Source organism: Achromobacter insuavis, assembly GCF_902859645.1.
Classification (GTDB): Bacteria; Pseudomonadota; Gammaproteobacteria; order Burkholderiales; family Burkholderiaceae_B; genus Achromobacter; species Achromobacter insuavis.
Genome location: NZ_CADIJR010000012.1, coordinates 1 through 112,634 on the forward strand (window position 1 = coordinate 1; position 112,634 = coordinate 112,634).

At 65.6% G+C, this 112,634-nt stretch carries 111 protein-coding genes, 1 pseudogene and 1 riboswitch; of the genes and pseudogenes, 44 read left to right on the top strand and 68 right to left on the bottom strand.

What is annotated here, in order from left to right:
- Both H0523_RS09020 and H0523_RS09025 read right to left on the bottom strand, forming a co-directional pair.
- Positions 1-216 (bottom strand): annotated as a pseudogene (locus tag H0523_RS09020) (lytic transglycosylase domain-containing protein); the annotation flags it as partial.
- Entirely contained in the window at positions 213-374 is a 162-nt protein-coding gene (locus H0523_RS09025) for a hypothetical protein (protein ID WP_156333354.1), read from the bottom strand. The gene H0523_RS09025 and the pseudogene H0523_RS09020, both read right to left, overlap by 4 nt.
- 25 nt (positions 375-399) lie before the next feature.
- Here H0523_RS09025 and H0523_RS09030 point away from each other — a divergent pair, with 25 nt between their 5' ends.
- From H0523_RS09030 to H0523_RS09055, 6 genes are all read left to right on the top strand, one after another.
- Positions 400-1,074: a 5-formyltetrahydrofolate cyclo-ligase gene (locus H0523_RS09030; protein ID WP_054430745.1), complete on the top strand. Its 675-nt coding sequence runs from the start codon at positions 400-402 to the stop codon at positions 1,072-1,074.
- Between the two features lie 416 nt (positions 1,075-1,490).
- On the top strand, positions 1,491-2,921 hold the full coding sequence (locus tag H0523_RS09035; RefSeq protein ID WP_054430746.1) for a circularly permuted type 2 ATP-grasp protein: 1,431 nt from the start codon (positions 1,491-1,493) through the stop codon (positions 2,919-2,921).
- A gap of 2 nt (positions 2,922-2,923) precedes the next feature.
- The gene (locus H0523_RS09040; RefSeq protein ID WP_054430747.1) at positions 2,924-3,910 is read left to right on the top strand and encodes an alpha-E domain-containing protein; all 987 of its coding nucleotides are present in this window, start codon (positions 2,924-2,926) and stop codon (positions 3,908-3,910) included.
- Positions 3,911-3,924: 14 nt separating this feature from the next.
- Positions 3,925-4,728, top strand: coding sequence for a transglutaminase family protein (locus H0523_RS09045; RefSeq protein WP_054430748.1), 804 nt, complete (start codon positions 3,925-3,927; stop codon positions 4,726-4,728).
- Between the two features lie 58 nt (positions 4,729-4,786).
- A complete protein-coding gene (locus H0523_RS09050) occupies positions 4,787-5,650 on the top strand; it encodes a proteasome-type protease (protein ID WP_054430749.1) in 864 nt (287 codons plus the stop codon).
- Positions 5,651-5,815: 165 nt separating this feature from the next.
- Positions 5,816-6,814, top strand: coding sequence for a tripartite tricarboxylate transporter substrate-binding protein (locus H0523_RS09055; RefSeq protein WP_054430750.1), 999 nt, complete (start codon positions 5,816-5,818; stop codon positions 6,812-6,814).
- A 167-nt stretch (positions 6,815-6,981) separates the two neighbouring features.
- Here the strand turns inward: H0523_RS09055 and metF are convergent, their stop codons facing one another.
- The 9 genes from metF to H0523_RS09100 form a co-directional block, all read right to left on the bottom strand.
- Positions 6,982-7,824 (bottom strand): methylenetetrahydrofolate reductase [NAD(P)H], encoded by an 843-nt coding sequence (gene metF, locus H0523_RS09060; RefSeq protein WP_054430751.1) that lies wholly within the window; start codon positions 7,822-7,824, stop codon positions 6,982-6,984.
- Positions 7,825-7,961: 137 nt separating this feature from the next.
- A complete protein-coding gene (locus tag H0523_RS09065) occupies positions 7,962-8,297 on the bottom strand; it encodes a phage holin family protein (RefSeq protein WP_006391891.1) in 336 nt (111 codons plus the stop codon).
- Between the two features lie 119 nt (positions 8,298-8,416).
- The gene (gene ahcY, locus H0523_RS09070) at positions 8,417-9,835 is read right to left on the bottom strand and encodes an adenosylhomocysteinase (RefSeq protein ID WP_054430752.1); all 1,419 of its coding nucleotides are present in this window, start codon (positions 9,833-9,835) and stop codon (positions 8,417-8,419) included.
- Between the two features lie 101 nt (positions 9,836-9,936).
- A riboswitch (S-adenosyl-L-homocysteine riboswitch) is annotated at positions 9,937-10,084 on the bottom strand.
- A gap of 85 nt (positions 10,085-10,169) precedes the next feature.
- The gene (locus H0523_RS09075; protein WP_054431096.1) at positions 10,170-11,210 is read right to left on the bottom strand and encodes a glycosyltransferase family 4 protein; all 1,041 of its coding nucleotides are present in this window, start codon (positions 11,208-11,210) and stop codon (positions 10,170-10,172) included.
- Positions 11,211-11,297: 87 nt separating this feature from the next.
- Positions 11,298-11,534 carry a DUF1289 domain-containing protein gene (locus H0523_RS09080; protein ID WP_006391895.1) on the bottom strand — a complete coding sequence of 79 codons (237 nt, stop codon included), beginning with the start codon at positions 11,532-11,534 and terminating at the stop codon, positions 11,298-11,300.
- Between the two features lie 75 nt (positions 11,535-11,609).
- A complete protein-coding gene (locus H0523_RS09085; RefSeq protein ID WP_054430753.1) occupies positions 11,610-12,503 on the bottom strand; it encodes an alpha/beta fold hydrolase in 894 nt (297 codons plus the stop codon).
- A 29-nt stretch (positions 12,504-12,532) separates the two neighbouring features.
- Entirely contained in the window at positions 12,533-13,171 is a 639-nt protein-coding gene (gene leuD / locus H0523_RS09090; protein WP_054430754.1) for a 3-isopropylmalate dehydratase small subunit, read from the bottom strand.
- On the bottom strand, positions 13,168-14,589 hold the full coding sequence (gene leuC / locus H0523_RS09095) for a 3-isopropylmalate dehydratase large subunit (RefSeq protein ID WP_054430755.1): 1,422 nt from the start codon (positions 14,587-14,589) through the stop codon (positions 13,168-13,170). Before leuC ends, leuD begins: the two co-directional genes overlap by 4 nt.
- Before the next feature lie 62 nt (positions 14,590-14,651).
- Complete coding sequence (locus H0523_RS09100; RefSeq protein ID WP_054430756.1) at positions 14,652-15,632, bottom strand: tripartite tricarboxylate transporter substrate binding protein; 981 nt, start codon at positions 15,630-15,632, stop codon at positions 14,652-14,654.
- A 131-nt stretch (positions 15,633-15,763) separates the two neighbouring features.
- On the opposite strand from H0523_RS09100, the gene H0523_RS09105 reads away from it, so the two are divergent.
- Complete coding sequence (locus H0523_RS09105) at positions 15,764-16,687, top strand: LysR family transcriptional regulator (protein WP_054430757.1); 924 nt, start codon at positions 15,764-15,766, stop codon at positions 16,685-16,687.
- A gap of 18 nt (positions 16,688-16,705) precedes the next feature.
- On the opposite strand, the gene H0523_RS09110 is transcribed toward H0523_RS09105, so the two are convergent.
- Genes H0523_RS09110 through H0523_RS09120 form a run of 3 tightly spaced genes read right to left on the bottom strand, consistent with a single transcriptional unit; the run spans position 16,706 to position 19,089 of the window.
- The gene (locus tag H0523_RS09110) at positions 16,706-17,329 is read right to left on the bottom strand and encodes a flavin reductase family protein (RefSeq protein WP_054430758.1); all 624 of its coding nucleotides are present in this window, start codon (positions 17,327-17,329) and stop codon (positions 16,706-16,708) included.
- A gap of 1 nt (position 17,330) precedes the next feature.
- On the bottom strand, positions 17,331-18,095 hold the full coding sequence (locus H0523_RS09115; protein ID WP_054430759.1) for a GntR family transcriptional regulator: 765 nt from the start codon (positions 18,093-18,095) through the stop codon (positions 17,331-17,333).
- A gap of 34 nt (positions 18,096-18,129) precedes the next feature.
- Positions 18,130-19,089 carry a polysaccharide deacetylase family protein gene (locus H0523_RS09120; protein WP_054430760.1) on the bottom strand — a complete coding sequence of 320 codons (960 nt, stop codon included), beginning with the start codon at positions 19,087-19,089 and terminating at the stop codon, positions 18,130-18,132.
- Positions 19,090-19,285: 196 nt separating this feature from the next.
- Here H0523_RS09120 and H0523_RS09125 point away from each other — a divergent pair, with 196 nt between their 5' ends.
- Genes H0523_RS09125 through H0523_RS09135 form a run of 3 tightly spaced genes read left to right on the top strand, consistent with a single transcriptional unit; the run spans position 19,286 to position 23,861 of the window.
- Positions 19,286-20,476 carry an ABC transporter substrate-binding protein gene (locus H0523_RS09125; RefSeq protein WP_054430761.1) on the top strand — a complete coding sequence of 397 codons (1,191 nt, stop codon included), beginning with the start codon at positions 19,286-19,288 and terminating at the stop codon, positions 20,474-20,476.
- A 17-nt stretch (positions 20,477-20,493) separates the two neighbouring features.
- Positions 20,494-21,372: a branched-chain amino acid ABC transporter permease gene (locus H0523_RS09130; RefSeq protein ID WP_054430762.1), complete on the top strand. Its 879-nt coding sequence runs from the start codon at positions 20,494-20,496 to the stop codon at positions 21,370-21,372.
- Positions 21,372-23,861, top strand: coding sequence for a branched-chain amino acid ABC transporter ATP-binding protein/permease (locus tag H0523_RS09135; RefSeq protein ID WP_054430763.1), 2,490 nt, complete (start codon positions 21,372-21,374; stop codon positions 23,859-23,861). The genes H0523_RS09130 and H0523_RS09135 overlap by 1 nt, the downstream gene beginning before the upstream one ends.
- A 51-nt stretch (positions 23,862-23,912) precedes the next feature.
- Here H0523_RS09135 and H0523_RS09140 read toward each other — a convergent pair whose 3' ends face one another.
- A complete protein-coding gene (locus H0523_RS09140; RefSeq protein ID WP_231689881.1) occupies positions 23,913-24,884 on the bottom strand; it encodes an Lrp/AsnC family transcriptional regulator in 972 nt (323 codons plus the stop codon).
- Between the two features lie 111 nt (positions 24,885-24,995).
- Here H0523_RS09140 and H0523_RS09145 point away from each other — a divergent pair, with 111 nt between their 5' ends.
- Entirely contained in the window at positions 24,996-26,300 is a 1,305-nt protein-coding gene (locus H0523_RS09145) for an MFS transporter (protein WP_054430765.1), read from the top strand.
- 81 nt (positions 26,301-26,381) lie between these two features.
- On the top strand, positions 26,382-27,809 hold the full coding sequence (locus tag H0523_RS09150) for an amidase (RefSeq protein WP_054430766.1): 1,428 nt from the start codon (positions 26,382-26,384) through the stop codon (positions 27,807-27,809).
- Between the two features lie 66 nt (positions 27,810-27,875).
- Here the strand turns inward: H0523_RS09150 and metK are convergent, their stop codons facing one another.
- Complete coding sequence (metK, locus tag H0523_RS09155; RefSeq protein ID WP_006391903.1) at positions 27,876-29,039, bottom strand: methionine adenosyltransferase; 1,164 nt, start codon at positions 29,037-29,039, stop codon at positions 27,876-27,878.
- Positions 29,040-29,315: 276 nt separating this feature from the next.
- Here metK and H0523_RS09160 point away from each other — a divergent pair, with 276 nt between their 5' ends.
- From H0523_RS09160 to xerC, 5 genes are read left to right on the top strand one after another with little or no spacing between them, the layout of a single operon-like run.
- Positions 29,316-30,182 (top strand): lysophospholipid acyltransferase family protein, encoded by an 867-nt coding sequence (locus tag H0523_RS09160; protein ID WP_054430767.1) that lies wholly within the window; start codon positions 29,316-29,318, stop codon positions 30,180-30,182.
- A gap of 49 nt (positions 30,183-30,231) precedes the next feature.
- On the top strand, positions 30,232-31,122 hold the full coding sequence (locus tag H0523_RS09165; protein WP_054430768.1) for a lysophospholipid acyltransferase family protein: 891 nt from the start codon (positions 30,232-30,234) through the stop codon (positions 31,120-31,122).
- 35 nt (positions 31,123-31,157) lie between these two features.
- Positions 31,158-32,069: a diaminopimelate epimerase gene (gene dapF, locus H0523_RS09170; RefSeq protein ID WP_054430769.1), complete on the top strand. Its 912-nt coding sequence runs from the start codon at positions 31,158-31,160 to the stop codon at positions 32,067-32,069.
- Positions 32,070-32,073: 4 nt separating this feature from the next.
- On the top strand, positions 32,074-32,751 hold the full coding sequence (locus H0523_RS09175) for a DUF484 family protein (RefSeq protein ID WP_054430770.1): 678 nt from the start codon (positions 32,074-32,076) through the stop codon (positions 32,749-32,751).
- A 34-nt stretch (positions 32,752-32,785) separates the two neighbouring features.
- The gene (xerC, locus tag H0523_RS09180; protein WP_054430771.1) at positions 32,786-33,760 is read left to right on the top strand and encodes a tyrosine recombinase XerC; all 975 of its coding nucleotides are present in this window, start codon (positions 32,786-32,788) and stop codon (positions 33,758-33,760) included.
- A gap of 13 nt (positions 33,761-33,773) precedes the next feature.
- Here the strand turns inward: xerC and H0523_RS09185 are convergent, their stop codons facing one another.
- Genes H0523_RS09185 through H0523_RS09205 form a run of 5 tightly spaced genes read right to left on the bottom strand, consistent with a single transcriptional unit; the run spans position 33,774 to position 38,124 of the window.
- Positions 33,774-34,889, bottom strand: coding sequence for a nickel/cobalt transporter (locus H0523_RS09185; protein WP_054430772.1), 1,116 nt, complete (start codon positions 34,887-34,889; stop codon positions 33,774-33,776).
- On the bottom strand, positions 34,880-35,563 hold the full coding sequence (locus H0523_RS09190) for a DUF1007 family protein (protein ID WP_054430773.1): 684 nt from the start codon (positions 35,561-35,563) through the stop codon (positions 34,880-34,882). Before H0523_RS09190 ends, H0523_RS09185 begins: the two co-directional genes overlap by 10 nt.
- Positions 35,524-36,510: a metal ABC transporter solute-binding protein, Zn/Mn family gene (locus tag H0523_RS09195; protein ID WP_054430774.1), complete on the bottom strand. Its 987-nt coding sequence runs from the start codon at positions 36,508-36,510 to the stop codon at positions 35,524-35,526. The genes H0523_RS09190 and H0523_RS09195 overlap by 40 nt, the downstream gene beginning before the upstream one ends.
- Positions 36,511-36,529: 19 nt before the next feature.
- Positions 36,530-37,396 (bottom strand): metal ABC transporter permease, encoded by an 867-nt coding sequence (locus tag H0523_RS09200; protein WP_054430775.1) that lies wholly within the window; start codon positions 37,394-37,396, stop codon positions 36,530-36,532.
- Positions 37,393-38,124 (bottom strand): metal ABC transporter ATP-binding protein, encoded by a 732-nt coding sequence (locus tag H0523_RS09205; protein ID WP_369817058.1) that lies wholly within the window; start codon positions 38,122-38,124, stop codon positions 37,393-37,395. Before H0523_RS09205 ends, H0523_RS09200 begins: the two co-directional genes overlap by 4 nt.
- Positions 38,125-38,430: 306 nt before the next feature.
- Here H0523_RS09205 and H0523_RS09210 point away from each other — a divergent pair, with 306 nt between their 5' ends.
- The 6 genes from H0523_RS09210 (at position 38,431) to H0523_RS09235 (ending at position 43,973) form a co-directional block, all read left to right on the top strand.
- The gene (locus H0523_RS09210) at positions 38,431-38,934 is read left to right on the top strand and encodes a Fur family transcriptional regulator (protein WP_054431098.1); all 504 of its coding nucleotides are present in this window, start codon (positions 38,431-38,433) and stop codon (positions 38,932-38,934) included.
- A gap of 352 nt (positions 38,935-39,286) precedes the next feature.
- The gene (locus tag H0523_RS09215; RefSeq protein WP_054430776.1) at positions 39,287-40,417 is read left to right on the top strand and encodes a CobW family GTP-binding protein; all 1,131 of its coding nucleotides are present in this window, start codon (positions 39,287-39,289) and stop codon (positions 40,415-40,417) included.
- Between the two features lie 127 nt (positions 40,418-40,544).
- Positions 40,545-41,009, top strand: coding sequence for an RNA polymerase-binding protein DksA (gene dksA / locus H0523_RS09220; protein ID WP_006389752.1), 465 nt, complete (start codon positions 40,545-40,547; stop codon positions 41,007-41,009).
- 189 nt (positions 41,010-41,198) lie between these two features.
- Positions 41,199-41,738 (top strand): ATP-dependent protease subunit HslV, encoded by a 540-nt coding sequence (gene hslV / locus H0523_RS09225; RefSeq protein ID WP_054430777.1) that lies wholly within the window; start codon positions 41,199-41,201, stop codon positions 41,736-41,738.
- A gap of 73 nt (positions 41,739-41,811) precedes the next feature.
- Positions 41,812-43,146, top strand: coding sequence for an ATP-dependent protease ATPase subunit HslU (hslU, locus tag H0523_RS09230; protein WP_054430778.1), 1,335 nt, complete (start codon positions 41,812-41,814; stop codon positions 43,144-43,146).
- Between the two features lie 158 nt (positions 43,147-43,304).
- Entirely contained in the window at positions 43,305-43,973 is a 669-nt protein-coding gene (locus tag H0523_RS09235; protein WP_156333391.1) for a class I SAM-dependent methyltransferase, read from the top strand.
- A gap of 50 nt (positions 43,974-44,023) precedes the next feature.
- On the opposite strand, the gene H0523_RS09240 is transcribed toward H0523_RS09235, so the two are convergent.
- Complete coding sequence (locus H0523_RS09240; RefSeq protein WP_054430780.1) at positions 44,024-44,323, bottom strand: copper-binding protein; 300 nt, start codon at positions 44,321-44,323, stop codon at positions 44,024-44,026.
- Between the two features lie 98 nt (positions 44,324-44,421).
- Between H0523_RS09240 and H0523_RS09245 the strand changes: the two genes are divergently transcribed.
- From H0523_RS09245 to rfbC, 3 genes are all read left to right on the top strand, one after another.
- A complete protein-coding gene (locus tag H0523_RS09245) occupies positions 44,422-44,979 on the top strand; it encodes a cob(I)yrinic acid a,c-diamide adenosyltransferase (RefSeq protein ID WP_054430781.1) in 558 nt (185 codons plus the stop codon).
- A gap of 64 nt (positions 44,980-45,043) precedes the next feature.
- Positions 45,044-46,123 (top strand): dTDP-glucose 4,6-dehydratase, encoded by a 1,080-nt coding sequence (gene rfbB, locus H0523_RS09250; protein WP_082404480.1) that lies wholly within the window; start codon positions 45,044-45,046, stop codon positions 46,121-46,123.
- Positions 46,124-46,128: 5 nt separating this feature from the next.
- Entirely contained in the window at positions 46,129-46,674 is a 546-nt protein-coding gene (gene rfbC / locus H0523_RS09255) for a dTDP-4-dehydrorhamnose 3,5-epimerase (protein ID WP_054430782.1), read from the top strand.
- 15 nt (positions 46,675-46,689) lie between these two features.
- Here the strand turns inward: rfbC and lipA are convergent, their stop codons facing one another.
- Positions 46,690-47,694, bottom strand: a complete 1,005-nt coding sequence (gene lipA / locus H0523_RS09260) for a lipoyl synthase (RefSeq protein ID WP_054430783.1) — start codon at positions 47,692-47,694, stop codon at positions 46,690-46,692.
- Between the two features lie 124 nt (positions 47,695-47,818).
- Here lipA and H0523_RS09265 point away from each other — a divergent pair, with 124 nt between their 5' ends.
- Both H0523_RS09265 and rfbA read left to right on the top strand, forming a co-directional pair.
- A complete protein-coding gene (locus H0523_RS09265; protein WP_082404482.1) occupies positions 47,819-48,670 on the top strand; it encodes a substrate-binding domain-containing protein in 852 nt (283 codons plus the stop codon).
- A 16-nt stretch (positions 48,671-48,686) separates the two neighbouring features.
- Entirely contained in the window at positions 48,687-49,568 is an 882-nt protein-coding gene (gene rfbA, locus H0523_RS09270) for a glucose-1-phosphate thymidylyltransferase RfbA (protein ID WP_054430785.1), read from the top strand.
- 23 nt (positions 49,569-49,591) lie between these two features.
- Here the strand turns inward: rfbA and H0523_RS09275 are convergent, their stop codons facing one another.
- From H0523_RS09275 to H0523_RS09320, 10 genes are all read right to left on the bottom strand, one after another.
- Complete coding sequence (locus H0523_RS09275; RefSeq protein WP_054430786.1) at positions 49,592-50,350, bottom strand: tetratricopeptide repeat protein; 759 nt, start codon at positions 50,348-50,350, stop codon at positions 49,592-49,594.
- Positions 50,347-50,985, bottom strand: a complete 639-nt coding sequence (gene lipB / locus H0523_RS09280) for a lipoyl(octanoyl) transferase LipB (protein ID WP_054430787.1) — start codon at positions 50,983-50,985, stop codon at positions 50,347-50,349. The genes H0523_RS09275 and lipB overlap by 4 nt, the downstream gene beginning before the upstream one ends.
- A 12-nt stretch (positions 50,986-50,997) precedes the next feature.
- On the bottom strand, positions 50,998-51,270 hold the full coding sequence (locus tag H0523_RS09285) for a YbeD family protein (protein ID WP_054430788.1): 273 nt from the start codon (positions 51,268-51,270) through the stop codon (positions 50,998-51,000).
- A 105-nt stretch (positions 51,271-51,375) separates the two neighbouring features.
- Positions 51,376-52,242: a D-amino acid aminotransferase gene (locus H0523_RS09290; protein ID WP_054430789.1), complete on the bottom strand. Its 867-nt coding sequence runs from the start codon at positions 52,240-52,242 to the stop codon at positions 51,376-51,378.
- A 97-nt stretch (positions 52,243-52,339) separates the two neighbouring features.
- Positions 52,340-53,602 carry a D-alanyl-D-alanine carboxypeptidase family protein gene (locus H0523_RS09295; protein ID WP_156333390.1) on the bottom strand — a complete coding sequence of 421 codons (1,263 nt, stop codon included), beginning with the start codon at positions 53,600-53,602 and terminating at the stop codon, positions 52,340-52,342.
- A gap of 153 nt (positions 53,603-53,755) precedes the next feature.
- A complete protein-coding gene (locus H0523_RS09300; RefSeq protein WP_054430790.1) occupies positions 53,756-54,409 on the bottom strand; it encodes an alpha/beta hydrolase in 654 nt (217 codons plus the stop codon).
- Positions 54,410-54,442: 33 nt separating this feature from the next.
- On the bottom strand, positions 54,443-55,048 hold the full coding sequence (locus H0523_RS09305; protein WP_054430791.1) for an ABC-type transport auxiliary lipoprotein family protein: 606 nt from the start codon (positions 55,046-55,048) through the stop codon (positions 54,443-54,445).
- Complete coding sequence (locus H0523_RS09310; RefSeq protein ID WP_054430792.1) at positions 55,045-56,001, bottom strand: MlaD family protein; 957 nt, start codon at positions 55,999-56,001, stop codon at positions 55,045-55,047. Before H0523_RS09310 ends, H0523_RS09305 begins: the two co-directional genes overlap by 4 nt.
- On the bottom strand, positions 55,988-56,827 hold the full coding sequence (locus tag H0523_RS09315) for an ABC transporter ATP-binding protein (protein ID WP_054430793.1): 840 nt from the start codon (positions 56,825-56,827) through the stop codon (positions 55,988-55,990). Before H0523_RS09315 ends, H0523_RS09310 begins: the two co-directional genes overlap by 14 nt.
- Positions 56,827-57,960, bottom strand: a complete 1,134-nt coding sequence (locus H0523_RS09320) for an MlaE family ABC transporter permease (protein WP_054430794.1) — start codon at positions 57,958-57,960, stop codon at positions 56,827-56,829. The genes H0523_RS09315 and H0523_RS09320 overlap by 1 nt, the downstream gene beginning before the upstream one ends.
- A gap of 95 nt (positions 57,961-58,055) precedes the next feature.
- On the opposite strand from H0523_RS09320, the gene H0523_RS09325 reads away from it, so the two are divergent.
- Genes H0523_RS09325 through H0523_RS09335 form a run of 3 tightly spaced genes read left to right on the top strand, consistent with a single transcriptional unit; the run spans position 58,056 to position 59,890 of the window.
- Positions 58,056-58,910, top strand: a complete 855-nt coding sequence (locus H0523_RS09325) for a biotin--[acetyl-CoA-carboxylase] ligase (protein ID WP_054430795.1) — start codon at positions 58,056-58,058, stop codon at positions 58,908-58,910.
- Positions 58,907-59,713: a type III pantothenate kinase gene (locus H0523_RS09330; protein WP_054430796.1), complete on the top strand. Its 807-nt coding sequence runs from the start codon at positions 58,907-58,909 to the stop codon at positions 59,711-59,713. The genes H0523_RS09325 and H0523_RS09330 overlap by 4 nt, the downstream gene beginning before the upstream one ends.
- Before the next feature lie 12 nt (positions 59,714-59,725).
- Positions 59,726-59,890, top strand: coding sequence for a hypothetical protein (locus tag H0523_RS09335; protein WP_006391936.1), 165 nt, complete (start codon positions 59,726-59,728; stop codon positions 59,888-59,890).
- Positions 59,891-59,911: 21 nt separating this feature from the next.
- Here the strand turns inward: H0523_RS09335 and H0523_RS09340 are convergent, their stop codons facing one another.
- From H0523_RS09340 to H0523_RS09425, 18 genes are all read right to left on the bottom strand, one after another.
- Complete coding sequence (locus H0523_RS09340; protein ID WP_054430797.1) at positions 59,912-61,240, bottom strand: 3-deoxy-D-manno-octulosonic acid transferase; 1,329 nt, start codon at positions 61,238-61,240, stop codon at positions 59,912-59,914.
- 1 nt (position 61,241) lies between these two features.
- Positions 61,242-62,279, bottom strand: coding sequence for a lipopolysaccharide heptosyltransferase I (gene waaC, locus H0523_RS09345; protein ID WP_054430798.1), 1,038 nt, complete (start codon positions 62,277-62,279; stop codon positions 61,242-61,244).
- Between the two features lie 164 nt (positions 62,280-62,443).
- A complete protein-coding gene (locus H0523_RS09350) occupies positions 62,444-64,384 on the bottom strand; it encodes a polysaccharide biosynthesis protein (protein WP_054430799.1) in 1,941 nt (646 codons plus the stop codon).
- A gap of 18 nt (positions 64,385-64,402) precedes the next feature.
- Complete coding sequence (locus H0523_RS09355; RefSeq protein ID WP_054430800.1) at positions 64,403-64,963, bottom strand: sugar transferase; 561 nt, start codon at positions 64,961-64,963, stop codon at positions 64,403-64,405.
- 18 nt (positions 64,964-64,981) lie between these two features.
- Positions 64,982-65,920 (bottom strand): NAD-dependent epimerase/dehydratase family protein, encoded by a 939-nt coding sequence (locus H0523_RS09360; protein WP_082380326.1) that lies wholly within the window; start codon positions 65,918-65,920, stop codon positions 64,982-64,984.
- Between the two features lie 6 nt (positions 65,921-65,926).
- Positions 65,927-66,691 (bottom strand): glycosyltransferase family 2 protein, encoded by a 765-nt coding sequence (locus H0523_RS09365; RefSeq protein ID WP_054430801.1) that lies wholly within the window; start codon positions 66,689-66,691, stop codon positions 65,927-65,929.
- Between the two features lie 4 nt (positions 66,692-66,695).
- Positions 66,696-67,652, bottom strand: coding sequence for a UDP-glucuronic acid decarboxylase family protein (locus tag H0523_RS09370; protein WP_054430802.1), 957 nt, complete (start codon positions 67,650-67,652; stop codon positions 66,696-66,698).
- 15 nt (positions 67,653-67,667) lie between these two features.
- Complete coding sequence (locus H0523_RS09375) at positions 67,668-68,894, bottom strand: hypothetical protein (RefSeq protein ID WP_054430803.1); 1,227 nt, start codon at positions 68,892-68,894, stop codon at positions 67,668-67,670.
- A 49-nt stretch (positions 68,895-68,943) separates the two neighbouring features.
- Complete coding sequence (locus tag H0523_RS09380; RefSeq protein ID WP_054430804.1) at positions 68,944-70,191, bottom strand: lipopolysaccharide biosynthesis protein; 1,248 nt, start codon at positions 70,189-70,191, stop codon at positions 68,944-68,946.
- On the bottom strand, positions 70,188-71,495 hold the full coding sequence (locus tag H0523_RS09385) for a hypothetical protein (RefSeq protein ID WP_156333389.1): 1,308 nt from the start codon (positions 71,493-71,495) through the stop codon (positions 70,188-70,190). Before H0523_RS09385 ends, H0523_RS09380 begins: the two co-directional genes overlap by 4 nt.
- A gap of 8 nt (positions 71,496-71,503) precedes the next feature.
- Positions 71,504-73,078, bottom strand: coding sequence for a hypothetical protein (locus tag H0523_RS09390; RefSeq protein WP_054430807.1), 1,575 nt, complete (start codon positions 73,076-73,078; stop codon positions 71,504-71,506).
- A gap of 15 nt (positions 73,079-73,093) precedes the next feature.
- The gene (gene pseI / locus H0523_RS09395) at positions 73,094-74,164 is read right to left on the bottom strand and encodes a pseudaminic acid synthase (protein WP_054430809.1); all 1,071 of its coding nucleotides are present in this window, start codon (positions 74,162-74,164) and stop codon (positions 73,094-73,096) included.
- A 93-nt stretch (positions 74,165-74,257) separates the two neighbouring features.
- Positions 74,258-76,285, bottom strand: coding sequence for an aminotransferase class III-fold pyridoxal phosphate-dependent enzyme (locus tag H0523_RS09400; protein ID WP_054430810.1), 2,028 nt, complete (start codon positions 76,283-76,285; stop codon positions 74,258-74,260).
- Complete coding sequence (locus H0523_RS09405; RefSeq protein ID WP_054430812.1) at positions 76,282-77,154, bottom strand: aldo/keto reductase; 873 nt, start codon at positions 77,152-77,154, stop codon at positions 76,282-76,284. The genes H0523_RS09400 and H0523_RS09405 overlap by 4 nt, the downstream gene beginning before the upstream one ends.
- A gap of 15 nt (positions 77,155-77,169) precedes the next feature.
- Positions 77,170-78,336 carry a UDP-4-amino-4,6-dideoxy-N-acetyl-beta-L-altrosamine transaminase gene (pseC, locus tag H0523_RS09410; protein ID WP_054430814.1) on the bottom strand — a complete coding sequence of 389 codons (1,167 nt, stop codon included), beginning with the start codon at positions 78,334-78,336 and terminating at the stop codon, positions 77,170-77,172.
- Complete coding sequence (pseB, locus tag H0523_RS09415) at positions 78,336-79,334, bottom strand: UDP-N-acetylglucosamine 4,6-dehydratase (inverting) (RefSeq protein ID WP_054430818.1); 999 nt, start codon at positions 79,332-79,334, stop codon at positions 78,336-78,338. The genes pseC and pseB overlap by 1 nt, the downstream gene beginning before the upstream one ends.
- A gap of 21 nt (positions 79,335-79,355) precedes the next feature.
- On the bottom strand, positions 79,356-80,522 hold the full coding sequence (locus H0523_RS09420) for a nucleotide sugar dehydrogenase (RefSeq protein WP_054430819.1): 1,167 nt from the start codon (positions 80,520-80,522) through the stop codon (positions 79,356-79,358).
- Entirely contained in the window at positions 80,519-80,875 is a 357-nt protein-coding gene (locus H0523_RS09425) for a MarR family EPS-associated transcriptional regulator (RefSeq protein ID WP_054430821.1), read from the bottom strand. Before H0523_RS09425 ends, H0523_RS09420 begins: the two co-directional genes overlap by 4 nt.
- Positions 80,876-81,352: 477 nt before the next feature.
- On the opposite strand from H0523_RS09425, the gene H0523_RS09430 reads away from it, so the two are divergent.
- Positions 81,353-82,168, top strand: coding sequence for a hypothetical protein (locus tag H0523_RS09430; protein WP_180180054.1), 816 nt, complete (start codon positions 81,353-81,355; stop codon positions 82,166-82,168).
- A gap of 105 nt (positions 82,169-82,273) precedes the next feature.
- Here H0523_RS09430 and pseG read toward each other — a convergent pair whose 3' ends face one another.
- Positions 82,274-83,365, bottom strand: a complete 1,092-nt coding sequence (gene pseG, locus H0523_RS09435; RefSeq protein ID WP_054430824.1) for a UDP-2,4-diacetamido-2,4,6-trideoxy-beta-L-altropyranose hydrolase — start codon at positions 83,363-83,365, stop codon at positions 82,274-82,276.
- A gap of 169 nt (positions 83,366-83,534) precedes the next feature.
- On the opposite strand from pseG, the gene H0523_RS09440 reads away from it, so the two are divergent.
- The 4 genes from H0523_RS09440 to H0523_RS09455 all read left to right on the top strand — a co-directional run bounded on the left by H0523_RS09440 (position 83,535) and on the right by H0523_RS09455 (position 87,539).
- Complete coding sequence (locus tag H0523_RS09440) at positions 83,535-84,539, top strand: acyltransferase family protein (RefSeq protein WP_054430826.1); 1,005 nt, start codon at positions 83,535-83,537, stop codon at positions 84,537-84,539.
- A 90-nt stretch (positions 84,540-84,629) separates the two neighbouring features.
- Positions 84,630-85,199, top strand: a complete 570-nt coding sequence (locus tag H0523_RS09445) for an SRPBCC family protein (RefSeq protein WP_054430828.1) — start codon at positions 84,630-84,632, stop codon at positions 85,197-85,199.
- Between the two features lie 96 nt (positions 85,200-85,295).
- Positions 85,296-86,654 (top strand): MFS transporter, encoded by a 1,359-nt coding sequence (locus tag H0523_RS09450; RefSeq protein WP_054430830.1) that lies wholly within the window; start codon positions 85,296-85,298, stop codon positions 86,652-86,654.
- 15 nt (positions 86,655-86,669) lie between these two features.
- Positions 86,670-87,539 (top strand): DMT family transporter, encoded by an 870-nt coding sequence (locus H0523_RS09455; RefSeq protein WP_054430831.1) that lies wholly within the window; start codon positions 86,670-86,672, stop codon positions 87,537-87,539.
- Between the two features lie 11 nt (positions 87,540-87,550).
- Here the strand turns inward: H0523_RS09455 and clsB are convergent, their stop codons facing one another.
- From clsB to msrC, 12 genes are all read right to left on the bottom strand, one after another.
- A complete protein-coding gene (gene clsB / locus H0523_RS09460; protein WP_054430833.1) occupies positions 87,551-88,762 on the bottom strand; it encodes a cardiolipin synthase ClsB in 1,212 nt (403 codons plus the stop codon).
- Entirely contained in the window at positions 88,759-89,625 is an 867-nt protein-coding gene (locus tag H0523_RS09465) for an endonuclease/exonuclease/phosphatase family protein (RefSeq protein ID WP_006391985.1), read from the bottom strand. Before H0523_RS09465 ends, clsB begins: the two co-directional genes overlap by 4 nt.
- Before the next feature lie 291 nt (positions 89,626-89,916).
- Positions 89,917-91,704, bottom strand: a complete 1,788-nt coding sequence (aspS, locus tag H0523_RS09470) for an aspartate--tRNA ligase (RefSeq protein ID WP_054430835.1) — start codon at positions 91,702-91,704, stop codon at positions 89,917-89,919.
- 40 nt (positions 91,705-91,744) lie between these two features.
- Positions 91,745-92,407 carry a DUF502 domain-containing protein gene (locus H0523_RS09475; protein ID WP_006391987.1) on the bottom strand — a complete coding sequence of 221 codons (663 nt, stop codon included), beginning with the start codon at positions 92,405-92,407 and terminating at the stop codon, positions 91,745-91,747.
- Between the two features lie 17 nt (positions 92,408-92,424).
- Complete coding sequence (locus H0523_RS09480) at positions 92,425-92,739, bottom strand: FmdB family zinc ribbon protein (RefSeq protein WP_054430837.1); 315 nt, start codon at positions 92,737-92,739, stop codon at positions 92,425-92,427.
- Positions 92,740-92,984: 245 nt separating this feature from the next.
- Positions 92,985-94,268 carry a putative Na+/H+ antiporter gene (locus H0523_RS09485; protein WP_054430839.1) on the bottom strand — a complete coding sequence of 428 codons (1,284 nt, stop codon included), beginning with the start codon at positions 94,266-94,268 and terminating at the stop codon, positions 92,985-92,987.
- Between the two features lie 127 nt (positions 94,269-94,395).
- The gene (locus tag H0523_RS09490) at positions 94,396-95,292 is read right to left on the bottom strand and encodes a DUF6999 family protein (protein WP_054430841.1); all 897 of its coding nucleotides are present in this window, start codon (positions 95,290-95,292) and stop codon (positions 94,396-94,398) included.
- Entirely contained in the window at positions 95,289-97,220 is a 1,932-nt protein-coding gene (locus H0523_RS09495) for a StlD/DarB family beta-ketosynthase (protein ID WP_054430842.1), read from the bottom strand. The genes H0523_RS09490 and H0523_RS09495 overlap by 4 nt, the downstream gene beginning before the upstream one ends.
- Before the next feature lie 35 nt (positions 97,221-97,255).
- Positions 97,256-98,164 (bottom strand): fatty acid desaturase, encoded by a 909-nt coding sequence (locus H0523_RS09500; protein ID WP_054430844.1) that lies wholly within the window; start codon positions 98,162-98,164, stop codon positions 97,256-97,258.
- A complete protein-coding gene (locus H0523_RS09505; RefSeq protein ID WP_054430847.1) occupies positions 98,148-98,924 on the bottom strand; it encodes a sterol desaturase family protein in 777 nt (258 codons plus the stop codon). The genes H0523_RS09500 and H0523_RS09505 overlap by 17 nt, the downstream gene beginning before the upstream one ends.
- Positions 98,925-99,048: 124 nt before the next feature.
- Entirely contained in the window at positions 99,049-99,942 is an 894-nt protein-coding gene (gene dapA, locus H0523_RS09510) for a 4-hydroxy-tetrahydrodipicolinate synthase (protein ID WP_054430849.1), read from the bottom strand.
- 308 nt (positions 99,943-100,250) lie between these two features.
- Positions 100,251-100,736, bottom strand: coding sequence for a free L-methionine (R)-S-oxide reductase MsrC (gene msrC, locus H0523_RS09515; protein WP_054430850.1), 486 nt, complete (start codon positions 100,734-100,736; stop codon positions 100,251-100,253).
- Positions 100,737-100,903: 167 nt separating this feature from the next.
- Between msrC and H0523_RS09520 the strand changes: the two genes are divergently transcribed.
- From H0523_RS09520 to H0523_RS09540, 5 genes are all read left to right on the top strand, one after another.
- Positions 100,904-102,106 (top strand): aminotransferase-like domain-containing protein, encoded by a 1,203-nt coding sequence (locus H0523_RS09520; protein WP_049077171.1) that lies wholly within the window; start codon positions 100,904-100,906, stop codon positions 102,104-102,106.
- Positions 102,107-102,206: 100 nt separating this feature from the next.
- Complete coding sequence (gene ubiA, locus H0523_RS09525) at positions 102,207-103,133, top strand: 4-hydroxybenzoate octaprenyltransferase (protein ID WP_054430852.1); 927 nt, start codon at positions 102,207-102,209, stop codon at positions 103,131-103,133.
- 70 nt (positions 103,134-103,203) lie between these two features.
- Positions 103,204-103,614, top strand: coding sequence for a DUF1090 domain-containing protein (locus H0523_RS09530; protein WP_054430855.1), 411 nt, complete (start codon positions 103,204-103,206; stop codon positions 103,612-103,614).
- Positions 103,615-104,031: 417 nt separating this feature from the next.
- Positions 104,032-104,427: a DUF4148 domain-containing protein gene (locus H0523_RS09535; RefSeq protein WP_082385634.1), complete on the top strand. Its 396-nt coding sequence runs from the start codon at positions 104,032-104,034 to the stop codon at positions 104,425-104,427.
- Between the two features lie 204 nt (positions 104,428-104,631).
- Positions 104,632-105,750 carry a saccharopine dehydrogenase family protein gene (locus tag H0523_RS09540; protein ID WP_054430859.1) on the top strand — a complete coding sequence of 373 codons (1,119 nt, stop codon included), beginning with the start codon at positions 104,632-104,634 and terminating at the stop codon, positions 105,748-105,750.
- Between the two features lie 78 nt (positions 105,751-105,828).
- On the opposite strand, the gene glcC is transcribed toward H0523_RS09540, so the two are convergent.
- Positions 105,829-106,587 carry a transcriptional regulator GlcC gene (gene glcC, locus H0523_RS09545; protein WP_054430861.1) on the bottom strand — a complete coding sequence of 253 codons (759 nt, stop codon included), beginning with the start codon at positions 106,585-106,587 and terminating at the stop codon, positions 105,829-105,831.
- Positions 106,588-106,824: 237 nt separating this feature from the next.
- On the opposite strand from glcC, the gene H0523_RS09550 reads away from it, so the two are divergent.
- The 3 genes from H0523_RS09550 to H0523_RS09560 all read left to right on the top strand — a co-directional run bounded on the left by H0523_RS09550 (position 106,825) and on the right by H0523_RS09560 (position 110,913).
- Positions 106,825-108,999: a malate synthase G gene (locus H0523_RS09550; protein ID WP_054430863.1), complete on the top strand. Its 2,175-nt coding sequence runs from the start codon at positions 106,825-106,827 to the stop codon at positions 108,997-108,999.
- A gap of 129 nt (positions 109,000-109,128) precedes the next feature.
- Complete coding sequence (locus tag H0523_RS09555) at positions 109,129-109,746, top strand: TetR/AcrR family transcriptional regulator (RefSeq protein WP_054430865.1); 618 nt, start codon at positions 109,129-109,131, stop codon at positions 109,744-109,746.
- Between the two features lie 312 nt (positions 109,747-110,058).
- The gene (locus H0523_RS09560; protein WP_054430867.1) at positions 110,059-110,913 is read left to right on the top strand and encodes a cysteine hydrolase family protein; all 855 of its coding nucleotides are present in this window, start codon (positions 110,059-110,061) and stop codon (positions 110,911-110,913) included.
- Between the two features lie 80 nt (positions 110,914-110,993).
- Here the strand turns inward: H0523_RS09560 and H0523_RS09565 are convergent, their stop codons facing one another.
- The 3 genes from H0523_RS09565 to H0523_RS09575 all read right to left on the bottom strand — a co-directional run bounded on the left by H0523_RS09565 (position 110,994) and on the right by H0523_RS09575 (position 112,405).
- Complete coding sequence (locus H0523_RS09565; protein ID WP_054430869.1) at positions 110,994-111,584, bottom strand: TetR/AcrR family transcriptional regulator; 591 nt, start codon at positions 111,582-111,584, stop codon at positions 110,994-110,996.
- A 130-nt stretch (positions 111,585-111,714) separates the two neighbouring features.
- Positions 111,715-112,020 (bottom strand): DUF4148 domain-containing protein, encoded by a 306-nt coding sequence (locus H0523_RS09570; RefSeq protein WP_054430871.1) that lies wholly within the window; start codon positions 112,018-112,020, stop codon positions 111,715-111,717.
- A gap of 79 nt (positions 112,021-112,099) precedes the next feature.
- Positions 112,100-112,405: a DUF4148 domain-containing protein gene (locus H0523_RS09575; RefSeq protein WP_054430874.1), complete on the bottom strand. Its 306-nt coding sequence runs from the start codon at positions 112,403-112,405 to the stop codon at positions 112,100-112,102.
- Positions 112,406-112,634 lie beyond the last annotated feature (229 nt).

The window sequence follows — 112,634 nt, forward strand, 5'->3', positions numbered from 1 at the left end:
CGCCTGCGCGGCGGGTTGCGGCTGGGGACTGACGGCCGCGGTGCGCTGCTGGGCGTCGACCGGCGCGCACGCGGCGGTGAACAGCGCCAGCAAGGGCAGCCAGCGGCGCAGGCCAGCGCGGGCGTCGGCGCCGCGCGGGGATTTCCCGCCGGTTTTCTGATACCGTCCGGATTGCGGGGCCCGGACTGCCGTCATGGGGTTGCGCGCGGCCTTCATGCGCGGACCTTGGCGGCGGCTTGCGGGTCGGCGCAGTGATAGGCGCAAAGACAGGCGTGGTGATACGCGCGGTCATTGGCGCGGTTGCCGACGCGGTGGTTCGCGCGCAGGTTCGCGCCGTTATACGTGTTATCGCTGACCCGCATTGTCGCCTTCATTTTTCACCCCTGTTACAGCTACCGCATGACTACGCAAAATACTCCAGAGGATACCGCAAGCCAGCTACGCACGCGATTGCGGAAACTGCGTGCCGAATTGCCCGAAGACCAGCGCAGCCGCGGCGGCCTGCTGATGCGCGCGCGCCTGTTCACCTGGCTCAACGTGGCCCGAGACGAAGCCGTCCGCGCCGGCCGGCCCGCCCCCCGCACCGTGGCCGCCTTCTGGCCCATGGAAGACGAGCCCGACCTGCGTCCGTTGCTGGAGCAGTGGACGGAAAACGGTGTCACGGTGGCGTTGCCGGTGGTGCGTGAACGCAACGCGCCCCTGGCCTTCCTGCCCTGGACGCCCGACGCCGAACTGCGCGCCGGCCCCTACGGCATCCAGGAACCGGTGCACGGCGCCGAAGTGCTGCCCGACGTGCTGCTGGTGCCCACCCTGGGTTACACCGAATCCGCCGACCGCCTGGGCTATGGCGGCGGCTACTACGACCGCACCCTGGCGGCGCTGCGCGACCGCGGCCATGCCTTCACCGCCATCGGCGTGGCCTGGAGCTGCGGCGAGCTGGATGCCGACTACGCGCCGGCCGCGCACGACTTCCGCCTGGACGCCGTCATCACTCCGGACGGCTGGGTGCCGCATGTGCCCAACGAGCAACCGGGCCCGGGCGGCACCACGCTGCACCACTACACCCTGCGCTGACGCACCAGTCTCGCCCAAGGGCTTGCACCAAAACGGTGCAAGCCCTATGATCTGCCCCTGATATTGCCGATTGCCGCCTCGCGCGGCGTCCCCCGCGGGCGACCCCCGCGTCGCCCGCGCGGCCCGTCCGCCCTGCCGTCGTCACCCCTCGCCGCCAGGATTCCGACCCGTTTCACCCCGGCGTTGCCGCCATTCACCCCCAAGCGGGGCCTGCCGTCCCGCTTGCGCCATCAAACCCGCCGTTCATCCGGAGGGTAGCCATCCGCCGCCGACGAGAGGATATTTACCTCCAGGGCGGCCCCCGCGCGCCCCAGCCCAAGCTGGCATGCGGGTTGCTTATTCAGTCAGACCGGTCCTGCACGGACCGGACAACGGCCGCGCCCAAGCCGGCCGTCAGCATCTGCAACGGAGGAGCCATGAAGGACAGACCATCCCGTCCCGCCGCCTATGACGAAATGCGCGACAGCGCCGGCGGCATACGCTCCCATTACCAGGCCTTCGAGCGCTGGCACCAGGAGCAATCGGCGGAAGCCATGGCGGCGCGCCGCCTGGAGGCCGACCTGAGTTTCCGGCGGGTCGGCATCACCTTTTCGGTGGCCGGCGACGCCGCCGGCACCGAACGCCTGATCCCGTTCGACATGATCCCGCGCATCATCCCCGCCGACGAGTGGCGCGGCCTGGAAGCCGGCCTGAAGCAGCGGGTGCGGGCGCTGAACATGTTCATCCACGACATCTACCACGGCCATGACATCGTCCGCGCCGGCGTGGTGCCGGCCGAGCAGGTGTTCCTGAACGCCCAATACCGCCCCGAGATGCAGGACGTGGATGTGGCCGAGGACATCTACTGCCACATCGCCGGCGTCGACATCGTGCGCGCCGGCGCCGGCGAGTTCTACGTGCTGGAGGACAACCTGCGGGTGCCGTCCGGCGTGTCGTACATGCTGGAGAACCGCAAGATGTCGATGCGCCTGATGCCCGCCGCGTTCAGCCGCATCAAGGTCGAGCCGGTGGCGCACTACCCCGACCTGCTGCTGGACAACCTGCGCGAAGTGGCGCCGCATGGCGGCGACGATCCCACCGTGGTGGTGCTGACGCCCGGCATGTACAACTCGGCCTACTTCGAGCATGCCTTCCTGGCGCAGCAGATGGGCGTGGAGCTGGTGGAGGGCCAGGACCTGTTCGTCGAACAGAACACGGTGTACATGCGCACCACGCAGGGACCGCGCAAGGTCGACGTGATCTACCGCCGGCTGGATGACGACTTCCTCGATCCGCTGTCGTTCCGCGCCGATTCGGCGCTGGGCGTGCCGGGCCTGCTGTCGGTGTACCGCGCCGGCCGCGTGACGCTGGCCAACGCCATCGGCACCGGCATTGCCGACGACAAGTCCACCTACCTCTACGTGCCGGACATGATCCGCTTCTACCTGGGCGAGGAGCCGATCCTGTCGAACGTGCCCACGTGGCGCTGCGGGCGGCCGGACGAGCTGTCGCACGTGCTGGCCAACATGCATGACCTGGTGGTCAAGGAAGTGCACGGCGCCGGCGGCTACGGCATGCTGGTCGGCCCGTCGGCCACCCGCGCCGAGGTCGAGGCGTTCAAGGACCGCGTGCGCGCCAACCCCGCCAACTACATCGCGCAACCCACGCTGGCGCTGTCCACGGTGCCGACCTACGTCGAGTCGGGCGTGGCGCCGCGCCACGTCGACCTGCGCCCCTATGTGCTGTGCGGCAAGGACATCCGCACCGTGCCGGGCGGCCTGTGCCGCGTGGCGCTGACCGAGGGCTCGCTGGTGGTCAACAGCAGCCAGGGCGGCGGCACCAAGGACACCTGGGTTCTGGAGGAATAACGATGCTGAGCCGAACCGCCGACAACCTGTTCTGGATGTGCCGCTACACCGAGCGCGCCGAGAACACCGCCCGCATGCTGGACGTGAACCTGCAGATGTCGCTGCTGCCGCAGGACGCGCAGACGCGCGAAGGCTCGTGGAACGCCGTGCTGCGCATCTCCGAGCTGCAGCGGCTGTATCACGCCAAGCACGCCGCGGTGTCGCCGCAGGATGTGCTGCAGTACATGGTGCGCGATGCCGAGAACCCCTCGTCCATCTACAGCTGCATGCGCGCCGCCCGCGAGAACGCCCGCGCCGTGCGCGGCAGCCTCACCACCGAAGTCTGGGAGACCTACAACACCACCTGGCTGGAGCTGCTCAAGCACCTGCACACCGGGCTGCTGGAACGCAACCCGGGCGAGTTCTTCGAGTGGGTCAAGTTCCGCTCGCACCTGGCGCGCGGCGTCACCATCGGCACCATGCTGGAAGACGAAGCGCTGTACTTCCTGCGCATCGGCATGCACCTGGAGCGCGCCGACAACACCGCGCGCATGCTGGATGTGAAGTTTCACGAACGCGATGGCGACGGCACGCCGCAACAGCAGCAGGAAGGCCGCGGCGAGCAAGGCGCGTCCGGCTCGCTGCAAAGCGAGTTCTACCGCTGGTCGGCGCTGCTCAGTTCGATGTCCGGGCTGGAGATCTACCGCAAGGTCTATCGCGACGTGATCACGCCCGACCGCGTGGCCGAGCTGCTGATCCTGCATCCGGACATGCCGCGTTCGCTGCTGGCGGCGATGCGCGCGGTGGCCGACGACCTTGCGCGCGTCTCGAACCAGCGCTCGACCGAGACCGAGCGGCGCGCCGGCATGCTGTGCGCCGAGCTGCAGTTCGGCCGCGTCGAGGACATCCTGCACAACGGCCTGCACCAGTACCTGGAACACTTCCTGGACCGCATCAACGACCTGGGCAACCGCATCAGCCAGGACTTCCTGGTGCCGCTGTCGGCATGACAAAGGAGACAGGCATGAAACAGATCATCACGCACGTCACGCACTACCGCTACACCGCGCCCGTCACCTACAGCATCCAAACCCTGCGGCTGACGCCGCGCGACGACGAGCACCAGCGCGTGCTGCGCTGGCACATCGAGGCGCCCGGCGCGCTGGAGCAGCAGGTGGACGCCTACGGCAACATCACCCACACGCTGACACTGAACCGTCCGCACACCGAGATCGAACTGCGCGTGGTCGGGCAGGTGCTGGTCGGCTCGCTCGCGCAGGGCGCGCTGGGCGGCGAGGACAGCCGCCTGCCGGTGCACGCCTATTGCGTACAGACGCCGCTGACGCAGGCCGACGACACCATCCTGTCCTTCGCCCGCGACGTGCTGCCGGACGGCCTGAACGCGCCGGCGGACGTACTGACGCTGGCCAGCGCCATCTACGACCGGGTGGCTTACGAGCCGGGCACCACCGACGTCACCACCGCCGCCGGCCAGGTGCTGGCGCTGGGCCATGGCGTCTGCCAGGACCATGCTCACCTGTTCCTGGCCTGCGTGCGCGGCCTGGGCGTGCCGGCCCGCTACGTCAGCGGCTACCTGTACACCACCGCCGAACACGCCGCCAGCCACGCCTGGGCCGACGTCTGGCTGCCGGGCGTCGGATGGACCAGCGTGGACGTCACCAATCGCCAATTCGCGTCCGATTGTCACTGCCGCCTGGCGGTGGGGCGCGATTACGACTCGGCCTCGCCGGTGCGCGGCGTGCGCAGCGGCGGCGGCGACGAATCCATGGAGATCAGCGTGCAGGTCCAGACCGCCTCACAGCAATAAAACCCCGGCCGGCCGCGCCGCAATACAATTGCGGCGTGGTTTTCCTATTTTTCCGATCATGACCTACTGCGTAGCAGCCCGCCTCGATTCCGGCCTGGTGTTCCTGTCCGACTCCCGCACCAACGCCGGGGTCGACCAGATCAGCGTATTCCGCAAGATGACCGTCTTCGAGCGTCCGGGCGAGCGCATGATGGTGCTGATGACGTCCGGCAACCTGGCCGTCAGCCAGGCCGTGCTGAACGCGCTGGCGCGCCAGCACGACGAAGGCGGCGAAACCGTCTGGAACGCGCCCGACATGTTCGAGGCCACCCGCCGAGTCGGCGCCGCGGTGCGCGCGGTCTACCAGCGCGAGGCCGCGGCCCTGCACGAGCAGGGCGTGGACTTCAACGTCAGCCTGATCTTCGGCGGCCAGATCGGCGCCGAGCGCTGCCGCCTGTTCCAGGTGTATTCGGCCGGCAACTTCATCGAGGCCGGCTCCGAATGCCCGTACTTCCAGATCGGCGAGGCCAAGTACGGCAAGCCCATCCTGGATCGCGTGCTGCGCCCGGACACCACGCTGGACGAGGCCGCCAAGTGCGCGCTGATCTCGATGGACTCGACGCTGCGCTCGAACATCTCGGTCGGCCTGCCGCTGGACCTGCTGGTGTACGACACCAACGCGCTGCGCGTCACGCACTTCGCCAGCATCGACGAGCACAACGAGTATTTCCGCATGATCCGCGGCACCTGGGGCGAACGCCTGCGCCAGGTCTTCGCCGAGATCCCCGACCCGCTCTGGGCCAGCCCCGAGGACCCCGCCTCGCTGGTCCCCGCCAGCCGCGTCCACCAGCCCCTGCGCGCCGAACCCGTGGACGTGCCGCAGGCGGTCTATCCCGCGCCGCAGGTGCTGGCGGAGGATCCGGGGAAGGATCAGCCGAACTAGGGAATAGGGGCGCAGGACCCGTCCCACCGTATAAACCCGGCTTTCCCCTTCCCTAAGCCCGGCTTGTAAAACCGCAAATTCTCATCTTCCGGCTGGCGCGCCACACTGGCGCCAGCCCGCCATGCCTTGCCTTGCGGGTTGCGATAACACCGATAAGGACGAGACATGACCCCTATTTTCCCGCGCGCCTGGCGGCGCCTGGCCGGGCCGTTGCTGGCCCTGGGCTGCCTGGCCGGCGGTCCCGCCGCGGCCCAGAGCAGCTATCCCAACCACCCCATTTCGCTGGTCGTGCCGTTCGCGGCGGGCGGTCCCACCGACGTGGTGGCGCGCAGCCTGGGCGCCGCCATGTCGAAGACGCTGGGCCAGAGCATCGTGGTCGAGAACCGTCCCGGCGCGGGCGGCACGCTGGCGGCCACGCACGTGGCGCGCGCCGCGCCCGACGGCTATACCTTCCTGATCCACCACAACGGCATGGCCACGGCGCCGGCGCTATACCGCAAGCTGCCGTTCAATCCGTTGACCGATTTCACCTATGTCGGCCAGGTGGCGGACGTGCCCATGACGCTGTTGGGCCGCAAGGACCTGCCGCCGGGCGACATGGTCGAATTCATCAAGTACGCGCGCGCCAACGGCAACAAGATCAACCTGGCCAACGCCGGGCTGGGCGCGGTGTCGCAGCTGTGCGGCATGCTGCTGCAGGAGGCGCTGGGCACGCAATTCACGACCATTCCGTATGCCGGCACCGCGCCCGCGCTGACTGCGCTGCTGGGCGGCCAGGTGGATGTGCTGTGCGACCAGACCACCCAGACCATTCCGCATATCAAGGCGCAGCGCGTGAAGCTCTATGGCGTCACCACGCTGGACCGCATCAAGACCTTGCCGGATGCGCCGACCCTGCAGGAGAACGGCCTGAAAGGCTTCGAGGTCAAGGTCTGGCACGGCGTATATGGCCCCAAGGGCACGCCGCCCGAGGTGATCGCCAAGTTCAACGAGGCCTTGCGCGCGGCGCTGAAAGACCCGGCATTCACGCAGAAAATGGCCGAACTGGGCGCCGAGATCGTGCCTGAATCCAAGCAGACGCCTGCGGGGCTGCAGAGCTGGCTGCAGTCCGAAGTGGACAAGTGGGGCCCGGTCATCCGCAAGGCCGGGGTGTACGCGGACTGACCCGCCGGGCTCGCGCCATCGACGGGCGATGGCGCGATCTCGCCGACGGGCCGGGGCGGCAGGACGCGCCTGATGGCAGCCCCGTAAGGCAACCGTGTGACGACATCAAAAAAAAGGCCGGCATGCATGCCGGCCTTGCCGTTGCCGCGCGGTGCGCGGCGTGAGCATCACACGCCCAGTTCCTTCCACACCGCCAACGGCGCTTCCGCGTGGTTGAGCGTGTAGAAATGCAGGCCCGGCGCGCCGTTGTCCAGCAGGTTCTGGCACAGCTCGGTGATCACGTCCACGCCGAAAGCGCGGATCGAGGCCTTGTCGTCGCCCAGTTCCGCCAGGCGCAGGCGGATCCAGCGCGGCACTTCGGCGCCGCACATTTCCGAGAAGCGCAGCAGCTGGGAGTGGTTCGTGATCGGCATGATGCCCGGCACGATCGGCACCCGCACGCCCTTGGCCTGGGCCCGGTCGACGAAGTCGAAGTAGGCATCGGCGTTGAAGAAGTACTGGGTGATGGCGGCATCGGCGCCGGCTTTGACCTTGGCCACGAAGTGATCCATGTCGGCCGACACGCTGGCCGCCTGGGGATGCATTTCGGGATAGGCCGCCACTTCGATGTGGAACCAGTCGCCGGTTTCCTCGCGGATGAAGGAAACCAGTTCGTTGGCGTAGCGCAGTTCGCCGGCGTCGCCGCCCATGCCCGAAGGCAGGTCGCCGCGCAGGGCGACCACACGCCGCACGCCTTCGTTCTTGTAGGCCTGCAGGATTTCGCGCAGGTCCTGGCGCGAGGCGCCGACGCACGACAGGTGCGGCGCCGCATCGCAGCCCAGGTTGCGCAGCGTGCGCACGGCATCGGCCGTGCCGGCGCGGGTGGAACCGCCCGCGCCGAAGGTCACGCTGACGTACTTGGGCTGGATCGCCAGCATCTGCTTGGCCGCGCGGACCAGCCGTTCCTGGCCGGCGAGGTCGCGCGGCGGGAAGAATTCCAGGCTGAATGCAGGGGAAGTCGAGTCGGACATATCGGATCAGTTATCCATAGCGCCACGCGCATCGCATGAAACAGGCGCCGCCCCCTCGGGGTGTCGCGGAGCCGGCTTTGCCGGCCCGCTGGCACGCCCCCTTGAGGGGGAGCGCGTAGCGCTCGGGGGGTGGGAATTCAAGGAATCAGTTTGGTCAGCAGACCCGAGATGATGCTGTACAGGATCGCGCCGCCCACGGCCCACCAGAACCCGTTGACCTGGAAGCCCTTCAGCACGGAGCCGACGAACCAGAACAACAAGGCGTTGATGACGATGAGGAAGAGACCGAGCGTGACGATCGTGATGGGCAGCGTCAGCAGCACCAGAACCGGCTTGACCAGCATGTTGACCAGGCCCAGCACCAGCGCGGCGATGAGCGCCGATCCGAAGCTGGCCACGGTGATGCCGGGCAGCAGGTAGGCCACCACCAGCAGGGCCACCGCGTTCAGGATCCAGACGAGAATCAATGCCATGTTCGACCTCCAGTATTGACGCTCCGCGGCCCCGTCATCGCCAGGCGATGCGGGGAAGCCCCGCGGACCGGAAAGCCCGCGCCGACATGGCGCGGTACTTCCCTATTTTGCTACAAGCATCAGTAGCGGTAGTGATTCGGCTTGTAAGGACCTTCGACCGGCACGCTGATGTAGTCGGCCTGATCCTTGCGCAGCGTGGTCAGGTTCACGCCCAGCTTCTTCAGGTGCAGGCGCGCGACCTTCTCGTCCAGGTGCTTGGGCAGCACGTAGACTTCGCCCGACTTGTAGGCTTCGTTGCGCGTGAACAGTTCGATCTGGGCGATGGTCTGGTTGGCGAACGACGACGACATCACGAACGACGGGTGGCCGGTGGCGCAACCCAGGTTCACCAGGCGGCCCTGGGCCAGCAGGATGATGCGCTTGCCGTCCGGGAAGATGACGTGGTCGACTTGCGGCTTGATCTCTTCCCACTTGCAGTCGGCCAGGCCGGCGACGTCGATTTCGTTGTCGAAGTGGCCGATGTTGCAGACGATCGCCTGGTCCTTCATGGCGTTCATGTGGTCACGCGTGATGACGTGGAAGTTGCCGGTAGCGGTGACGAAGATGTCGCCGTGGGCGGCGGCTTCTTCCATGGTCACGACCTTGAAGCCTTCCATGGCGGCCTGCAGGGCGCAGATCGGGTCGATTTCGGTGACCCACACCTGGGCGCGCAGGGCGACCAGCGCCTGGGCGCAACCCTTGCCCACGTCGCCGTAGCCGGCGACCACGGCGATCTTGCCGGCGACCATCACGTCAGTGGCGCGCTTGATGCCGTCGACCAGCGATTCGCGGCAGCCGTACAGGTTGTCGAACTTGGACTTGGTGACCGAGTCGTTGACGTTGATGGCGGCGAAGGCCAGCTCGCCCTTCTGCGACATCTGGTACAGGCGGTGCACGCCGGTGGTGGTTTCCTCGGTCACGCCTTTGATCAGGGCGAGGCGGGTCGAGTACCACTTCGGATCACGCTCCAGCGTTTTCTTGATGGCGGCGTACAGCACGCGCTCTTCTTCGCTGCCGGGGTTGGCCAGCACCGAGATGTCCTTCTCGGCCTTGGTGCCCAGGTGCAGCATCAACGTGGCGTCGCCGCCATCGTCGAGGATCATGTTGGCGTTCTGGCCATTGGGCCATTCGAAGATCTTGTGGGTGTACTGCCAGTACTCTTCCAGCGTTTCGCCCTTGACGGCGAAGACCGGCGTGCCCGACGCGGCGATGGCGGCGGCGGCGTGGTCCTGGGTGGAGAAGATGTTGCACGAGGCCCAGCGCACTTCGGCGCCCAGGGCCACCAGCGTCTCGATCAGGACGCCGGTCTGGATGGTCATGTGCAGGCTGCCGGCGATGCGGGCGCCCTTGAGCGGCTGCTTGGCGGCGAACTCTTCGCGGATGGCCATCAGGCCGGGCATTTCGGTTTCGGCGATGGCCAGCTCGCGGCGGCCCCAGCCGGCCAGCGACATGTCGGCGACGAGGTAGTCGGAGAAGGATTTATCGGTTACAGCGTTCATGGTGTTGTAGGCTCCACGTGAAAAACGAACGGCGCACGATACGGCCGGACAACGCGAAACCACCACGACAATCGAGTGCTCGCCTTTTCCGCCATACGCGACAAAGGTGAGCGCCGTTGCTGTAACGCCGCGCATGGCGCGACGTTTGAACAAGGATTCCTGAGCCTGGCGAACCGGGTTCCGCGGGTCATGGGCCAGGGCATGGTCCATGACGGGAACCGCAGGGTCGTCGCAGCGCTCCTCAGGATTGCCGAGCATTGTACCGGTTTGGCCTGCCTGGGGGAATGCCCGGCGGGCGGGAGCGACGGCAGGCCGCCCCGTCCCTGAACGCGGCTCAGCCCGCCTGGATCAGCGGTTTGGCCAGTTCCGCGCCCGGCGTCAGCGGCACCAGCGACGCCAGCAGGTCCGAGGCCACCGAATCCCAGCTGCGCGTCAGCGCATGCTCGCGCACCGCGTGCCGGTCCAGCGTCAGCGCGGCGCGACAGGCATGCGCCAGGTCCTCGTCGAGGAAACCGGTGACACCTTGCGCCACCACCGCCAGCGGCGCCTCGCTGCGGAACGCGGCCACCGGCGTGCCGCAGGCCATGGCCTCCAGCATTACCAGACCAAAAGTATCCGTCAGGCTGGGAAAGACGAACACATCGGCCGCGCTGTAAAAGGCCGGCAAGGCGTCATCGTTCTGCATGCCGAGGAACACGGCCTCGGGAAAGCGCTTCTTCAGCCGCGCCTCGTCGGGACCGGCGCCGACCACCACCTTGCTGCCGGGCAGGTCCAGCGACAGGAACGCGTCCAGATTCTTCTCGCGCGCCACGCGGCCGACCGACAGGAAGACCGGCCGCGGCAGGTCCTGGAACGCCTGGCCGGGGGTCGGCTGGAACTTGCGCGGATCGACCCCGCGCGACCAGACGCGCAGGTTGGCGAACTCGCGCCGCACCAGGATGTCGCGCACCGTCGGCGTCGGCACCAGCACGCATTGCGACGGCCGGTGGAACCAGCGCAGGAAGCGCCACGGCAGCGCGGCGGGAATGCCCATGCGCGCCTGCAGGTAGTCGGGGAACATGGTGTGGAACGAAGTGGTGAAGCGCCAGCCGCGCGACAGCGCCATGCGCCGCGCCGCCAGGCCCAGCGGGCCTTCGGTGGCGATGTGCAGGGCGTCGGGGACGATGTCGCCGAGGATGCGGCGCAGTTGCCGCCCGGGCTGCAGGCACAGGCGCAGGTCCGGCTCGGACGGGGCCGGCACGGTGCGGCTGCCCTGGGGATTCACCACGATCAGTTCGTGGCCCCATTCGGTGAGGATCTGCTGCATGGTCGTCCAGGTGCGGACGACGCCGTTGACTTGCGGATGCCAGGCATCCGTAACCAGGACGATGCGCATGATGGGGCCGGAAGTGGGCAATAGCGCGATTTAGCCCGCGGCATGTGACATGCTCAAGACCGCGCCCCCCGCGGCCGCCCGCCGCCGCTAGTTGTTGCGGCGCGGATACCCCTGGGCCTTGATGCGGACCCAGACCTCGCGCTTTTCCTCTTCGGTCATGAAGACCCAGTTGGCCACTTCCATGGCGGTGCGGCCGCAGCCCCTGCAGATGTCGTCGAACAGCGTGGAACAAACGGCAACGCAGGGGGAATCCGAGGTCCGGAACGCGCGTTGCGCGTCCTCGGGCTCAGGCAATTCGGTCAGATCGGCAAAGGAAGCATTCATGGCCGAAGGTTACCACCAGGGTTGCGTCCCTTTTTGGATGTCCCTACCCCCTGCCGTGGCTTGATTGACAGCCGGCTAGCCGCGGTCCCAGCCAAAAAAATCGGACACCTCGCGCAACAAGGCGTCTGGCGTTTCCTCGGCCAGGTAGTGGGCGCCAGGCAGCGATCCGCCGGAGACGTCGTCCGCCACCGCGCGCCACAGGCCCAGCACGTCGAAATTGCGCCCCACCGCGCCGCGTTCGCCCCACAGGACGCGCAACGGCAGGCGCAGGCGCTCGCCCGCCGCGCGTCCCTGGCGGTCGTGCTCCAGGTCGAGCGTGGCCGAGGCGCGGTAGTCCTCGCAGATGCCGGTGGCCCAACCAGGCAGGCGCGCGGTGCGCTCGTACTCGGCCATCGCTTCGTCGGAAAAATGCGCCAGGCCGCCGGGGCGGCCGCCCATGACCGACCGCAGGTAGAACACCGGGTCGCGCTCGATCATGGTCTCGGGCATGGGCGCCGGCTGGATCAGCCAGAACCAGTGGTAATAGGCCTGGGCGAAGGCGCGGGTGGTGTTCTCGTACATGTCCAGCGTCGGCGCGATATCCAGCAGCATCATGCGTCCGACGGCGTCGGCATGGTCCAGCGCCAGGCGGTGCGCGACGCGGGCGCCGCGGTCGTGGGCCAGCACGTCGAAGCGTTCATGCCCCAGGGCGCGCATCAGCGCCACCATGTCGGCGGCCATGGCGCGCTTGGAATGGGCCGCGTGGTCGGGCGACGCGGCGGGCTTGTCGCTGTCGCCGTAGCCGCGCAGGTCGGCCGCGACACAGGTGTGGCGGCGCGTCAGTTCGGGCCACACCCGGTGCCAGATGGCGTGGGTCTGCGGATGGCCATGCAGCAGCAGCAGCGGTGGTCCCTGGCCGTCGATGCGGGCGGCGATGTGGATGCCATTGACCTCGTGGCGGCGCACGGGAAGATCGAAGAAAGCGGTCATTGCGGTCTGTGCCTCTCAGTCTGTGGCGTTCATTGGCCGAGCCGGTCGCGCACGCGGCGCGCCACGTCTTTCATCCAGGGATGCCGGGCCCAGTGGCCAGCCTCGAAGTGTTCCACATCCGGCAACTGCTGTAACGAGGCGCCCACCATGTCCTGCCCCTGCGAGAACATGCGGCGGTGCCGCGCCGGCAGGTCGAAATTCCCGATCCAGCCGTCCGCGGCCCGCACCGTGCCCGCCAGCGCGTCGATCTCGACGCGGTTGCCGGCGGGATCGGACACCCGCGCCAGCAACGCATCGACCTCGGCCGGCGGCAGGCTCACCAGCAGCAGGCCGTTGTTGAGGGCGTTGAAATAGAAAATCTCGCCGAAGCTGGCCGCCACGACCGCGCGGATACCGTACTGCATCAGGCCCCAGACCGCGTGTTCGCGGCTGGAGCCGCAGCCGAAATTGGGCCCCGCCACCAGCACGGAGGCGCCGGCGTAGGCGGGCTGGTTCAGCACGCAGTCCGGCCGCGGCGCGCCGTCGGCGTCGAAGCGCAGGTCATAGAGCAGGCCGCGGTCCAGCCCGGCCTTGTCGATGATGCGCAGGAACTGCTTGGGCATGATCTGGTCGGTGTCCAGATTGGAGTACGGCAGGGGCGCGGCGACGCCGCTGATGATCTGGTTCATTGCAGGTTCTCCAGGTCGCGCACGTCGACGATGCGGCCGGCCAGCGCGGCGGCGGCGGCCATGGCCGGACTCATCAGATGGGTGCGTCCGGCGCGGCCCTGGCGGCCCTCGAAGTTGCGGTTGGTGGTGGATGCGCAGCGCTCGCCCGGCCGCAGCACATCGTCGTTCATGGCCAGGCACATCGAACAGCCCGGCTGGCGCCATTCGAAGCCGGCGTCGACCAGCGTGGCGGCGATGCCCTCGGCCTCGGCCTGGGCGCGCACCGCGCCCGAGCCCGGCACCACCATGGCGCGCACGCCATCCGCCACCCTGCGGCCGCGCACGATATCGGCCACCACGCGCAGGTCCTCGATGCGGCCGTTTGTGCACGAGCCGATGAAGACCCGCTCGATCGGCACGCCGGCGATCGGCGCGCCGGGTCGCAGGCCGATGTAGTCCACGGCCTTTTCCAGCGCCAGGCGCGCCAGCGCGTCCGGCTCGGCCTGGGGATCGGGGACCGTGCCGGTGATCGGCATGGCCTGGTCGGGGCTGGTGCCCCAGGTCACGAAGGGCGCGATCCGCGCCGCGTCGAAGACATGCTCGGCGTCGAACACGGCGTCGGCATCCGTGCGCAGCGTGGCCCAGTAGGCCCGCGCCTGCGCCAGCTCGGCCGCATCCAGGTGCCGCGCGCGGGCCGCGACATAGGCGTCGGTGGTGGCGTCCGGCGCGATCAGCGCGGCGCGCGCGCCGGCCTCCACGGTCATGTTGCACAGGGTCATGCGCGCCTCCGCCGAGAGGCCGTCGATGGCGCTGCCGCAGAACTCCACGGCGTGGCCGCGCGCGCCCTGCGCGCCGATGCGGTGCACCACGTAGATCACCAGATCCTTGGCCGAGACGCCCACGCCCAGGCGGCCATCGACGCGGATGCGCATGTTGCGCGCGACCCGGTAGACCAGCGTCTGCGTCGCCAGGATGTGTTCGACTTCCGAGGTGCCGATGCCGAAGCCCAGCGCCCCCAGCGCGCCGTAGGTGGTGGTGTGGCTGTCGCCGCACAGCACCACCATGCCCGGCAGGATCATGCCGTGCTCGGGCGCGATCACGTGCTCGATGCCCTGCAGCGGGTCGGTGGTGTCGAACAGCGCGATGCGCTGCTCGTCGCAATTGCGCTTGAGGTTGCGGGCCTGGCGCGAGGAAGCGTCATCCGGAATCACGCGCAGCGCGGCCGGCACAGGGTGGGTGGGGATGATGTGGTCCACCACCGCCATCTGTTGCCCGGGCCGCAGGACGTCGCGGCCACGGGCGGCCAGGCCGCTGAAGGCCTGCGGACTGGTGTACTCGTTCATGATGTGCAGATCGACGTACAGCAGGATGTGCTCGTCGTCGATGCGGGCCACCTCATGGCTGGCCACCAGTTTGTCGTATAGCGTCATGCCGGGCATGTCGGTGCTTCCTTGCAAAAAGACGCGCCCGCGCGGGGACGCGATGAAACTTGCGGCGGCGCTCAGTTGGCCTCGATGCCGGCGTCCTTGACGATGCCGGCCCAGCGCGTCATCTCGCCCTTGACCATGGCATCGGTCTCGGCGGGCGTGGAGACCAGCGGATCGAAGCCCTCGCGGCGCATGCGTTCGGACAGCTCGGGCGATTGCAGCGCCTGCGCCAGCCTGGCGTTGAGCGTGTCCACCACCGCCTGCGGCGTGCCGGCGGGCGCGCTGATCACGAACCAGGTGGTGAAGGCGTAGCCGGGCAGGCCGGACTCGGCGATGGTGGGCACGTCCGGCAGCAGCGGCGACCGCGCGGTGCCGGTCACGCCCAACGCCTTGAGCTTCTTGCCATCGACCTGCGGCTTGGCCGCCGACAACACCGGAAAGCTCATCTGCACCTGGCCGCTGATGGTGTCCACCATGGCCGGGCCGCCGCCCTTGTAGGGCACGTGCAGCATCTGCGTGCCGGACACCGACTTGAACAGCTCGGCGGCCATGTGGAAGGTGCTGCCGGTGCCGGCCGAGCCAAAGCTCAGTTCATTGGCGGGGCGCGCGCGGATGTAGTCGAGCAGTTCCTTGACGTTGTTCACCGGCAGCGACGGCGCCACGGTCAGCACGTGCTGCGACGTGCCGACGGTGCCGACCGAGCGCAGGTCGCGCACGGTGTCGAACGGCATGGTGCGGAACAAGGCCGGATTGATCGCCAGCGACATGGTGTTGATGGCCAGCGTGTAGCCGTTCGGCTCGGCGCGGGCCACCGCGGCCATGCCGATGTTGCCGGAGGCCCCGGCGCGGTTCTCGACGATCACGCTCTGGCCCAGGGCCTTGCCCCAGGCGTCGGAGATCAGGCGGGCGGCGATGTCGACGCTGCCGCCGGGCGCGAACGGCACCATCAGGGTGACGGGCCGCTGGGGAAAGGCGTCGGCCGCGGCGGCCGGCGCCATCCAACAGGAAGCGACGGCAAGCACGCCCAGGCTGCGCAACAGGTGGGGAATCTTCATGGGTGGGTCTCCTCGTGGACGGCCGCGTCGGGCGGCTCTAGATGTCGGTCAACCCAGTGTATAAGCCCACTTCATTCTTATAATTAGCTAAATACCTAAATCTTTATTAAATCTGATTTATAAATAACGCCATGGATGCGCTCTCCGACCTGGCCTTCTTCTCGCTGCTGGTCAAGCACGGCAACCTGTCCGCGGCCGCGCGCGAGCTGGGGCTGACGCCGCCGGCGGTCAGCACGCGGCTGGCCAAGCTGGAACAGCGCCTGGGCGTGCGCCTGCTCAATCGCAGCACGCGCCGCGTCAGCGTCACGCAGGAAGGCGAGCTGTATCTGGCGGAAGGCGGCCGCATCCTGGCGGACCTGCAGGCGCTGGAGCGCTCGGTCTCCAGCAGCCGGGCGCAGCCGCAGGGGCTGCTGCGCCTGAACGCCACCTTCGGTTTCGGCCGCGCCTACGTGGCCCCGGCCGTCTCGGATTTCGCCCGACAGTACCCCGAAGTCGAGGTGCAGTTGCGCCTGACCGACCGGCCCCTGAACCTGATCGAGGAAGGTTTCGACGTGGCGGTGCGTTTTGGCGACCTGCCCGACGCGCGCCTGACGGCCCGCAAGATCGCCTCCAATCGGCGGCTGCTGTGCGCCTCGCCGCGCTACCTGGAGAGCTTCGGCGAGCCGCGCGCGCCGGGCGAGCTGCAGCGCCACCGCTGCATCGTGGTGCGCGAGAACGATGTCGCCTATGGCACCTGGCGGCTCGAGTCCGGCCAGCGCGCCGAGACCGTGAAGGTGCGCGGCCCGGTCAGTTCCAACGACGGCCAGAGCGCGCTGGAATGGGCCCTTGACGGCCACGGCATCGTCATGCGGTCGGAATGGGAGACCGCCGACCACCTGCGGGCCGGCCGCCTGCGGCAGATCCTGACGGAATGGTCGACGCCGCCGGCCGACATCCACGTGCTGTACCCGGAGCGCCTGAACCTGCCGGCCAAGACGCTGGCCTTCGTCGATTTCCTGGCGCAGCGCTTCGCCCGCCACCTGCGCGCGCCGGGCTCGCAGGCCGCGGTGTGGTGACGCGCACTGCGCGAGCGCTCAGATCTCGTCGATGGCGGTGCTGGCCGGCATGTCGCCGATGGCGTAGCGGTCGCGCGTGGTGACGTAGAAGCTGGCGCCAAAGCGGCCCACCGGAAAATACTCCTGCAGCCGCACGCGCCAGGTGTCCGTGTCGATCAGGCCGTCGCGCGCATGCAGCCAGCGCACCTGGCCGATGAAGATCTGGCGGCTGGCGGTTTCCAGGGTCTCGAACAAGGTGCATTCGAACGCCACCGGCGCCTGCGCGATGCGCGGCGGCGCCACCCGCTGGCTGGGCGCGGCGTCCAGGCCGGCATGCGCCAGCTCGCTGACGTCCGCCGGCAGGCGGTCGCCGCAGCGGTGCATTTTCTCGGCCATGGCCTCGTCGGTCAGGTGCACCACGAACTCGCGGTCCCGGGCGATGTTGCGCGCGGTGTCTTTCAGGTTGCCGTCCTCGAGCCGGTTGATGCTGACCATGACGATGGGCGGATCCTCGCCCAGCATGTTGAACATGCTGAAGGGCGCGGCGTTGACCACGCCGGTCTCGGACAGGGTGGTGATCAGCGCGATCGGCCGCGGCACGATCAGGCTGGCCATCAGCTTGTAGCGCTGGTATTCGGTGATTGAATCGAAGTCGATATCCATGTCAGGCCATTCCCAGCATCTGGGCCAGGGTTTGTGCGGGCTGCGGGCGCTCCAGGCTGATGCGCCGCTCCAGGTCCGCGAGATGGTTGTCGTTGATCTTGACCGCCTCGGCCACCTGCCCCCGTTCCATCAGATCGACGATCTGCACGTGTTCGCCATGCTCGCAGGCCGCGTTGCCGGGCGGTTCATACAAGGCCACGATCAGCGAGCAGCGCGACACCAGTTCGGCCAGATAGCCGTGCAGGATCCCGTTGCCGGACAACTCGCCCAGGCGCACATGAAAGGCGCTGGCCTGCCGCGCCCAGGCGGGCTGGCCGGCGCGGTGCAGCAAGGCGTGCTCATCGCGCAACTGCTTGCGCAGCGAGGCGTAGTCGGCCTTGGTGGCGCGCGCGGCCGCCAGCGGCACGAGGGCCGCTTCCAGCGCGCGCCGCGCCTCGAAGATCTGGCGCGTGTCCTCGGCCGTGGGCTCGGCCACCACCGCGCCGCGATTGTGGTGCAGGTCGACCACGTGCTCGTGCGCCAGGCGCTGCAGCGCCTTGCGCGCGACGGAGCGCGACACGCCGAAGATGTCACACAGCGCCGCCTCGGGCAGCTTGGTGCCGGGCGTCAGCCGCTGGCTCATGACGCTTTCATAGACCGCCTCGCAGATGCGGCGCTCCATGTCGGCATCGGGAGCCGCGTCCTCCAGGTGTTCGGACACGGCGGCGGCGGCGCGGCGCGCAGGCGTCGCCTTGGGACGGGATTTGGCGGGATCGCGGGTAGGCATGGCGGACTCGGTGGCAACGAAGGCAAGGGGTCGATCAACGGGAAGGCAGTCCGGGCGCCGGCGACAGGCCATCGACGTGCCGGCAGATCTGGCCGGGCGTGGCAAACCAGATCTCGCCCCGGTCGCGCGCGGCCGCCAGCGGGGCCAGCGCCCGGCGCAGGTGCCGCAGGCGATAGGGCTGCCCAACGATGTAAGGATGCAGCGCGATGCCCATCACCAGAGGCTGGCGCTGCGCCTGGAGCCGCATTTCCTCGAACTGGTCGAGAATCATATCGGCAAAGTCGCGTGCGTCCATCTTGCGGCCCATGATCATGGGAATGTCGTTCAGCTCCTGCGGGTAGGGAATCGCCCACAGGTCGCCGGCGCGCGTGCGCATGCGCGTGGGCTGGTCGTCGTGGCACCAGTTCAAGGTGTAGCGATAGCCGGTCTCGGCCAGCAGGTCCGGGGTTGCGCGGCTCTCCGAAATCCAGGGCGACAGCCAGCCGGTCGGGGCGCTGCCGGCGTGGCGGCCGATGCGGTCGCGGCAATGTTCCAGCAGCGCCCTTTCCTCGGCCTCGCCCAGCCCTCCCTGCCGATGCGCGTTGCTGTAACCGTGGCCGATCAGCTCATCGCCACGCGCCAGGCAGGCGTCCACCAGCTCGGGGCAATGGTCATACAGCGCGGTGTTGATCAGCGCCCCCGCGGGCAGCCCCAACGCGTCAAACAGTTCCAGGCAGCGCCACGCGCCGACCCGGTTGCCGTACTCGCGCCAGGCGTAATTGAGCACGTCCGGGTGCGGCGAGGCCGGGCCCAGCTCGGCGCCCAGCCCCTCGCCAAAAGCGAAATGCTCGATGTTGAACCCCAGGTAGACGGCCAGCCGCGCGCCATTCGGCCAGGCGTAGTCCGCGCGCTCCGTGATGGGCTGGTAGGCGAAGCGGTCGTGGCCGGCCAGCGGCGCGGGCGTCCAGGGCGCGGCAAGCCCCGCATTAGTGCCTTGAAGCAGGGATGGATTCATTTTGGTGCAAATCCTGATGCATGATTGTGAACAAAACCCTGGATTTTTGAAAACAAAAACAGGATCCAACGTCGACAAACCACCGGCTTCCCCCTGGCGCATGCCCCCGTGGGTCGGGTGGCATGGATCTTGCATCGGGAACGGCAGCAGCACCTCTCCCATGCAAGATCCATTCCACTTTTCCAGGAGTGCCCCGATGCGTCCCACCCGCCGTTCCTTCATGCTCCGCGCCACCGCCGCCGCCTTGTTCGCGGCGGGCCTGGCCGCGCAACCCGCGCTGGCCGCCGATCCGATCAAGATCGGCCTGATCACCGCCCTGTCGGGGGAATCGGCGCGCGCCGGCGAGGCCTTGACGCGCGGCATGACCATCGCCATCGACGAGATCAACGCCAGGGGCGGCCTGCTGGACGGACGCCAGGTCGTGCTGGTGCGGCGCGACGACGAAGGCAACCCGGCCAAGGGCATGGCCGCGGCGCGTGAGCTGATCTACAAGGAAAAGGTCGCCGTGCTGTTCGGCGGCCTGGACACGCCGGTGTCGATGGCCATCGTGCCCATCGTCAACCAGGAAAAAGTGCCCTTCATGGGACCCTGGGCCGCCGGCACCGCGATCACGCACAACAAGGGCAACCCCAACTTCGTGTTCCGCGTCTCGGCCATGGACGAGATCGTCGACAGCGCCATGGTGCAGTACGCCCGCAAGACCTTCCAGAGCGCCAAGCCGGGCATGATCCTGGTGAACAACCCCTGGGGCGAATCGAACGAAAAGGGATTGGATGCCGCGTTGGCCGCCGCCAAGATCACGCCGGCGGGCGTCGAGAAATTCCAGCCTGCCGACCTCGACATCACGCCGCAGCTGAGCCGCCTGAAGGCGGCGGGCGCCGACACACTGTTCCTGGTGGGCAACGTCGGGCCGTCGGCGCAGGTGGTGAAGTCGCTGGACCGCATGGGCTGGAAGGTGCCGGTGGTGTCGCACTGGGGCCCGGCCGGCGGCCGCTTCACCGAACTGGCCGGCCCCAACGCCAAGAACGTGCACTTCGTGCAGACCTACAGTTTCTTCGGCAAGCAGGGGCCGGTGGGCGAGAAAGTGATGCAGGCGCTCAAGGCCAAATATTCGGACATCAAGGGCCCGCAGGACATCACCCCGGCGGTGGGCGTCGCCAATGCCTATGACGGCATGCAACTGGCGGCGCTGGCGATCACGCAGGCCGGCTCCACCGACGGCGATGCCGTGCGCCAGGGCTTCTACAAGATCGGCAAGTACGACGGCCTGATCAAGACCTACGAGCAGCCTTTCACGCCGGCCTCGCACGACGCCTTGCGCGAAGACGACTACGTGTGGACGCACTTCGTCGACAACCGCATCCTGCCCGTCAAGGGCGCGCAATAGGCGCCGGGGAGACACGCATGCTGTGGATGTCCGCCATCGTCAGCGGCCTGGGGCTGGGTAGCATGTATGGGCTGATGGCCCTGGGCTTCTACCTGACCTACGCCGTGTCCGGCACGGTCAATTTCGCCCAGGGCAGCTCCATGATGCTGGGCGCGGTGCTGACCTATACCTTCGCGCAGACGCTGGGCTGGCCGCTGCTGGCCGCCCTGCCGCTCGCGCTGGCCTTGTGCGCGTTGTATGGCCTGGTGGTCGAGCGGCTGGCGGTGCGGCCATTCGCCAGCCGCGGCTCGAACGCCTGGCTGATGTCGACGGTGGCCCTTGGCATCGTGCTGGACAACCTGGTGATGTTCACCTTCGGCAAGGAGCCCCGCAGCTTGCCATCCCCGCTGGCGCAAGCGCCGCTGGAAATCGGCGGACTGGGCCTGGGGGTCTATCCGCTGCAATTGCTGATTCCCCTGGTGGGACTGGCATTGGCCGCCGCCCTGCATGCGCTGTCGCGCCGCACGCGCTGGGGCGTGGCGCTGCTGGCCGTGGTGCAGAACCCGAACGCCGCGCGGCTGATGGGCATTCCGGTGCGGCGCGCCATCATGGCGGCCTTTGCCGTCTCGACCCTGTTCGCGGGCGTGGCGGGCGCGCTGGTCGCGCCGCTGTTCAACGTCCAGGCCGACATGGGGACGCTGTTCGGCCTGAAGGCTTTCGTGGTCGCCATCCTCGGCGGCATTACCAGCGCCTGGGGCGTCATGCTCGCCGGCCTGCTGTTTGGCGTGGCCGAAGGGCTGATCACCGTCGCGCTGGGTTCCGGCTACACCCAGATCATCAGCTTCGCGCTGGTCATCGCCATTCTGGCCATGCGGCCCAACGGATTGTTCGGCCGCGCGGCCGTGAGGAAAGTCTGATGGCCAGGCAATCTGCGCTGTTGCGGCCGATGCTGGCTGTCTATGTCCTGCTGGCCATCGCCAGCCTGGCGTTGGCGGCCTATGTCAATGGCTACTATGTTTTCGTAATCGGCAACGTGGCCCTGCTGGCGCTGGCCGGCATCGGCCTGAACGTGCTGCTGGGCCTGACCGGCCAGATGTCGTTCGGCCATGCCGCGTTCTACGCCATCGGCGCCTATACGGTGGCGATCCTGACCGGCCAGGCGGGCTGGAGTTTCTGGCTGGCGTGGCCCGCGGCCGCGCTGGTGGCGGGCGCATTCGGGCTGCTGCTGGCGCTGCCGGCGCTGCGGGTCCAGGGGCCCTACCTGGCGATGATCACGATCGCCTTCGGCTTCATCGTGGAACATGCCCTGGTCGAGGGTGGCGAGCTCACCGGCGGCCAGAACGGGTTGATGGGCATTGCCCAGCCCGCGCTCGGCGGGCTGGGCGGCGACCGCGGCGTGGCGATGCTCGCGATCGTGGCCGTGTTCGCCGCGCTGGCCGGCTATGCCCTGCTTGCGCGCGGCAGCTGGGGAGCGGCGATGCGCGCGGTCAAGGACAGCGAGACGGCCAGCGAATCCATCGGCATCAACCCCTTGCTGGTGAAGGCCGTGGCCTTCATGGTGTCGGCGGCGGTGGTGGGCCTGGCGGGCGGCCTGTATGCGCCGCAGGCCGGCATGATCACGCCGCACAACTTCAACTTCATGCAATCGATCCTGTTCGTGCTGGCCGTCACCATCGGCGGCGCCGGCTCGCTGGCGGGCCCGTTGCTGGGCGCGGTGGTGGTCGGACTGCTGCCCGAACTGCTGTCGAGCCTGGAGGAATATCGCCTGTTGTTCTTCGGCGCCTTCCTGCTGGTGGTACTGTGGGCCGCGCCCGACGGCGCGGCGGGCCTCCTGGCCCGCTGGCGACGACGCGGCGCGCAGCCCCGGCTGACGCCGCGCCAGGGCGGACTGGCGGCCACTGGCCAGGCGCGGCGCGTCCTGCGCGCCGACGCGCTGGCCATGACGTTCGGCGGCGTACGCGCGGTGCAAGGCGTATCGTTCCAGGTCGCGCCCGCCGCCGTCACCGCCTTGATCGGTCCCAACGGCGCCGGCAAGTCCACCGTCATCAACATGCTCAGCGGCTATTACCAGCCGACCCGCGGCAGCGTCGCGCTGGGCGCGACCCCGCTGGCCGGCCTGCCCGCCTACCGCGTGGCCCGCGAAGGCATCGCGCGCACCTACCAGACCTCGCAACTGTTCGACACCCTGAGCGTCGAGGATAACGTGGCGCTGGGCCTGTTGCGCGGCCGGCTGGGGGGCCTGCTGGCCGCGCGCCGCTATCTGTCGTCCGATGCACGCGAGCGCGCCCGCGCCCTGTTGGCCTTCTGCGGCTATCAGGGCGCGCTCGATGCGCCGGCCGCCGACCTGGCGCACGTGGACCGCAGGCTGGTGGAGATCGCCCGCGCGCTGGCCACCGACGCCGACATCCTGTTGATGGACGAGCCTGCGGCGGGTCTGTCACGCGAGGACAAGACCCGGCTGGCGGCCCTGCTGCGGCGCATTGCCGACGCCGGTGCCGGGGTGCTGCTGGTCGAGCACGACATGGCCTTGGTGATGGGCGTGTCCGACCACGTTGTCGCCATCGACGCGGGGCGCGAATTGGCGCAGGGATCCACCGGCGAGATCCAGCAGTCCGCGGCCGTGCGGCAGGCCTATCTGGGCGACGACGCGGCGCGACACGCCCCCGCGGCGCGCGCGCGTCCGGCCGCTTCCCGCGTCGCGCCGGAAGTGCTGGGCGTGGGCAGCCTGACCACGGGCTACGGCGCCAACCCGGTGCTGCATGGCATCGACCTGCAGGTCCGCGAGGGCGAAATGGTGGCGCTGCTGGGCGCCAACGGCGCCGGCAAGTCGACGCTGATGCGCACCCTGGCCGGACTGCATCGACCCGCTCAGGGCGGCATGCACCTGCAAGGACAGGAATTGCAGGGGTTGAGCGCGGACCGCATCGTGGCGCGAGGGCTGGTCCTGGTGCCCGAGGGGCGGCAGGTGTTCCCCGACCTGAGCGTGCTCGACAACATCCGGCTGGGCGCCTTCCTGCATCCGGCGGATCGCGAAGCCCGGGTGCAGGAGATGCTGACGCGCTTTCCCCGCCTGCGCGAGCGGCAGCACCAGCGCGCCGGCCTGCTGTCCGGCGGCGAGCAGCAGATGCTGGCGATCGCGCGTGGGCTGATGTCCAAGCCGGTGATCCTGCTGCTGGACGAACCGTCATTGGGCCTGGCGCCCAAGATCATCGACGAATTGTTCGAAGCGCTGGACAGGTTGCGGGCCGAATCGATGACGATACTGCTGGTGGACCAGATGGCGGCGCTGGCCCTGTCGCTGGCGGACCGCGCCTACGTGCTGGAATCCGGCCGCGTGGCGGCGCACGGCACGGCGCGCGAGATCGCCGCGGATGGGACGCTGGCGCGCGCCTATCTCGGCGCCTGAGGCGCGACAGCCCGGCGCGCCACGCGCGTCGGGTTTCCTGCCGCGGCAGGCTCAGGCGGCGTCGGCGCCCAGCCGCGCGCCTTCGCGCACGATGCCGCAGCGCTTGTAGGCGCGCATCACCACGCCCACCTCGCTGGCCAGCACGCCATCGAGCTCGCCCAGCCTGCGCGTGACCACGTCCCACAGGTGCAGGCTGTCGCGGCACAGCACATGCCAGAACAACTGCGAGGCGCCGCTGGTGCCGAACAGGCAACGCGTGTTCGGATCCAGCGCCAGGTGCGCGGCCAGGGCGTCGACGACCTGCGGACGCACCTGCACCGAGATCACCGCCTCGACCGGAAAGCCCACCAGGGCCGGTTCGACCTCCACGCGGAAGCTGAGCGCGCGCCGCTCGACCAGGTGCTGCAACAGGCGCTGGGCGGTCGGCTCGCTGACCTCGGCGTGGGCCGACAACTCGGCCAGGCTGGCGCGGCCGTCGCGCATCAGATGGGCCACGATGCGCTGCTCGGGCTCGGTCAGCGCCAGCGGGGCCTGGCTGGCCGGATCCGGCGCCTCGGGCGCCGCGCCGTCGGCCTGGATGCGCCACTGGCCGGCGCGGCGGAACGGCCGCAGCACCAAGCGCGCTTCGACCTGCTCGACGCCGTCGATGGACGGCAGCACGCGCGTCACCACGTCGGGCATGTCGGCGGCATCCGCCAGCGTCAGCTCCGCCATCAGATCGGCCGTGCCGGCCAGCGTCACGACCAGCTGGGTGATGCCGAGCCGCGCCAGGGCCTCGGCCGCTTCGGCCACGCGGCCCGAGCGGCAGCGCACCCAGGCGTGCAGCACCACGCCGCGGCCCGTGGCCAGCGGATCGGCCTCGGCGATGACGCGCAGGGCGTCGGCATCCATCAGCCGCTTGATGCGGCGCGCCACCGTGCGCTCGGCAATGCCGGTGGCCGCGCCCAGCTCGCGCCAGGAGGCGCGCGGGTCGGCCTGCAGGGCGATCAGGCAGGCCAGATCGGTGTCATCGAGCGCCGGCATTAGGGGCTTACCCTTACTTGACGTGACCATATTCATTAATCTAACGTTCGCGCATTGATAAAAACACAAAATTTAACGGTCTATTTGACCAAAAATAAAACCGAGGACGTTATGAGTACCCCTTCCGCAACCCTGCGCGCCACGCAGGGGGCAAACGCCGCGCCCGTGTCGCGCGCCCGCACGATTCTGGCCGGTAGTGTAGGCAATGCGGTGGAATGGTTCGATTGGACCATCTATGCGTCATTCGCCATCTTCTTCTCGAAGCAGTTCTTTCCCGATGGCAACGAGACCACCGCCCTGCTGGCCACCTTCGGCATTTTCGCCGTCGGCTTCTTCATGCGCCCGGTCGGCGGCTGGGTGCTCGGCATCTTCTCCGACCGCTACGGCCGCAAGGCCGCGCTGGGCCTGACCATCCTGATGATGGCCGGCGGCTCGCTGATCATCGCCGTCACCCCGACCTATGCCACCATCGGCCTGGCCGCGCCGCTGCTGCTGACCGCCGCGCGCCTGCTGCAAGGCCTGTCGCTGGGCGGAGAGTATGCCTCGGCCACGACCTTCCTGGCGGAAATGGCGCCGCCCAACAAGCGCGGCTTCTATTCCAGCTTCGTCTTCTTCAGCGCCGCCGTGGGCATCCTGGCCGCGTCCGCCGTGGGCTGGCTGCTGACCTCGACCCTGACCAAGGCCGAAATGGCCGACTGGGGCTGGCGCATCCCGTTCTTCCTGGGCGCGCTGGGCGGCCTGGCCGGCATGTGGATCCGCCGCGCGATTCCGGAAACCGAGGCCTTCTCGCACGCCAAGAAGGCCGGCATCGAAAAGCAGCCGCTGCGCACCCTGCTGCGCGAGCATCCGCGTGAAGTGCTGCGCATCGTCGGCTTCTCGATCCTGACGACGTTCGCCTTCTATATCTTCGTGGCCTACGTGCCGACCTACGCCATCCGCCAGGTCAAGGCCGATCCGCAGGTCGCGTTCGCCGCCAACACCGTCGCGCTGATCGTCTTCATGCTGGTGCAGCCCGTGTTCGGCATGCTGTCCGACCGCATCGGCCGCAAGCCGCAGCTGATCTTCTTCGCCGCCGGCTACCTGGTGTTCTTCTACCCGCTGATGACCACGCTGGGCCCGTCGTTCGGCTCGATCCTGGCCGTGGAACTGTTCGGCCTGGTGCTGTACGCCATGTACACGTCGATCGCGCCGGCCATCATGTCGGAGCAATTCCCCACCAGCGTGCGCGCCGTCGGCATCGGCACCCCGTACAACCTGGTCGTGGCGCTGCTGGGCGGCACCACCCCCTACCTGCTGACCTGGTTGCAGAGCAAGGGCATGGAGCGCTGGTTCTTCTATTACGTGCTGGCTGGCGCCGTGATCACGTTGATCACCTTCATCCGCATGCCTGAAACCCGCGGCCAATCGCTGAAGTAAGACCCGCTCAGGCCCTGACGCCCCGCATCAACGCTTTCCGGTTCCGCCAGGACCGGAAAGCTTTTCCTTTTCGTGAGAGCCATGCCAGACCAAGACACCGCCCTGCATTTCCGAGAAGCCCGCGAACTCGCCCGCGCCATCCGCGCGGGGGAACTGAGTTCGCGCCAGGTCACCACCCATTTCCTGGATCGCATCGCCCGCGCGCCCGACCTGGCCGCGTACAGCGTGGTCACCGCCGAACGCGCCCTGGCCCAGGCCGAAGCGGCCGACCGGCTGCTGGCCGCCGGTATTTCGATGGGCCCGCTGCATGGCGTGCCGGTGGCGGTGAAGGACAGCGTGCAATGGGCGGGCACCGTCGCCAGCGGTGGCTCGCAAGCCCGGCGCGACATCGTCAGCGATGAAACCTCCGCCGCCGTGCGCGGCCTGTCGGCGCAGGGCATGGTGATCCTGGGCAAGACCCGCATGACTGAATTCGCGTTCGGCCTGTCGGGCCAGAATCCGACCCAGGGCACGGCCCGCAACCCCTGGGACGCGGTCACCGCGCGCGCGCCCGGCGGCTCGTCCAGCGGCGCCGGGGTCGCGGTGGCGGCCGGCCTGGCGCCGCTGGCGCTGGGCGGCGACACCGGCGGCTCGGTGCGCGCCCCCGCCGCGCTGAACGGCGTGGTGGGCTACAAGCCGTCATCGGGCGTCATCAGCCGCGCCGGCTGCCTGCCGCTGTCGGACACCCTGGACGTGCTCGGCCCCATCGCCCGCAGCGTGGCCGACGCCCGCTTGCTGACCCAGGCGCTGGCCGGCCCCGACATCGACGACGACGCCACCCTGGCGCTGCCAGCGGCCTGCATCGCCGCCCTGCGCCGCCCCGCCGCGCCGCGCGGCAGCGCCGTCGCCGTGCTGGCGCCGCAGGCCTGGCCCGCGCCGCTGGCCGATGAAGGCCTGCGGATCTGGCACGAGGCGCAGGAGCGCCTGGATCAGGCCGGCCTGACGCCCGAAACCTGGCATCCGCCCGCCTCGCTGTCGTTCGCCCGCATGGCGGACGACAATTCGCTGGTGCTGGCCTACGAGGCCTACCGCTACTTCGGCGCGCTGGCCGAAGACCCGGCCCAGCCGCTGTGGGACGTGGTGCGCGCGCGCATCGCCGCCGGCGGCCGCATCGCCCGGGCCGACTACGAGGCGGCGCTGCAACGGCGCCAGGCCGACATGGCGACGTTCGCCGCCGCCATGCAGGGCATCGATGCCCTCCTGATGCCGGCCTGCGACCAGGCGGCCCAGGCACTGGACGCGGCCGACGTCCGCCACGCCGGCTTGGGCAGGCTGCTGCGCCCGGCCAACTTCCTGGGCGCGGCCGCGATCGCCCTGCCGGCCGGCTTCGACGAGGACGGCATGCCGATGGCGGTGCAGTTGCTGGCGCCCGCCGGCGGCGACGCGGCCCTGCTGGATCGGGCCGCGATGCTGGAACCAGTGCTGGCGCCGGTCGCGCGGACCCCGGATCTATCGGCCTGGGGCCTCTGACCGCGACGCTCGCGCCCATGAAAAAGCCCCGGCATGCCGGGGCTTTTTCTACTTCGAAAGGGTGCGTTACACGCCCTTCTTCAGTTCCTGGACCTTGTCCGTGGCTTCCCACGAGAATTCCGGCTCGGAACGGCCGAAGTGGCCATACGCGGCGGTCTTGGTGTAGATCGGGCGCAGCAGGTCGAGCATGTTGACGATGCCCTTCGGACGCAGGTCGAAGTGCTCGCGCACCAGCTTGGCGATCTGGTCGTCGGGAATGACGCCGGTGCCTTCGGTGTAGACGGTGATGTTGATGGGCTCGGCCACGCCGATGGCGTAGCTGACCTGCACCTGGCACTGGCGCGCCAGGCCGGCGGCCACGATGTTCTTGGCCACGTAGCGGGCGGCGTAGGCGGCCGAACGGTCGACCTTGGACGGATCCTTGCCCGAGAACGCACCGCCACCGTGCGGGCATGCGCCGCCGTAGGTGTCGACGATGATCTTGCGGCCGGTCAGGCCGCAATCGCCCTGCGGGCCGCCGATGACGAAGCGGCCGGTCGGGTTGACCAGGAACTTGGTCTTGGGCGTGATCAGGCCGTCGGGGAAGCTGGGCTTGATGATGTCTTCGATCACGGCTTCGCGGATGGTCTCCTGCGAGACTTCCGGCGCGTGCTGGGTCGAGAGCACCACGGTGTCGACTTCGGCCGGGCGGCCGTCGACGTAGCGGAAGGTCACTTGCGACTTGGCGTCCGGGCGCAGCCACGCCAGGCGGCCGTCCTTGCGCAGTTCGCTCTGGCGCTGCACCAGGCGGTGCGCGTACCAGATCGGGGCCGGCATCAGGTCGGGGGTTTCGTCGCAGGCGTAGCCGAACATCAGGCCTTGGTCGCCCGCGCCCTGGTTCAGGTAGTCTTCCGAGCTGCGGTCCACGCCCTGGGCGATGTCCGGCGATTGCTTGTCGTAGGCGACCAGCACCGCGCAACCCTTGTAGTCGATGCCGTACTCGGTGTTGTCGTAGCCGATGCGGCGGATCGTGTCGCGCGCGACCTGGATGTAGTCGACGTTGGCGGTGGTGGTGATTTCACCGGCCAGCACGACCAGACCCGTGTTGCACAGGGTCTCCGCGGCCACGCGGGCGTTCGGGTCCTGGGTGAAGATGGCGTCCAGAATCGCGTCGGAAACCTGGTCGGCTACCTTGTCGGGGTGCCCTTCGGAAACGGATTCGGAGGTGAAGAGAAAGTCGTTATTGGCCACAGATGCGTCCTTTGATGTCCGGTACAGCCGGAACTTAGGTTCACGAGGCGCGTTGCACCCCGGACTGCATGGAATACGCTGATCTGGGCGCGACGCTTTAGCGGATTTGGCAAGCGACGCGCAACGCGCCGGGATCCTGCCGTCGCCCCGCAAGTTGTCGGTTAACTCGGCGACGGGTCGATTTTAAGCGAAAATGCGGTTCTTATGCTTGTGTCACGGGTGGGGTCTTTCGCCCGAGCACCGGCACCACCATGCCCGATATCGCCCATTTGCCGCATGCTGCTCGCCCTGTTCCGCCTGTTCGCATCCCTGCCCCTGCCCGTCGCGCACGCGCTCGGGCGCCTGCTCGGCCGCATCGCGTATGCGTTTCCCGGCAAGTACCGGCGCCGCCTGCGGGCCAATGCGACGCAGGCCGGCTACCCCGACGCGGCCTTTGCCCGCCGCGCGGCCGGCGAGGCCGGCGCCATGATCCTGGAGATGCCGCGGGTCTGGTTCCGCAATGAACAAAGCCTGGCCCAGGTCGTGTCCGACGACAACGACGTGGTGGCCGCGGCCCGCGCCGAGAACCGCGGCATCCTGTTCCTGACCCCTCACCTGGGCTGTTTCGAGATCACCGCGCGCTATCTGGCCCGCCTGATGCCCATGACGGTGATGTTCCGCCCGCCGCGCAAGGACATCCTGGCGCCGTTGCTGGAAACCGCGCGCAACGGCTCCGCGGTCAACGCCGTGCCGGCCACCATGCAGGGCGTGCGGGAATTCGTGCGGGCCCTGCGGCGCGGCGAGTCGGTTGGCATGCTGCCCGACCAGGCGCCGGGCGTCGGCGACGGCGTCTGGGCGCCATTTTTCGGACGCATGGCCTACACCATGACCCTGCCCGGCAAACTGGCCACCCAGACCGGCGTCCCCATCATCCTGACCGCCGGCGAACGCCTGCCGGGCGGCCGCGGCTGGCGCATCCACTACGTGCGGGTGCCCGAGCCGCTGCCCGCCGATCCGCAAGCCCAGGCCGCGCTCCTCAACGCCGCCATGGAAACGCTGATCCGCCGCTGCCCGCAGCAGTATCTCTGGAGCTACAACCGCTACAAGACCCCGCGCGGCGCCCCGCCCGCCCCCGCCGACGACGCGGCCACCGCGCCCCACTGAAGCCGGCGCCCACGCCCCGCCGCCCTGGTCTCAAGCTCCCCACCTGTCCATGAAAGAATCGAAAACGCGCACGCTGGTCAATCTGCTGAAATGGTTCGGCCGCATGCGGCCGTCCACCCGGCTACGCATCGGCGCCGCGCTCGGCTGGCTGGCCATGCGCCTGGCCAAATCGCGCACCCGCATCGTGCGCCGCAATCTCGAACTGTGCTTTCCCGAGCAACCCGAGGAAGTGCGCGAACGCTGGGTGCGCGAGCACTTCCGGGCGCTGGCGCAGTCCATCGTCGACCGCGGCGTGCTGTGGTACGGCACCCCCGAAGCCATCAAGGACATGGTCACGCAGAGTGGCGCCGACCGCATCAATGAACTGACCGCCCAGGGCCGCGCGGTGATCCTGCTGGCGCCGCACTTCATCGGCCTGGACGCGGCCGCCACCCGCCTCACCATGGAAGTGCCGAGCGCGGCCACCATGTACACGCCGCAGAGCGACCCGCACATCGACGCCGTGGTGGCCGCCGGCCGCGCCCGCTTCAACGAGGTGTTCCTGGTCAGCCGCAAGGACGGCGTGCGCGACCTGATCCGCCACCTGCGCGCGCCGCGCCCGGTGTACTACCTGCCCGACATGGACTTCGGCCGCCAGGGCGCCGTGTTCGCGCCGTTCTTCGGCATCCAGGCGGCGACCCTGCTGGCCACCGCGCAGCTGGCCAAGAAATGGGACGCGGCCGTGCTGCCGATCCTGGATTTCTGGAACCCGGAGACTGGCCGCTACCACGCCGAGGTGCTGCCGCCGCTGGAGAACTTCCCCGGCGACGATACGCTGGAAGAAGCCACGGCGCGCCTGAACCGCGAGCTGGAGGGCTGGGTGCGGCGCTGCCCCAGCCAGTATTACTGGGTCCACCGCCGTTTCAAGACCCGTCCGCCGGGCGAGCCCAAGATCTACTAGGGCAGGCCCGCGCCGGGGCGGTTTCCCGGGCCAGAATGGGCGATAATCCCCCCATGAACTGGAACTTCACCAAAATGCATGGCGCGGGCAACGACTTCGTCGTCCTGGACGGGGTCCGCCAGGCCATCGAAATGACGCCCGAGCGCGCCCGCGCGCTGGGCGACCGCCACTTCGGCATCGGCGCCGACCAGATCCTGCTGGTCGAACGCGCCACCCGGCCCGACGCCGACTTCCGCTACCGCATCTTCAATTCCGACGGCAGCGAGGTCGAGCACTGCGGCAACGGCGCGCGCTGCTTCGTGCGCTTCGTGCACGAGCAGGGCCTGTCCGACCGCAACCCGCTGCGCGCCGAGATCGCCACCGGCATCCTGGTGCTGGACGAGGGCGACGACGAGCAGGTCACGGTCGACATGGGCAGCACCCGCTTCGACCCGGCCGCGTTGCCGTTCGACACCTCCGGGCTCGCCTCCCGCACCGAAGGCCAGGACACGCTGTGGGAGCTGGAACTCGACGTGCCCGCCGGCCTGCCGCGCAGCGTGGCCCTGTCGGCCGTGGCCATCTCCAACCCGCACGCCGTGCAGGTGGTGGATAACGTCGACACCGCGCCGGTCGCCATCGTCGGTCCGCTGATCGAGAACCACCCGCGCTTTGCCCGCCGCGTCAACGCCGGTTTCATGCAGATCGTCGATCGCCACAACATCCGCCTGCGCGTGCACGAACGCGGCGCCGGCGAGACGCTGGCCTGCGGCACCGGCGCCTGCGCCGCCGTCGCGGCCGGCATCCGCCGCGGCCTGCTCGATTCCCCGGTGCGCGTGCAGACGCGCGGCGGCGTGCTGACCATCGCCTGGAACGGCGACCAGCTGCGCATGACCGGACCGGCCGAATCCGTCTTCACGGGGCAGGTCGACATCGACAAGCTCGTCTTCTCCATGGCGCTGAACCGATAACCCCATGACCGATACCGCTTTCACCGCCCAGGACATCGCCAACTTCCTGCAGGAACACCCCGGCTTCTTCGACGAGCACGCCGACGTCTTCGCCACGCTGCAGGTGCCGCACCCGCACGGCTCGCGCGCCATTTCGCTGGGCGAACGCCAGATCCTCACGCTGCGCGAACGCAACCGCGAACTCGAGTGGCGCCTGAACGAGCTGGTGCGCAACGCCACCGCCAACGAAACCATCGGCAGCCACATCTCCAAATGGTGCTGCCGCCTGCTGTCCGAACCGGATCCGCAATTGGTGCCCGGCGAAATCGCCCTGGGCCTGGCTGAACAATTCGAACTGAACCACGTGGCGCTGCGCCTGTGGAACCTGCCCGAGCTGCCCGACACCGGCTATGGCGAACCCGTCACGCAGGACGTGCGCACCTTCACCGACAGCCTGAAGACGCCGTACTGCGGCACCGACACAGCCTTCGAAGCCGTCGGCTGGCTGGACGCCAAGCCCAAGTCGCTGGCCCTGGTGCCGCTGCGCCTGGAGGCCGAAGGCGCCAGCGTCGGCCTGCTGGTGCTGGGGTCGGACGACGCCGAACGCTTTACGCCCGAGATGGGCACCGCGTTCCTGGAAGCCATCGGCCAGTTGGCCTCGGCGGCGCTGCACCGGCTGAACCCGGCCGCGCCCAAGGCCTGAGCCGATCATGACGGCGGGGGCCCCGGAACACGCCATGCCAACGCAAGCGCCGGACGCCCCCCTGCCCGATCCGATGGCCGCCTGGCTGCGCCATCTGGAAAGCAATCGCCGCTATTCGCCCCACACGCTGGACGGCTACCGGCGCGAGCTGCGCTTCCTGATCGAACTGGCCGAACGCGCCAAGCTGCCGCTCGACAAGCTCGGCAACGGCCACATCCGCCAATTCGTCGCGCGGCTGCATGCGCAGGGCCGCGGCCCGCGCAGCCTGGCGCGCACGCTGGCGGCCTGGCGCGGCTTCTACCAATGGTGGGCGCCGACGATCGGCCTGGCCGGCAACCCGGTGGCCGGGGTGCGCGCGCCCAAGGCGCCGCGCGGCCTGCCCAAGGCCCTGTCGGTGGAACAGACCCAGGCCTTGCTGGATCGCCCTGCGGCCAAGGTCGCCACCGAGCCGGCCGCCCTGCGCGACCAGGCCATGTTCGAATTGCTGTATTCCAGCGGCCTGCGGCTGTCGGAACTGGTCGGGCTGGACCTGCGCTACACGCGCTCGGCCGAGCATGAATCGCGCGGCTGGCTCAGCCTGGAAGAGGCCGAGGTGATCGTGCTGGGCAAGGGCGGCAAGCGCCGCTCGGTGCCGGTGGGCCAGGCCGCTTTGGCGGCGCTGCGGCGCTGGATCGACGTGCGCGAGCAGTTGGCGCCCCCGGCCGCTTCGGCCGACGATGCCGCCGCTTTGTTCCTCGGCGCCCGCGGCCGGCGCATCTCGCCGCGCGTGGTGCAATTGCAGCTGGCCCGGATCGCGCAGGCCGCCGGCCTGCCGACCCATGTGCATCCGCACGTGCTGCGCCACAGCTTCGCCAGCCACGTGTTGCAATCGGCGCAGGACCTGCGCGCCGTGCAGGAAATGCTGGGCCACGCCAACATCTCGACCACCCAGATCTATACCCGGCTGGACTTCCAGCACCTGGCGCGGGCGTACGACCAGGCCCATCCGCGCGCGGGCCGCAAGTCCTGAACGCGGCGGCGTTTCAGCCGCCGCCGGCCAGCATGCCGCCCAGCAGCAGCACGCCCAGCGCCAGCACCGCCAGCGCCGCCAAGGCTTCCACCCCGTAACGCAAACGCGCCGCCGCGACGCCCGACAGGCGCGCGCCCAGCGCATTGGCCGCGCCGCCGGCCGCGACCGCCAGGCAGGCCAGCGCCGCCACCGTCAGGCCCGTGCCCAGGCCCATCGCCAGGGCCGAGGCCACCCCGGCCAGAAAGAATCCCTGCGACAGCGCGAACACCAGCACGATCAGCGCGCCGCTGCAGGGCCGCAAGCCCACGGCGAAAATGGCCGACCAGGCGCGGCGCCAGTTCAACGGCCCCGCCACCTGCTCCGGCGGCGGCACATGGGCATGGCCGCAGCCGCAATCGTCGTGATGGTCATGCGGATCAACGTGCGCGTGACCATGGCCCTCTCCACGAACCTCGCCCTGGGCAATCGGCGCCGGCGCGTGGATCGCAATGGCGCGCAAGGCCGCGGCCCCCTTCAGGGCCGGCGCCGCCACGGCAGGCGATGCGACCACCGCGGCCGCACGGGCCGGACGCCGCCGCAACAGCGGCCGGATCGCCTTGATCCAGACCAGCCACGCGCCCAGCAGGGTCACCAGCCCATACGAAGCCAGCTCCAGCCAGCGCGTGGCCTGGTTCATCGCCGCGGCCGTGGCGTTGAACACCAGCGCCAGCACCGCCACCATGGCGATCGCCACCAGCGCCTGCACCAGCGACGACACCAACGCCAGCAGCGCGCCGTTGCGCGCGGTCTGCCGGTTTGCCAGCACATAAGAGGAAATCACCGCCTTGCCATGGCCCGGGCCGAGCGCATGGAACACGCCGTAGGCGAACGACAGCCCGATCAGCAGCCAGGCGCCGCCATCGGCCTGCCAGGCGCGCACCGCCGCCGTCAACTGGCGGTAGAAATGGGTCTGCCACACCGAAACCTGGCCGAAGACGCCCGCCAGCCAACCGGGACCGCCCAGGCCGGCGCCGCTCTCCGGCACGCCGAAGGGATGCGCGCCCTGCGCGTCGGCCAGGCCGGCCCAGGCCATCGCGGCCAGCGCGAACAGCCACGCCAGCGCGGCGGCCGGACGCCGCGCTACGAACATTGCACCTCGATACGGTGCGTCAGCCCCTTGGTGATGGCGAAAAGCTCTTCCGGCAGCGCGTCCGGATCGGCCGGGATCGCGGCCAGTTGCTGCATGGTGTTCCAATCCAGTTCCTTGGGCTTGCGGTAAGCCTGCTTGCAGGCCGCCGCGCCGGGTCCGCCCAGCGCGACCGCCCCCTTGTCGTCGAAGGCGTAGGCCACGAAGTAGGTCGGGTCGTAGATGTCCACCTGCGCGCCCGCGGCGTCCAGCGCGGCGGGCTCGGCCAGCGGCAGCGTGAACGCCAGCGCCAGCCGGCCGGTCTTGGCGTTCCAGGTCACGCGCGCATCGCGCGGCGCGGCGAACACCGCGCTCTTGCCCGCCACGGTGACCCGCGTGAAGTAATGCGACACCGGTTCGCCCAGCGCCTTCATCCAATCCTGCGCCATGCCTTTCAGGGTGTCTTCGGGCAAGGCGCCGCCCTTGCCCTTCTTGAGTCCCTGCGTGGCATAGGCGCCGAACATCTCATCGAACAGCCAGACCTGGCGCACCGCCGTCACGCGATGCTGCTCGTCCAGGTCGATGACGGCGCGCGCGTCGATCCACATATGCGGGTGGGCGCCGGCGGCGCCGGCCGCCAGCGCGCCCGCCACGGCGATCAGGGCTGCAAGGCCGCGGCGAGTTGACGAACGTTCCATTCAAACATTTCCAGGTAGGTGGCGCCGGGCTGTCCGGGCTTGGACAGGGCATCGGAATACAGCGTACCACCCACCTTCGCGCCGGTTTCACGCGCGATCTGCTGCACCAGGCGCGGGCTGGTGATGTTCTCGATGAACACCGCCGGCACCTTGTCGCGCTTGACCTGCTCGATGATGCGGGCCACGTCGCCGGCGGACGGCTCGGCTTCGGTCGAGATGCCCATCGCCGCGATGAAGCTCACGCCATAGGCATCGCCGAAATAGCCGAACGCATCATGCGAGGTGACCACCTTGCGGCGCTCCGCCGGAATCGCCGCGAAGGTCTTGCGCACGGCCGCATCCGCCGCCTGCACGCGGGCGATGTAGGCATCGGCGCGCTTGCGGTAGGCATCGGCATGGGCCGGATCGGCGGCGGCCAGGCCGTCGGCCACGTTGCGCGCGTAGATCACGCCGTTGGCCAGGTTCTGCCAGGCGTGCGGATCGGCGTCGTGGTGGTGATGGCCGCCGTGGTCGTGGGCATGGCCATGATCGTGGTCCTTGTCGTCATGCTTGTCACCGTGCTCGTCGCCATGGCCCGCGAACTTGCGCGGCGTCACGCCCTTGGAGGCGACCACGGTCGGCCCGGCAAAGCCGGAGGCCTTGACCAGGCGCGGCAGCCAGGCCTCGAAGTCCAGGCCGTTGACAAACAGCACCTTGGCGGCCGCCAGCTTCTTGGCGTCGGCGGGCGTGGGTTCGTATTCGTGGGCATCGCCGTCCGGGCCCACCAGCGTGCTCACCTTGATGTCGGCGCCGCCGACTTCCTGCACGATGTCGCCCAGGATCGAGAAGCTGGCCACGACCGGCAACGGTTCGGCCGCCTGCGCCGCGCCGAAGGCGGTGGACAGCCACAGGCCGGCCGCGGCCAGCATGACACGGCGGCGCGCCAGCGCCGGAAAGAGGGAAGGCATGGTGAATCTCCTTGAGAGTTCAGGCCCGGCGCGAGACGCGCGGCGCCCGCAGCAACCCGCCATGCGGGCCGCAGACGATGGAAAACAGGTAACAGACGCCGGCGGCCAGGATGATGGCGGGCGAGGCCGGCACGTTGAAGTGGTACGACACCAGCAGGCCGGCGACCGACGCCGCCACGCCGACGCCCGCGGCCAGCGGCAGCTGGCCGGCGGCGGAACGCAACCAGAATCGGGCGGCGGCCGCCGGCAGCATCATGATGCCGACCACCATCAAGGTGCCCAGCACCTGGAAGCCCGCCACCAGGTTCACCACCACCAGCACCAGGAAGATCATGTGGACCCAGCCGCCACGCCCGCCACTGGCGCGCAGGAAGGCCGGATCCAGGCACTCCGCCACCAGCAGCCGATAGAGCGCGGCCAGCGCCAGCAGCGTGACGCTGGCCGTGATCGTGACCAGCAGCAGCGACGCGTCATCCAGCCCCAGCACCGTGCCGAACAGCACGTGCAGCAGATCCATGTTGGAGCCGCGCAGCGACACCAGCAGCACCCCCAGGCCCAGCGAGATCAGGTAGAACGCGGCGAAGCTGGCGTCCTCGCGCAGCGGCGTCAGGCGCGCCACCAGACCGGCCAGCAGGGCCACCACCAGGCCGGTGATGATGCCGCCCAGCATCATGGCCCACAGCGACAGGCCCGATAGCAGGAAGCCGGCCGCCACGCCTGGCAGGATGGCGTGCGACATGGCGTCGCCCATCAGGCTCATGCGCCGCAGCACCAGGAACACGCCCAGCGGCGCCGCGCCCAGCGACAGCGAGCAGGCGCCGGCCAGCGCGCGCCGCATGAAGCCGTAATCGATGAAGGGCGCCACGACCCATTGCAGCACGCTCATGCGTAGGCCCTCGCGTGCCATTGGCGCGCCGTCTTCAGGTGCGCATCGGTCAGGACCGACCCCGTGTCGCCCCAGGCCACCACCGACCCCGACAGCAGCAGGCACTGCGGAAAGTGCTCGCGCACCAGGTCCATGTCGTGCAGCACCGCGATCACCGAACGGCCCTGGCCGTGCAAGCCGCACAGCAGCGCCATCAGGTCATCGGCGGTATGGCTGTCGACCGCCGCGAACGGTTCGTCCAGCAGCAGCACCGGCGCGTCCTGCACCAGCATGCGGGCAAACAGGGTGCGCTGCATCTGGCCGCCGGACAACGTATCCACGCCGCGGCCGGCCATGTCCGCCAGGCCCACGGTCTCCAGCGCCTGCATGCAGCGGTCGATCTCGTCGCCGCCGTAGCGCCGCCATCCGCCGACCCGGCGCCAGGCGCCCAGGGCCACCAGATCGAACACCGTCACGGGAAAGGCGCGGTCCAGCTCGGCGGCCTGCGGCAGCCAGGCCAGCTCGGCGCGGCCGGCGCCGCCGATGCCGACGCTGCCCGACATCGGCCGCAGCACGCCCATGATGCCCTTGAGCAGGGTCGACTTGCCGGCGCCGTTGGGCCCGACCACGGCGGTCATGGCGCCCGGCTCGAAGCGGCCCGAGATGCCGCGCAGCACCGCATGGCCGTGCCACCCGAAGGAGGCATCGCGCAGTTCGATGGGGATCTGGGCGGGATTCACCGCGGCCACCAATCCAGCGCCCAGCCGGTCAACGCCCACAGCGCGGCGACCGCCACCAGGGCGAAGGCCATGCGGCGCCAGGCGGATACGAGGAAGGCGGAACGGGACAGCACGCCGGACCCCGGCGCGGCGCCGGGCCGCGGGGGCAGGAGCGAGAAATGGGACATGACGACAGCAAGCGCTAAAACATTATTATGTTATATCATAACCAAACCGGCTTGAATCAACGGCTTTCGCCCGCACCTGGGTGTTTTCTGCTACCTTCCAGGCATCTCGCGCGCGTCGCGCGCGTTCCTTATTCAGATGAAGCCCTCCATGCCCGCTCCGCCCCGTTCCCCCCGCAGTGACACCGTAGGCGCCCAACTCAGCGTCGCCGAGGCGCTGTGCGAACAACGCGGCCGCCGCCTGACCCCCATCCGCCGCAAGGTGCTGGAGCTGCTGCTGCGTCATGGCCGCAGCCTGAAGGCTTACGAACTGCTCGAAGCGATGCGCGAGGTGCACCCGGGCGCCGCGCCCCCCACCGTGTACCGTGCGCTGGACTTCCTGATGGACGAAGGCCTGATCCACCGGCTGGACGCGGTCAACGCCTGGAGCGCCTGCCACGATGTCGGCGGCGCGCCCCACGACCTGCTGGTGGTCTGTACCGGCTGCGGCGCGGTGGCCGAAGTGTCCGACCCCGCCATGAGCCGCCAGCTGGCCGAGCGCGTCGCCCAGACGGGCTACGTCCTGGCCACCCATGAGACCGAGATCCGGGCCCTGTGCCCGCAGTGCCAGAAGCAGCAGCCGGCCGACGCCGGGCACCACCACCATCATCACTGAGACGCGCGGCGCGGCCTGTCGCATGACGGGCCCCTGCCCCCGCCGTCCACCCGCGCTCATCCGGACCCTTGAAATCCGGAAAATCGCCCCAAAATAGTGATATCGCCCGATACTTGACGGCGTACAGCCGCGATCTGGGCGGCTACGGCCCCCGGGTTGGCCCGGGGTTTGCCCCCTGCCCCCGACTGTGCTGTAATCCTGCGTCCGGCCGCGATCGGCGGCCCTCGCAGCCTGTGGCAGTAACATCGGCCGAGCGATGTCTGGCAGGCCATCGGCACCCGCCGCCGCCCGCCAGAACCCAGCGCTTGACCGCCGTGTCTAACCGCCTTTACTTCACGCAAGCAGCTTCGCCATGAACACCCCGCGCAGTTTGGACAAAATGGTTCCCGTCACCATCCTCACCGGCTTTCTCGGTGCGGGCAAGACCACCCTGCTCAAGCGTATCCTGACCGAATTCCACGGCCGCCGCGTCGCGGTCATCGAAAACGAATTCGGACCGGAAAGCATCGACAACGACCTGCTGGTGCAGGACAGCGACGAAGAAATCATCGAGCTGTCCAACGGCTGCGTCTGCTGCACGGTGCGCGGCGACCTGATGCGCACCCTGTCCGACCTGCGCGCCAAGCGCGAGGCTGGCGCCCTGAATTTCGAACGCGTCATCCTGGAAACCACCGGCATGGCCAACCCCGGCCCGGTGTGCCAGACGTTCTTCATGGACGACGACATCGCCGAGTACTACCGCCTGGACGCGGTGGTCACGGTGGTCGACGCCAAGCACGGCATGGCGACGCTGGATGAACAGCCCGAAGCCCAGAAGCAGGTCGGCTTCGCGGACCGCATCCTGATCTCCAAGAAAGACCTGGTCAACGACGTCGACTACGAAGCGCTGCGCGCCCGCCTGCTGCGGATGAACCCGCGCGCGCCCATCACCGCGGTCAACTTCGGCGACGCCGACCTGAAGTCGATCATCGACATCAGCGGCTTCAACCTGAATTCCATTCTCGACATCGACCCGGACTTCCTGGCCGATGAGCACCCCGATGCCGCCCACAGCCATGCCCACGGGCACGGCCACGATCATGACCACGGCCATGACCATCACGGTCACGACCATGACCACGATCACGACGGCGACTGCGGGGCGCACTGCAATCACGCGCATCATCACCACCCCAAGCACGACGACGAAATCGGCGCGTTCGTGTTCCGCTCCAACAAGCCGTTCGATCCCGCGCGCCTTGAGGAATTCCTGGGCGGCGTGGTGCAGGTCTATGGTCCCGACCTGCTGCGCTACAAAGGCATCCTGTACATGAAGGGCATCAACCGCCGCATGTTGTTCCAGGGTGTGCACATGATGATGGGCGCCGAACCCGGCAAACCGTGGACCGCGGCCGAAAAACCGTCCACCAAGATGGTCTTCATCGGACGCAAGCTGCCCCAGGAGATTTTCACCCGGGGCTTGGAGCAGTGCCTGGCGGGGTAATCCCCTTTCCGGATAACGTGACGCGGTGCGACGAAGGCAGTACTGTGAGGGTACGAACAGCGTAGGCAGCAAACACGGACCGGGAAGACAAGCCCGCGCCAGGATCGATTCATAGTGGAGTGTTTTCATGGCTACCAAGGCAGCAACCAAAAAATCAAGCAAGTCGACGAGCGATACGGCGATTGATCTGCCCAGCGAGAAGGAATTGCTGGCCATGCCCGAGTCCGACTACATGAACGAACGCCAGCTGGCGTTCTTCAAGGAACGGCTCAAACAACTCGAACAGGACATCCTGGCCAACGCCGGCGAAACCACCGAGCACCTGCGCGAAACGCAGTTCGTGCCCGATCCCGCCGACCGCGCCACCATCGAGGAAGAACACGCCCTCGAGCTGCGCACCCGCGACCGCGAGCGCAAGCTGCTCAAGAAGGTGCAACAGTCCATCGCCCGCATCGACAGCGGCGAATACGGCTGGTGTGAGGAAACCGGTGAACCCATCGGCATCCCGCGCCTGCTGGCCCGTCCCACCGCCACCCTGTCGCTGGAAGCGCAGGAACGGCGCGAAATGCGGCAGAAGCTGTACGGCGACTGATCCGTCCCGTTATTCAAACGCCACATCGAAAGGCTATGCTGGTTTCCAGCATGGCCTTTTTTTCGTCTCGGCGCCGCCGCGAGATGAAGCCGCCTCCCCCGGCGACAGCAAGGGGCCATCACGGATTGGCCCGCAAGCCTTGATTTCGCTCGCATCGCCCCCAGCTAGTCCTTTCAAAGGAAGGAACGCATGGAACAATTTCACGCCACCACCATCGTGTGTGTGCGCCGCGGCAACCGCGTCGCACTGGGCGGCGATGGCCAGGTCACCCTGGGCAACATCGTCATCAAGGGCACGGCGCGCAAGATCCGCCGCCTGTACCACGACAAGATCCTGGCCGGCTTCGCCGGCGCCACCGCCGACGCGTTCACGCTGCAGGAACGCTTCGAAGCCAAGCTCGAAAAACACCAGGGCAACCTGATGCGCGCGGCGGTCGAACTCACCCGCGACTGGCGCACCGACCGCGTCCTGCGCCGGCTCGAAGCCATGCTGATCGTGGCCGACGCCGAGCACACGCTGGTGCTGACCGGCAACGGCGACGTGCTCGAGCCCGAGCACGGCCTGGCCGCCATCGGCTCGGGCGGGGCCTATGCCCAGTCCGCCGCGCTGGCGCTGCTGCGCAACACCGACCTGCCGCCCGAGACCATCGTCAAGCAATCGCTCGAGATCGCCGGCGATCTCTGCATCTACACCAACCAGAACCACGTCATCGAGACGCTGGGAGACTGACGCCCGCGACGCGGCGCCCGCGCGGCGCCGCGCCCCGTTCTCCCGCCCAGCCCCGCTTCAAGGATCCGCCCTCATGTCCGCCTCCAACATGACGCCCGGAGAGATCGTCTCCGAACTCGACAAGTACATCGTCGGCCAGAACCGCGCCAAGCGCGCGGTGGCGGTGGCCCTGCGCAACCGCTGGCGCCGCCAGCAGGTGGCCGAGCCGCTGCGCCACGAAATCCACCCCAAGAACATCCTCATGATCGGCCCCACCGGCGTGGGCAAGACCGAGATCGCGCGCCGCCTGGCCAAGCTGGCCAACGCGCCGTTCATCAAGATCGAGGCCACCAAGTTCACCGAGGTGGGCTACGTCGGCCGCGACGTCGACACCATCATCCGCGACCTGACCGAATACTCGATCAAGCAGACCCGCGAACTGGAAATGCGCCGCGTGCGCACCCAGGCCGAGGACGCCGCCGAGGACCGCATCCTCGACGCGCTGGTGCCGCCGCCCCGCGGCGCCTCGGGCGAGCCCGAGCGCGGCGAGGACAACAGCGCCCGCCAGACTTTCCGCAAGCGCCTGCGCGAGGGCAAGATCGACGATCTCGAGATCGAGATCGAAGTGGCCCAGGCCGCGCCGCAGATGGACGTCATGACGCCCCCCGGCATGGAAGAAATGGCCGAGCAGCTGCGCGGCATGTTCGCCGGCATGGCTCGCGACAAGAAGAAGTCCAAGAAGATGAAGGTGCGCGAAGCCTTCAAGCTGATCGTCGACGAGGAAGCCGCCAAGCGCGTCAACGAGGAAGACCTGCGCACCACCGCCATCAACAACGTCGAACAGAACGGCATCGTGTTCCTGGACGAGATCGACAAGATCGCGGCGCGCCAGGAAAGCGGCGGCGCCGACGTCTCGCGCCAGGGCGTGCAGCGCGACCTGCTGCCGCTGGTCGAGGGCACCACCGTCAACACGCGCTACGGCATGGTCCGCACCGACCACATCCTGTTCATCGCCTCGGGCGCCTTCCACCTGGCGCGTCCGTCCGACCTGATCCCCGAGCTGCAAGGCCGCTTCCCGATCCGCGTCGAGCTGGAATCGCTGACCGCCGAGGACTTCGTTCGCATCCTGAGCGATACCGACGCCTCGCTGACCAAGCAATACACGGCGCTGCTGGCCACGGAAGACGTGCAGCTGGAATTCACCGACGAAGGCGTGCGCCGCCTGGCCGAACTGGCCTACGACGTCAACGAGACCACCGAAAACATCGGCGCCCGCCGCCTCTACACCGTGATGGAAAAGCTGCTGGACGAACTGTCGTTCGACGCCACCGCCTCCGGCAACAAGACGGTGAAGATCGACGCCGCCTACGTCAACGCGCAACTGGCCGAAGCCGCCAGCAGCCAGGACCTGGCCCGCTACGTGCTGTAACGGAGTAGGTGCGAAATTGTACTTTCGCACCTACTACCTTGAAATTTCCGCATGGTAAAAACCTCAATTGTGCTGCTGCGGCACAACGGGCATCCTGTCTAACGCAGTCCAATGCGACATAGTCAAAGCAACGCTACGGCATCCAATTGAGGAATAAATTGACAGATAATCAAAAGAGCGCTTTCACTAGCGGTGGAGAAGGCGACAGATTCTTCGAACGAAATCGAAGCGAGTTTCAGAAAATGGTCCTCTCGTCCGAACTCGGGCCTGCCAATCGTCTGTATTTTCCGTATCTGAAAGCGGGCAACCGAATTCTTGAAATTGGCAGTTCTTCAGGCACCAACCTGTCGCTTCTAACCCGCGATATCGATGTGGAAGCCTATGGCATCGATCCCTCCGAAGCAGCGGTAGCCAAGGGGCGTAGCGAGTTTCCTCAGCTACATTTGAGCGTGGGAACCGCTGATGAACTTGCATTTCCCGACGGCCATTTTGATTTCATCGTTTTCGGCTTCTGCCTCTACCTGGTAGACAGGGCGCTCCTGACGAAGACCATAGCGGAAGCGGATCGCTGCCTCAAGGATGGCGGCCATATCGCAATTACCGATTTTCGCCCCGATGTGCCGACCGCACGCCCCTATAAGCATCTTGACGGCCTGATATCGTACAAATTCCCATACGAAAAGCTGTTCACGGCTTTCCCCCAATTCCAACTGATCGAGTGCCGCACGTTCAGTCATGGCACGGAGGCTTATCACGCCGACCCCCAGGAACGCGTGTCCGCCAGCATCATCCGCAAGAGCCTCAAAGAAGGCTATCAAAAACTCTGAGGAATGCGTTGGCGCCAGCCGTTCGCGGCTTGGCGCCACATTCCCGAGCCCTAGTTGGAAATAGCCGTCACGACATACTTGCCGTCTTTGCGTTCGGCTGTGAAACGCACTTTGTCACCAGCCTTGATCTTCGCCAATAGCGAGGGATCCGCCTGATACACCAAAGTCATCGCGGGCAAGTCCAACGCGGCGATCGCCTCGTGCTTGATCGTGACTTTCCCAGCGGCGGGATCTACCCGCCGCACTTCTCCGCTGGCTTCAGCCTGCTGGGCGAACGCGAACGGTCCCGCCAGCACCGCCGTCGCGGCAGTAATAGCCACGGGAAACACCAATCTGCGGTTAAATGACATTGCGCTATTCTCCATACACCGCACCGACCTGCCCACGGGACGGCCGACGCTCACAGTGCTAGGATACCGCCCTTTCGTGCAACCCTTCGGAGCCATGCATGGCCAATCGTTTATCCGTAATTGCAACTCGCACGGGCGATGACGGCACCACTGGGCTGGGAGACGGTTCACGCGCACGCAAGAACGCCCCGCGCGTCGCTGCGCTCGGGGATGTCGATGAACTGAACAGCATGATCGGCCTGCTGTTGACAGAGGCCTTACCCCCTGATGTCGCGACGGATCTGGTTACGATCCAGAACGATCTGTTCGATATGGGAGCTGAACTGTGCATCCCCGGCCACGTCGCCATCACTGAGACCCAAGTGGCGCACCTGGATACGTGCCTGCAACGCTATAACGGTGCCTTGCCCGCGCTGCGCGAATTTATCCTGCCAGGAGGCAGCCGTTCCGCGGCCTGCGCCCATGTGGCGCGCACCCTGTGTCGCCGTGCCGAGCGTACCGTCATCACCCTCAGCGACACGGAATCTGTTGGCGCACCGGTCCGCCAGTATTTGAACCGCCTTTCCGATCTGCTGTTCGTGCTGGCACGCTACATCAATCAATCTCAGAATGTCCCGGATGTATTCTGGAGTAGTAGGCACGCTCGCCCCGAATGATGAACGACTATGCGACACCATCGGTCGCGGCATTGCATTCGCCCGAAAGGGGGCTTGACCTATCATGACCATCATCGTCACTGGAGGCGCCGGATTCATCGGCTCCAATTTCGTCATTGACTGGCTGGATGGGCAAGACGAGCATGTGGTCACGCTCGACAAGCTGACCTATGCCGGAAACCCAGAGAATCTTGATGCGTTGGCGGGCGACCCTCGCCATAGTTTCGTGCAGGGAGACATCGCAGATGCCGCGCTGATGCGCCAGCTACTCCTGCAACATCAGCCCCGCGCTCTCCTGAATTTCGCTGCAGAATCACACGTCGACAGGTCGATCGATAGTCCCGAGGATTTCATCCAGACCAATGTGGTCGGCACCTTTCGCCTGCTCGAAGCTGCGCATCAATACTGGAAGACCTTGGCAGGCGAAGCACGAGACACGTTTCGCTTTCTCCATGTATCGACAGATGAGGTCTACGGCACACTGCTGCCCGACGAAGCACCATTTAGCGAAAATACCCGCTACGCGCCCAACGGCCTATACGCTGCGAGCAAAGCTGCCAGCGATCACTTTGTGCGCGGCTATCATCAGACCCACGGCCTCCCCGTACTGACGACGAACTGCTCGAACAATTATGGGCCCCGTCAGTTTCCGGAAAAATTGATCCCGCTGACGATACGCAACGCGCTCGCGGGCAAGACCATCCCCATCTATGGCGATGGTCGCCAGATCAGGGACTGGCTGTATGTGAGCGACCATTGTCGGGCACTGCAACGCGTGCTGGAACACGGGCAACCCGGGCGGACCTACGCCATCGGCAGCCGGACAGAGAAAAGCAATCTCGACGTCGTGCTATCCGTTTGCGCACTCCTGGACCGCTTGCGACCACTGACGGGCGGTGCCACCTACCAACACCAGATCCGATTTGTGGACGACCGTCCCGGACATGACCGCAGGTACGCGATCAATCCCTCGAAGACCGAGCGAGAATTTCACTGGCATGCTCGAGAAACCTTCGAAACAGGCCTGCTCAAGACGGTGCAGTGGTATCTCGACCATCCGGCTTGGGGCACCCATGCCGATCTGGCTACGCCGCCCCGCTGGCTGAGCGGCGAGCCAACGGACCCCACCCCTTCCCTCGAATAGCCTAAATGAAAGCCACGCCACTCTCGATCCCCGACGTCATCCTGCTCGAACCTGTGGTCCATGCGGATGACCGCGGGTATTTCTTCGAGAGCTTCAACAGCGTGACTTTTTCCGCAGCAACCGGCGTGCACGCTGATTTCGTACAAGACAACGAATCACTGTCGATCCGTGAGACGCTGCGAGGCCTACACTATCAAATCCAGCAACCGCAGGGAAAATTGGTCCGTGTCATGCAAGGCCGGATCTATGACGTTGCAGTCGATCTGCGCAGGTCTTCTCCTCATTTCGGCCAATGGGTGGCCGTGGAGCTTTCAAGCCGGGATCGGCGCCAACTCTGGGTTCCTCCGGGCTTTGCCCACGGTTTCTTGACCCTGAGCACCCAGGCAACCGTGCTATACAAAGCCACGTCGCATTATGCGCCTGAACATGAGCGGTGCATCATCTGGGACGACCCATCCTTGGACATCAGGTGGCCGCTGACGCGCACACCACTGCTGTCGGAAAAGGACAAGAGGGGCAAACACCTGCACTTGGCAAGCGTCTACCCCTGAAAGACAAAGCGTGGATCAGTTCACGCCAGCAGCGTGAGCCTGCTCATCCGCATGATACGAAGAGCGTACCATTGCGCCGACCGCCGCATGCGAGAAACCCATGGCATAGGCTTCGTGCTCGAACATCGCGAACGTATCGGGATGCACATACCGCAACACCGGCAGGTGATGCTCGGAGGGCTGCAGGTATTGACCGATCGTGATCATGTCCACGTTGTGCGCACGCATGTCGCGCATGACCTGTAGGATTTCTTCATCAGTCTCTCCCAGGCCCAGCATCAGGCCGGACTTGGTGGGGACTTCCGGGTGCAGCGTCTTGAACTCGGCCAGCAGCTTGAGCGAGTGCGCATAGTCGGAGCCAGGGCGTGCTTGCTTGTACAGGCGCGGCACGGTCTCCAGGTTATGGTTCATTACGTCGGGCGGGCCCGCATTCAGGATGGTCAGAGCGCGATCCAGGCGTCCACGGAAATCTGGCACCAGAACTTCGATACGCGTGGAGGGAGACAATTCGCGAATCTTGGTGATGCATTCGACGAAATGGCCCGCACCACCATCGCGCAGGTCATCGCGATCAACCGACGTGATCACTACATACGACAGCTTCAACGCCGCGATCGTGCGCGCCAGGTTGACAGGCTCTTCGGTATCGAGTGGATCCGGACGACCATGCCCGACATCACAGAAGGGGCAGCGGCGTGTGCACTTGTCGCCCATGATCATGAACGTGGCAGTGCCCTTGCCGAAGCACTCGCCGATGTTCGGACACGAGGCTTCTTCACAAACGGTATGCAGATTGTGTTCCCGCAGGATGCGCTTGATGTCATAGAAGCGCGACCCCGGAGCGGCGGCCTTCACGCGGATCCACTCGGGCTTCTTGAGGCGTTCGGCCGGGATGATCTTGATTGGAATGCGGGCCGTCTTGGCCTGAGACTTCTGCTTTTGCGTCGCGTCATAGCTAGCCGCCGCGGGCGCGGGCGCCGGCTCGCCGGGAGAGACCTGAGAATCGACCTGTGTAGACATAAGACACCTTCTGGGCCGGCGCTCAGGGCGTCCGACCAGGGGAAAAACCAGTATTTTACTCCCCACAAGTGGATCCCTCCTCCGTCCGAAGGGAAAGGGTGCGTTTGAGGTATCGTTCGATCGTATGAATACCCATGCGCGCGCCCCTGCTGCCTTACTCGCTGGAACGCCCGACCGGCGGCCAGTTCTCATACTCATCGCGGACGATGCTCCAGCCCATTTCGTCTTCGACGCATTGCTAGGAGCATCCCGCGAACTCGGGTTCGCCGGCCTATTTTCAACCCTGATCCCGGTATCGGCGTCCCGGCCGTTGGATGGCCCCGCGTTGGCCAGCATGGATCCTGCCGGCATCCTCCTGCTGGCGCTCCCAGGCCTGCCGGACCAACAAACGACATTGCGTGGCCTGCAGATCCCATGCGTGCAGACCTGGTCGGCGGTGGATGTTGCCGATAGCGCCATAACTCCGGACAATGTTCTCGGCGGACGCATGGCGGCCAGGCATCTGGCCGCCCGGAAGTACTCGAAAGTCGCTTGCATCAGCGGCGATAGCGTCTGGGAAGCCGAACGCCGGACCGGCTTCCTCGCCGAAGCCAGCACACTCGGCATGGAAGTGGCGGCCGACGTCGTCCAGAGCGGGTTGAACACGCTGCAGGATGGGCGCCAGGCCTTCCTGCGGCTGCTCACGACTTACACATTGTTTGACGCGGTATTCTGCTGCGGAGACCACAGCACAGCCGCCACCGTTTCAGAAGCCCACAACCGTGAACTTGTTGTCCCACAAGATCTCGCTATCCTGGGTTTCTCCGACAATGGTGACGCAGCCCAGTGGGTTCCCGGCCTGTCTACGGTCGGCGTCGATGCGGAACGTCTCGGCGGGCTGGCTGGCCGGTTGCTGCTGGACCGCATGGCGGGCAGGCGTGAGGCAGGGCAACGAGATCTGGTCCCCCCCGAGCTGACCGCAGGCATCAGCAGCTAAGCAGCGGAGGCAGCATATGAAAGCCATCATCCTGGCGGGCGGCAAAGGCACGCGGCTCTATCCGTTGAATCTGGTGGCCAGCAAGCAGTTGCAGGCGGTCTATGACAAGCCGATGATCTACTATTCCCTCACCGTCCTGGTGGCGAGCGGGATCCGCGAGTTCTGCCTCATCACTACCCCATATGACCTGCCACGCTTCGAGGCGCTGCTTGGCGACGGTTCCCAGTGGGGCATTTCCATCGAATATCGCGAGCAGCCCCGGCCCGAAGGCATCGCGCAGGCATTCCTGATCGCGGAATCATTCATCGGCGACGACAAGGTCGTGTTGATGCTGGGAGACAACATCTTCTCGGGTGGAGATGCCTTTCCCCGCGCCCTGGCAGACTTCGAATCAGGCGCCAGTATCTTCGCCTACCGCGTCAAAGATCCCCAGCGCTACGGTGTCATAGAGTTCGATGTGCAGGGAAAAGCACTGTCAATCGAGGAGAAGCCGGCCAAACCTCGCAGCAATTATGCGGTACCAGGCGTCTACATCTACGACAATCAGGTCGTCGGCATTGCGCGCGCCTTGCGGCCTTCCGCGAGGCACGAGCTTGAGATCACCGATGTGAACCGCGCCTATCTCGAGCTCGACCAGCTACGAGTCCATCGGCTGAGCCGCGGATTCGCATGGCTCGACGCGGGTACCAGTACCGCCTTGCAAGAAGCGTCATCCTACATCCAGACCATCGAAAAACGGCAGGATGTCAAAATAGGCTGCCCAGAAGAAGCCGCGCTCATGCGCGGATTCTTGTCGATCTCGCAATTCGAGGCCCTGCTGCAAACCATGCCGGAATGCGAATACCGGGCATATCTACAGCGCGTAGCTGAAGACGTGCGCCGACAGCAGTCACCCTGACGCGGGGCTTTCGGCCGCGGCCATCAAGGCCGAGCGCCCCCGGCGCTCAGATAAGGCTCGAAAAAGGCCGCCGCGGAGTCCTGCCCCGCATCCAGCAACATCGCGTGCGCCTCAACCAGAAAAGCACTCGTGGCCGTCTCTGGAACACGCGCCAGCCATTGAGCCGCCTCCCGCTTATCGCCGCGCAGCAGCAGCATGCGGCCCAGGTGAAACATGCCGCGGAAGTCGCCGCCCTCGGCGCAGCGCTGGTAGCAGTCGAACGCGCGCTCCAGGTCCTGCTCGACCACGTCGCCCGTTTCGTAGAAGCGGCCGACCACGCCGATGGATTTGACGTGTCCGGCCTGCGCGGCCTGCTGGTACAGCGCCAGCGCCGCCGCGCGGTTCTGCACCACGCCGCCGCGGCCGCTCTTGAGCATGTGGGCGTAGTTGTACATGCCCCAGTCCAGCCCGCGATCCGCGGCCAGCCGGAACCAGTAGGCCGCCACGGTATCGTCCGGCGCGATGCCCCAGCCGTTTTCGTAGCAGCGGCCGATCATGTTGATGGCCATGAGATGGTCGGCATTGGCGGCGCGCTTGAACCAGGCCAGCCCTTCGGCCTGATCCTGAGGCACGCCGACGCCGTCGAGCAGCATCTGGCCGAAGATGGTCTGCGCCTCGACCAGGCCCATTTCGGCCGCCGTGCGGATCCAGGCGGCATATTGCGGCGCCGGCCCGGCGCGCAGGCTGGCCAATTGCTCGGGGGTGGTCGCGGCCACGTCGGCCGGGGTATAGCTTGTCTTCATGCGGGTGTCCTTGCCTGGCGCCACAAGCGGGTCAGGTTGCGAGCCAGCGCGTCGCCCACCTCGGTGGGCTCGCGCCGCACGCTACAGGACGCCATGTCGACCGTGCGCAGGCCGGCGTACCCGCAGGGATTGATGCCCAGGAACGGCGCCAGGTCCATCGCCACGTTCAGCGACACGCCGTGATAGGCGCGGCCGTTGCGGATCTTGATGCCCAGCGCGGCGATCTTGGCCAGGTCGCCGCCCTCGGGATGCGCCACGTACACACCTGGCGCGCCCGGCTTGCGGCAGGCGCCGGGCAGGCCCATCTCGTCCAGCGTGTCGATCACCGCCGATTCCAGCAGGGCCACGTACTCCTTCACGTACATGTCGACCCGGCGCAGGTCGAACAGCGCGTAGGCCATCACCTGGCCGGGGCCGTGGTACGTGACCTGGCCGCCGCGGTCGCAATGGACGATGGGGATGGCGCCCGGATTGAGCACGTGCTCGGGCAGGCCCGCCTGGCCCAGCGTGTAGACCGGGGCATGCTCGCACAGCCAGATTTCATCGGGCGTCTCGGCCGACCGCTGGTCGGTGTACGCCTGCATGTCCCGCCACACGGACAGGTAGTCCGCGGGCCGCGCCAGCCACTTGATCACAGCCACTTGCCTTTACAGGACGATCGACACCATCGGGTGGCCGTGCAAGGCCTGGTACAGGCTGTCGAGCTGCTCGCGCGAGGTGGCGCGCACCGTGAAGGTCAGGCCCATGTAGTTGCCGCCCTTGCTGGGCCGCATCTCGACCGTGGCGGCATCGAAGCCCGGGTCGAAGCGCAGCACGACCTCGGTCAGCGTCTGCGCGAACTCCGGATGATGCTTGCCCATGACCTTGATGGGAAAGTCACTGGGGTACTCGATGAGGGATTCTTCGGGCGGAATATGCATGATGGATGGCCTGGAACGTCAAACTATCTATATGGGGGCAGGCATCGTGCAGGCAAGGCCCGCCGCCGGCGCGGGGGGCCGCCAGGGCCGCCCCGCGTGGCCGTTCTAGAGTGCGGCGATGCGGGCATCATAACCCGCGCGCAATTGCTCAAAAACGGGGCCAGGCTTACCCGAACCCACCGGCCGGCCGTCCAGCGACACGATCGCCAGCACTTCCTTGGTGGCCGAGGACAGCATCAGTTCGTCGGCCCGCGCGACCTCGTCCTGGGTGATGCGGCGCGCCTCGAACGGGATGCCGGCTTCGGCCGCCAGCTCGCCCATCAGGCCATAGCGGATGCCTTCCAGGATCAGGTTGTTCTTGGGCGGGGCCAGCAGCTTGCCGCCGGAGACCACCCAGATGTTGGTGGACGAGCCCTCGGTGAGGAAGCCATCGCGGAACTGCAGCACTTCGTCGACGTGGGCGTCGACCGCCTGCTGCTTGGCCAGCACGTTGCCCAGCAGCGACACCGACTTGATCTCGCAATGCAGCCAGCGCTCATCGGGAATGGTGATGGCCGACAGCCCCCGCGCGCGGGACGCGGCCGACGGCGGCGCCCAGGCCGAGATCATGCCGAACACCGTCGGCTTGACCGGCTCGGCCGGGAACTGGTGGTCACGCTTGGCCACGCCGCGCGTGACCTGCAGGTAGACGATGCAGGTGTCCAGGTTCGAGCGCGCCAGCAGCTGCTCGATCAGGTCGATCCAGCCGGCGCGGTCGAACGGCTGGGCGATGCGCAGGGCCGCGAGGCTGCGGTCCAGGCGGTCCAGGTGTTCGGCCATGCGGAAGGCATTGCCGCGGTAGACGGGCACCACTTCGTAGATGCCGTCGCCGAAAATGAAGCCGCGATCGAGCACCGAGATCTTGGCCTCGTCGATACGCAAAAACTCGCCATTGAGAAACACCTGGCTTTCGCCCGGCACGCCCGGAATCATGAGCCGCTCCTGAGAATCAAATGGATAGGGACGGGCCACCCGGCCCGCCCCTTCTTGGTAAAGCTTACACCCGCGACCGCGCCCGTGGCGCGTCCGCTTACTGGAACCAGCGCTTGACGGTGTCGACCATGCGGCCGAAGAAGCCCGCGCGTTCGACGGCGTCCTGCACCACCAGCGGCTCGGTGCGCAGCACCTTGCCGTCCAGCGTGAACTGCAGCGTGCCGACCTGCTGGCCCTTGGTCAGCGGCGCGATCAGGGGATCGGTGCGCTGCGCCACGGGCTTGAGGTCGCCGGCCTTGCCGCGCGGCACCGCGATCGAGACCGGGTTGGGCGGGCCGAGCTTGACGTTCTCGGCGGTGCCTTCCCAGACGCGGGCGTCGATGCCGGGCTGGCTCTTGTCGAACAGCTTGACCGTGTCGAAGTTCTGGAAGCTCCAGTTCAGCAGCTTCAGGCTTTCCTCGGCGCGCGTGGCTTCGCTGTCGGTGCCCACCACCACCACCAGGATGCGGCGGTCGCCGCGCACCGCGGTCGACACCAGGCAGTAGCCGGCCGAATCGGTGTGGCCGGTCTTCATGCCGTCGACCGACGGATCGGCCCACAGCAGGCGGTTGCGGTTGGGCTGGGTGATCTTGTTGTAGGTGTAGCTCTTCTGCTTGTAGTAGTGGAAGAACTGCGGGTGATCGGTGATCAGGTGAGCCGACAGCGTGGCCAGGTCGCGCGTGGACGTCATGTGCTGCGGATCGGGCAGCCCGGTGGCGTTCATGAAATGGGTGTTGCGCATGCCCAGGCGCTCGGCTTCCTGGTTCATGAGCGAGGCGAATGCGGTTTCGCTGCCGCCGACCGCTTCGGCCAGCGCGACCGAGGCGTCGTTGCCCGACTGCACGATCATGCCCTGGTTCAGCTCATCGACAGTGACCGGCTTGCGCGGTTCGATGAACATGCGCGAACCGCCAGTGCGCCAGGCGTGCTCGGACACCGGCACGGTCTGCTCCAGCGTCAGGCGCTTCTCTTCGAGCGCGTTGAACACGACGTAGGCCGTCATGATCTTGGTGAGCGAGGCCGGCTCGACCTTCATGTCGGGATTCGACGCCGCCAGGGTCTGGCCGCTGTTCACGTCGATCACGATCCAGGCCTTGGCCGCGATGGTGGGCGCCGGCACCGCCGACACATCGCCCACCGGCACCACGCCCGTTGCCGTCGGCGCGGGGGCCGTGGCGCCCGCGGCCGCCGGCGTCGCGGCGGGCGCCTGCTGGGACCAGGCCGGCAGCGACGTCGCGAGCATCGCCGACAACACCGCGCCAGCCAAGGCGCGACGGGCAAAAACAACGGGGAAGTGAGCGGAGTGAGGCAAATTCTTCATCGGCAACGTGGGTCCAGGAAAGACGCCCGCTGGCGCGGGGCAAGTGGCTGACAATTATAGGCAGTCGATGAGACCCGTCCGGCCCGGGATGGGTTCCTTGGGCATTTAAAACATGCAACTTGATGCAACGCGCCGCATTGCGCGGCGCGCCGCTCAATCAAGCTTGACCTTCAGGTGCGCCTGCACCAGCTGGCGCAACACCAACAGCTTGCCGTGGAAAAAGTGCGACGCGCCGGGGATCACCACCACCGGGATCGAACGCGGGCGAGCCCAGTCCATGGCTTCCGACAAGGGCACGACCTCGTCTTCCTCGCCATGCACCATCAGCGTGTCGCCGGGCACCTGGACCTCGTGCGACTGGAAACGGTTGACGGCGGGGCCCATCAGCATCAGCGCGCTCGGCAGCACCGCATCGCCCTGGTCGGCCAGTGCGGCATAGGTTTGCGCGGCCACGGCCGTGCCGAACGAAAAACCGGCCAGCACCCAGGGCGCCTGCGCCAGTTCCGGGTGCAGCTCGCGCATCTGCGCCACCACGGCCAGCATGTCCTGGGTTTCGCCGACCGACTTGTCGAACGCGCCTTCCGACAGGCCGACGCCGCGGAAATTGGGCCGCACCGCCACCAGGCCGTGCTGGACACAGGCGCGCGACAGCGTGGTCACCACCTTGTTCTCGCGCGCGCCGCCCTGCAGCGGATGCGGATGCAGCACCAGGGCCCAGCCCCGCGGCGTGCCGTCAGGCCAGTCCAGCGCGCAGTCGATGCGGCCGGCGGCGCCGGTAAAGGCGTGGGTTTGGGTGCTTGCGGGCATAGGAAAACTCGTGCTGCGTGGAAAAGGAAGATGTTAACCGGCGGGTCGGGCCGCGGCCTTCGGTTGCGTGGCCAGCCATTGCGCCAGCTGGTCGGCGGCGTCGTCGGTGGCTTGGCGCAGGGCGGCCACGCCGCCCGCGGCGTCCTGCGTGGGCGCGGGCGCCCGCGTCGCGATGCGCAGCTGGCCGACCACGGCACGGCCGTTCAGCAGCACCGCCTGCAGCAGCACACGGCCCTCGCTGGCCGACCCGTCGGGCGTGAACACCTGCTCGAACTGCGACAGGTAGACCTGCACCTGCGGCGTCTGGCCGTTGGCGCGGTCGGCCAGCACCGGCCCCTGGCGCGACAGACGCTCGAGCAGGCGCTGGCGCACCAGGTCGGACGGCGACGAGGCCCAGCGGTAGGTGGCATAGGATTGTGGCGCGGCGCTGTCGCCGACGCGCCAGATCACGCCGGTGCCGGACAGCGCCGGCACCGCCGAGAACGTCAGCGCGATGGGCTCGCGCGCCGGCAGCTGCGGCGCCGGCCGGGCGTCCAGGCCCAGATCGAATACGGCCGGCGGCGCGCCGACGCGGCCCACGCCGCAACCGGCCAGCGCCAGGGTCAGGATCAGGATCAGGATCGCGCTACGCATCTTCATTTCGGCTGTCTCCCAAAACCGGCGAAGCCGGCCTCGCCCGGCCCGGGCGCCGCCGGCGCCGGCCCGAACAATAACGATTGCGGCGTGTTGTCCACGCGGCGCAGGGTGTAGGTGGCGCCGCGCGCGGCCTCGGTGACGCTGGCCGCCATGCCGGTGATGGCCGGCAGCGTCTCGTTGTCCAGGCGCGAGGCGGCATAGGCGATGTCGCTGAGGCTGCGCGTGGCCATGGCCAGCGCGCCGTCGGGCGCGTTCAGGCGCGCCAGCGACTGCCGCGCCTGTTGCGCCAGATCCGCCACTTCGCGCGCGGCGCGGTCCGCCTGGCGCGAGGTGCTGCCCAGCGACTCGACCAGCGGCCCCAGCTTGGCCAGGGTCGGCGCCAGGTCGCGGCTGGCCTCTTTCAACGACTGGGTGATGTCAGTGGCGTTCTGCAGGCTGGCGGTCAGCGCCTGCACGTTCTGTTCGCTCAGCAGGCGGCGCAGCTGCTCGGTGGCGTCTTCGACGTTGGAAATCAGCCGTCCGCCGCGCTGCTCGATGCGGTCCAGGAAGCCCGGACGCAGCGGAATCGCCGCGGGATTGGCCTCGGTCGACGCCAGCCGCTTGAACGAACTGCCGTCGTCGCGCAGTTCGACGTTGGCCATGCCGGTCACGCCCTGCACGCCCAGTTCGGCCCAGGTCGACTCGGTGATCGGCGTGTTCGGCGCCACGCCGATGCGGATGCGCACCTGGCCCGGCTTGTCGGGGTTGAGCGCCAGCGACTGCACCTTGCCCACCGGCACCCCCTGGTAGCGCACGGTCGACTGCGGATTGAGCCCGCTGACGGCGGTCGCCGAGATGATTTCATAGGTTTGCAGTTTGGTCCGGTCGCGGCCGATCCAGACGGCCACCAGCGCAGCGGCGGCCAGCAGGACCAGCGTGAAGATGCCGGCCATGAGCGCGTGACTACGGTTTTCCATGATGCGTTCCCTTCGGCGCCATGTCCCCGAGCGCGCGCAAGCCGCGCTCGCCCAGGAAGAATGTATGTATGAACGGGTGGTCGACCTTCAGCACTTCCGGCACCGTGTCGCAAACGATCACCCGCTTGTCCGCCAGCACGGCGACACGAGTGGCCAGCGCGAGCAGCGTGTCCAGATCGTGCGTCACCATGACGACGGTAAAGCCCAACTGCCGGTGCAGGCTGCGCACCAGGTCCACGAATTCGTCCGAACGCAGCGGATCCAGGCCCGCCGTGGGTTCGTCCAGGAACACCAGTTCCGGGTCCAGCGACAGCGCGCGCGCCAGCGCCACGCGCTTGATCATGCCGCCGGACAGGTCGGACGGCCGCTTGTCGGCATCCTGCGCCGACAGGCCGACCATCGCCAGGCGGCACATCACCACATCGTGCACCAGGTCCTCCGGCACCGTGCGCAGCTCGCGCAGCGGCAGCGCGACGTTGTCGTACACCGACAGCGCCGAAAACAGCGCGCCCGCCTGGAACAGCATGCCCCAGCGGTACGACAGGCGCCGGCGTTCGCTCGGCGTCAGTTCCGACAACGTGCTGCCCAGCACCCGGATGGTGCCGGCCGCCGGCCGGTCCAGCCCGATGATCTGCCGCAGCAGCACCGTCTTGCCCGTGCCCGACCCTCCCACCAGCACCAGGATCTCGCCCGGAAAGACGGTCAAGTCCAGATTGTCGTGCACCACGTGGTCGCCGAAGGCGGTCCGCAGGCCGCGCACGGTGATGACCGGGGCGACCGTGACGTGCTCTTCGGTGAACAGGCGTTGTTGCTCGGCGCCGGCCATCAGATGCCCACCGAACTGAAAATGACCGCGTACAGCGCGTCCAGCAGGATCACCCCGGTGATCGAGGTGACCACGGAGGTGGTGGTGCCGCGCCCCAGGCTTTCCGTATTGGGCTGGATGCGCAGGCCGAAATGGCAGGCGATCAGCGCGATCAGGATGCCGAAGGTCACGCCCTTCAGGATGCCGATCCAGTAATTGGTCAGGGAAATGGCGTCGGGCAGCGACTGCAGGAACCATTGCGCCGACACCCCCAACTGCACCTGCGCGGCCAGCATCCCGCCCAGGATCGCCATGGCGTCGGTCCACAGCACCAGCAGCGGCATGGTCACGGCCAGCGCCACCACCCGCGGCAGGATCAGCCGCTGGCCATGCGAAATGCCCATCACCAGCATCGCGTCCAGTTCCTGCGTGACCCGCATGACGCCGATCTGCGCGGTGATGGCCGACCCCGAGCGGCCCGCCACCAGGATGGCCGCCAGCACCGGTCCCAGCTCGCGCACGATCGACACGCCGAGCAGCCGCACGATGAAGCGGTCGGCGCCGATCATCTGCAACTGCTGGGCGGACAGGTACGACAGCACCACGCCGATCAGGAAGCCCACCAGCGCGGTGATGCCCAGCGCCTGCGCCCCCGTGCGGTAGACCTGGGCCGAGATCTCGCGCCACGGGCCGCGCGACGGGCGCCGCAGCATGCCGAACAGGTCCAGGATCAGTTGCCCCAGCATGATCAGCAGCGCGCGGCCGTTCTCGGCCGCCTGCAGCACGGCATCGCCCACGGCGCGCAGCCAGCCCCACGAGGGCTCGGGACGCGGCGGCGCCTGCTTGCCGCCCTTGTTCGTCGCCAGGGCGGTGAACACATCCTGCTGGCCGGCCGACCAGCGCACGCGCTCGGGCAGCTTTTCATCCCAGGCCTGCCAGATCAGCAGTGCGCCGATGGTGTCGAGGCGGCTGATGCCCTGCAGGTCCCAGCGCACGCCGGCGGCGGCGGCCTTGGCCATGGCCGCGCGGCGACGCTCGACCTCGCCCGGCTCGGCCAGCGCCAGCACGCTCCAGTCGCCCCCGACGTGACACACGCCCGCTTCCTGGCGGAAGGGCGCGGCGGCGGTGGACGCGGACGGGGCGGAATGCGGCATGAATGCAGGGTCGCAATGCAAAATGTATCGCCCATCATATACGCTGCGCACGACGCGGCGCGAACGCGGCCCGCGCGTGCCCTACAATCGGCGCCATGTCCGCTCAAGTCCGCCCCACCGACCTGCCCGCGCCCGACGATCTCGCGCGGATGCTGGGTTCACGCCTGCCCGCTTTCCAAGATGTCGCCTGGACGTCCAGCACCGGCTCCACCAACGCCGACCTGCTGGCCCGCGCCCGCGCCGGCGCCGGCGCCGGCAAGCCCTGGCTGCTGGGCACCCATCTGCAGGAAACGGGCCGCGGCCGCGCCGGCCGCCCCTGGCAGAACCGGGTGGGCGCGGCGCTGATGTTCTCGTGCGCCTTCGACGTGCACCTGCCGGCCGCCCAGTTGCCGGCGCTGTCGCCGCTGGCCGGCCTGGCCGCCTGCGAGGCGCTGCGCGCCGTGGCCGGCCCGGGCGCCGAGGGCCTCTGCATGAAATGGCCCAACGACGTGCAATGGCACGACGCCAAGCTGGCCGGCGTGCTGGTCGAAACCACCCGCAACCCGGGCGGCCGCGAGACCGGCTACACCGTCGTCATCGGCATGGGCGTCAATCTGGTCGATGCCGGCGCGCTGTCGCAGGCGCTGGGCCGCCAGGTCGCCGACTGGGCCTGTGTCACCGAACACGCGCCGGGCCATGCCGCCACCGCCGCGGACCTGGTCTGCGCCGCGGCGACCGCCTGGCACGAGGCCGTGCGGACGCTGGAGCGCGAAGGTTTCGCCGCCTTTTCCAGGCGCTTCGACCAGGTCGACGCGCTGGCCGGCCGCCCGGTCAACGTGCTGGACAAGGGCGACGTGGTCCTCAGCGGCACCGCCTGCGGCGTCGACGGCCAGGGCCGCCTGCTGGTGCAAACGCCCCAGGGCGCCATGCCGATCTCGGTCGGTGAAATCTCGATTCGACGCCAAGCATGATCATCCTCATCGATTCCGGCAACAGCCGCCTCAAAGTGGGCTGGCTGGACCCCAGCAGCCCGGACATGCCGCGCGAGCCGGCCGCCGTCGCCTTCGACGGCCTGGACCTGGACGCCCTGGACCGCTGGCTCGCCGCCCTGCCGCAACGGCCATCGCGCGCGCTGGGCGTGAACGTGGCCGGCGCCGAGCGCGGCGCCGCGATCTCGGCCATCCTGCAGCGTCATGGCTGCGCGGTGACCTGGGCCACCTCGCAGGCCACCTCCCTGGGGCTGGTCAACCACTACAAGACGCCGTCGCAGCTGGGCGCGGACCGCTGGGCCTCGCTGCTGGGCGTGCTGTCGCGCCTGCCCGGCGCCCATCCGCCCTTCCTGCTGGCCAGCTTCGGCACCGCCACCACCATCGACACCGTGGGACCGGACAACGTCTTCGCCGGCGGCCTGATCCTGCCGGGCCCGGCGATGATGCGCAACGCGCTGGCCCACGGCACGGCCAACCTGCCGATCGCGGACGGCCAGGTGGTGCCCTACCCCACCGACACGCACGAGGCCATCGCCTCCGGCATCGCCGCCGCGCAGGCCGGCGCGGTGGTGCGCCAGTGGCTCGCCGGCCGCCAGCGCTACGGGCAGACGCCGCAGATCTTCGCCGCCGGCGGCGGCTGGCCCGAGGTGCACTCGGAAATCGAACGCCTGCTGGCCGATGCCGGCGGCGCATTCGGCGCCGCGCCGGTGCCGATCTACCTGAACCACCCGGTTCTGGACGGGCTGGCCGCCGTTGCGCGCGCCAACCTGGCAGCGAACGCCTGACGGGGCCGCGGCATGCGAGTGCTCTTCATCCTGATCCTGCTGGCCAACCTGGGCGTCTACGCGCTCGGCCAGGGCTGGCTGGGCGTGCGCCCGGAAGACGAGGGGCGCGATCCGCGCCGTTTCAGCCAGGAACTGAACCCCGGCGCGGTCACGCTGGTGCCGCGCAAGCCTGCCTGACGGCCTGACAGGCCGCCAGCCTCAGCGCAGCCAGGGCGCCAGCGCTTCCATCGTCCGCGCCGTGGCGCCGGCATGGCTGGCGAACCAGGCGCGCGCCGCGTCGCCGGCCGCCTGCCTGGCGGCGGGATCCGCCACCAGCGCCAGCGCGGCCGTCACGGCCTGCTCCGGATCCGGCTGGCGCTGCGCCGCGCCGGCCTCGATGGCATCGCTGGCGGCCTGCTGGAAGTTGAACGTGTGCGGCCCGACGATGACCGGCACCCCGGCGGCGCAGGCCTCGATCAGGTTCTGGCCGCCCAGCGGCGCGAAACTCCCCGCCACCACCGCCACGTCCGCGGCGGCGTAATAGAACGCCATTTCACCCAGGGTATCGCCCAGCAGCACCACCGTCTCCGGGCCGGGTTCCTGTCCCGATGACCGTCGCACGTGGGCCAGGCCGGCCTGCGCCAGCAGCGCGGCGGCCTCGTCGAAACGCTGTGGATGGCGCGGAATCAGCAGGAACAGCGGCCCGCCGGGCGTGGCGTGGCGCTTGAGGGCGTCGATGAACGGCGCATCCTCGCCCTCGCGCGTGCTCGCCACGGCGATCACCGGACGACCCAGTCGGGCGCGCCAGGCCTGTCCCGCCTCGACCTGGGCCGCGGGCAGTGACAGATCGAACTTCAGATTGCCGGACACGGAGGGACGCGGCGCACCGGCCCGGGCCAGCCGGCCGGCATCCGGCGCCGTCTGCGCCAGCACCAGGTCCAGCCCCGCCAGCGCCTCGCGCATCACCCCGCCCATGCGGCCAGCCTGCCGCAGCGACGATTCCGAGAACCGCGCGCTCACCAGCGCCATCGGCAGCTTCGCGCGCCGCGCCGCGGCCAGCAGGTTGGGCCAGATCTCACGCTCGATCAGGATGCCGCAACGGGGCGCGGCGGCGGCCAGGAAACGCCGCGTGGCGCCGGGAAAATCGTAGGGCAGCCAGGCCTGGCGCAATTGGCCGCGGGCGATGGCGTCCGCGAACAGGCGCGCGCCCTCGGCCCGGCCGGTGGCGGTGATGTGAGTCAGCAGCACCGGCAGGCCGCGATCCAGCAGGGCCTGCAGCAGTGGCTGCGCGGCGCGGGTCTCGCCCAGGCTGACGGCGTGGACCCAGACCGGGGCTTGCGCGGTTTCGGCGGCCGCTGTCGCGCCACCGGCCTCGGCCCGACCTGACGCGGCCCGGCCTAGCGCGGCCCGGCCTGACGCGGCCCGACCAAACCGCTCCGGCGAGAAGATCTGCCATTCGCCGCCGGCGCGCTTGGCGCGGCGGGCCATCCACAGCCAGATCAGGGGGGCCAGCGCCCGCAACCCCAGGGTGTAGACGGCGCGATTCATATCACTGTGCCGCCAGCGCCTGCTCCAACGAAGCCATCACGGCCTCGCGTGAAGGCGAAGCGCCGCGATCGCCGAGGCTGGCCGTATAGTTGGAGCCAACCAACGGGGTACGAACAGGCGTGGACGCACGATAGATACCTATGGTCGGTCGGCCAAGGGCGGCCGAGAGGTGGGTCAACCCGCTGTCCAGGCCTACCATCAAGCGCGCTCCCGCCAACAGGCGAGCAACGGAGGTCAGATCCATACGTGGCATGACCTCGGTACCGTCCATGCCAGCGACCAGCAATCTGGCACGCTCGGCTTCCTGTTCGTTGCCGGCCAACAATTTCAACGTACAACCGGCATCACGCAACCGCCGGAATACCGCCCGCCAGTCTTCTTCCGGCCATAGTTTATCGTCGCGGCTGGCCGACGGCATGATCACTGCGTAGCCACGATCATTGTCCAGATGGTGTAGTCGTGGCAAATCAGTGGCATTCAGGCCTTCGCTGCCAACTACGTGGGCGAGATCGGTGGGCTGTCCCGCCTGGCGTGCAAAAGACTGCAACCCGAAATCCGGCAGGCCGCCGTGTTGATACCCGAAGGTCAATGCCGCCAGCTTGCGTTGCCGAATGACCGCAGGCTGCCAGAACTCCACCCGGTGCCGCACGTTGTAAAACAAGGAAGCCAACGGCTCCCGGGCGGATCGCCAGTCCAAGCCGTGGCGCACACCGCGCGCCTGGCGTACCAGCCAGGCCGACTTCAGCAGGGCCTGCATATCCAGAACAATGTCGTACTGCTTGGCGCGCAACCGATCCCGCAACGCCCTGCGCTCGGACCGCACCTGCCCTGACCACCAAGCCTTGCGCCAACGGCGATGAGCAACCTTGATGACCTCTTTCACCGCCGGATGCCACAGCGGAATCTCGGCAAACGCCTCTTCGACGATCCAATCTATCTCGGCGTCGGGAACATGCCTCGCAATATCGGAAATTGCTGGCAGCATATGGACGAGATCGCCCAATGACGAGGTACGAACGAGAAGAATGCGTGTTGGCATCGATAAGAGCTAAAGAGATCCGGGCTGGCCCCCCCCGGGAAACTGGCCTGGCGCCGATCAATCCGAAGACGAACCAAAAGCGTAATCTCGGAATTTACAACAAACCCGTGATGCGGCATCGGCGCAACCCTGTCGGGCGGTGTAATACCCCCCAGGCCACGGTATCAATGCACGCGAACGTCCCCTTCCGCGCCACGCTCCAGATGTATCCAATCGACAATACCGCCATTCGGCCGGTAACCCGACACCAGCGCCAGCAGGAATGCACGCACCGCAGGAATGTCGTTCACTCTCAAGGCGCACTGCAGTTCCTCGAGCTTGCCCTGCAACACGTGCCAGGGCAGACAATCTTCATGAGCCTTCATGATGCGCGAATGCTGGGTCGGCTCGGGATTATCTCCGATCAGCAATTCCTCATAGAGTTTTTCACCTGGCCGCAGCCCGGTGACTTCAAGCGCGATATCGCCATCAGGCTCCTGCGCCGTCCTGATGGTCAAGCCGGACAGTTCCACCATCCGTCGTGCCAGATCGACAATCTTCACTGGCTCGCCCATGTCCAGTACGAAAACGTCGCCGCCATTGGCCATGGCGCCGGCCTGGATCACCAGTTGCGCGGCCTCGGGAATGGTCATGAAATAGCGCGTGATTTCGGGATGCGTCAATGTAACCGGGCCGCCCGCCTTGATCTGCTGACGAAACTTGGGAACCACTGAGCCTGAAGAGCCCAGTACATTGCCAAAACGTACCATCGAGAACTTGGTCGACGTATCTTCCGCCGCCAGCGCCTGCAGCACCATTTCCGCCAGCCGTTTGGTCGCTCCCATGACGTTGGTGGGACGCACCGCCTTGTCGGTACTGATCAGAACAAAGTCAGCGACTTTCTGGGTGATTGCGGCTTTGGCGACGATCAGCGTTCCCAGTACATTGTTGCGTACCCCCTCGGCAGGATTGTGCTCCACCAGTGGCACATGCTTGTATGCTGCGGTGTGATAGACCGTATCCGGCCGCCAGGCCGCCATGATTTCGCCCAAGCGGATCTCGTCACGCACCGAAGCCAGCAACGGCACCAGCCTGAATGTCGGACCGCCGGTATCTGCCAGCAAGGCGGTCAGTTCCTGGTGCAACTCATACAACGCGTATTCGTTCTGTTCCACGAGCAATAGCGCAGACGGCGCAAGATTCACGATCTGGCGACACAATTCACTACCAATCGACCCCCCCGCGCCTGTCACCAGGACCGTCTTGCCCGCGATATTCCGGGCGAGCAGCTCAGGATGAGGCTCCACCGGCTCCCGACCTAGTAGATCGTCGATATCCAGTTCCCGTACGTCAGCAATGCTGACCCGCCCCTGGGCCAGATCGGTCACGCTCGGCAACGTACGCACCGAAACCTTGGCCGGCAGTACGCGTTGCAGAATTTCGTTGCGGCGATGCCGTCCCGCGGAAGGCAGCGCCAACAGAACATCATCGACTTCCAGTGACGCGACCAGCATGGGCAGATCGGTCGGCGAATAGACAGCCAGGCCATTCAAGATCCGGCCATGAAGACGTTCGTCATCGTCCAGGAAACCCACCACCCGCATTTCAGGACCATTGGCCATGGCGGCTGCGAGCTGGCGGCCGGCCGAACCCGCGCCGTAGATAAGCGCCTTGCGCAGAGCATTGCGTTGCAGCTGGCCACGGTACAGCCCCCCCAGCCAATATCGTGCGATAACCCGAGAACTACCCACGGTCAGCAGCAGCAGGATCGGCTGAATCAGACCGACGGTGCGGGGGATGCCATTCACGCCGACTGCGGTGAAAATGGCGGAGTACACCAACCCATAGATCACGATGGCTTTGAGCACCGCGATCATCGCCGGCAACCCCGAATACCGGAAAATGGCGCGGTAAAGGCCGGAGACGATGAAAATGGGCAAGGCGATAGCCATCGATGCAACCGCGGCCCAGAGCGGCCGCCCGGACAGCAATACCCAATCATCGAGGCGGAGATAGAACGCTAGCCACGTGGTAAGCACACAGAGGCTGGCATCAACCGACAGGGCGAGCAATCGCTTGGCCGTACGCGGCATACCAAGCATGGGTTTGGCCAAGCTAGTCAACATCTCTTGTCCCTATCCTGCTTAGTGTGAGACGCCATCTTGCCGAAGCACCCTGGCGGCCGTCATCCAGATGATTTTCAAATCGAACCAGGCTGACTTCCGGCGCAGATACTCCGCATCCAGTTTGACCTTCTCAGGGATAGGAAGCTCATCGCGCCCGTTAACCTGGGCCCAACCGGTCAAGCCTGGCAACAATTCGTGCACGCCGTACTCGGTGCGCAATTGGATCAGATCCTCCTGGTTGAACAATGCGGGACGTGGCCCGACAAAACTCATTTCTCCGGCCAGGATGCTCCACAATTGAGGCAACTCGTCCAGACTGCTGCGCCGCAAGAATGAGCCGATCGGTGTCAATAGTGTCTTCGGGTCCGGCAACAAATGCGTCGCCACAGTCGGTGCGCCCACCCGCATGGTACGGAATTTCGGCATGCGAAAGATCCGATTACCGCGACCGACCCTGTCAGACCAATACAGAGCGGGCCCCGGCGATGTCAATCGAACGGCGAGAAAAACCACCAGAGCCGGCAGCACGAGCAACAGCGACAGCAACACGGCAAAGCAGAAGTCGAATAGGCGTTTCACGGGGAATTGGCGAAGTTATTATTTACTAACGGCATCAAGCAGTTCGAATGGCAGGATGGCGGGCTGATAGCCCAGGATCTTTCGAGCCTGCGAATCGTCTACCTGCAACCATCCTGACAACTGTTCATACGAGCCTCCCTGGCCTGCCGCCCTGGCCACGGCGCGCAATAGCGACTGTGGTGCTGGAAACAGGCGCGCCGGACGGTGCAGCGCTTGCGCCACGCGTCTCAACAGATCCGGCGTGGAGTAGTCCTGCGCATCCCGTACATGAAACACATGACCCGCAGCTTGCGGCTTAGTGATGCATGCGCACAATACGGCAGATAGGTTATCCACATGAATCAGGCTGCGCTGATTCGAAATGTTGCTTAGTGGCAACGGAATGCCGGCATTCACCCAACGAGCCAGGCGAGCCATGTTGCCCGGCGCGCCCTGGCCGTAAACCAGCGGCGGACGCACCACTACGAGTTCGGCGCCATGACGCTGCGCGATATCTGCCAACTCGCCCTCGGCCTTGAGCTTCGACCTGCCGTACGGTGTCGTGGGCTGACAGGGGCTGCCCTCGTGTAATGGCTCACCCGGAACGCTATAGGTCGCCACCGCGCCGATGGAGCTGACGAACACGAACCGACGAACCCCTGCCTCGAACGCGGCTTGTGCCAGGCGACGTGTCCAATCGACATTCACGCTTTCGAACTGGGCTTCATGATCCGCCGGCGCTTTACCAAGAACGTGAGCCCGCCCGGCCAAGTGACAGACCACATCCACGCCAACCATTGCCCGTGCCAGCGCGGCATCGTCCGCCATGTCAGGGATGTTGCAAACCTCGACACGTGGATCAGTCACGGCCCTGCGGGTCAACAATCGCAGCGGTATCCCGCTTTCGTACAGATCGCGTACCACCCGCCGACCCACGAAGCCGGTCCCACCCGTAACCAGTATCCTGCTCGTATCCATGGCGACTCAGAATTGACGGTATTTCAGCAAACCCCTCAGCGCATATTGGCTGAAATGCCAGACCGATGCCACCACACCGAGTTTTTCAAGGTCCCGGTAGGCTCGCCAGACATGCATTGCCGAACGCCGCTTGTTGCGTGACACCGATTGGCTCATGACGCGATAGCGCATCAGATCCTCGTCCAAGCCGTGGGCGAGACGCCCAGGCTTCAGTATCTGCAGCCAGCAATCGAAGTCGTCATAGTAGGTTTTCCTCATGCGCACATCACCCAGCTCGACACGGTCAAGCAAGACCGTCGAAGTCGCAATCGCTGTGTTGCCCAGCAATGAGCGGTAAGACAGCGTGCGAGGCACATGAACCTGCTTACCGGTCTGAGCGCCGTCAGCTGAAATGCGGCGGAAGCCGGTATAGGTCAACACCGAACCATTCGCCTTGGCGTGCGCCAACGTGCGCTCCAGCTTTTCGGGTAGCCAGAGATCATCGCTGTCGAGAAAAGCAATCCAACCGCCTGTTGCCTGGGCCAGCGCCGCATTTCGCGCCATAGCTGGCCCGCCATTGGCAGGCATGGACACCAGCTTAATTCGTGAGTCTCTTTTCTCCCATTCCCGGATGACGTCCCGCGTATTATCGGGCGAACAGTCCTCCGCGATCAGCAATTCCCAATCCGTATATGTCTGGGCCAATACAGATTCGATCGTCTCTCCGATGATCAACGCCGCCTTGTAGGCTGGCGTAATGATGGAGACCCGGTTGGCATTCACGATAGGCATGGATTCAAACCGCCCCGCCCGCTTCGGCCACCAGCAGCTTGTCGAAGTATTCGATCGTCTTGACTAGGCCCGATTCCAGTTCGACCGTAGGCGTCCAGCCCAATTTTTCACGCGCTAGCGAGATATCCGGCTGGCGCTGTTGCGGATCGTCCTGCGGCAATGGTCTGAACACCAATTTGGAAGCGGAACCGGTCAATTCCAGTACCTTTTCGGCCAATTGGCGAATGGTGAATTCGCCCGGATTCCCAAGATTGACGGGGCCCGTCAACGTGTCAGGCGAGTTCATCAAACTGATGAAACCTTCCACCAGATCGTCAACATAGCAGAAGCTGCGTGTCTGCTGGCCCTCGCCATAGATTGTGATGTCCTGGCCTTTCAACGCCTGCACGATGAAGTTGCTAACCACCCGACCATCGTTCGGGTGCATCCGGGGACCATACGTGTTGAAAATCCGCGCCACCTTGATATCGAGCGCATGCTGACGGTGATAATCGAAGAATAGCGTCTCCGCGCAACGCTTTCCTTCGTCGTAGCACGAGCGAATTCCGATGGGATTGACCCTACCCCAATAGCTCTCACTCTGCGGGTGGACTTCCGGATCACCATAGACTTCGCTAGTCGATGCTTGGAAGATCTTCGCCTTGAGACGTTTGGCCAGACCCAGCATATTAATGGCACCATGCACGCTGGTCTTCAGCGTCTGGACCGGATCGAACTGGTAATGCACCGGCGAAGCGGGGCATGCCAGATTGTAGATTTCATCCACCTCCACGTAGAGAGGAATCGTCACGTCGTGGCGCAGCAATTCGAAATACGGATTGGCGAACAAATGAACGATATTCTGCTTCGAACCCGTGAAGAAATTGTCGACGCACAACACCTCGTTGCCCTGCGCCAGGAGACGCTCACATAGGTGTGACCCGAGAAACCCAGAACCACCAGTAACCAATATTTTTTTCACATCAGCTCCACATATTCAATGACCTGACAGCTCGTTGCCAGATCGTACCGGCCACGTCGTCAACCCGCCGCCGCGCCGAGACAGTGCATACCAAAGCGCTACAAAGACGCCGAAGCGCCACACACCCAGTCCGTTATAGATGTAATTGTCGATACCCGAAACCAACACCACCATCACGATATACACCACGAATCCTGATACGTGGCCGTTCTTCCTCCCGCTCAACAGGTAGATGACAAGCAACAGAATCAGGATCAGAGTTCCAATAAATCCGAAATCCAGCAACAGCGACGCGTACAGTGTCTGATACGTTCCCGCGCGAGGATTTATCTGCAAGATCGCATCCTGAATCGCCTGACGATCGCACGCCAACAGCAGACAAACCTGATCTTCAAAATACAACCCCGATCCGAAGATACCGATCGCGCCATGCTCCAGTACGACACCGAACTCAGCCATCGAGTGCGTGACGTACTGCACCAGGTAAATCAAGGGCATCAGCACTGGAAACACCTCGTTCGTCGACGACACCACGTCCGATGGAATCGGCATGTTGTCGAAAATCCAGGAATACCGGATGGTCGCCACCCAATCCCAGCCCACGGTCAGCACGTCGGCGGAACGACCACGAGTCTGGTAGTCGACCAGCACCACCATGAAGATCGCCAGAGCCACCAGGCAGCAGATCGACCTGACTCGGAAGAATCTCACCCGGAGCATCAGAAGGTGAAACAGCAATACGAAAAATGGCGCGTTGCGAGTACCTAGGATGATGAAGTCCACCGAGATGACAGCAAACATCAACACCGCATATCCGTAGTATTTTCTCCTGGGTATATCGATGAATGCGAGCAGGATGCACAGCGGATAAAAAAGGATCGAAAATGCGGAATACCATCCACCGCCGCCGACCGACGTGTCCAGCCGAGTCAGGTACAACCCTTTTTCAAGGAAAACAAAAATGTAAGGCAACCGGCTACATACAAACGTGATAACGAAAGTGCTCAGGAACAGCCACTTGAAGACCCGCTGATTAAATGCGGGCCACTCCATGCTCTGACTCATTCTCAAATAGCTGAGCAACAGCAGAATCATGCCCAGCGTCACCGTTCCTTCCAGAACCAACAGGCTGCGGATATCGAATTCGGCAACAAAGGTAATGTGCAGCAGCTGGATGATCCCCATAAGCGCGTACAGAATCGACGCGCGCATGACGAACACCCTCGGAGAGATGCTCTGCATGTTCACATTCATGCGCATGAGTCCCACACGCCAGCAGGCATCGTCGCGCTCATGTGAGTGATTCCGCTTGCAAAGCCTGCCGCTTTCTGAATCTGATTATGCAGCACAACAACACCGCGCTCCCGATCGTGAATGTCAACGCCAAGCCATAGGCAGCCCCCGCCGCTCCCCACTTGGACACGAAAATATACAGGCATACGAAGTTGAATATGACCATACCGGCATTTATATACGCAATTGCCACCGTCTTCCGCATGAAAATCAAGACCGCGGAAATCATATTGAACATACCGGTGCAAGCCGTCGCGAGCAGACAGGGAAACAGGAACACTTGTGCCGGGGCAAAATCTTTGGACGTCAAATAGGGCATCATGAATCCGAGGATCCCGGGCAGGATGAGGACCAGCACGCACATGCCAGCAAATATCCCCAACAGGCGCAGGCCAATTCGCCTAATTGCCCTGCCATCAATCGGGCCCAGGCTAGTGAAAACCCATGATTCCCAGGCCGGCAACACCGCGCTGAACACCAGACCCGCAGCTGCAGCCAGTTGCAGTGCCACGCTGTACAGGCCCAGCTCATGAGCGCCGCTGAACTCCGCGATGAACATGCGATCGGAAACCATGAATACATAGCTCATCAAGCCACTGGGTAGCAACGGCAGACTGAACCGCAGCATTTTCTTCATCAACGCCGGGTCGAACGACCAGCGCAATTGGTATTGCTTCCGCAGGTAGTAAATAGCCACGGGGAACGCAACCATCGCTGCAATCCATTCGCCCCACGCCCGGGCGCGCCAATCTGCGCCCACTGCAAAGATAAACAATATCGCCAGCCCATAAGACAGGATATTGGAAGTCAACGCCCAGATGCCGAACGGCAGAGCCCGATTGGTGATCTGCCACAAGTGGTGCAGCACCATACTGTTGAACCGAAAATACACCAGCAACACGATCAGGAACAGCCAATGCCAGGGAATGCCATAGAACCTGTCAAAGAATGGCCAAAGCAGCAGAACCACCAGCGCATACGGCACCATCATGAAGGTCGAGAACACCGTCGCACTGCTCACGTAGGGCGAGAACTTCTGCGGTGCCTCGACGTATTCACGCTTCAAGGCCATGTTCAGTTCGAGCCGAAATGCATTGCCCGCGAACATGCTGACGATGGTGAAGATCGTGAACAGCCCGTAATCTTCCGGCGTCAGGTAGCGAGTAAGGATCGGCAACGCCATGATCGGCACGACTGCCGACAGGACATTGAACACCAGATAGATCGATACGCTTCTGAAATTCACGCGTTTGCCTTCAGGACCTTATCTGGCTTGGCTAGACCGATGTAAGCGGTCAGGAAGCGTTCAAACTCGGCGCTGTAGCTGCCGTTGTCCGGCACATGGATGTACTCGTCGAGAAACTCCCGGACGTAGGTAGCCGGAATCGGCGGCGTCTGGCCACGTACGCTGGCCTCGATCATCGCCAACAGCTCAGCCGGCGAGCGCGCGAACCCCACGACCCGGGAGATGACTTCCCGGTCAGCCGGATACATGACCTCGTCGCCACGGTCCATGCATTCACCCCAAGCGGGGATTACCGAACTCGCACGCGCCATCACCGCTTCCACCAGTGACAGCGAGTTGTAGTTGATCACCAGGCGTGACTTGGGAAGTACGTCGAAGAGATTCAGCTCGTGACCGCAGCGCACCCCCCCCAGCCCCATCTCAGTCATGATCCTGCGCACCGCCACCGAATCATTGACATCTTTCGTCTTGACCAGAAAATCCAGGCCGCCCCGGCCATATAGGACGGCTGCCTCGCAAAACAGCTTCAACACTTCCTTGAAGGTCTGGTCGGCATAATAGCCTTCGGTGAAGGTCAGCAGCGTGACCAAGGGCCGCTCGGCCACCGGCAGCGACGTGTCCACATCCTGCCACGCGTCATAGCGGGGAAGGCCTGTGATGGTGATCTGGTCGGGCCGACAGACCGTGCCAACAGCCAACGTGACATCACGAGTGGACTTTCCTGCTACGGCCATGGCGGTCCCCTCGAAGCGGTACCCGGATTCGCGATACCAGCGAATCACCTCGGCGCATACCTTGGGTACGACAGGATGCTCGCGCGAAAGCACCAGAAACGGAATGGATAATTCCTTGGCGACCTGCTTGAACCCGTTGTCCTGCCAATAGTCGAAGTTGGCGGACAGGATCGCATCCACCCGCTGTTTACGACCGACAAGACGGACCAGATGACGCGCATAGGCAGTGCTCTGCCGCAATGCCCGTGGATTGTCGGCCATCTGGCGCTGGTAGAACGTCTGGATCTGCATGGCAGTTGGCGTCCATGCCATCTGGAATCGGGTGAACCCCCCCATCACCATTGGATAGTTGAAGGACGAACGTTTGCGCAATTCCACCACGTCCTTCACGAACGACTCACGAGACAGACAAAGGACAGTCCGCTCCCGCGTCATCGCCCCCCAATCAATACTCAAGTAGCTCAGGTAGGCTGCCACTCTCGGGCCGCCCAGCCGCACCATCGTCGACGAAAGCCAAGGCCAAATGCGAGCAAGGGCGCCATAACGCAAGGAGTGCAGGACTCTCTTCATCTTCGTCTTCAACGATCGCCACGCGGGAACGCGTCGCGAATAATGTCTATCGGGCGGAACATCCAACGGCGATGAACCAGGCGTGGGACTGCCGGTAGTTGCTCAACGCCGTCTCCCAATGCATTGAGTTCCTCCCACTCGCGCCGCGAAACCATCGCCAGCACCTCATCTTCGCCGCTTTCATTGTCCGCATGGGTGGCATCATCGGCGGAAAGAGCGCCACGACGGAACGTGTCGACCAACCGGCCGGCATCCGCACCCTCCCGATATTCGTAGCGGGTGGCGGTGATACTGCGTACATAATCCACGTACTGAGGTGCGCGATAGATCATCGTGTAGGCAAAGCGCAAAGTCAGGCGGGCAATATGGGCGCGCTCGCTGAAATTCGACGCCGGCAGCAGGCTCATGGCCTGCAGCGCAGCAGGCGACATTGCATCACTTTGGAAGCCCGCCTGCTGATAGATCGATGGCCCCATCGCAATGACCTGCTTGCCCAACATGCCCGCTTCCAGCGCGGCGGAGCCCCCCGCGACCACGATGGCATCGCTGCGCTCGATCAGACCCAGAGTACTGGCCGTGTCCGTGCTGGCGATACAGTGCACGCCCCTACGGTTTGCCCAATCCGTGTAGTAACGCTCCGCTTTGCTGCCATCCGCCGTGCCAATCCTTTCACCCCAGTTCGGATGGCAGCGCAACACCAGCTCAGAGGGCTGCAGATCGAACCGGTCAATCAGGGCATCATAGGCAGCCGTCTGCTCTGACCATTTCGACACCCAATCCGGGTGCCCCCAAAATTCGTTGTAGCTGCCCGGCACCAACAGAATGCGGCGGGCCGATTCGGCTTGCGGCCATTCCACGGTCCGAGCCGCAACGTTATAGGCACGCCACTCCTTGTCATTGCGGCGCAAGAATCGCGCAGCCACATGACGCACGGCGCGCAGGGCCTGATTGCGTGTGAGTGGACGATCGCGCCATTGCGCCATCATTTTTCCCAAAGTCCTCAGGCCCAAGCAGTTCTCGTTCGGCAGAAGCTGCAAGCCGTCGCCAAACCAGGTCCGCTCGAGACTGACAAAGGGAATGCCGGCGCTACGCGCCGCCTCGAGGACAGCACGAGTCGCATCCATGCGCCCGTTAAACAAGCAGACGGCCTCGAGCCGCTCCCGCTCGATCCAGCGCAGTGCAGCAGAATAGGCTTTCTGCGTGCCGTCCTCCAGACTGCGAGCGATCGCATGGAATTCCGGGCTCTGGAAATCCGCCTTCGATTCAAAACGGCCCAGCGTGCTGGCGCTGGAAAGCGCGCCATGATGAGCGTCCTCGGAAAACGGCACGCCGCTGTCCGCAAATGACCCGATAGAACAGACATGCTGGCCAGCAAACGAACGGATATTGCCGGCCCGGCATCGCAGACAATGCATCAGCGCGCTGCGCTGTGGATGCAGTGCCTTTGGATAGCAACCACTCAAATTGCCGTCGCAAGCCAGGAACGAAGCCGAATGGCCAGCATCGCGCATGATGCCGGCTAGATAGTAAAGATGCTCTACATGCGGGCGCCAGCTGTAGATGCTTGCATAACCAATACGCATAGATCCGCGGCTCAATCAGTCCCGAGGCGCCACGTCGACCGAGTTCCAGTCCACAGGCATTCCGTAATGCACGTCCCGAGTGACCCGGCTACCGATCAGGACTTCCAGATGTTTGGGCGCGAGCCCGAAACCGGGCCGCACACTGCGCACGGCATCCGCCGAGACGAGATCGCCAACCTTCAGGTCTCGCACGAAATAGAGTGAACGACGGAATTTGGCATTGCCCTGCTCACTGGATTTCCGGCCATAATCGATCTTGCCCAACGACTCCCAAGCGGTCCGCGCACCTTGGCACAACTGAGCCATTTCCGCAGGCTCCAGCGAGAAACTGTCGTCGGGTCCACCACCACTGCGATTGAGCGTGAAGTGTTTCTCGATGATCGCGGCGCCCAGCGCAACACTGGTAATCGCGGTGGTATTGTCCAGCGTGTGATCCGACAAGCCCGTCACCAACCCGAAGCGCTGCATCATGTCCGGAATGGTGCGCAGGTTGTAGTCGGCGGCAGGGGCGGGATAGCCACTGACACAGTGCAGAATCGCAAGCTCCGTGCAACCGCCCTCGCGGGCGGCATCGACGGCCTCCTGTATCTCTTCGGCGTCAGCCATGCCGGTCGAGATGATCATGGGCTTTTTCGTGCCCGCCACATACTTGATGAGCGGCAGATCGATCGCTTCGAAAGACGCGATCTTGTAGGCCGGCGCGTTCAGGTCTTCGAGCAGATCGACGGCCGTAGTGTCGAACGGCGAACTGAAAATACTGATGCCCAGTTTGCGGGCGTGCTCGAACAAGGGGGCGTGCCATTCCCAGGGCATATGCGCTTCCTGGTACAGGTCGTACAGGCTGCGCCCATCCCACAGGCCACCGTGGATCAGGAAATCGTCGGTATCGCAGTCCAGGGTGATTGTGTCTGGACGATAGGTCTGCAGCTTCACCGCATCGGCGCCGGCCTTGCACGCTTCCTCGATGATCCGCAGGGCAACATTGAGTTTGCCGTTGTGATTGGCCGACAGTTCAGCAATCACATAGGGAGGCTCTTCGACGCCGATGCGGCGTCCGGCAATTTGCAGGCTCGGTGTAGTGGACATGGCATTTACTCTCAGAACTTCACAATAATCCGCACCAGCCTTGACAGAATCAAGGCTGGTGTTCGCGTCAGCGGCGGACTCTGGCGCCTGGCATCAGTTCAGTCGCTTGAACCCGCCGTGGCATACCGGGCCCTTGAGCAGTCCCATCACATCACGACCATCCTCGCACTCTTTCACCATCCCGAAGATCGGATCGAGCGCGGTGAAATATCCATCGACGATCTCCGGCGTGTGCTCGGTGCAGGCGTACACACTATTGCCCGCCAAATAACCCTTGGTGAGCATTTCTTGCGTCACCAAAGTCTTGTAGGCCAACGCGTTCGGGCTTTGGAAGGTGTACCCCGTCAAAGCAGGCAGCCCCCATTGTTCGATCTTCAGGCCGTGCTTGTCAGCCAGTTTCTGCCAACGCGCGCGGACATCCAATCCGATCTTGGTGATGGTTTCCCAGGATTGGGTACGTTCCATCACTTCGAGCGTCTTGAGCGCCGCGGTGGGACCAATACGCTCGGTCCAGAAAGTGCTGCTGATGAAAGTGGACTGAGCGGCCTCCATGATCTCGCGGCGCCCAATGGTCGCGGTGATGGCGTAGCCGTTACCGAGCGTCTTGCCGAACATCGCCATGTCGGGCTCAACGTCGTACATTTTGTGCAGGCCACCAAACGTCTGACGGAAACCCGACGTGCACTCGTCAAAAATCAGCACAATGCCATGGTCGGTGGCCAGTTTGCGCACCTTGTGCAGGAAGTTATCCTCCGGGCCCTTGTTGCGCACCACTTCCATCTTGATGACGCCGATGTCGTGAGCTTTGACCAGGGCTTCGAGCTCGGCATAGTTGTTGTAGTTGAAAGGGAACACCGTGCCACGCAGATTCTGCGGCACCCCCTTCGGCTCCAGGCCGGGCAACAAATGGCCGGCCAGGTTTTCGTTCTCGCCCAGATTGGCCGATAGGTACCAGTCATGCCAGCCGTGGTAGCCGCAGACGGCGACCTTGTCCCGGCCGGAGGCGGCGCGGGCGATGCGGATGGCAATAGCGTTGGCCTCGCCGCCCGACCGTGCGAACCGCGCCATGTCGGCCCACGGATGCAGTTCGATCAGCTTCTCGGCTAGGTAGACCTCCTCGGGGCAGTTGAGCGTCGTCATATTGCCCAGGTCCACCACCTGACGCACTGCCGCGTCAACCTCCGGATTGCCATAACCCAGGCTGTTCGTACCGACACCCATTAAGGACATGTCGAAGTACTCGTTGCCATCCAAGTCCCATACCCTGCAGCCCTTCGCCTTGCTGAAGTACGCCGGCCATTGATCCGGCAGCATCATTTCGGCACGCTTGGACAAAAGCATGTTCCCACCCGGGATGATCTGCTTGGCGCGCTTCCAAAGTTTTTGACCGGTGCCCATACTGGCTCCTTCGTTTCGGATAAGTTGTTTGTTGGCAGAAAACAATTGCGGCTGGGCCTGCTGCAAATCCAGCACCTGCCGCCACGTGAAGTGAATTTCCGGAGCGAAATGCGCAAACACCTGAGAAATCACATCGAGATCGACCGGCTCATCCACCGTCCATCGCAATCCGGACAGGTCGTCCTTGTGACTCGTTCCAGCCCGGCTGAAGTGATCGGATCCCCTCAGGTAAGGGGTCACATGCTCACGGTCGAACGGCACGGACGTCTCTTTGGCAGCGCGCTCCAGCGCGGCAAAACTAAAAACCTCGATATCCAGACCATCAGGGTAGGTCGGCGGATCCGTATTCGAGAAGTAATCCACCTCGGCAACCTTATAGCCACGGATCACGTCATCGACCAGAGCAGGATCCACCAATGGACAATCACCCGTGATTCGAACGACCACCGTGGCGTCACTGATGCGCGCGGCCTGGTAATAACGGTCAAGCACATCGTCTTCGCTGCCCGCGTGACAGCGATATCCCAGCGAACGGACATGTTCGATCAGCGGCGCGTTCTGCGCTGCCTCCGACGTCGCCAGGACAATCTCGTCGATCTCGTTCGAGCACGACAGGCGAGCCAGTAACAGCTCGATCATCGGCTTGCCGCCGATGCGCTTCATGACCTTGTTGGGTAGGCGCGTAGAACCCATGCGCGCCTGTACGATCGCTACCACTTTCATAGGGCACTCCAGCGTGCGGGATTAACCAGATCGGTATCGATGGGAGACGGCCAGACCGGCAGGTCTGGCAGGGGCGCCTGCGTCACCGCGAGGATGCCACGCAATTGTTCCAGGCTGTCCACGCCGACGACCACCTTGTCCACTGATGGGACCGACAGCGCAAAGCGTAGGCACGCGTTTATGGCGGGAATTTCGGTTGCCTGCAACCAGCGTTCCCATTCCTGCCACAGGCCGTCCCAACGATCAAACTTCTCGGCCCTGTCGCCCCGCGCCATCAACAACAGGCCTTGCAGGAACACGGACCGCACATGCAATTCGATACCTGCCGCCTTGAGACGATCCGCCCAGCCGGAGACGATCATGCGCTGATCCAGCACGCTCAACGGTGCCTGCACCATGTCGATATCCAGAACCTGCAGGAGCGCTTCCAGCTCCTGCGGCGCATAGATCGACACGCCGACTTTTGCCACGAGCCCTTCGCGCCTCAACTCACGGAGGGTACGCGCCAGCGCGGCCCCCTGGCCCCCAAGAAGTTGCTCCGGGCGATGCAGCAGGAGCCCGTGCAGCGCATCGACACGCAAGCGCCGCAAAGATCCCTCGAGTTGCTGGCGCACCCAGGTGGCACAATCGCCGCAATCGTCGGGCATGCCCGGCAATTTGCTGATGATCTGCCAGCCTGCCACATTCGCATCGCCCAACGCCGACTCGCTATCACCGTAGGCAATTGCCGTATCGAGCGTATCGACACCCGAGTCCCGGGCATCCGCCAGAATATGGCGGACTGCAGACGGCGCCACCCGCCCCGTCTGGTTGGCGATACCGTACGGCAGGCCAAACTGCGCCGTTCCTAACACCAAACGCCGACTCATCCAATGCTCTCCTGGCTAGCCGCGCAACGCTTGGCGCAGCACGTCGACCACGCGGTCTTGCTCGGCTTCTTGCAAAATCGCGTACATCGGTAGACTGATCGCCTCGGAGTAATAGCGCTCGGCCTCGGGAAAGTCCCCGGCCTTGAAACCCATGGCGGCGTAGTACGGCTGGAGATGTACCGGTATGTAGTGCAGATTCACGCCTATGCCATTTTGGCGCATCGCGTCAAACACTTGGCGATGCGTGCGCGCCGTCTTGTCCAATTGCAGGCGAATCACGTAAAGATGCAAACCGGAATACGTATCGGGATGCTGCCACGGCACTGTCACCGGGCATTCCGCGAGCAACCCGTCATACCGACGCGCCAGTTCATGGCGCCGAGCGACGAACTCATCCAGACGATCGGTCTGACTGACACCCAACGCCGCCTGCAATTCCGTCATGCGGTAGTTGTACCCCAGCATGATCTGCTGGTAGTACCAGTCCCCATCCGGAGCGTGCGTCATCTTGGTGGCGTCGCGCGTGATGCCATGGCTGCGCAACAGCGCCATACGTTCGGCCAGCTCATCGCTGTTGGTCATCGCGACGCCACCCTCGGCTGTCGTGATGATCTTCACCGGGTGAAAACTGAATACCGTGATATCGCTGAACTCGCAGGAACCGATAGGCTGATCGGCGTATCGCCCGCCGACTCCGTGCGACGCGTCTTCAATGATCTTGAAGCCATAGCGCTGCGCCAACGCATGGATGGCCCGCATATCGCAGGACTGGCCCGTCAGATGCACTGGCACCACCACCTTCGGCAACCGGCCTTCCCGCTCAGCCTGCTCCAGCTTGCGTTCAAGCGCCACCGGGCACATATTGTAAGTACTCGGATCGATATCCACGAAATCGACCCTTGCACCGCAATACAGACCGCAATTGGCCGACGCCACGAATGTGATGGGCGAGGTCCAGAGCCAGTCTCCCGGCCCAAGGCCCAGGGCCATGCAAGCCACGTGCAACGCCGACGTCGCACTATTGACGGCCAGCGCATGCGCCGTACCACAGTAGTCCGCCAGGAGTTTTTCAAACTTGGGGACGGCGGGTCCCTGGGTCAGATAATCCGATTGCAGCACACGCACGACGGCATCGATGTCCGCCTGGTTGATATGCTGCCGGCCATACGGAATGGATTGCATCAGATGGCTCCGATCTTTTCGCGATTCGCGTCGATCCAGGCCTGCAGTTCCTCGTCCCGCATCCATTCTGTGTTGTTATCGCTGGCATACACGAAACCCTCCGGCACCTTCTGGCCGGTCTTGATGCGCTTTTCGCAGGTTGCCCATCCATTGATTGTGGGCAGGATCTTGAAATGCTCAGGATACTCGTAGGTATAGTAGGCATCCTCGGCGCTGATCATCTGTTCATGCAGCTTTTCACCAGGACGGATGCCAATCACTTCCTGCTTCGCCTCGGGAGCAATGACGCGAGCCAGATCAGCAACCTTCATGGACGGAATCTTCTTGACGTAGATCTCACCGCCTTCCATATCCTCGAAGGCATGCCAGACAAGTTCCACACCCTCTTCCAGCGAAATCATGAAACGCGTCATACGTGGGTCCGTGATCGGCAACACGCCCTGATCCTTGATGGACATGAAAAACGGGATGACCGAACCGCGAGAGCCCATAACGTTGCCGTACCGCACCACGGCAAAGCGCGTGTTGTGGCCACCGGAGTACGAGTTGCCCGCCACGAACAACTTATCCGATGCGAGCTTGGTTGCACCATAGAGATTGATGGGACTGCTGGCCTTGTCGGTAGACAGCGCGACAACCCGCTTGATCCCCTTATCGATGCAGGCATCGATAAGGTTCATCGCACCGATAACGTTGGTCTTGACGCATTCGAACGGGTTGTATTCCGCAGTCGGGACGATTTTAGTCGCCGCGGCATGAACGACGTAATCCACGCCATCTAACGCGCGGTAGAGACGATCCTTGTCGCGCACATCGCCGATGAAAAAACGGATGCGATCATCTTTCTGGTACTTCTTGGCCATATCCCATTGCTTCATCTCGTCGCGCGAAAAGACGATTATCTTTTTGGGATTGTATTTGGCCAGCGTCATCGGAACGAAGGTATTGCCGAACGAACCCGTGCCGCCAGTAACCAGTATGGTTTTATTTTCGAACATGTCGTTAAATCCTATGGATTTTTAATCATTTCCAAAAAGGTCGCGGGTATACACCTTCGACTCAACATCAGCCAATTTTGGACTCATTCTATTGGCAACAATGACATCTGCACGCCGCTTGAATTCATCCAGATCGCGGATCACTTTAGAATGGAAAAACTCATCGTCGGTCAACGACGGTTCATATACGATGATTTCCACCCCCTTGGCCTTGATACGCTTCATGACTCCCTGAATACTGGACGCGCGGAAGTTATCCGACCCACTCTTCATTATCAGACGATATACCCCGACGACGCTCGGCCTGCGCGCCAGAATGCTATCGGCCACGAAATCCTTGCGCGTCGTATTGGACTCGACGATGGCATGAATCAAATTCTGAGGCACATCCCGATAATTAGCGAGCAACTGCTTGGTATCTTTCGGCAGACAGTAGCCGCCGTAGCCAAATGATGGATTATTGTAGTGCGCACCAATACGAGGATCCAGGCCGACCCCTTCGATGATCTGACGCGAATCCAAACCGTGGGTGGCTGCGTACGTGTCAAGTTCGTTGAAATACGCTACACGCATCGCCAAATAAGTATTTGAAAACAGCTTTACTGCTTCGGCCTCGGTAGAACTGGTGTAAAGGATCGGAACATCCTCTTTCAGCGCACCTTCCCGAAGCATATTGGCAAATATCTCGGCACGACTTGACTGCTCACCAACGATAATACGAGAAGGATAAAGATTGTCATATAACGCCCTGCCCTCCCGCAAGAATTCAGGTGAGAAAAAAATATTGGCGCAATTCAACTGCCGGCGCATTTTCATGGTAAAACCAACCGGCACGGTGGACTTGATGACAATTACTGCCTCGGGATTGATCGCCATCACATCGTTTATAACCGCCTCGACGGTCCGGGTATCGAAGTGATTGGTTTTCGGATCATAATCCGTAGGCGTCGCGACAATAACGAAATCGGCCCCCTCGTAAGCCTCACCTTTGTCCGTCGTCGCCTTTAAATTCAAAGACTTGGTCTTGAGGTAGTCCTGCAACTCGGCGTCCACGATCGGGGTTTCACGCCGATTCAACATATCCACTTTCGACGCCACGACATCAAGCGCCACGACCTCATGGCGCTGTGCCAGCAGCACTGCGTTGGACAATCCGACATAGCCACTGCCGGCGACCGCAATCTTCATTCATTGGCCTCATTTATTTTCGACATCTCTTCCTTCAGAGCCTCGATCTCGACGCGTATAGCCTCGTATTCCTGCATCTTGCGTTTCAGAAAACGCGCAGTTAGCGACGTTTTTTCTGCAATTCCGGCGGGTGTCAACAAATAAACATAGCCGAATTTGTTTTTGCTGTGGCTGAAATTCTGCATTTTCACCAGCCCCTTTTCCATCAGGGCTTTAATGCAATAATTAACCCCGCCCAAACTGATTCCGAGCTCTTTCGCCAACTCGCGCTGAGTGATGTCCGGATTTTCCTCCAGACGCTTCATCACCCAGAAATGGGTATCTTCCTGTGATTTGAGTCGACGATCGATCATTTACAAGATGATTAAACCAAAGTTGAGGGGCGGCAGACTGTTCAACCGTCCGGCCAGTAGCGGCAGGGGATCGTTCAGCTTCTGAACAAAAAAGACACGCCAATCCACAATCGGGCGTACCCCCATGCATCAGCAGGGCATGCCCATCGATCCGTACTCGAATCCGCGTCTGGCCCCCCTCGTTGGCTGGCGGCCGGTCCGGGAAGCGCGCAAGAGTATGCATCTCGTCCCCTACCTTGCACAACAACCCAATTGTAACAATCACGAGACATCATGCGGGCGCAACAAGGAGCACTCTACCCCGCTCGTCAGTTATTGCACTTGCCGTAACAAAATAGTAAACATCGGGTGTTAGCACTAGCAACAAATCCCACCAAGCTACAGCAAGATACAACTGATTTCGACCACCCCGTCTACAATATTTATTTCCGCTGCCAAACGCAATTTATGACCACATCTCATAGCGCCCCAACCCCGATGGGCAGCAATTTCGACCTTGGGGACGTTATCGTCTTTCTCAGATCTAATGTAATCACTATTTTCATCTGTGGCACGATCGGCTTGCTGGCGGGGGCTGCGCACATATGGCTTACACCCAAGCAATATGAATCCGTAGGGCTGATTCAAAGTGCGTTGACAACGTCGTCGACCAATCTGCGCAGGGGCTCGTCGGCTCCCCAAATTCCTGTGGAAGACTCAGCCCTGACGATCGCCAGACTGCAAATACCGAGTTCCTATACCGATGCTGTTGTGAAACTTTGCGAGCCGTCGAGCAGCGGTCCACTGAATCGCGAGGCAATGCTGAGCATCGTGAAGCCGACAATCAATCGCATGAGTCCGGGAGCCATCGAATTGCGAGTACGGCGAGAGGATCCGGCCGTGGCTCAGGCCTGTGCCCAGGCGGTGTTCGAGATGATACGACAACAGCAAATAGCGATGACCGAGCCGATGATCAAGTCGCTTGAAGAACAACGGACAACCGCGCAAGCCCAGATCGCGAGCGGCCAGGACATGATCAGGAAGATGGAGTCCGCTCAGGAAAAATCCGTGGCCTATCTGATCACTCGTGACGAAACCTTGGTCCAGCAGGATCGACTGCACTCGATCGACAACGACATCGGCTTTATCACTCGCAATCCGACCTCGTTGCTGGCCCCTTGGTACACACCAGAAACACCTGTGCTGCCGAAAGTACGCATCACCTTGTTGGCCGGCTTGCTCGCGGGCCTGCTGATCGGTGTACTGTATGCCTTGGGACGTCAGGTCTTGCGCACTTCAGTACGTCACAGATGATGCCTGGCGAGGCATACGCGCCTCGTCGAATGGGCCTCGCCCCTTCAATGCTCAGGCCACCTTCGTTGGCAGGACCGAGGTGAGCCCCCTGGCGGTGAGCGATCCTCAGACTGCGGTGGACCGGCCCAATTGGTCAATGATGCGCTGGACACCCTTGCCATCCACCAATTTGGCTGCGCGTTCGCTCAGGCCGCGCAACATCGCCGGCTGGTGCAGGGCATATTCGACAAGGTTCACACAGTCGCCGACTTGATCCGGCGATTCTCGCGACACGCCTAGTACCAACCCATCTTGTTCCAGGTCGCGCAACACTGGCTCCTGGTTATCCGCCACCGCGACCGCAATAGCGGGCGCGGCCAGGCAAAATCGTTCCCAATTGCTGCTACCGCTTGCACCGACAACAAGGTCGGCCGCATCAATCAATTCGGCCATACGGTCCGACTGGACGTGCAGTTGAACATCCGACCGCGCCATACACAACGACTGCAACAACGCACGCTGCGGATTGCCCCCTCCAATGACCACATCCATGAAACAACCGTCGTTGCGAGGCGGAAGCGCCGCCAAGAAACGGCCTGTATGATTGGCCAGGTCCATGCCGCCGAACGCGACTAGGATCTTGCGCACAGAGCCATCACGGACACGGCTCTGATCGCGCAGGCGCTGAAACTCCGATCGCAATAGCGCATAGCGGGGGCCGAGCAGCTGGATACAATGCGGAGGCACCCGCCCCCGGTAGCGGTCCGAATCACGGAAATAATTCTGGTCCAGCAATACATCGCAATCATGGTTGCGGTCTGCTAGGTCATCGATCACCAGGATCCCACCCACCCAGGGACGCAACGGCGACTGCCACGCCCGACCGAGCGCGTAGTGATCGACAACGAGCCAATCAGGGCGGACCTGGCGCAACACCCGTGCTGCAGCCTGTGCGTCTTGCGCCTGCGTAACCCCGAGCCACTTGCCGTAACCCTCGAGTTCCAGAGCGGGCTCGGCGTCATCCAGCCAATGCACAACATGTCCCTTGCTCTCGATCAGATCGCCAAGATGTGCAACGTGCCGCCGGGTAAGAAAATGCACTTGGCCACCTTGGCGCGCAATACCGTCCGCCAAGGCGAGGCATCGCATTACATGCCCCGCTCCGATCAAGAGAGAAGCGTCGGCCCGGATGGCAACAACGGGAAGCGGCCGCAGCATAGGAACCTGTCGAGAAATTCATGGGGGAATGACTCGCATTGTAGATCTGTATCGCACAAATGAGCAGAGCAGAGCCTCGTTCAAAACGCCTTTCGTCCGCGCGGGAAGGCATCAACCAGGTAGCAGGACCGAGCTATGATTGCGCCCACCCTTCCCACACCACACACTCATGCAATATCAGTCCATCCAAGCGCTTCGAGCGATCGCGGCATTGACTGTAGTCGTGTTCCACTCTCACTGGGCGTCAGCATGGAACTCCAGCCAGCTCCTGCGACTGCCTCTCATTTCCGACTACGGATACATCGGGGTGGATCTGTTTTTCTGTATATCGGGCTTCATCATTTGCCACGTGGCATCGTCAGCGCCACGTTTCAATCCAATCCGATTTCTGCTCAAGCGCGTTTGGCGAATCGCTCCGCTGTACTGGGGGATCCTGGCACTGATCCTAATCTGGACGCTAGCCACCAACCGCTACGCCAATGAGATCAGCGCCTTGGGCATGAACGGAGTTATCAAGAGTTTCCTGATGTTCCCGATGGAGGCTTACCCGCTCCTTTCGCCGGGCTGGTCACTGGAACACGAAGTGCTCTTCTACCTGCTCGCCGCATTGGTCGTGCCTTTCTTTGGAACAGCCGGCCTCGCCGTGACCCTCTTCTGCCTTTGGGGAACCGGCCAACGGTGGACGGGCTGGGACTATCACCTGTTCTCTTACGCTCAGCTCTATTTCGCGGCCGGCATCCTCGCCTATCGGCTGCGTCATGCGCCGATGAGAGTCACTGGCGTTGTTTGCCTGGCGTCCCTGGCCGCCGGGTTGCTCATGCTCTATGGCATCGTCGGATTGCCCGGATGGCTCAGGCATCCACTATTCGCGACGGCATTTGGCGCTTTGATTTCCTTTCTGGCCGCCGCGGAACAGGCCGGCTTGAAGTTCCCAATGCCACTCCTCAAGCTGGGGGATGCATCCTACTCGCTTTACCTGGTGCATGGCCCCATATTCGTGGAATTGTCAGTCATTGGATATCGCTCAGGCATGCCGATCGAAATCTGGCGCTGGCTCTCGATCGCCGTCAGTATCGGCGCCGCGCTGTTGGCCCGACGCTACATCGAACTGCCAGCGCAGGAACTAGGTAGACGGTTGCCGGGAATGTCCGAAGCAAGGCCCGCATCGGTTTGAGCTCGAACGGCAAGTCCTTACTTGGCATGGTCTTTTTTCAAATTTGGGTTCACAATAAAAAGAAGAAGTGCCAAATAAAAGGAGACAGCCATGCGCATTGCAGATGCCCAATGGATTCCCTCCACCCAGCATCAAACCTGGGACGCCCTCACGGATCCCGCGGTATTGCAGCGATGCATACCGGGTTGCATCAGCGTGACACAGCGGTCCGCCACCGAATATGCGGTCACATTGCGGGCCAAGGTGGCCGGCATCGATACCGACTATGAAGGCGAAATCCTGCTGTCCGACGTCGATCCGCCCAATAGCTGCACGCTGGTGTTCGAGGGCAAGGGGCTGGCGGCCTGCCTGGCGATCGGCACCGCCCAGGTCAATCTCAGCACCAAGGACGAAGGCACCCGCGTCGCCTACACCCTCGCCGGCATGACCGGCGGCAAGCTGGCCGAATGCGGCGAGGGCCTGGTGTTGAAGGCCGGCGAGAAAATCATCGAACGCTTTTTCACTGCCTTCATCGACTACATGGCCGCGCAGCCGCGGCTGGCGCCGCCACCGCCGCCGCCGGAACCCCCCGGCCGCGGGCTGTCGAATTCACGCTGGTCGTGGGCCATCGTGGTGCTGGTCATCGCGGTTTTCTGGAGTTACCACGCCTTCTACAAGTGAAAACCCTAGTGGGCCGATGATATGCTTGGCGGCATGAACCCGCCCCCCCCATCGACCCAGCCCGCCGCTCCCGTACATTCCCGCCGCGATCTGCTGATGGCCATGGCGGGGGTCTCCGCCACCGTGGTGCTGGCGGCGTTCGATTCCACCATCATCAGCACCACCCTGCCGCGCGTGGCCGAGGCCCTGAACGGCATGGCGCTCTATGCCTGGGTCGGTACCGGGTATCTGCTGGCCACCGCCGCATCGATCCTGATCTTCGGCCGCCTGGGCGACATGTTCGGCCGCAAGCCGCTGATGCTCGTATCGGTGCTGATCATCGCCCTGGGTTCCATCGCCTGTGGCCTGGCGCAGTCGATGACGCAACTGATCATCTTCCGCTCGCTGCAGGGCATTGGCGGCGGCATGATGATCGCCACGGCCTTCGCCGCGCCCGCCGATCTGTTCCCTGACGCCAAGCAACGCGTGCGCTGGATGGCGCTGGTCTCCGCCGCGTTCGCCATGGCCAGCGGCATCGGGCCGGTGCTGGGCGGCGCGGTGACCCAGGCGCTGGGTTGGCGGGCCGCGTTCTTCATTTCGCCGATCGCGGCGGCCTTCACGCTCTTCCTGCTGGCCCGGTACTTCCCCCGCATCCGGCCGCTGCACGATGAAAGCCGCAAGATCGACTGGCTGGGCGCCGTCCTGCTCGTCATCGCGGTGGGCGCCCCGCTGGCGGCGCTGGAGCTGGCCTTCGCCAGCAGCGACCACGCCCATCCCGTGCTGGGCCTGTGCCTGGCGCTGGCCGGCGTCATTGCCATTGCCATCCTGATACCGACGGAGCGCAGGGTTGCCACCCCGATATTCCCGCTGCGCGTGCTGGCGGGCTGGGAGTCACGGCTTCTGAATCTGGCCGCCATGATGGTCGGCGCCGTCATGTTCGTCCTGATCTTCTACAGCCCCCTGCTGTTGCAGCAGGTGCTCGGATACTCCCCGAGCGAAGCGGGCCTGCTGCTGACGCCGCTGGTGGCCGCGATTTCGGTCGGCAGCATCATCAATGGCCGCCTCTTCCCCAGGCAGACCGAACCGCAGCGCCTGATGGTGTTCGGCGGCGGGCTGCTGGCGACAGGTTCGCTGATGGTGCTGCTGATTTCCCCCGGCACCTCGGCCTGGTGGATCCTGGCGGCCTTCTTCGTCAACGGCTGCGCGCTCGGCTTCCTGTTGCCGAACCTGACCCTGTTCATGCAGATGCTCAGCGAGCGCCGCGACGTGGGCGTGGCTTCCGCCCTCGTCCAGACCACCCGCGCCATCGGCAGCGCCCTCGGCACCGCGGTGGTCGGCATCCTGATCTCCCACAGCAGCGTACTAAACGGAGTGCGCACCGGCCTGGTCCTCTGTATCGTCCTGTCCCTGACCTGTGCGCTGCTGGCGCACCGGGTCAAGATGAAGAATCTGGCCACGAGCCGGAAGACAACGTAACCCGGGACTGAACGCATGCGTCAACGTGATCTGCTGGACCTTCTGGTACTGGCCGCCGTCTGGGGCGGCTCTTTTTTGTTCATGCGCCTGGCGGTGGCGGACTTCGGTCCGGTCGCGCTGATCGAACTGCGCGTGGGCCTGGCGGCGCTGTTCCTGCTGCCGATTGCCTTGTGGCGCGGCAAAATTCCGATCATCCGTCGGCACTGGAAATCGCTGCTGGTGGTCGGTACGCTCAACGCGGCGGTGCCCTTCCTGCTGTATGCCTACGCGGCCCAGTCGCTCGGCGCCGGATTCCTGTCCGTGGCGAACGCTGTCACCCCGGTCTGGGGCGCGGTCGTGGGCTGGCTGTGGTTCAAGGACCGTCTGCCCTGGATGCGGTCGCTCGGCCTCATGATCGGCCTGGTCGGTATCGTCGTGCTGGTCTGGGACAAACTGCACTTCCAGGACGGCGGCACCGGTCCTGCCGTGATTGCCGCGATTTCCGCGCCCATCTTCTACGGCATCGCCGCCAACTGGACCAAGCGCTTCCTGAGCGGCGTGGACGCCTTGGCCAATGCCACGGGCAGCATGATCGCCGCCTCGCTGGTCCTGCTGCCGCTGGCGATCTCCGCCTGGCCCGAAACACCCGCGTCGGGCTCCGCCTGGATCGCCACCATCCTGCTGGCGATCGTCTGCACCGGCGCGGCCTATATCGTGTTCTTCCGGCTGATCGCCAATGTCGGCCCCACCGGGGCCGTCAGCGTCACCTTCCTGGTGCCGATCTTTGGCGTCGTCTGGGGCGCCTGGTTCCTGGACGAGGCCATCACGCCATCCATCGGCGCCGGCGCCGCCATCATCCTGGTCGGCACGGCGCTGGCCCTGGGGCTGCTGAAAAAACGCGCCTGAGGCGGCGCGCGTCAATACTTGTCCGACGTCCCCGTCAACGCCACCCCGATCCGCAGCAAGGTATAGGACGCCGCGTCCACCCAGCGCCGCACCCAGCCGCGCCGCTGGTACTCCAGCGGCCGGATGAAGCGCCCGCCCTGCTCGATGGCCGCCTCCAGCCGCTCCTGCAGGTCCCAGGCGAACGGCTGGTCGTCGACCACCACGTTGGCCTCGCGCGCCAGCAGCAGGCTGAAGGGGTCCAGGTTGGACGAGCCCACGGTGGCGACGTTGTCGATCACGGCCACCTTGGCGTGCAGGTAGCTCGGCATGTACTCGTAGATCTCGATGCCGTCGCGCAGCAGCTGGTCGTAGAGCGAGCGCGTGGCGTGGTACTGCATGCGGTATTCGACCTTGCCCTGCAGCAGCAGCCGCACGCGCACGCCGCGCGCGGCGGCCTTGGCCAGGGCGCGGCGGAACTGGCGGCCGGGAAAGAAATAGGCGTTGGCGATGAGGATGTCGCGCCGCGCCTGGGTGATGCCGTAGAGATAGGCGCGTTCAAAGGTCTGGCGAAAGCGCAGGTTGTCGCGTAGCACCAGCGCGGCGCGCAGCTCGCCGCAGGGCGCGACGTGCGCGTGGCTGGGCTTGGTCAGGCGCATGCGGTTCCAGTCGCGCGGATGGCGCCGCAGGCGCGCCCAGTTCAGGCGGACCCACAGCAGGTCCTGGGCATAGGCCGCCTCTGTCACCAGCGGGCCGCGCACCTGCACCGCGAAATCGAAGCGCGGCGCCGAGATGCCATCGGTGGGATCGAGGTCGTCGTAGTCGTCGATGATGTTGATGCCGCCGATGAAGGCGACGTTGCCATCGACGATGGTGACCTTGCGGTGCAGCCGTCGCAAGCGGCTGCGCGAAGGAATGAACCTGGCGAACCAGCGCGGTTCCGGGCGGAAGACGCGGCATTGCGCGCCCGCGCCGGTCAGGCGCTCGCGCAGCGTGTCCACCGTCTCGGCCGCGCCGAAGCCATCGAGCACCACGCGCACCTTGACGCCGCGCGCGGCCGCCGCCATCAGGCAGTCCAGGACCTTCAGGCCGGTGCGGTCCAGCATGAAGATATAGGTTTCCAGGTGCACGCTGGACTGCGCCGCGTCGATCGCCTGGCACAGCGCCGGGAAGAATTCGGTGCCGTTCTGCAGCAGCCGGATGTCGTTGCCGTCGGTCCACTCCAGCCTGACCTGCTCGGCCTTCACGGGAGTTCCAGCTCGGCCAGCAAGGGGGAATGATCGGACAGCCGCGCCCACTCGCGGCCCCGCAGCACGCGCGCGCTGCGCACGGCGAAGCCGCGTTGGTAGATGCGGTCCAGGCGGAACCAGGGGAACACGGCCGGGAAGGTGCGCGGCGGCGGCAGCAACAGGCGCGAACTGCCGTCCATGCCCAGCTGGTTGTTGCGCTCCAGCACCGACACGCCGCTGTTGGGCAGGCCGCGCAGGGCGTTGCTCAGGCGCTTGACCGAATCGCGCAGGCGCGGCAGTTCGCCGCCATGGCTGCGCGGCGCATGCGAGAACACCTCGTACAGGCCCAGCTGCTGCACGAACAGCGGCGCCAGGCGGTCGCCCCAGTCGTTGAAATCGCCCGCGATCAGGATGGGCTCGCCGTCGGGCACCATGCGCCGGATGCGTTCGGTCAGCGCCAGGATCTGGCGGCTGCGGCTGCCGGCGAACAGCCCCAGGTGCACCACGAAGCAATGCACCGAACGGCCGTCGAGCTCGATGGTCGCGTGCAGCAGGCCGCGCTGCTCCAGCCGGTGGTCGGAGATGTCCTGGTTTTCGTGGTCAAGAATGGGAAAGCGCGACAACAGGGCGTTGCCGTGGTCGGTCTCGTGGCGGATCGCGTTGCGGCCGTAGGCCACGTCCAGCTTGAGCGCGGCGGCCAGCGATTCGTGCTGGGCGTCGAGCAACGACTTCTGCTCGTTGCGGCCCTGCACTTCCTGCAGGAAGACCAGGTCGGGGCGCAGGCCATACAGGCCCAGGCGCAGTTCATTCAGGGAGTCGCGGCGGCCCAGCGCCGAGCGGCCCTTATGGATGTTGTAGCTGACGACACGGATGAGCGACATGGAGGAGATGGCGCCTCTCAAGACAGTGAAACCGCCAACCGCGGCCCACAAAAAAAGGAGCCCCGGCAAGCGCCGCCAACCCAGGCGGCGTCTGCCAGATTACTCCAATTCCATGAACCCTTCCCACCTCGGAGACACCCTGAAACCAGAGTGACCGGGCCGGTGCGCGTCCCGCGCACAGGCCCAGGCAAGCCAGATGTCCCGCCCCAAGCCAGGCCGCCGGGATCCGGCTCCGCCGGTCCCGCGCGGCGCCCCCTTGAGGGGGAGCGCCGCAGGCGCTCGGGGGTGGACTTACTTCGGCTCTGCGTTGCGCAGGCGGATGTGCAGCTCGCGCAGTTGCTTCTCGTCGACTTCCGACGGCGCCTGGGTCAGCAGATCCTGGGCGCGCTGGGTCTTCGGGAAGGCGATCACGTCGCGGATCGATTCGGCGCCGGTCATCATCGTAACGATGCGGTCCAGGCCGAAGGCAATGCCGCCGTGCGGAGGCGCGCCGTACTGCAGCGCGTCCAGCAGGTAGCCGAACTTCTCGCGGGCTTCCTCGGCGCCGATCTTGAGCGCGCGGAACACCTTGCTCTGCACTTCCTCGCGGTGGATACGGACCGAGCCGCCGCCGATTTCCCAGCCGTTCAGGACCATGTCGTAGGCCTTGGCGAACGCCTTGCTGGGATCGGTCTCGAGGAAGTCCTCGTGGCCGTCCTTGGGGCTGGTGAACGGATGGTGGGCGGCGGTGTAGCGGCCGTCTTCCTCGTCGTATTCGAACATCGGGAAGTCGACCACCCACAGCGGCTGCCAGCCGGCGGTGAACAGGCCGGTCTTCTTGCCGAATTCGCTGTGGCCGATCTTCACGCGCAGCGCGCCGATGGCGTCGTTGACGACCTTCTCGCGGTCAGCGCCGAAGAAGATGATGTCGCCGTCTTGCGCGCCGGTGCGCTTGACCAGTTCGGCCAGGGCGGCGTCATGCAGGTTCTTGACGATGGGCGATTGCAGGCCGTCGCGGCCCTTGGCCACTTCGTTGACCTTGATGTAGGCCAGGCCCTTGGCGCCGTAGATGCCGACGAACTGGGTGTAGCCGTCGATCTCGCTGCGCGACATCTCGGCGCCGCCGGGCACGCGCAGGGCGACCACGCGGCTGCCGGGCGCCGTGGCGGCGGCGGCGAACACCTTGAAGTCCACGTCGCGCATGACGTCGGTCATGTCGGTGAACTCGAGCTGCACGCGCAGATCGGGCTTGTCCGAGCCGTAGCGACGCATCGCTTCGGTCCAGCTCATGATCGGGAACGGCTCGGCCAGGTCGACGCCCTGCACCACCTTGAAGACGTGGCGGATCAGGTTCTCGAAGATCTCGCGGATCTCGAATTCGTTCAGGAACGAGGTTTCGCAGTCGATCTGGGTGAATTCAGGCTGGCGGTCGGCGCGCAGGTCTTCGTCGCGGAAACACTTGGTGATCTGGTAGTAGCGGTCGAAGCCCGACACCATCAGCATCTGCTTGAACAGCTGCGGCGACTGCGGCAGCGCGAAGAAGTGGCCGGCGTTGACGCGCGAGGGCACCAGGTAGTCGCGCGCGCCTTCGGGCGTGCTCTTGGCCAGCATCGGGGTCTCGATGTCGATGAAGCCCAGCTGGTCCAGGAACTTGCGGGTCTCGATCGAGACGCGGTAGCGCAGCATCAGGTTGCGCTGCATCTGCGGGCGGCGCAGGTCCAGCACGCGGTGCGTCAGGCGGGTGGTTTCCGACAGGTTGTCGTCGTCCAGCTGGAACGGCGGCGTGACCGACGCGTTCAGGATCTCGACTTCCTTGCACAGGACTTCGATTTCGCCCGAGGCCAGCTCGGCGTTGGCGGTGCCCGCCGGACGCTCGCGCACCAGGCCGGTGACGCGGATGCAGAATTCGTTGCGCAGGCGCTCGGCGGTGGCGAAGGCGGCGTTATCCGGATCGAACACGATCTGCGCCAGGCCCGCGCGATCGCGCAAGTCGATGAAGATGACCCCGCCGTGGTCGCGGCGGCGGTTCACCCAGCCATACAGGGTGACGGTCTGGCCGAGATGGTCGCGGCAAACCTGGCCGGTGTAGCAGGTACGCATCGGGATAACTCCGTTGTGTGCTTGGTAGTAGCGTAAAGGGTTACAGGTCGACGCCCGGCGCGCGCTGCGCGTCCGGCGTCGGAGCGGGCGGCGCCGGCCGGGCGCCCGGCATGGCCGGACCCGGGGCGACGACGCCCATGGAAACGATGTACTTCAAGGCCGCGTCCACGCTCATCTGCAGGTCCACCGTGTCGGCACGGGGCACCATCAGGAAGAAGCCGGACGTGGGATTCGGCGTGGTCGGCACGTACACGCTGATGTGGTCCCCGGGCAAGCGCTCGGCCACTTCACCGCTGGGCGTGCCGGTGACGAATGCGATGGTCCAGCTGCCGGCGCGCGGATACTGCACCAGCACCGCCCGGCGGAACGCCTGGCCGTTCGGGGCCAGCACGGTATCGCTGACCTGCTTGACCGAGTTGTAGATCGAACGCACCAGGGGAATGCGGCCCAGCAGGTTTTCCCACTGGTCCACCATGGTACGGCCGATCAGGTTGGCCGCGAAGATGCCCGTCAACAGTACCACCACGATGACCAGGACGAAGCGGAAGCCGGGAATGTCGACGCCGAACAGCGATTCGGACGACAGGAAGCCAGGCACGAACCCTTCGAGGGTGGCGACCAGCAGCCCCAGCACCCACACCGTGATGACCAGGGGAACCCAGATCAGCAGGCCGGTGATGAAGTACTTTTTGATGACGCGCATACGCATCGCGCGCGTGCTCAGGAAGTGGTGGCCGGTCCCGCGGCCGGCGCGGGGGCAGCGGCCGGAGCCGGTGCGCTGGCGGCCGGCGCGGCGCTGTCAGCGGGCGTCGACGGGGCGCTGGCGCCGGTGGCCTGCTGGCCGCCGCTGCCGTTGCCGCGGAAATCGGTGACGTACCAGCCCGAGCCCTTGAGCTGGAAGCCAGCCGCGGTCACTTGCTTGGAAAACGTGCTCTGGCCGCATTCGGGGCAAACCGAAAGCGGCGCGTCGGAAATCTTCTGCAGGACGTCTTTGGCATGGCCACAGGCGCTGCACTTGTAAGCGTAGATGGGCATCGAGGGCTCCCAGGCGCGGGCCCGGTATATCTATGACCGTCGACCGGACGCTGCGCAAAACCAGGGGCGCGAGGGTCCTCCAACGAGAGGCCCCGGGGCCGGAACTGGCTTGGACCGGACAACGGCCGGGCACGGCCGGAAAAATACGGGAAAGTCTTGAATTTTAGCGGTTTTTCATGAAAGGCCGGCGGCACCCCCGCGACGGGGCGCCCCGGGGCTCCGGCGGGGGTGCGCGCCCCGCTCCGTCAGACGGGCAGCAGGAACATCAGGGCGGCCACCAGCGTCGGCCCCAGGGCGGACAAAAACAGCCGTCCGGACGAGATGCTGCCGTCCGGGAAATGATTCTTCAGGATGGCGAAACCGGCCGGATTCGGGGCGTTGGCGATCACCGTCAGGCCGCCGCCCGTCACCGCGCCCGCCACCAGCATGTAGCGCCAGGCCTCGCTGGTGCCTTCCACCAGCGACCCCAGGTAGGTCAGCGCGGCGTTGTCGGTGATCGCCGTCAGGGCGGTCGCGCCCCAGAACAGCACGAACGGCTCCAGGCCGCCCAAGAGGTCCTGCAGCCACCACTTCTGCAGGCCGCCCAGCACCACCAGGCCCGCCAGGAAGAAACCCACCATCAGCCCCTCCTTGATGAGCAGGCGGTTCTGGTGGCGCTTGTAGGCCTCGGCAAAACCGATGAACATCATCAGCAGGCCCAGGAAGATCGCCGGATGATGCGCGCTCAGCACCACCGCCACCAGGAACACCAGGTGGATCAGCATCACCAGCGCCGGCACCGGCGGGCGGTTGTCCTTGCCGTCCGGCGCGTCGACCCCGCCGCCCGTGCCCACCGAGCGCTCCAGCAGCGCCTTGCGGCAGATGAAGGTCAGCAGGCCCGCGTTCAGGCACACCGCCACCGCCGCGCGCCAGCCGAAATGCTGCGCCATGAAGGCCGAGTCCCAGCCGAAGGTGGACGCCACCATCAGCACCGGCGGCGCCGCGTACGAGGTCAGCACGCCGCCGATGGAGACGTTGACGAACAGCACGCCGAGCGTCAGGTACTTGAAGCCGGCGCGCCCGCTGCTGCGGAAATAGGCGTCGCGCAGCAGGATGGCCGCCAGCGTCATGGCCGCCGGCTCGGTGATGAACGAGCCGCCCAGCGGCACCAGCGACATCACCACGAAGAACGTCGCCAGCTCCCGCGGCAGCGGCAGCACGCGCGCCGTGGCGCGCACCAGCAGGCCCACCAGCTCCAGGATCGGCCGGCTGGCCGCCACCACCATGATGGTGAACACGAACAGCGGTTCGGTGAAGTTGCGCGTGTCCATGTAGCCGATGGCCGCGGACGGCCCCGACAGCGCCGCCATCGCCACGATCAGGGCGAACGCCCACACGCCGAACACCGCCTCGACCTCGGCCAGCAGGTGCCAGAAGCCGGCGTGCGGGCCGCCGCGATGGGCCAACCGCGCAAACACGGGAACGGAGAAGGTGTGCAACACCGCCACGACGAACAGGAGTGTGGCAATGACTTCTATGGACTGGGGCATCGAAAGCGCTTCCGGAATGGGAATCCGGGTCACGCGCACGCGGCCCCGAATCGGCGGACAAGGGTCGCACTATAGCGTAGCGACCTCGACCCGCCCTATAGGGACAACGCCAGGATCCACCCGTTTTTCAGGCGATCGGCGCCGGCGGTTCGCCGCCCTGCTGGGCGTCCCGCATCTCCATCAGCAGGCTGTGCAGCATCTCGGTAGACAGGCCGTGCAGCACCAGCCGGTAGCCGGCGCGCAGCGTCGACATCGGCACCAGCGGATGGCTGTTGTTGACCAGAATCAGGTGCTGCGGCGCGCCCAGCAGCTTGGCCGCGTAGATGCCGATGGTCTCGTCCAGCTGCAGCGAGTTGGCCGCGCGCCAGAAGTCGTTGTCGGTCAGCATCAGCTGGTAGAGCGGCGTGAACAGTTCGATGGCGCTCTGCAGGTCGAGGAAATTCAGCCTGCCCTGCGGCATGTCCTCGAGCTTGAGACCCGGGTCGCGGATCATCGAGAAGTCGACGCGCTCGGGCGCATGCATCTCCACGCCGGCGTCGCGCAGCGCCTGGTTCAGCCGGATCACGAAGTTGAACAGGTTCAGGTCGTGCTTGACGAACAGCTCGTCCTTGAGATCGTCGATCTCCATCGGCTCGAGCGGCGTGGTGGCCACGCGCACCGGCGAATTGGCCGCGATGAACGCCAGGATCTGCGCGCCCAGGTGGAAATGCCGCAGGATCAGCCAGTTGGCCTCGGGCGACACGAAGCGCTTCAGGCCCCACGCCAGGATGCGGTGCAGCAGCCGCGAATGCGACCAGCGGCGCGGCAGGAAGGTCTTGATGACCTGGATCAGGATGATGAAAGCGCGCGCCAGCGGCCGCAGGAACGGCAGCAGGTACTGGCGCGAGCCGCAGCTCGAATCGGTCAGCCAGGCCTTCTTGACCTTGTCCGGCAGCGGCGTGCTGCGATCCAGGTACAGCGCCAGCCAGGGGCTCGGATCGGCGGGATCGTGCCCCTTGGCCAGGAATTCCGGTTCCTTGTTCATGCGGCGTCATCCTCCATCACGTGATGAAACTGCATCAGGTACAGCGCGGCCGTGCGGCGCGCGGTGTCGACGATGCGCTGCTCGGCGCGGCCGTCCTCATCGCAGTCCAGCGCCAGTTCCACCGCCGTCAGCCAGCGCGCCAGGTGGTTCTCGTCGTTGTGGCCATGGTATTCCAGGAAGCGGAAGGCGTCCGGCGGCAGCTTCAGGCTGGCTTTGAGCAGCGGCAGCAGGGCCGGCACGATGCGCTGGCCGGTGCCCTCGATGATGTAGATGGCGCCCAGGAGGCCGATCGGGTCGCGCGTGGCGGCCAGGCTGTGCAGATAGGCGTTGAGCGCCTCGCCTCCGGGGTTGCGGCGCAGCGCGTCGATGCTGTCGATGGCGCCGCCGGCCGTGCGGTAGTCTTGGAACAGGATCTGGAAATCGTTCTGCTCCTCGCCGGCATGCATGTCGATCAGCGCGGCCAGCGGCTGGTACTGCTCGGTCAGCGAGGCCGCGCCTTCGCGCATCCACTTGCTGCCCTCGCGCACCTGCGGGATCCAGTTCTCCATCCAGTTCAGGTAGTCGGCGGTCTCGAAGCGGCGGTTGCGCAGGCGCCGCACCACCGGCGTGCGCCAGACGCGCGAGCGGTAGTCGTGCCAGATCGCCGCCAGTTCGGTCAGCAGCTGGCCCAGGCCCTGCGGCGCCATGTCCGGATCGTGCGGCGGCGCGATGGCGTCGGCATCGGCGCTGTGCGCGTCCTCGCGCCCGGCCGCGGCTGGCGTGGCGCCCACGGCCACCGACGGCGCGGCCTCATGCGCCGCCTCGGCTTCCAGCAACATGTAGGCCGCCATGAAGCGGCCCGACTCGGGGATGTAGCAGAAGATCTGCTCGCCCGGCTTGATCTCGCGCGTTTCCAGGAACTCGGCCAGCATGATCAGGATCGACGCCGCGCCGGTGTTGCCGCGCCAGGCCAGGTTGCTGAACCAGCGCTCGCGCGGGATCACCAGGCCGGCCTTCTCCATCAGGTCCTCGACCACCGGAATGAATTTCTCGGACGAGTAATGGCACAGGAAATGGTCGACCTGATCCGGATCCAGCCAGCCGTCGCGCACCAGCTTGGCGTACTCGTGGATGCCGATGTCGAACAGATGCGGCAGCAGGCGGATGTCCTGGCGCAGCGACAGCGCGCCATCGGCCTCGGCCTCGTTCCACGACGGATAGTCCAGGTGGCCCTTCTGCCGGTCGGCCGACAGGCCCAACTGCATGCAGACCGGATAGTCGCCCGAGAACGAACGCTGGTGCACCCACTTCAGGCGCAGCCGCACGCCCTTGGAGGCGCCCGGCAGCGGCCGGCCGCCGCGTCCCAGCAGCAGCGCGCCAGCGCCGTCCGACAGCATCCAGCGCAGGAAATGCGCATCGAAGTCGGCGTCATAACCACGCGCGGCAAAGCGCGAGCGCTTGAACAGGCGCGACGGCAACTCGGCCGCCACCGCCAGCGCGCTGGCGTGGCCGCCCATCTCGACGCCCTGCGCAGCCACCTGGATCGCCGACACGCCCGCGGCGCAGATGCCGTGCACCGATAGCGTCTCCATCGGATGCGCGGCCAGCTCGCCCTGGATCATGTTGGCAAAGCCCGGCATCAACGCATCGCCGCCCGACGAGCCGCTGGTCAGCAGCGACACGTCCGCCAGGTCGCCGTCATTGCGCCGCAGGCAATCGCGGATGGCGTTGGCGGCCAGCTGCGCGTTGGTGAAAACGGTGGAACCCTCGGCATCGATCGCGTAGTAACGCTGCTTGATGCCGTTCTCGGCCAGGATGCGGCTCTTGATGCGGCTGGACATGCGGTTCAGCGGCGCGATGTAGCTGTCCATGGCCTCGTTGGACACGGGTTCGCCCGGCATGAAATAGCCGGCGCTTTCCAGGTAGACACGATTGAACGCGATAGGCATGGCGGGTCTCTAGTGGCAGGTATGGGGTTGCGGCGCTAGCGCACGTGTTCGGGCGCCATGCACGAGCGGCTGCGAAAGCGCGGCAGGAAGGTGCCCAGCACGAACACGCGGAACATGTACGGCGTCAGGCCGCCTTCGTTCAGCGCGGGCGTCACGCGGGCCCGGTAGTGGTCGCGGTGCAACCGGGTCAGTTCGGACCAGTGCGCGCGCGGACTCTCGTGATGCGCGGTGTGCAGGCCGATGTTGAACAGCAGCGGATTGACCAGCCCTTCGAAATTGCGGGCGTAGTTCAGGCCCGCGACGGCGCGCGGCCCGCCATCGGCGTGCGCGTGCTGCAGGTAGTTGGTGGCCAGCAGCCAGTGCAGGCCATGCAGTTGCGGAATGATGACGAACACCAGCGCCTTGACCGGATTGATCGCCAGCAGGCCGCCCCACAGCCCCAGCCAGGCGCCGTACTGGCACAGGCAATAGCGCCAGGCGCCCGGCCAGTGGCGGCTCAGCCGCCCGAGCCAGGCGAAGAACAGCGGATACAGCACCCACACGGCCTGCGCCGGATGGATCAGGTAGCCCCACAGGTGATTGGTGTCGCCGCCGAAGCGATAGGTGCGCGCCACGTCGCGCGCGCCGTGCTTGAAGCGGTGATGGTTGGCCACGTGCGCCGGATAGAACACGAAGGTGGGATGCCCCTGCAGCAGCGTGATCCAGAAATCGGTGGCGCGATTGGCCCAGCGGCCATGCCACATGCGGATGTGCGTGTGGTTGTGATGGATCACGCCGATGCCCAGCGTCAGGAACAACATCAACGCATACAGCGGCCACCAGAAGCCGTGCAGCCACTGCCACGCCGCCAGGGCGGGCAGCGCGGCCAGGTAGGCCAGGCTCTGCCAATCGCGCCGGTTGCGCAGCGCGGGCAGCCGGCGCCTCTTGCTAAGCCCGTCCGCCAATCGATTCTCGCTGCCGGAAAGCCTCCAGCTGGGACGTCGCCGCCTCGGCCTTCAGCCGGGTGCGGAACAGGCGGTCCATGAAGGTGAACTGGAAGCCGAAATTGCCGTTGTAGCAGGCGTGGTGCAGGTGATGCCGGCGGCTCGCGGCGAACCAGTGCGAATACGACACGTTGGGAAAAAAGTCGTAGTTGGCGTGGCCGATGCAGTTGAAGAACAGGCTGAACAGCGGCACCGACGCCAGCGACCAGAAGCTGAAATCATGCAGCACCATCGGCAGCATGATGACGTTGCCCAGCATCAGCGCTTCGATCGGATGGAAGCTGTAGGTCGAGAACGGCGTGGTCACCACCGAGCGGTGGTGCGGCAGGTGGAAACGGCGCAGCAGCTTGGTGTGCAGCAGCCGGTGGTTGATCCAGAAATGCACGTCGTTCCAGGCCACCAGGGCCAGGATCTCCAGCGTGATTTTCTGCCAGCTGGCATCCGGATCCAGGTGCGCCCAGCCCAGCTGCAGCAGGCCCCAGGGAAAGATCATGCCGGTGCCGAACAGCAGGATCGACACGCCCGACTGCGTGAACTCGCGGCGCAACTGGCCCGGCGCCAGCGGCCGCGGATCGAGCGGCCGGCCGATGCCCAGCGCCGGCAGGATGCGCTGGGTCAGCAGCCAGGTGGCCGCGCCGAAAAGCAGGTAGATGCCGCCGAAGAACAGCAGGCCCGCCAGCATGACCTGCCAGGCGGACAACGCGACAAAAGCTTGGGCCATGAACGTTTTGTTTCACCCCGGAGAATGGCCGCATCATAAGCAATCCGTCAGCCTCGCGGTGAGACATTTATTACCAAATGAATCCGGGCGCCACAAAGCTGCCGCGCCCGGGCGCAACTTCCCGCTATTGGCAGGGAAACTGCCGGTTCAGGCCCGCTACCGCAGCGTCCATGCGCCGCGCCAGCGCCGCGCTGGCGGCCGGCATGGGTTCGCGCAGCTCGTCGCTGAGCAGCCCCTGGCGCCCCAGCTGTGCCTTGACCGGTCCCGGGTTGGGTTCGGCGAAGGCCAGCTGGATCACCGGCGCCAGCGCCTGGAACAGCCTGCGCGCCAGGTCCAGCTGCTGCGCCCGCACCGCCTGGTGCATGGCCACGAACAGATCGGGACGGATATGCGCGGCCGCCGCGATCAGGCCGCTGCCGCCCAGGCACAGCAGCGACAGCGATTGCAGGTCCTCGCCCGCCAGCACGTTCATGTTGCCGTCGGCGATCAGCGCCAGGGTCTTGTCGAGCGAACCGCCGCAGTCCTTGATCGCGGCGATGTTCGGATGCGCGGCCAGCGACAGCAATGTCGCGGTCTCCAGCGTTGTGCCTGTGCGATAGGGAATGTCGTACAGCACCAGGGGAAAGCGCGAGGCATCGGCCAGGCTGCGGAAATAGGCGGCCGCGCCGTCCTGGCCCGGGCGCACGTAGTATGGCGCCGGCGCCAGGATGCCGGCCAGCGGCCGGGTGCCGAACGCGGCCAGCCGCTGCAGCACGTGGCCCTGGTGATTGCCCGCCAGGCCCATCACCACCGGCATGGCGCCGGCCTCGTTCAGCACGGCGTCCAGCACCGCCAGTTGCTCGGCGTCATCGAGCGCCGCGGCTTCGCCCGTGCTGCCGCAGACGACCAGGCCGTCGACGCCCGCGGCCTTGAAATGGCGCACCAGGCGGCGCAAGGCCCCGCCATCGACGGCGCCGCCGGAAAACGGCGTCACCAGGGGAATCCAGACGCCTTGGAACGGGGATTGATGAGTTTGCATGAACACTCCTTCGGTGTAAGCGGACCGTGGTTGGACCGTACAGAAGTGCTCGGGATACTAGGGGGTGCGCGCGAAGGCGCCGTGGCGCCGCCGTGAGGCCGCTGTTCCGTCGCCCATCTGACGGAACAGCATGCTCCGGTCAGATGAGCGGCTGTTTTTTGGATTTCAGGCCGGCGCAAACCGTCACCACGCCGAGGGCGCGGAACAGGAAAGCGGACTGGAGGGCCTGAGGAATCATGAATGGAATAAAGGGTTGAAACCGGCCGCGAGCGACCGATGCGCAAATCTACCGGGCCGCCGCCACGCTGTCAACGCAGGCTGGCCAGGAAGATCGCGCACAGCGCTTCCATGCCCTGGCGATCGTCTTCGTCGAAGCGGTCCGGCACCGGGCTGTCCACGTCCCACACGCCGATCAACTCGCCCCGGTGCACCAGCGGCACCACGATCTCGGAACGCGAGGCCGCGTCGCAGGCGATGTGGCCGGGGAACGCGTGCACGTCCGGCACCAGCTGCGTCTGGCGCTGGCTGGCGGCCGCGCCGCACACGCCGCGATTGAGCGGAATGCGCACGCAGGCCGGCTTGCCCTGGAACGGGCCCAGCACCAGCTCGGTGCCGTCAAACAGGTAGAACCCGACCCAGTTCAGGTCGGGCAGCGCCTGGTAGGCCAGCGCGCTCAGGTTGGCGGCATTGGCGATGCGGTCGTGCTCGCCGTCCAGCAGGGCGCGGGCCTGCTTGGCCAGTTCGGCGTACAGCGCGGCCTTGGAATCGGCGGTGATCGGGGCGGCTTCAAACATATATCTAAATGTAACTGTACAGGCGATTATCGATGCAAGTGATTTTAGGGGCTGCCCACGATAAAGGGGCCACCTTGCCACGCTGTGGGACAATAGTTTACGCAGTAACGTCTTTACCGCGCCGTTGTCATCACCCCGTCACCCCCTTCTTGATTAAGAAGCAAACCATGGACAAGCCTCTCGAACCGACGTTCGCATTTTCCGAACGCGCCCTGCAACTCACCAGCTCCGCGATCCGCGAGATCCTCAAGGTCACCGAGCGCCCCGAAGTCATTTCGTTCGCAGGCGGCCTGCCGGCGCCCGGCGGCTTCCCGGTAGAAGTGGTGCGTGCGGCATTCGACAAGGTACTGTCCACCAACGGCCGCGCCGCCCTGCAGTACGGTCCCACCGAAGGCTACGCGCCGCTGCGCCAATGGGTCGCCGACGACCTGAACCGCGCCGGCGCCAATGTCGCCGCCGACCAGGTCCTGATCGTGTCCGGCTCGCAGCAGGCGCTGGACCTGCTGGGCAAGGTGCTGGTCGACAAGGACAGCAAGGTGCTGGTCGAAGACCCCAGCTACCTGGGCGCCCTGCAATCGTTCAGCCTGTACCAGCCCAAGTACGTGCCGGTGCCCACCGATGACGGCGGCCTGATCCCCGAGGCCATCACGCCCGAGCTGGCCGCTGGCGCCCGCTTCCTGTACGCGCTGCCCAACTTCCAGAACCCGACCGGCCGCACCCTCAGCCTGGAACGCCGCATCGCGCTGGTCAAGCGCGCCGCCGAGCTCGGCCTGACCATCATCGAAGACGATCCCTACGGTGAACTGCGCTACGCCGGCGAACCGCAACCGGGCCTGATCGCCCTGGCCGCCGAATACGGCGCCAACGTCGTGCGCCTGGGCACGTTCTCCAAGGTGCTGGCCCCCGGCCTGCGCCTGGGCTACATCGCCGCCGCCCGTCCGCTGATCAACAAGCTGGTGCAGGCCAAGCAGGCCACCGACCTGCACACGCCCACGCTGACCCAGATGGCCGTGTACGAAATCGTCAAGGACGGCTTCCTCGAAGAGCACCTGCCCAACGTGCGCGAGATCTACCGCGCCCAGGGCAGCTGCATGCTGGACGCCATCGCGCGCGAATTCCCCGCCACCGTCAGCTGGACCAAGCCCGAAGGCGGCATGTTCATCTGGGTGACGCTGCCCGAGCACATCGACAGCACCAAGCTGCTGGAAAAGGCCATCGCCCAGAACGTCGCGTTCGTGCCGGGCGCGCCGTTCTACAGCGGCGCCGGCCGCGCCAACACGCTGCGCCTGAGCTTCGCCACCGTGCCGGAAGACAAGATCCGCACCGGCATCGCCATCCTGGGCAAGCTGCTCAAGGAATACACGGCCTGAAAACCGGGTCCTGACCAGGCTTGACGGTCCCACGGCCGGGCGCGATGCCCGGCCGTTGTTTTATGCTGTCGGCTTTCCTCCCTTTTCTTTCGCCGTGACAGTGAGCGCTCCGCAACCCTCTCCCGTCGACCTCAGCGACATTGTTTTCACCGACTGGGTCGAACGTTGGCTGCCCAAATCGTGGCGCCCCTACGCCCGGCTGTGCCGGCTCGACCGCCCCATCGGCACCTGGCTGACGCTGCTGCCCTGTATCGCCGCCCTGATCCAGGCAGCCGGCGGCCTGCCCGACCTGCAACGCCTGGTGGTGTTCTCGCTGGGCGCGCTGCTGATGCGCGGCATCGGCTGCACCGTCAACGACATGTGCGACCGCGACTTCGACAAGCACGTCGAACGCACCCGCTTCCGTCCGTTGACCAGCGGCCAGCTCAGCATGCGTAATGCGGTCTGGTTTTTATTTGGCCAATTGGTGGTCTGCGGCTCGCTGCTTTTCTTCCTGAATGGCATGAGCCGCTGGCTCGCGCTGGCCGTTTTGCCGTTCGTTTTCATCTATCCGCTGTGCAAGCGCGTCACCTATTGGCCGCAGGTCGTCCTGGGCATCTGCTTCAACTGGGGCATGCTGATGGCCTGGTCGGATACGCAGAACCACGTGCCCCTGGCCGCCATCGCGATGTGGTTCGGCGCGGTGCTGTGGCAGGTGGGCTACGACAGCATCTACGCCTACGTCGATGTGCGCGATGACCGCAGCCTGGGCCTGCATTCCACGGCCATGCGCTTCGGCGACCAGGGCAAATTGTGGATCGGCGGCTTCTATTTGGCCACCGTGATCCTGTGGGCCTGGGGCGGCTATGCCATCGGCATGTCGTGGGCCTATTACGTCGGCATGGCGGCGATCGGCGTGCACCTGGCGTGGCAGTTGAAGGTGTTCGACATCCAGCGTCCCGACCGCAACTTCATGCTGTTCCGCGCCAACCTCTGGCTGGGCGCGATCCTGGTCGCGGCGGCGCTCGCGGGCACCCTGATCGGCTGATCCGGCGCATTGCGGACGCGCCATGCTTGGGAGATGATGGCCGTTCCGACACGCTTTACGGAGACTCCGCATGTCCGCACTGACCAAAACCCTGCTGGCACTGGCCTCGGCCAGCGCCCTGTTCGGCACCCTGCCGGCCCACGCCCAGGCCACCACCGATTGCTCGGCCCAGCGCGGCTGCGCTGCCAAGTTCTGCCATCTCGAAAACGAAATCACGTATGCGCGCGCCCACGGCAACACGCACCGGGTGGCTGGCTTGCAGAAGGCGCTGGCAGAGGCCAAGGCCTACTGCACCGACAGCCGCCTGCAATCGCAACGCGAAGCCGACGTGCGCGACAAGCAGAACAAGGTGTCCGAGCGCGAAGACGAGCTCAAGGCCGCTCGCGCCAAGGGCAAGCAGGAAAAGATCGACAAGGCCCAGCGCAAGCTGGACGAAGCCCGCGCCGAATACGACGCCGCGCTGGCCGACCTGAACCGCTGACCCCTTACCCTTGCCGTATCCGCCCCCGGAGCCCCGCGCTCCAGGGGGCAGGTTCCGCGCCGCGCCTCCCCGCACCGCCTTTTTTTATCGCCCGTCGCTCGCCTGCCGAGACGCGGCTTGCGAGCGCACGCCCGCTGCCTGCCCCGCGGGCCGGAAACCTACCCCGCCCCTCTCGTCCGCGGCCAATGCCGCCAACCACTACCTATTGCGTCATCAAATGGAAATATCGCCACCTATGGTGCCATTTGGTAAGTTCCCAGCCGATTAGTATTCATTTTGGAAAGATGTTTTCAGGTAATAAGGGTTTATCCCAGGGTTATTTGGGCCGAGAATGCATCTCATCGGGACACAGCAAGCGACCCCCGGCAATCAGGCCAGAGGATCGGATCCCAAGCTCAAGACATATGGAGGTCTGCTATGAAAACCCTTGCTACCGCTTTGATGCTGTCCATGTCCGTTCTGGCCGCCGCTGGCGCCCAAGCCGCTGAAGCCGACCAAGGCCCGACGCGCGCCCAGGTTCAAGCCGAACTGCAACAAGCCAAGGTTTCCGGCCAATACACCTTCGGCGAAGAAGGCTACCCCGCCGCTATCGCCTCGAAGTCGAGCCTGACCTCGCAGCAAGTGCAGGACCAACTGGCCCAGGCCAAGAATGCCGGTGAAGTCACCTTCGGCAACATGGACTACCCGCCCGTCGCCCACGCCGCCAGCACCACGTCGCTGAGCCGCAGCCAGGTCCAGACCGAACTGGCCCAAGCCAAGGCGGAAGGCCTGGTCACCTTCGGCAACATGGACTACCCCCCCATGGGCAGCTGATTGCACGGCCTGGCTTCCAGGCCCGGCAATCGCCCCCAAAGCCCTCCGGCCTCACCCGGGGGGCTTTTCTTTTTGACGTTTCGACCGTCAATTAAGTCATAACGACGTTACTTAAAACCGTTACGACGCTTTGCTATCTACAAATCGACAGCGCCCGCGCATAGGATGAGGCCAACCCATCCCCCTCTATGCAGGAGCCGCACCATGTCCCCCTCCCCCAAGCCCATCCTCCTCCTGGGCGCCGGCAAAATCGGTTTCGCCATCGCCCTGATGCTCGAGCGCAGCGGCGACTATTCGGTCCTGGTGGCCGACCAGGATCCGGCGCGGCTGCGCGTTGTCGCGGAATTGGGTTGCGAGACGCGCCAGATCAGCGACGACGCATCGCTGGCCCGCTGCATCGAGGGCCGCTACGCGGTGGTCAACGCCCTGCCGTTCCATCGCGCCATCGCGGTCGCGCAGTTGTGCGCCCAGGCCGGCGTGCACTATTTCGACCTAACCGAAGACGTCGCCAGCACCCATGCCATCCAGGCGTTGGCCAGCGACGCCCGCGCGGTGCTGATGCCGCAGTGCGGCCTGGCGCCGGGCTTCATCGGCATCGTCGGCAATGCGCTGGCGCGGCGCTTCGACACCCTGCTGGACCTGCGCATGCGCGTGGGCGCATTGCCGCGCTACCCGTCCAACAGCCTGCGCTACAACCTGACCTGGAGCACGGAAGGGTTGATCAACGAATACTGCAATCCGTGCGAGGCCATCGTCGACGGCCAATTGACCAGCGTGCCGGCGCTCGAAGGCTACGAGACCTTCGCGCTGGATGGGGTCGAGTACGAGGCCTTCAACACCTCGGGCGGCCTGGGCACCTTGCCGGCGACCTTGCTGGGACGCGCCCGCAACGTGGACTACAAGTCGGTGCGCTATCCCGGGCACTGCAACCTGATGAAGCTGCTGCTCAATGACCTGCGCCTGCGCGATCGTCGCGACCTGCTCAAGGACATCTTCGAGACCGCGATTCCCACCACCGAGCAGGATGTCATCGTCATCCAGGCGCAAGCCTCGGGCCACCGTCACGGCCGACTGGAGGAAGAGTCCTATCCCATCCGCGTGTTCGGCGCCGACGTCGACGGTCACCGGCTCAGCGCCATCCAGCTGTCGACCGCGGCCGGCATTTGCGCGGCGCTGGATCTCGTTGCCCACCAGGTGCTGCCGCAGCGCGGCTTCGTGGGCCAGGAGCAGATCTCGCTGGAGGCCTTGCTGGCCAACCGCTTTGGCCGCGTCTATGCGGGCAAGCCGCTGGCCCTGGCCGGCGCCGTGACCGAAGACCGCTGAGCCCGGCGACGCGCGCGGCATCATCGCGCAGCGGGCCGGCTGTCGGCCCGTCCGCCGCCCCGATCCGCGCGGTCGCGTTCAGGTCCACCCTTCCAGGCGCAGCGTCGCCCGCACCAAACGCTGCTCTTCCTGTTCGATCTCGGCCAGGTTCTGCCGCACGCTGTCGACGTGGTCGGCCGCGGCGCGGCGCGCCTGCTCCGGCTGGCGGCCGATCACGGCATTGAATAGCCGCGCGTGCTGCTTGTCGATCTGGCGCTTCTCCGGCTCGCGGTGGTACAGGTTGTTCACACAGGCGAACACCGAACCGAGCATCAGGTCGTTGAGCGACTGCAGCGTGTGCACCAGCACCGGATTGTGCGAGGCCTCGCAGATGGCCAGGTGAAAGGCATGATCCAGGTGCGCGTGCGTGGCGGTGTCCGCGGCCTGCGTGTTCACCATATCGTCGTAGCGCCGACGGATCATGATGAAATCGGCCTCGGTGCCGCGCAAGGCCGCCAGCCGCGCCGAATCCGCCTCCAGCAGCGAGCGCACTTCCAGCAGGTCATACAGCGTGCGCGGCTGCGAATTGAACAGATGCATCAGCGGCCCGGCGTCCACCTTCGAGATGCGGGCCACGAACGAGCCCTTGCCCTGCGAGGTATGGATGATCTCGCGCGCGCGCAGCAGCTTGAGCCCTTCGCGCAGCGCGGTGCGCGACACGCCCAGTTTTTCCGTGAGCCGCCGCTCCGATGGCAAGGCCTGGCCGGCCTTCAGGACGCCGTCCAGGATCAGGCGCTCGATGCGCTCCGCCACCTCGTCCGCCACCTGGCGGGGTTTCGCTTCAGTTTCCGCGTGCATTGCGTTCTCCGGACCAGTGGTATGACCATACCGCCGCCATCCTTGGTCCGTCGCTCCCTGCCTTTGTAAGTGACTGATATAGAACCATAAAAAAACGATGTTTGCCGGACCTCCGCCAAATAAACTGGTATGACCAGCGGTTTTTGATATGGACTTTGGGTCGGGTGCGAACGATGATGTCAGGACCGATTCGCCCGGCGCCCGCGCCGCCCAGACCTACTACCGTCAGAGATCCGCATGACTCAACGCACCCAGCACCACGGCCTGCAAGTGGCGGCCAATCTCAGCCAGTTCATCGAAAAGGAAGCGTTGCCCGGCTCCGGCCTGGATGCCGACGCGTTCTGGAAGGGATTCGCGGCCCTGGTGCATGACCTGGCGCCCAAGAACCGCGCCCTGCTGGCCGAACGCGACCGCCTGCAGGCCGAACTCGACGCCTGGCATCGCGCCCATCCGGGCCCGATCGCCGATCCGGCGGCCTACCGCCAGTTCCTGGAAGGCATCGGCTACCTGCTGCCGCAGCCTGCCTCGGTGCGCGCCACCACCGACCACGTCGATACCGAAATCTCGCAACAGGCCGGTCCGCAGCTGGTCGTGCCGATGTCCAACTCGCGCTATGCGCTGAACGCGGCCAACGCGCGCTGGGGCAGCCTGTACGATGCCCTTTACGGCACCGACGCGATTCCCGCCACGCCGGGCGACAACGGCGCCGGCTACAACCCCGAGCGCGGCCGCGCCGTCATCGCCCGCGCCCGCCAGTTCCTCGATACCGCCGCGCCGCTGGCGCAGGGCTCGCACGCCGACGCCCGCGGCTACACGGTCGAGAACGGCCAGCTGAAGATCGCGCTGGCCAGCGGCGCCACCACGCTCAAGACGCCGGCGCAGTTCACCGGCTACCAGGGCGACGCCAGCGCGCCCACGGCCATCCTCCTCAAGAACAACGGCCTGCATTTCGAGATCCAGGTCGACCGCGCCCACAGCATCGGCGCCACCGATGCCGCTGGCGTCAAGGACGTGCTGGTCGAGGCCGCGCTGACCACCATCATGGATTGCGAGGACTCGGTCGCCGCGGTCGACGCCGAAGACAAGGTCCACATCTACCGCAACTGGCTCGGCCTGATGAAGGGCGACCTGACCGAGGACGTCACCAAGGGCGGCAAGACCTTCACCCGCAAGCTCAACGCGGACCGCCAGTACACGCGTCCGGACGGCTCGGCGCTGACGCTGCATGGCCGCTCGCTGATGTTCGTGCGCAACGTCGGCCACCTCATGACCAACCCGGCGGTGCTGGACCGCGACGGCCAGGAGATCCCCGAGGGCATCCTCGACGCCGTGGTCACCAGCCTGGCGGCGCTGCAGGATCGCGAGCGCAAGCTCAACTCGCGCACCGGCTCGGTCTACATCGTCAAGCCCAAGATGCACGGCCCGGTCGAGGCCGCGTTCGCCAGCGAGCTGTTCGATCGCGTCGAGGACCTGCTGGGCCTGCCGCGCAACACCCTGAAAATGGGCATCATGGACGAAGAGCGCCGCACCAGCATCAACCTGAAGGCCTGCATCCAGGCCGCGGCGTCGCGCGTGGCGTTCATCAACACCGGCTTCCTCGACCGCACCGGCGACGAAATGCATTCGAGCATGGAAGCCGGCCCCATGCTGCGCAAGGGCGACATGAAGTCCACCGCCTGGATCACCGCCTACGAGCGCAACAACGTGCTGGTCGGCCTGGACGCCGGCCTGCGCGGCCGCGCGCAGATCGGCAAGGGCATGTGGGCCATGCCCGACCTGATGGCCGCCATGCTCGAACAGAAGATCGCCCATCCCAAGGCCGGCGCCAATACGGCCTGGGTGCCCTCTCCCACCGCCGCCACGCTGCACGCGCTGCACTACCATCAGGTGGACGTGCAGGCGGTCCAGCAGGAACTCGAGCGCACCAAGCTCGACAGCGTGCGCGACGAACTGCTGGCCGGCCTGCTGACGGTGCCGGTGGGCGACCGCAGCAAGTGGTCCGCCGCCGACATCCAGCAGGAACTGGACAACAACGTGCAGGGCATCCTGGGCTACGTGGTCCGCTGGATCGACCAGGGCGTGGGCTGCTCCAAGGTGCCGGACATCCACAACGTCGGCCTCATGGAAGACCGCGCCACGCTGCGCATCTCCAGCCAGCACATCGCCAACTGGCTGCGCCACGGCGTGACCAACAACGACCAGGTCATGGAGACCTTCAAGCGCATGGCCAAGGTGGTGGACGGCCAGAACGCCGGCGATCCCCACTACCTGCCGATGGCGGGCCACTTCGACAGCTCGCTGGCGTTCAAGGCCGCCTGCGCGCTGGTGTTCGAGGGCCTGACCCAGCCCAACGGCTACACCGAGCCGCTGCTGCACAAGTTCCGCCTGGAATTCAAGGCCGCCCGCGCCTGAGTCTTCCGCCTCGGCACGCGCAACACCTGGACACCGGGCAGCCCAGGCTGCCCGGTTTTTTTGGGGTGCGCGGCCCCGACCCGGCGCGTTGATCGCGCTTTTTTCGCACAGTCGTGCTAAATTTCCGACATGACTGCCAAGACCGAAAAAAGCGAACTGACCTTCGCGGCCATTGTGGACGCGGCCCTCGACATGGCCGCCGCCCAGGGGCTGGAAAGCCTGTCGCTCGGTCAATTGGCCAAGCGCCTGGGCATCAGCAAGAGCGGCGTGTTCTCGCGGGTGGGATCGCGCGAAGCCCTGCAGCAGGCCGTGCTCGAGGAATACGACCGCCGCTTCGTGGCGGCCGTCTTCACGCCCGCCATGGCCCAGCCCCGCGGCCTGCCGCGGTTGAACGCGCTTGTCACGCTCTGGATCGAGCGCGCCTGCAACGTCGAGCTGCTGACCGGCTGCATCTACGTGGCCGGCGCCTTCGAGTTCGACGACGTCGAGTCGCCGCTGCGGGCGGTGCTTGAAGAGCGCCTCAAGCGCTGGCGCGCCGCCATGGTGCGCACGGTCGGCCAGGCATTGGAAGAAGGCCACCTGCGCCCGGACACCGATCCGGAACAGCTGGTGTTCGAGGTCTACAGCCTGATGATCGGGCTGATGCACGACGCCCGTTTCCTGCGCGATCCGCGCGCCCGCGAACGGGTGCGGGCCGCGTACGAACGGCTGATTTCCACGTATCGCAGCTTCCAGTACATCACGTAGTCGTTGCAACGGATACCGGCACGGGCCGGTATTTCTTTCGGATAATTTCGCACGATCGTGCGAATTTTTGGACAAGGAACGAGATCATGGTCTTCTACATCGGCGGGGCCGTCGTCATCGCGGCGCTGGCGCGTCTCTGGCTGCTGTGGCGCGCCCTCCTGCGCCAGTTGCCGGACCAGCCGCACCATCTGGTGCTGTTCTAGGCGCGGCCACCGGCGGGCAGGCCGGTCCCCGGGGCGGGCCGGCGCGTGGCGCTCGCCCGCGGCGCGCATCCCGGTCTATATTTCACATTCACTCCCCGTCACTGCCCCCATGTCGCGCTCCGTTCACCTACTGATCATCGATCCGCAAAACGATTTCTGCGACCTCCCCGCGGAATATCTCCCCGTCGATCCGCTGACCGGCCGCGCCACCGCGCCCGCGTTGCCGGTGCCGGGCGCGCATGCCGACATGCAGCGGCTGGCGCGCTTCATCGATGTCGCCGCGCCCGCGCTGTCGGCCGTCACCGTCACGCTGGATTCGCACCATCGGCTCGACATCGCCCATCCGACCTTCTGGCGCGGCGGCGACGGCCGCCCGGTGGCGCCCTTCACGCCCATCACCGCCAGCCAGGTGCGTTCGGGCGCCTTCCTGCCCCGCCACGTCGACGACCTGCCGCGCACGCTGTCCTATCTGGACGAACTGGAGACGCGCGGCCGCTACACCTTGATGGTCTGGCCGGTGCACTGCGAGATCGGCACCTGGGGCCACAACGTCCACCCGGACGTGCGCGCCGCCTATGGCCGCTGGGAAGAGGAAAGCCAGTACATCGTGCGCAAGGTGCCCAAGGGCGCCAACCCCTGGACCGAGCACTACAGCGCGCTGATGGCCGAAGTGCCCGATGCCGATGATCCGCGCAGCCAGCTCAACCGCAAGCTGCTGGACTCGCTGGACCGCTCCGATCTCATCATCGTGGCCGGCGTGGCGGGCAGCCATTGCGTCAAGGCCACGGTCGAGCACCTCGCCGAACATCTGCCGGGCGGCAACCTGTCGCGCGTGGTGCTGCTGACCGACTGCATCAGTCCGGTCACCGGCTTCGCCGACGCGCAGTCCGCTTTCCTGCAGCGCATGCGCGACCTCGGCATGCAGGCGCGCAGCAGCGCGGACATGGCGCGCGCCCTGGGGTAATACCCCCGCGCCGCCCGCGCCAAAAACACAACGGCCGCACGCTTGCGCGTTGCGGCCGTGGCACTGGAAAAACGGATGGATCAGGCGGCGGGCTTGTCCTGGCACTCGACGTACAGGGCGCTGATCGCTTCGCACAGGGCCGGCGGCGCCTGGAACAGGCGTGACACCAGCATGCAGCCCTGCACCGTGGCGAACACCGCCCGGCCGGCCGCTTCGGCGGTGCCCGAAAACTTCAAGGTGCCCTCTTCGGCGCCTTGCGCCAATACACGGGTGAGCCAGGCTTCGTGCGCACGGAAGAATCCCTGCAGCGCGCCGCGCACGCGGTCGGGCAGGCTCATCATTTCGGCGGCCAACATGCCGCCCAGGCACAGTTCGCCGTGGCCGCAAGCCTTCGATTCCATCATCGACAGGTAGGCGTCGAGCTGGGCGTGGGCCGGCTGCGCGGTGTCGATGCTGCGCACCGACGCCAGGGCGCGAGCGCTGTAGGCTTCGACGGCCTCGTAGAGCAGGTCGTCCTTGCCGGGAAAGTAGTAGTGGATGCTGGACGTCTTCACGCCCACGTGCTCGGCCAGGTCGCGATAGCTGAAGCCGTTGCAGCCGCGGGTACGGATCAGCTTTTCGGCATGGGCCAAAAGCTGGTCGCGGGTGGTGTTGGGGGTCGGAGTGTCCATGGCTGAATATTACCTACTAATAGGTCGGTTCGTCATCGGCGGTATCCCTAGGCGGTGATCCGATGCAACCGTGCGAACCCCGGCCGGGAATGATCCCGCCCCCCGGGGTTCGCAGTGGCCGTCATCGGACTCAGCCTTGGACGGGCGGGTAGTCCAGTTCGCCGCTTTCGGTCAGACCCTGGGCGCGCGCGGCGGCCAGTTCCTGCTTCACCTGGGCGCGGCTCTTGTCGCCGGCGCTGGCGAAGGCGGTGGCGGCGTAGCCTTCTTCACCGCTGGCCAGTTCGCCGTTGGCGCGGGCGGCGGCCAGTTCTTGCTGCACTTGGGCGCGGGTCACCGTGCTGTGGGTGTCCACGGCGGGCGGATAGTCCAGTTCACCCGCATGGGCGGCGCCCAGGAACGAAGCGGTCAGGATCAGGGCGGATACGAGGGTCTTCATGGTGGATCTCCAGTAAGGATCAGTACGGCACGATTACGTTGTTGCTATCTATCTGTAGATAGATTCGATGGGAAAAAAATCAGCCTTGGACGGGCGGATAGTCCAGTTCGCCACTTTCGGTCAGGCCTTGGGCGCGGGCGGCGGCCAGTTCCTGCTTCACCTGGGCGCGGCTCTTGTCGCTGGCGCTGGCGAACGCGGTGGCGGCGTAGCCTTCTTCGGTCGTGGCCAGTTCACCGTTGGCGCGGGCGGCAGCCAGTTCTTGCTGCACCTGGGCGCGGGTCACCGTGCTTTGGGTGTTCAGGGCGGGCGGGTAGTCCAGTTCGCCGGCTTGGGCGGCGCCGATGAAGGAGGCGGACAGGATCAGGGCGGATACGAGGGTCTTCATGATGTGATCTCCAGATAACGATGGCTAGGGTGTTTCGTTTAAACTATCTACTTATAGGTAGATAACAAGGCAAATAAAAAGGGGTGCTACTGTATTTCTGGTTTGGGGCGACGCTGCGGTGTTGCTGGGTGCTGCGTCGATGGATGAATCTTACCTACTACTAGATAGATAGCGCAAGAGGCTTTTATGAAACTAAATATTTCACACCACCGAACTGCGCTTTTCCTCC

Bases quoted from the DNA above. Each gene is read 5' to 3' on its own strand.
- leuD (WP_054430754.1), bottom strand. From the start codon at position 13,171: ATGAACCAGATCATCAGCGGCGTCGCCGCGCCCCTGCCGTACTCCAAT.
- H0523_RS09535 (WP_082385634.1), top strand. From the start codon at position 104,032: ATGAAAACCCTTGCTACCGCTTTGATGCTGTCCATGTCCGTTCTGGCC.
- H0523_RS09430 (WP_180180054.1), top strand. From the start codon at position 81,353: ATGGGCAGCAATTTCGACCTTGGGGACGTTATCGTCTTTCTCAGATCT.
- H0523_RS09360 (WP_082380326.1), bottom strand. From the start codon at position 65,920: ATGGATACGAGCAGGATACTGGTTACGGGTGGGACCGGCTTCGTGGGT.
- H0523_RS09330 (WP_054430796.1), top strand. From the start codon at position 58,907: ATGATCATCCTCATCGATTCCGGCAACAGCCGCCTCAAAGTGGGCTGG.
- pseB (WP_054430818.1), bottom strand. From the start codon at position 79,334: ATGTTCGAAAATAAAACCATACTGGTTACTGGCGGCACGGGTTCGTTC.
- aspS (WP_054430835.1), bottom strand. From the start codon at position 91,704: ATGCGTACCTGCTACACCGGCCAGGTTTGCCGCGACCATCTCGGCCAG.
- H0523_RS09375 (WP_054430803.1), bottom strand. From the start codon at position 68,894: ATGCAGAGCATCTCTCCGAGGGTGTTCGTCATGCGCGCGTCGATTCTG.
- H0523_RS09315 (WP_054430793.1), bottom strand. From the start codon at position 56,827: ATGGCCGGCGCCGAGCAACAACGCCTGTTCACCGAAGAGCACGTCACG.
- pseC (WP_054430814.1), bottom strand. From the start codon at position 78,336: ATGCAATCCATTCCGTATGGCCGGCAGCATATCAACCAGGCGGACATC.
- H0523_RS09175 (WP_054430770.1), top strand. From the start codon at position 32,074: ATGACCGATACCGCTTTCACCGCCCAGGACATCGCCAACTTCCTGCAG.
- H0523_RS09560 (WP_054430867.1), top strand. From the start codon at position 110,059: ATGTCGCGCTCCGTTCACCTACTGATCATCGATCCGCAAAACGATTTC.
- waaC (WP_054430798.1), bottom strand. From the start codon at position 62,279: ATGCCAACACGCATTCTTCTCGTTCGTACCTCGTCATTGGGCGATCTC.
- H0523_RS09475 (WP_006391987.1), bottom strand. From the start codon at position 92,407: ATGCGCGTCATCAAAAAGTACTTCATCACCGGCCTGCTGATCTGGGTT.
- H0523_RS09390 (WP_054430807.1), bottom strand. From the start codon at position 73,078: ATGCGTATTGGTTATGCAAGCATCTACAGCTGGCGCCCGCATGTAGAG.
- H0523_RS09125 (WP_054430761.1), top strand. From the start codon at position 19,286: ATGCGTCCCACCCGCCGTTCCTTCATGCTCCGCGCCACCGCCGCCGCC.
- H0523_RS09100 (WP_054430756.1), bottom strand. From the start codon at position 15,632: ATGAAGATTCCCCACCTGTTGCGCAGCCTGGGCGTGCTTGCCGTCGCT.
- H0523_RS09160 (WP_054430767.1), top strand. From the start codon at position 29,316: ATGCTGCTCGCCCTGTTCCGCCTGTTCGCATCCCTGCCCCTGCCCGTC.
- dapF (WP_054430769.1), top strand. From the start codon at position 31,158: ATGGGCGATAATCCCCCCATGAACTGGAACTTCACCAAAATGCATGGC.
- H0523_RS09365 (WP_054430801.1), bottom strand. From the start codon at position 66,691: ATGCCTATCGTGAATGCCAACCGGGTCTCCATCATTACGCCAGCCTAC.
- H0523_RS09240 (WP_054430780.1), bottom strand. From the start codon at position 44,323: ATGTCATTTAACCGCAGATTGGTGTTTCCCGTGGCTATTACTGCCGCG.
- H0523_RS09350 (WP_054430799.1), bottom strand. From the start codon at position 64,384: ATGTTGACTAGCTTGGCCAAACCCATGCTTGGTATGCCGCGTACGGCC.
- H0523_RS09210 (WP_054431098.1), top strand. From the start codon at position 38,431: ATGCCCGCTCCGCCCCGTTCCCCCCGCAGTGACACCGTAGGCGCCCAA.
- H0523_RS09485 (WP_054430839.1), bottom strand. From the start codon at position 94,268: ATGCCCCAGTCCATAGAAGTCATTGCCACACTCCTGTTCGTCGTGGCG.
- H0523_RS09040 (WP_054430747.1), top strand. From the start codon at position 2,924: ATGCTGAGCCGAACCGCCGACAACCTGTTCTGGATGTGCCGCTACACC.
- H0523_RS09530 (WP_054430855.1), top strand. From the start codon at position 103,204: ATGTCCGCACTGACCAAAACCCTGCTGGCACTGGCCTCGGCCAGCGCC.
- H0523_RS09520 (WP_049077171.1), top strand. From the start codon at position 100,904: ATGGACAAGCCTCTCGAACCGACGTTCGCATTTTCCGAACGCGCCCTG.
- msrC (WP_054430850.1), bottom strand. From the start codon at position 100,736: ATGTTTGAAGCCGCCCCGATCACCGCCGATTCCAAGGCCGCGCTGTAC.
- H0523_RS09135 (WP_054430763.1), top strand. From the start codon at position 21,372: ATGGCCAGGCAATCTGCGCTGTTGCGGCCGATGCTGGCTGTCTATGTC.
- leuC (WP_054430755.1), bottom strand. From the start codon at position 14,589: ATGCCCGGCATGACGCTATACGACAAACTGGTGGCCAGCCATGAGGTG.
- H0523_RS09405 (WP_054430812.1), bottom strand. From the start codon at position 77,154: ATGAGTCGGCGTTTGGTGTTAGGAACGGCGCAGTTTGGCCTGCCGTAC.
- H0523_RS09385 (WP_156333389.1), bottom strand. From the start codon at position 71,495: ATGAAGAGAGTCCTGCACTCCTTGCGTTATGGCGCCCTTGCTCGCATT.
- H0523_RS09185 (WP_054430772.1), bottom strand. From the start codon at position 34,889: ATGTTCGTAGCGCGGCGTCCGGCCGCCGCGCTGGCGTGGCTGTTCGCG.
- H0523_RS09490 (WP_054430841.1), bottom strand. From the start codon at position 95,292: ATGAACAAGGAACCGGAATTCCTGGCCAAGGGGCACGATCCCGCCGAT.
- H0523_RS09085 (WP_054430753.1), bottom strand. From the start codon at position 12,503: ATGACCGCTTTCTTCGATCTTCCCGTGCGCCGCCACGAGGTCAATGGC.
- H0523_RS09340 (WP_054430797.1), bottom strand. From the start codon at position 61,240: ATGAATCGCGCCGTCTACACCCTGGGGTTGCGGGCGCTGGCCCCCCTG.
- H0523_RS09055 (WP_054430750.1), top strand. From the start codon at position 5,816: ATGACCCCTATTTTCCCGCGCGCCTGGCGGCGCCTGGCCGGGCCGTTG.
- H0523_RS09195 (WP_054430774.1), bottom strand. From the start codon at position 36,510: ATGCCTTCCCTCTTTCCGGCGCTGGCGCGCCGCCGTGTCATGCTGGCC.
- H0523_RS09320 (WP_054430794.1), bottom strand. From the start codon at position 57,960: ATGCCGCATTCCGCCCCGTCCGCGTCCACCGCCGCCGCGCCCTTCCGC.
- hslU (WP_054430778.1), top strand. From the start codon at position 41,812: ATGTCCGCCTCCAACATGACGCCCGGAGAGATCGTCTCCGAACTCGAC.
- rfbB (WP_082404480.1), top strand. From the start codon at position 45,044: ATGACCATCATCGTCACTGGAGGCGCCGGATTCATCGGCTCCAATTTC.
- H0523_RS09050 (WP_054430749.1), top strand. From the start codon at position 4,787: ATGACCTACTGCGTAGCAGCCCGCCTCGATTCCGGCCTGGTGTTCCTG.
- metF (WP_054430751.1), bottom strand. From the start codon at position 7,824: ATGTCCGACTCGACTTCCCCTGCATTCAGCCTGGAATTCTTCCCGCCG.
- H0523_RS09165 (WP_054430768.1), top strand. From the start codon at position 30,232: ATGAAAGAATCGAAAACGCGCACGCTGGTCAATCTGCTGAAATGGTTC.
- H0523_RS09505 (WP_054430847.1), bottom strand. From the start codon at position 98,924: ATGGCCCAAGCTTTTGTCGCGTTGTCCGCCTGGCAGGTCATGCTGGCG.
- H0523_RS09045 (WP_054430748.1), top strand. From the start codon at position 3,925: ATGAAACAGATCATCACGCACGTCACGCACTACCGCTACACCGCGCCC.
- H0523_RS09570 (WP_054430871.1), bottom strand. From the start codon at position 112,020: ATGAAGACCCTCGTATCCGCCCTGATCCTGACCGCTTCGTTCCTGGGC.
- H0523_RS09440 (WP_054430826.1), top strand. From the start codon at position 83,535: ATGCAATATCAGTCCATCCAAGCGCTTCGAGCGATCGCGGCATTGACT.
- H0523_RS09555 (WP_054430865.1), top strand. From the start codon at position 109,129: ATGACTGCCAAGACCGAAAAAAGCGAACTGACCTTCGCGGCCATTGTG.
- H0523_RS09295 (WP_156333390.1), bottom strand. From the start codon at position 53,602: ATGAAGAATTTGCCTCACTCCGCTCACTTCCCCGTTGTTTTTGCCCGT.
- H0523_RS09305 (WP_054430791.1), bottom strand. From the start codon at position 55,048: ATGAAGATGCGTAGCGCGATCCTGATCCTGATCCTGACCCTGGCGCTG.
- dksA (WP_006389752.1), top strand. From the start codon at position 40,545: ATGGCTACCAAGGCAGCAACCAAAAAATCAAGCAAGTCGACGAGCGAT.
- H0523_RS09445 (WP_054430828.1), top strand. From the start codon at position 84,630: ATGCGCATTGCAGATGCCCAATGGATTCCCTCCACCCAGCATCAAACC.
- pseG (WP_054430824.1), bottom strand. From the start codon at position 83,365: ATGCTGCGGCCGCTTCCCGTTGTTGCCATCCGGGCCGACGCTTCTCTC.
- H0523_RS09300 (WP_054430790.1), bottom strand. From the start codon at position 54,409: ATGCCCGCAAGCACCCAAACCCACGCCTTTACCGGCGCCGCCGGCCGC.
- hslV (WP_054430777.1), top strand. From the start codon at position 41,199: ATGGAACAATTTCACGCCACCACCATCGTGTGTGTGCGCCGCGGCAAC.
- H0523_RS09035 (WP_054430746.1), top strand. From the start codon at position 1,491: ATGAAGGACAGACCATCCCGTCCCGCCGCCTATGACGAAATGCGCGAC.
- H0523_RS09550 (WP_054430863.1), top strand. From the start codon at position 106,825: ATGACTCAACGCACCCAGCACCACGGCCTGCAAGTGGCGGCCAATCTC.
- H0523_RS09575 (WP_054430874.1), bottom strand. From the start codon at position 112,405: ATGAAGACCCTCGTATCCGCCCTGATCCTGTCCGCCTCCTTCATCGGC.
- xerC (WP_054430771.1), top strand. From the start codon at position 32,786: ATGCCAACGCAAGCGCCGGACGCCCCCCTGCCCGATCCGATGGCCGCC.
- H0523_RS09080 (WP_006391895.1), bottom strand. From the start codon at position 11,534: ATGAATGCTTCCTTTGCCGATCTGACCGAATTGCCTGAGCCCGAGGAC.
- rfbC (WP_054430782.1), top strand. From the start codon at position 46,129: ATGAAAGCCACGCCACTCTCGATCCCCGACGTCATCCTGCTCGAACCT.
- H0523_RS09025 (WP_156333354.1), bottom strand. From the start codon at position 374: ATGAAGGCGACAATGCGGGTCAGCGATAACACGTATAACGGCGCGAAC.
- H0523_RS09275 (WP_054430786.1), bottom strand. From the start codon at position 50,350: ATGAAGACAAGCTATACCCCGGCCGACGTGGCCGCGACCACCCCCGAG.
- H0523_RS09140 (WP_231689881.1), bottom strand. From the start codon at position 24,884: ATGCCGGCGCTCGATGACACCGATCTGGCCTGCCTGATCGCCCTGCAG.
- H0523_RS09120 (WP_054430760.1), bottom strand. From the start codon at position 19,089: ATGAATCCATCCCTGCTTCAAGGCACTAATGCGGGGCTTGCCGCGCCC.
- H0523_RS09190 (WP_054430773.1), bottom strand. From the start codon at position 35,563: ATGGAACGTTCGTCAACTCGCCGCGGCCTTGCAGCCCTGATCGCCGTG.
- H0523_RS09420 (WP_054430819.1), bottom strand. From the start codon at position 80,522: ATGAAGATTGCGGTCGCCGGCAGTGGCTATGTCGGATTGTCCAACGCA.
- H0523_RS09105 (WP_054430757.1), top strand. From the start codon at position 15,764: ATGGATGCGCTCTCCGACCTGGCCTTCTTCTCGCTGCTGGTCAAGCAC.
- dapA (WP_054430849.1), bottom strand. From the start codon at position 99,942: ATGCAAACTCATCAATCCCCGTTCCAAGGCGTCTGGATTCCCCTGGTG.
- ahcY (WP_054430752.1), bottom strand. From the start codon at position 9,835: ATGAACGCTGTAACCGATAAATCCTTCTCCGACTACCTCGTCGCCGAC.
- H0523_RS09455 (WP_054430831.1), top strand. From the start codon at position 86,670: ATGCGTCAACGTGATCTGCTGGACCTTCTGGTACTGGCCGCCGTCTGG.
- H0523_RS09335 (WP_006391936.1), top strand. From the start codon at position 59,726: ATGCGAGTGCTCTTCATCCTGATCCTGCTGGCCAACCTGGGCGTCTAC.
- lipA (WP_054430783.1), bottom strand. From the start codon at position 47,694: ATGTCTACACAGGTCGATTCTCAGGTCTCTCCCGGCGAGCCGGCGCCC.
- H0523_RS09465 (WP_006391985.1), bottom strand. From the start codon at position 89,625: ATGTCGCTCATCCGTGTCGTCAGCTACAACATCCATAAGGGCCGCTCG.
- H0523_RS09075 (WP_054431096.1), bottom strand. From the start codon at position 11,210: ATGCGCATCGTCCTGGTTACGGATGCCTGGCATCCGCAAGTCAACGGC.
- H0523_RS09540 (WP_054430859.1), top strand. From the start codon at position 104,632: ATGTCCCCCTCCCCCAAGCCCATCCTCCTCCTGGGCGCCGGCAAAATC.
- H0523_RS09425 (WP_054430821.1), bottom strand. From the start codon at position 80,875: ATGATCGATCGTCGACTCAAATCACAGGAAGATACCCATTTCTGGGTG.
- H0523_RS09265 (WP_082404482.1), top strand. From the start codon at position 47,819: ATGAATACCCATGCGCGCGCCCCTGCTGCCTTACTCGCTGGAACGCCC.
- H0523_RS09245 (WP_054430781.1), top strand. From the start codon at position 44,422: ATGGCCAATCGTTTATCCGTAATTGCAACTCGCACGGGCGATGACGGC.
- H0523_RS09200 (WP_054430775.1), bottom strand. From the start codon at position 37,396: ATGAGCGTGCTGCAATGGGTCGTGGCGCCCTTCATCGATTACGGCTTC.
- H0523_RS09215 (WP_054430776.1), top strand. From the start codon at position 39,287: ATGAACACCCCGCGCAGTTTGGACAAAATGGTTCCCGTCACCATCCTC.
- H0523_RS09310 (WP_054430792.1), bottom strand. From the start codon at position 56,001: ATGGAAAACCGTAGTCACGCGCTCATGGCCGGCATCTTCACGCTGGTC.
- H0523_RS09325 (WP_054430795.1), top strand. From the start codon at position 58,056: ATGTCCGCTCAAGTCCGCCCCACCGACCTGCCCGCGCCCGACGATCTC.
- H0523_RS09130 (WP_054430762.1), top strand. From the start codon at position 20,494: ATGCTGTGGATGTCCGCCATCGTCAGCGGCCTGGGGCTGGGTAGCATG.
- H0523_RS09145 (WP_054430765.1), top strand. From the start codon at position 24,996: ATGAGTACCCCTTCCGCAACCCTGCGCGCCACGCAGGGGGCAAACGCC.
- H0523_RS09290 (WP_054430789.1), bottom strand. From the start codon at position 52,242: ATGATTCCGGGCGTGCCGGGCGAAAGCCAGGTGTTTCTCAATGGCGAG.
- H0523_RS09065 (WP_006391891.1), bottom strand. From the start codon at position 8,297: ATGGCATTGATTCTCGTCTGGATCCTGAACGCGGTGGCCCTGCTGGTG.
- H0523_RS09480 (WP_054430837.1), bottom strand. From the start codon at position 92,739: ATGCCCATCTACGCTTACAAGTGCAGCGCCTGTGGCCATGCCAAAGAC.
- H0523_RS09110 (WP_054430758.1), bottom strand. From the start codon at position 17,329: ATGGATATCGACTTCGATTCAATCACCGAATACCAGCGCTACAAGCTG.
- H0523_RS09030 (WP_054430745.1), top strand. From the start codon at position 400: ATGACTACGCAAAATACTCCAGAGGATACCGCAAGCCAGCTACGCACG.
- H0523_RS09450 (WP_054430830.1), top strand. From the start codon at position 85,296: ATGGCCATGGCGGGGGTCTCCGCCACCGTGGTGCTGGCGGCGTTCGAT.
- H0523_RS09565 (WP_054430869.1), bottom strand. From the start codon at position 111,584: ATGGACACTCCGACCCCCAACACCACCCGCGACCAGCTTTTGGCCCAT.
- glcC (WP_054430861.1), bottom strand. From the start codon at position 106,587: ATGCACGCGGAAACTGAAGCGAAACCCCGCCAGGTGGCGGACGAGGTG.
- H0523_RS09285 (WP_054430788.1), bottom strand. From the start codon at position 51,270: ATGCATATTCCGCCCGAAGAATCCCTCATCGAGTACCCCAGTGACTTT.
- H0523_RS09115 (WP_054430759.1), bottom strand. From the start codon at position 18,095: ATGCCTACCCGCGATCCCGCCAAATCCCGTCCCAAGGCGACGCCTGCG.
- pseI (WP_054430809.1), bottom strand. From the start codon at position 74,164: ATGTCCACTACACCGAGCCTGCAAATTGCCGGACGCCGCATCGGCGTC.
- H0523_RS09495 (WP_054430842.1), bottom strand. From the start codon at position 97,220: ATGCCTATCGCGTTCAATCGTGTCTACCTGGAAAGCGCCGGCTATTTC.
- H0523_RS09150 (WP_054430766.1), top strand. From the start codon at position 26,382: ATGCCAGACCAAGACACCGCCCTGCATTTCCGAGAAGCCCGCGAACTC.
- H0523_RS09400 (WP_054430810.1), bottom strand. From the start codon at position 76,285: ATGAAAGTGGTAGCGATCGTACAGGCGCGCATGGGTTCTACGCGCCTA.
- rfbA (WP_054430785.1), top strand. From the start codon at position 48,687: ATGAAAGCCATCATCCTGGCGGGCGGCAAAGGCACGCGGCTCTATCCG.